The organism is uncultured Microbacterium sp. (assembly GCF_963528945.1).
Classification (GTDB): Bacteria; Actinomycetota; Actinomycetes; order Actinomycetales; family Microbacteriaceae; genus Microbacterium.
The window spans coordinates 965,167-1,080,509 of the sequence record NZ_CAURWX010000001.1 but is presented as its reverse complement, the minus strand read 5'-3'; the positions used below and the strand labels follow the sequence as shown (position 1 = coordinate 1,080,509).

The 115,343-nt window shown below is 70.2% G+C and carries 108 protein-coding genes, 2 tRNA genes and 1 pseudogene (2 of these 111 only partly in view); 76 read left to right on the top strand and 35 right to left on the bottom strand.

Annotated elements, in window-relative coordinates; genetic code table 11:
• From ruvC to RWS82_RS05030, 7 genes are all read left to right on the top strand, one after another.
• Positions 1-107: the end of a crossover junction endodeoxyribonuclease RuvC gene (gene ruvC / locus RWS82_RS05060; RefSeq protein WP_314647531.1), read on the top strand. Its footprint begins 478 nt before the window's first position; 107 of the gene's 585 nt are visible here — the last part of the coding sequence; its start codon lies beyond the left edge, outside the window; its stop codon occupies positions 105-107.
• Positions 108-116: 9 nt separating this feature from the next.
• Positions 117-719 (top strand): Holliday junction branch migration protein RuvA, encoded by a 603-nt coding sequence (gene ruvA, locus RWS82_RS05055; RefSeq protein ID WP_314647530.1) that lies wholly within the window; start codon positions 117-119, stop codon positions 717-719.
• Entirely contained in the window at positions 712-1,737 is a 1,026-nt protein-coding gene (gene ruvB, locus RWS82_RS05050; protein WP_314647529.1) for a Holliday junction branch migration DNA helicase RuvB, read from the top strand. The genes ruvA and ruvB overlap by 8 nt, the downstream gene beginning before the upstream one ends.
• Positions 1,738-1,809: 72 nt before the next feature.
• A complete protein-coding gene (gene yajC, locus RWS82_RS05045) occupies positions 1,810-2,220 on the top strand; it encodes a preprotein translocase subunit YajC (RefSeq protein ID WP_314647528.1) in 411 nt (136 codons plus the stop codon).
• Between the two features lie 54 nt (positions 2,221-2,274).
• Positions 2,275-4,005, top strand: a complete 1,731-nt coding sequence (gene secD, locus RWS82_RS05040) for a protein translocase subunit SecD (RefSeq protein ID WP_314647527.1) — start codon at positions 2,275-2,277, stop codon at positions 4,003-4,005.
• Complete coding sequence (gene secF / locus RWS82_RS05035) at positions 4,005-4,994, top strand: protein translocase subunit SecF (protein WP_314647526.1); 990 nt, start codon at positions 4,005-4,007, stop codon at positions 4,992-4,994. Before secD ends, secF begins: the two co-directional genes overlap by 1 nt.
• Positions 4,995-5,059: 65 nt before the next feature.
• A complete protein-coding gene (locus RWS82_RS05030; RefSeq protein WP_314647525.1) occupies positions 5,060-7,309 on the top strand; it encodes a bifunctional (p)ppGpp synthetase/guanosine-3',5'-bis(diphosphate) 3'-pyrophosphohydrolase in 2,250 nt (749 codons plus the stop codon).
• On the opposite strand, the gene RWS82_RS05025 is transcribed toward RWS82_RS05030, so the two are convergent.
• The 3 genes from RWS82_RS05025 to RWS82_RS05015 all read right to left on the bottom strand — a co-directional run bounded on the left by RWS82_RS05025 (position 7,296) and on the right by RWS82_RS05015 (position 9,783).
• On the bottom strand, positions 7,296-7,850 hold the full coding sequence (locus tag RWS82_RS05025) for a type IV toxin-antitoxin system AbiEi family antitoxin (RefSeq protein WP_314647523.1): 555 nt from the start codon (positions 7,848-7,850) through the stop codon (positions 7,296-7,298). The two genes, RWS82_RS05030 and RWS82_RS05025, sit on opposite strands and share 14 nt — an antisense overlap.
• Before the next feature lie 64 nt (positions 7,851-7,914).
• Positions 7,915-9,285, bottom strand: a complete 1,371-nt coding sequence (locus RWS82_RS05020; protein ID WP_314647521.1) for a DUF349 domain-containing protein — start codon at positions 9,283-9,285, stop codon at positions 7,915-7,917.
• 135 nt (positions 9,286-9,420) lie between these two features.
• Positions 9,421-9,783, bottom strand: a complete 363-nt coding sequence (locus tag RWS82_RS05015) for a hypothetical protein (protein ID WP_314647520.1) — start codon at positions 9,781-9,783, stop codon at positions 9,421-9,423.
• A gap of 86 nt (positions 9,784-9,869) precedes the next feature.
• Between RWS82_RS05015 and RWS82_RS05010 the strand changes: the two genes are divergently transcribed.
• The 46 genes from RWS82_RS05010 to RWS82_RS04785 all read left to right on the top strand — a co-directional run bounded on the left by RWS82_RS05010 (position 9,870) and on the right by RWS82_RS04785 (position 61,404).
• Entirely contained in the window at positions 9,870-11,318 is a 1,449-nt protein-coding gene (locus RWS82_RS05010) for a replication-associated recombination protein A (RefSeq protein ID WP_314647518.1), read from the top strand.
• 54 nt (positions 11,319-11,372) lie between these two features.
• Positions 11,373-12,680, top strand: coding sequence for an acyltransferase (locus RWS82_RS05005; RefSeq protein ID WP_314647517.1), 1,308 nt, complete (start codon positions 11,373-11,375; stop codon positions 12,678-12,680).
• A 149-nt stretch (positions 12,681-12,829) separates the two neighbouring features.
• The gene (rpsD, locus tag RWS82_RS05000) at positions 12,830-13,459 is read left to right on the top strand and encodes a 30S ribosomal protein S4 (RefSeq protein ID WP_314647515.1); all 630 of its coding nucleotides are present in this window, start codon (positions 12,830-12,832) and stop codon (positions 13,457-13,459) included.
• Between the two features lie 124 nt (positions 13,460-13,583).
• Complete coding sequence (locus tag RWS82_RS04995; protein WP_314647512.1) at positions 13,584-13,772, top strand: hypothetical protein; 189 nt, start codon at positions 13,584-13,586, stop codon at positions 13,770-13,772.
• A gap of 49 nt (positions 13,773-13,821) precedes the next feature.
• Positions 13,822-16,482, top strand: a complete 2,661-nt coding sequence (gene alaS, locus RWS82_RS04990) for an alanine--tRNA ligase (protein WP_314647508.1) — start codon at positions 13,822-13,824, stop codon at positions 16,480-16,482.
• Positions 16,479-16,952, top strand: coding sequence for a Holliday junction resolvase RuvX (ruvX, locus tag RWS82_RS04985; RefSeq protein WP_314647505.1), 474 nt, complete (start codon positions 16,479-16,481; stop codon positions 16,950-16,952). Before alaS ends, ruvX begins: the two co-directional genes overlap by 4 nt.
• Positions 16,953-16,954: 2 nt before the next feature.
• Positions 16,955-18,481 carry an endolytic transglycosylase MltG gene (gene mltG / locus RWS82_RS04980; RefSeq protein WP_314647502.1) on the top strand — a complete coding sequence of 509 codons (1,527 nt, stop codon included), beginning with the start codon at positions 16,955-16,957 and terminating at the stop codon, positions 18,479-18,481.
• 1 nt (position 18,482) lies between these two features.
• On the top strand, positions 18,483-19,304 hold the full coding sequence (locus tag RWS82_RS04975) for a shikimate dehydrogenase (protein ID WP_314647498.1): 822 nt from the start codon (positions 18,483-18,485) through the stop codon (positions 19,302-19,304).
• A 33-nt stretch (positions 19,305-19,337) separates the two neighbouring features.
• Entirely contained in the window at positions 19,338-20,567 is a 1,230-nt protein-coding gene (gene aroC, locus RWS82_RS04970) for a chorismate synthase (RefSeq protein WP_314647496.1), read from the top strand.
• Positions 20,551-21,069, top strand: coding sequence for a shikimate kinase (locus RWS82_RS04965; RefSeq protein WP_314647494.1), 519 nt, complete (start codon positions 20,551-20,553; stop codon positions 21,067-21,069). Before aroC ends, RWS82_RS04965 begins: the two co-directional genes overlap by 17 nt.
• On the top strand, positions 21,066-22,154 hold the full coding sequence (gene aroB, locus RWS82_RS04960) for a 3-dehydroquinate synthase (protein ID WP_314647491.1): 1,089 nt from the start codon (positions 21,066-21,068) through the stop codon (positions 22,152-22,154). Before RWS82_RS04965 ends, aroB begins: the two co-directional genes overlap by 4 nt.
• A complete protein-coding gene (locus tag RWS82_RS04955) occupies positions 22,151-22,588 on the top strand; it encodes a type II 3-dehydroquinate dehydratase (protein ID WP_314647488.1) in 438 nt (145 codons plus the stop codon). The genes aroB and RWS82_RS04955 overlap by 4 nt, the downstream gene beginning before the upstream one ends.
• A 73-nt stretch (positions 22,589-22,661) precedes the next feature.
• A complete protein-coding gene (efp, locus tag RWS82_RS04950) occupies positions 22,662-23,222 on the top strand; it encodes an elongation factor P (RefSeq protein ID WP_314647485.1) in 561 nt (186 codons plus the stop codon).
• A 3-nt stretch (positions 23,223-23,225) separates the two neighbouring features.
• On the top strand, positions 23,226-23,636 hold the full coding sequence (gene nusB, locus RWS82_RS04945) for a transcription antitermination factor NusB (protein WP_314647483.1): 411 nt from the start codon (positions 23,226-23,228) through the stop codon (positions 23,634-23,636).
• Between the two features lie 66 nt (positions 23,637-23,702).
• Positions 23,703-26,651: a DEAD/DEAH box helicase gene (locus tag RWS82_RS04940; protein ID WP_314647481.1), complete on the top strand. Its 2,949-nt coding sequence runs from the start codon at positions 23,703-23,705 to the stop codon at positions 26,649-26,651.
• A 175-nt stretch (positions 26,652-26,826) separates the two neighbouring features.
• Entirely contained in the window at positions 26,827-28,404 is a 1,578-nt protein-coding gene (locus tag RWS82_RS04935; protein WP_314647479.1) for a Rieske 2Fe-2S domain-containing protein, read from the top strand.
• Between the two features lie 67 nt (positions 28,405-28,471).
• Entirely contained in the window at positions 28,472-28,993 is a 522-nt protein-coding gene (locus RWS82_RS04930) for a hypothetical protein (RefSeq protein ID WP_314647476.1), read from the top strand.
• A gap of 67 nt (positions 28,994-29,060) precedes the next feature.
• The gene (gene pyrR, locus RWS82_RS04925; protein ID WP_314647474.1) at positions 29,061-29,591 is read left to right on the top strand and encodes a bifunctional pyr operon transcriptional regulator/uracil phosphoribosyltransferase PyrR; all 531 of its coding nucleotides are present in this window, start codon (positions 29,061-29,063) and stop codon (positions 29,589-29,591) included.
• A complete protein-coding gene (locus tag RWS82_RS04920) occupies positions 29,588-30,553 on the top strand; it encodes an aspartate carbamoyltransferase catalytic subunit (RefSeq protein ID WP_314647471.1) in 966 nt (321 codons plus the stop codon). The genes pyrR and RWS82_RS04920 overlap by 4 nt, the downstream gene beginning before the upstream one ends.
• Positions 30,550-31,854 carry a dihydroorotase gene (locus tag RWS82_RS04915; protein WP_314647468.1) on the top strand — a complete coding sequence of 435 codons (1,305 nt, stop codon included), beginning with the start codon at positions 30,550-30,552 and terminating at the stop codon, positions 31,852-31,854. The genes RWS82_RS04920 and RWS82_RS04915 overlap by 4 nt, the downstream gene beginning before the upstream one ends.
• Positions 31,851-32,363 carry a hypothetical protein gene (locus RWS82_RS04910; RefSeq protein WP_314647467.1) on the top strand — a complete coding sequence of 171 codons (513 nt, stop codon included), beginning with the start codon at positions 31,851-31,853 and terminating at the stop codon, positions 32,361-32,363. The genes RWS82_RS04915 and RWS82_RS04910 overlap by 4 nt, the downstream gene beginning before the upstream one ends.
• On the top strand, positions 32,360-33,505 hold the full coding sequence (gene carA, locus RWS82_RS04905) for a glutamine-hydrolyzing carbamoyl-phosphate synthase small subunit (RefSeq protein WP_314647465.1): 1,146 nt from the start codon (positions 32,360-32,362) through the stop codon (positions 33,503-33,505). The genes RWS82_RS04910 and carA overlap by 4 nt, the downstream gene beginning before the upstream one ends.
• Entirely contained in the window at positions 33,505-36,792 is a 3,288-nt protein-coding gene (carB, locus tag RWS82_RS04900) for a carbamoyl-phosphate synthase large subunit (RefSeq protein WP_314647463.1), read from the top strand. Before carA ends, carB begins: the two co-directional genes overlap by 1 nt.
• Entirely contained in the window at positions 36,789-37,634 is an 846-nt protein-coding gene (gene pyrF / locus RWS82_RS04895) for an orotidine-5'-phosphate decarboxylase (RefSeq protein ID WP_314647461.1), read from the top strand. The genes carB and pyrF overlap by 4 nt, the downstream gene beginning before the upstream one ends.
• Positions 37,627-38,535 (top strand): guanylate kinase, encoded by a 909-nt coding sequence (gene gmk / locus RWS82_RS04890; protein WP_314647460.1) that lies wholly within the window; start codon positions 37,627-37,629, stop codon positions 38,533-38,535. Before pyrF ends, gmk begins: the two co-directional genes overlap by 8 nt.
• 65 nt (positions 38,536-38,600) lie before the next feature.
• Positions 38,601-38,855 carry a DNA-directed RNA polymerase subunit omega gene (gene rpoZ / locus RWS82_RS04885; protein WP_314647457.1) on the top strand — a complete coding sequence of 85 codons (255 nt, stop codon included), beginning with the start codon at positions 38,601-38,603 and terminating at the stop codon, positions 38,853-38,855.
• A 90-nt stretch (positions 38,856-38,945) separates the two neighbouring features.
• Positions 38,946-40,139 (top strand): methionine adenosyltransferase, encoded by a 1,194-nt coding sequence (gene metK / locus RWS82_RS04880; RefSeq protein ID WP_314647454.1) that lies wholly within the window; start codon positions 38,946-38,948, stop codon positions 40,137-40,139.
• 13 nt (positions 40,140-40,152) lie between these two features.
• Positions 40,153-42,111, top strand: a complete 1,959-nt coding sequence (locus tag RWS82_RS04875) for a primosomal protein N' (protein WP_314647452.1) — start codon at positions 40,153-40,155, stop codon at positions 42,109-42,111.
• Between the two features lie 20 nt (positions 42,112-42,131).
• A complete protein-coding gene (fmt, locus tag RWS82_RS04870; protein WP_314647451.1) occupies positions 42,132-43,049 on the top strand; it encodes a methionyl-tRNA formyltransferase in 918 nt (305 codons plus the stop codon).
• A 110-nt stretch (positions 43,050-43,159) separates the two neighbouring features.
• On the top strand, positions 43,160-44,533 hold the full coding sequence (locus RWS82_RS04865; protein WP_314648195.1) for a transcription antitermination factor NusB: 1,374 nt from the start codon (positions 43,160-43,162) through the stop codon (positions 44,531-44,533).
• The gene (gene rpe, locus RWS82_RS04860) at positions 44,530-45,210 is read left to right on the top strand and encodes a ribulose-phosphate 3-epimerase (protein WP_314647449.1); all 681 of its coding nucleotides are present in this window, start codon (positions 44,530-44,532) and stop codon (positions 45,208-45,210) included. Before RWS82_RS04865 ends, rpe begins: the two co-directional genes overlap by 4 nt.
• Positions 45,207-45,470: a phosphoribosyl-ATP diphosphatase gene (locus RWS82_RS04855; protein WP_314647446.1), complete on the top strand. Its 264-nt coding sequence runs from the start codon at positions 45,207-45,209 to the stop codon at positions 45,468-45,470. Before rpe ends, RWS82_RS04855 begins: the two co-directional genes overlap by 4 nt.
• Before the next feature lie 37 nt (positions 45,471-45,507).
• Positions 45,508-46,347 carry an ATP phosphoribosyltransferase gene (hisG, locus tag RWS82_RS04850; protein ID WP_314647443.1) on the top strand — a complete coding sequence of 280 codons (840 nt, stop codon included), beginning with the start codon at positions 45,508-45,510 and terminating at the stop codon, positions 46,345-46,347.
• Positions 46,347-47,108, top strand: coding sequence for an imidazole glycerol phosphate synthase subunit HisF (gene hisF, locus RWS82_RS04845; protein ID WP_314647441.1), 762 nt, complete (start codon positions 46,347-46,349; stop codon positions 47,106-47,108). The genes hisG and hisF overlap by 1 nt, the downstream gene beginning before the upstream one ends.
• A complete protein-coding gene (gene hisI / locus RWS82_RS04840; RefSeq protein ID WP_314647437.1) occupies positions 47,105-47,476 on the top strand; it encodes a phosphoribosyl-AMP cyclohydrolase in 372 nt (123 codons plus the stop codon). The genes hisF and hisI overlap by 4 nt, the downstream gene beginning before the upstream one ends.
• Positions 47,473-48,063, top strand: coding sequence for a Trp biosynthesis-associated membrane protein (locus RWS82_RS04835; RefSeq protein ID WP_314647435.1), 591 nt, complete (start codon positions 47,473-47,475; stop codon positions 48,061-48,063). The genes hisI and RWS82_RS04835 overlap by 4 nt, the downstream gene beginning before the upstream one ends.
• Positions 48,064-48,110: 47 nt before the next feature.
• Positions 48,111-48,341, top strand: a complete 231-nt coding sequence (locus tag RWS82_RS04830) for a DUF6704 family protein (RefSeq protein ID WP_314647433.1) — start codon at positions 48,111-48,113, stop codon at positions 48,339-48,341.
• 2 nt (positions 48,342-48,343) lie between these two features.
• On the top strand, positions 48,344-49,120 hold the full coding sequence (gene trpC / locus RWS82_RS04825; protein WP_314648194.1) for an indole-3-glycerol phosphate synthase TrpC: 777 nt from the start codon (positions 48,344-48,346) through the stop codon (positions 49,118-49,120).
• Positions 49,117-50,337 (top strand): tryptophan synthase subunit beta, encoded by a 1,221-nt coding sequence (trpB, locus tag RWS82_RS04820; protein ID WP_314647431.1) that lies wholly within the window; start codon positions 49,117-49,119, stop codon positions 50,335-50,337. The genes trpC and trpB overlap by 4 nt, the downstream gene beginning before the upstream one ends.
• Positions 50,334-51,137: a tryptophan synthase subunit alpha gene (gene trpA, locus RWS82_RS04815; protein WP_314647428.1), complete on the top strand. Its 804-nt coding sequence runs from the start codon at positions 50,334-50,336 to the stop codon at positions 51,135-51,137. The genes trpB and trpA overlap by 4 nt, the downstream gene beginning before the upstream one ends.
• A 10-nt stretch (positions 51,138-51,147) precedes the next feature.
• Complete coding sequence (gene lgt / locus RWS82_RS04810; protein ID WP_314647425.1) at positions 51,148-52,176, top strand: prolipoprotein diacylglyceryl transferase; 1,029 nt, start codon at positions 51,148-51,150, stop codon at positions 52,174-52,176.
• Positions 52,177-52,322: 146 nt separating this feature from the next.
• Positions 52,323-56,846, top strand: coding sequence for a glutamate synthase large subunit (gene gltB / locus RWS82_RS04805; RefSeq protein ID WP_314648193.1), 4,524 nt, complete (start codon positions 52,323-52,325; stop codon positions 56,844-56,846).
• Positions 56,839-58,305 (top strand): glutamate synthase subunit beta, encoded by a 1,467-nt coding sequence (locus RWS82_RS04800; protein WP_314647423.1) that lies wholly within the window; start codon positions 56,839-56,841, stop codon positions 58,303-58,305. The genes gltB and RWS82_RS04800 overlap by 8 nt, the downstream gene beginning before the upstream one ends.
• Positions 58,306-58,360: 55 nt before the next feature.
• Positions 58,361-59,809, top strand: a complete 1,449-nt coding sequence (gene pyk / locus RWS82_RS04795) for a pyruvate kinase (RefSeq protein WP_314647420.1) — start codon at positions 58,361-58,363, stop codon at positions 59,807-59,809.
• A 126-nt stretch (positions 59,810-59,935) separates the two neighbouring features.
• Complete coding sequence (locus tag RWS82_RS04790; protein ID WP_314647417.1) at positions 59,936-60,739, top strand: alpha/beta hydrolase; 804 nt, start codon at positions 59,936-59,938, stop codon at positions 60,737-60,739.
• Positions 60,736-61,404 carry an alpha/beta hydrolase gene (locus tag RWS82_RS04785; RefSeq protein ID WP_314647415.1) on the top strand — a complete coding sequence of 223 codons (669 nt, stop codon included), beginning with the start codon at positions 60,736-60,738 and terminating at the stop codon, positions 61,402-61,404. The genes RWS82_RS04790 and RWS82_RS04785 overlap by 4 nt, the downstream gene beginning before the upstream one ends.
• Before the next feature lie 12 nt (positions 61,405-61,416).
• Here the strand turns inward: RWS82_RS04785 and RWS82_RS04780 are convergent.
• Positions 61,417-61,499 (bottom strand) — tRNA-Leu (locus RWS82_RS04780).
• Between the two features lie 101 nt (positions 61,500-61,600).
• On the opposite strand from RWS82_RS04780, the gene RWS82_RS04775 reads away from it, so the two are divergent.
• Together RWS82_RS04775 and RWS82_RS04770 are read left to right on the top strand one after the other, a co-directional pair.
• Positions 61,601-62,218, top strand: a complete 618-nt coding sequence (locus RWS82_RS04775) for a response regulator (RefSeq protein WP_314647414.1) — start codon at positions 61,601-61,603, stop codon at positions 62,216-62,218.
• 141 nt (positions 62,219-62,359) lie between these two features.
• Complete coding sequence (locus RWS82_RS04770; protein WP_314647412.1) at positions 62,360-62,794, top strand: GNAT family protein; 435 nt, start codon at positions 62,360-62,362, stop codon at positions 62,792-62,794.
• Here RWS82_RS04770 and RWS82_RS04765 read toward each other — a convergent pair.
• Complete coding sequence (locus RWS82_RS04765; protein ID WP_314647409.1) at positions 62,769-63,197, bottom strand: hotdog fold thioesterase; 429 nt, start codon at positions 63,195-63,197, stop codon at positions 62,769-62,771. The genes RWS82_RS04770 and RWS82_RS04765 overlap by 26 nt on opposite strands.
• Before the next feature lie 46 nt (positions 63,198-63,243).
• Here RWS82_RS04765 and polA point away from each other — a divergent pair, with 46 nt between their 5' ends.
• From polA to RWS82_RS04735, 6 genes and pseudogenes are all read left to right on the top strand, one after another.
• Positions 63,244-65,877 (top strand): DNA polymerase I, encoded by a 2,634-nt coding sequence (polA, locus tag RWS82_RS04760; RefSeq protein WP_314647407.1) that lies wholly within the window; start codon positions 63,244-63,246, stop codon positions 65,875-65,877.
• Between the two features lie 37 nt (positions 65,878-65,914).
• The gene (locus tag RWS82_RS04755; protein WP_314647406.1) at positions 65,915-67,591 is read left to right on the top strand and encodes a DUF885 domain-containing protein; all 1,677 of its coding nucleotides are present in this window, start codon (positions 65,915-65,917) and stop codon (positions 67,589-67,591) included.
• Between the two features lie 57 nt (positions 67,592-67,648).
• Positions 67,649-68,683 carry an LLM class flavin-dependent oxidoreductase gene (locus RWS82_RS04750; RefSeq protein WP_314647404.1) on the top strand — a complete coding sequence of 345 codons (1,035 nt, stop codon included), beginning with the start codon at positions 67,649-67,651 and terminating at the stop codon, positions 68,681-68,683.
• 49 nt (positions 68,684-68,732) lie between these two features.
• A complete protein-coding gene (locus RWS82_RS04745; protein WP_314647403.1) occupies positions 68,733-69,491 on the top strand; it encodes an SGNH/GDSL hydrolase family protein in 759 nt (252 codons plus the stop codon).
• Positions 69,488-70,233: pseudogene (locus RWS82_RS04740) on the top strand (formylglycine-generating enzyme family protein). The gene RWS82_RS04745 and the pseudogene RWS82_RS04740 overlap by 4 nt, the downstream one beginning before the upstream one ends.
• A 45-nt stretch (positions 70,234-70,278) precedes the next feature.
• Positions 70,279-71,091 (top strand): arginase family protein, encoded by an 813-nt coding sequence (locus tag RWS82_RS04735; RefSeq protein ID WP_314647402.1) that lies wholly within the window; start codon positions 70,279-70,281, stop codon positions 71,089-71,091.
• 31 nt (positions 71,092-71,122) lie between these two features.
• Here RWS82_RS04735 and RWS82_RS04730 read toward each other — a convergent pair whose 3' ends face one another.
• The 3 genes from RWS82_RS04730 to RWS82_RS04720 all read right to left on the bottom strand — a co-directional run bounded on the left by RWS82_RS04730 (position 71,123) and on the right by RWS82_RS04720 (position 75,644).
• Positions 71,123-72,454 carry an MFS transporter gene (locus RWS82_RS04730; protein ID WP_314647401.1) on the bottom strand — a complete coding sequence of 444 codons (1,332 nt, stop codon included), beginning with the start codon at positions 72,452-72,454 and terminating at the stop codon, positions 71,123-71,125.
• A gap of 84 nt (positions 72,455-72,538) precedes the next feature.
• Positions 72,539-73,030: a hypothetical protein gene (locus RWS82_RS04725; protein WP_314647400.1), complete on the bottom strand. Its 492-nt coding sequence runs from the start codon at positions 73,028-73,030 to the stop codon at positions 72,539-72,541.
• 256 nt (positions 73,031-73,286) lie between these two features.
• Positions 73,287-75,644 (bottom strand): excinuclease ABC subunit UvrA, encoded by a 2,358-nt coding sequence (locus tag RWS82_RS04720; protein ID WP_314647399.1) that lies wholly within the window; start codon positions 75,642-75,644, stop codon positions 73,287-73,289.
• Positions 75,645-75,789: 145 nt separating this feature from the next.
• On the opposite strand from RWS82_RS04720, the gene RWS82_RS04715 reads away from it, so the two are divergent.
• Complete coding sequence (locus RWS82_RS04715) at positions 75,790-76,377, top strand: DUF308 domain-containing protein (RefSeq protein ID WP_314647397.1); 588 nt, start codon at positions 75,790-75,792, stop codon at positions 76,375-76,377.
• Between the two features lie 60 nt (positions 76,378-76,437).
• On the opposite strand, the gene RWS82_RS04710 is transcribed toward RWS82_RS04715, so the two are convergent.
• A complete protein-coding gene (locus RWS82_RS04710; RefSeq protein WP_314647395.1) occupies positions 76,438-77,202 on the bottom strand; it encodes an SDR family oxidoreductase in 765 nt (254 codons plus the stop codon).
• Positions 77,203-77,320: 118 nt separating this feature from the next.
• Here RWS82_RS04710 and RWS82_RS04705 point away from each other — a divergent pair, with 118 nt between their 5' ends.
• The 4 genes from RWS82_RS04705 to RWS82_RS04690 all read left to right on the top strand — a co-directional run bounded on the left by RWS82_RS04705 (position 77,321) and on the right by RWS82_RS04690 (position 79,995).
• Positions 77,321-77,794, top strand: coding sequence for an NfeD family protein (locus tag RWS82_RS04705; RefSeq protein ID WP_314647393.1), 474 nt, complete (start codon positions 77,321-77,323; stop codon positions 77,792-77,794).
• 9 nt (positions 77,795-77,803) lie between these two features.
• Positions 77,804-78,733, top strand: coding sequence for an SPFH domain-containing protein (locus RWS82_RS04700; RefSeq protein WP_314647391.1), 930 nt, complete (start codon positions 77,804-77,806; stop codon positions 78,731-78,733).
• Positions 78,730-79,506: a glycerophosphodiester phosphodiesterase family protein gene (locus tag RWS82_RS04695; RefSeq protein ID WP_314647389.1), complete on the top strand. Its 777-nt coding sequence runs from the start codon at positions 78,730-78,732 to the stop codon at positions 79,504-79,506. The genes RWS82_RS04700 and RWS82_RS04695 overlap by 4 nt, the downstream gene beginning before the upstream one ends.
• 105 nt (positions 79,507-79,611) lie before the next feature.
• Positions 79,612-79,995, top strand: coding sequence for an RNA polymerase-binding protein RbpA (locus RWS82_RS04690; protein ID WP_017202099.1), 384 nt, complete (start codon positions 79,612-79,614; stop codon positions 79,993-79,995).
• On the opposite strand, the gene lnt is transcribed toward RWS82_RS04690, so the two are convergent.
• Genes lnt through RWS82_RS04645 form a run of 9 tightly spaced genes read right to left on the bottom strand, consistent with a single transcriptional unit; the run spans position 79,992 to position 89,731 of the window.
• On the bottom strand, positions 79,992-81,521 hold the full coding sequence (gene lnt, locus RWS82_RS04685) for an apolipoprotein N-acyltransferase (RefSeq protein WP_314647386.1): 1,530 nt from the start codon (positions 81,519-81,521) through the stop codon (positions 79,992-79,994). The two genes, RWS82_RS04690 and lnt, sit on opposite strands and share 4 nt — an antisense overlap.
• A gap of 2 nt (positions 81,522-81,523) precedes the next feature.
• Positions 81,524-83,998: a DEAD/DEAH box helicase gene (locus RWS82_RS04680; RefSeq protein ID WP_314647383.1), complete on the bottom strand. Its 2,475-nt coding sequence runs from the start codon at positions 83,996-83,998 to the stop codon at positions 81,524-81,526.
• Positions 83,995-84,759: a twin-arginine translocase subunit TatC gene (tatC, locus tag RWS82_RS04675; protein ID WP_314648192.1), complete on the bottom strand. Its 765-nt coding sequence runs from the start codon at positions 84,757-84,759 to the stop codon at positions 83,995-83,997. The genes RWS82_RS04680 and tatC overlap by 4 nt, the downstream gene beginning before the upstream one ends.
• 53 nt (positions 84,760-84,812) lie before the next feature.
• Positions 84,813-85,076 carry a twin-arginine translocase TatA/TatE family subunit gene (locus RWS82_RS04670; RefSeq protein WP_314647380.1) on the bottom strand — a complete coding sequence of 88 codons (264 nt, stop codon included), beginning with the start codon at positions 85,074-85,076 and terminating at the stop codon, positions 84,813-84,815.
• A gap of 28 nt (positions 85,077-85,104) precedes the next feature.
• Positions 85,105-86,097 (bottom strand): WYL domain-containing protein, encoded by a 993-nt coding sequence (locus RWS82_RS04665; protein ID WP_314647377.1) that lies wholly within the window; start codon positions 86,095-86,097, stop codon positions 85,105-85,107.
• Positions 86,094-87,089: a WYL domain-containing protein gene (locus RWS82_RS04660; protein WP_314647376.1), complete on the bottom strand. Its 996-nt coding sequence runs from the start codon at positions 87,087-87,089 to the stop codon at positions 86,094-86,096. Before RWS82_RS04660 ends, RWS82_RS04665 begins: the two co-directional genes overlap by 4 nt.
• Positions 87,089-88,021, bottom strand: a complete 933-nt coding sequence (locus tag RWS82_RS04655; protein ID WP_314647374.1) for a hypothetical protein — start codon at positions 88,019-88,021, stop codon at positions 87,089-87,091. Before RWS82_RS04655 ends, RWS82_RS04660 begins: the two co-directional genes overlap by 1 nt.
• A 10-nt stretch (positions 88,022-88,031) precedes the next feature.
• Positions 88,032-89,051 carry a tRNA (adenine-N1)-methyltransferase gene (locus RWS82_RS04650; RefSeq protein WP_314647372.1) on the bottom strand — a complete coding sequence of 340 codons (1,020 nt, stop codon included), beginning with the start codon at positions 89,049-89,051 and terminating at the stop codon, positions 88,032-88,034.
• A complete protein-coding gene (locus tag RWS82_RS04645) occupies positions 89,048-89,731 on the bottom strand; it encodes an HAD family phosphatase (RefSeq protein ID WP_314647371.1) in 684 nt (227 codons plus the stop codon). Before RWS82_RS04645 ends, RWS82_RS04650 begins: the two co-directional genes overlap by 4 nt.
• A gap of 92 nt (positions 89,732-89,823) precedes the next feature.
• On the opposite strand from RWS82_RS04645, the gene RWS82_RS04640 reads away from it, so the two are divergent.
• Complete coding sequence (locus tag RWS82_RS04640) at positions 89,824-90,672, top strand: PAC2 family protein (RefSeq protein ID WP_314647369.1); 849 nt, start codon at positions 89,824-89,826, stop codon at positions 90,670-90,672.
• A gap of 16 nt (positions 90,673-90,688) precedes the next feature.
• Here RWS82_RS04640 and RWS82_RS04635 read toward each other — a convergent pair whose 3' ends face one another.
• Both RWS82_RS04635 and RWS82_RS04630 read right to left on the bottom strand, forming a co-directional pair.
• Positions 90,689-91,513, bottom strand: a complete 825-nt coding sequence (locus RWS82_RS04635; protein ID WP_314647367.1) for an undecaprenyl-diphosphate phosphatase — start codon at positions 91,511-91,513, stop codon at positions 90,689-90,691.
• Positions 91,514-91,554: 41 nt separating this feature from the next.
• On the bottom strand, positions 91,555-92,850 hold the full coding sequence (locus RWS82_RS04630; RefSeq protein WP_314647365.1) for a M20/M25/M40 family metallo-hydrolase: 1,296 nt from the start codon (positions 92,848-92,850) through the stop codon (positions 91,555-91,557).
• Positions 92,851-92,962: 112 nt separating this feature from the next.
• Between RWS82_RS04630 and RWS82_RS04625 the strand changes: the two genes are divergently transcribed.
• A tRNA-Leu gene (locus RWS82_RS04625) sits at positions 92,963-93,045 on the top strand.
• A gap of 121 nt (positions 93,046-93,166) precedes the next feature.
• Here RWS82_RS04625 and RWS82_RS04620 read toward each other — a convergent pair.
• Positions 93,167-94,261 carry a VIT1/CCC1 family protein gene (locus tag RWS82_RS04620; protein ID WP_314647363.1) on the bottom strand — a complete coding sequence of 365 codons (1,095 nt, stop codon included), beginning with the start codon at positions 94,259-94,261 and terminating at the stop codon, positions 93,167-93,169.
• A 120-nt stretch (positions 94,262-94,381) separates the two neighbouring features.
• Entirely contained in the window at positions 94,382-96,124 is a 1,743-nt protein-coding gene (locus RWS82_RS04615; RefSeq protein ID WP_314647361.1) for a DEAD/DEAH box helicase, read from the bottom strand.
• A gap of 126 nt (positions 96,125-96,250) precedes the next feature.
• On the opposite strand from RWS82_RS04615, the gene RWS82_RS04610 reads away from it, so the two are divergent.
• Positions 96,251-97,078 carry an SGNH/GDSL hydrolase family protein gene (locus RWS82_RS04610; RefSeq protein ID WP_314647360.1) on the top strand — a complete coding sequence of 276 codons (828 nt, stop codon included), beginning with the start codon at positions 96,251-96,253 and terminating at the stop codon, positions 97,076-97,078.
• Between the two features lie 37 nt (positions 97,079-97,115).
• Here RWS82_RS04610 and RWS82_RS04605 read toward each other — a convergent pair whose 3' ends face one another.
• A complete protein-coding gene (locus tag RWS82_RS04605; RefSeq protein ID WP_314647358.1) occupies positions 97,116-97,916 on the bottom strand; it encodes an RNA methyltransferase in 801 nt (266 codons plus the stop codon).
• 80 nt (positions 97,917-97,996) lie between these two features.
• Here RWS82_RS04605 and RWS82_RS04600 point away from each other — a divergent pair, with 80 nt between their 5' ends.
• Both RWS82_RS04600 and RWS82_RS04595 read left to right on the top strand, forming a co-directional pair.
• A complete protein-coding gene (locus RWS82_RS04600; protein ID WP_314647357.1) occupies positions 97,997-98,836 on the top strand; it encodes a Sir2 family NAD-dependent protein deacetylase in 840 nt (279 codons plus the stop codon).
• Positions 98,833-99,420, top strand: coding sequence for a histidine phosphatase family protein (locus tag RWS82_RS04595; protein WP_314647355.1), 588 nt, complete (start codon positions 98,833-98,835; stop codon positions 99,418-99,420). Before RWS82_RS04600 ends, RWS82_RS04595 begins: the two co-directional genes overlap by 4 nt.
• A gap of 9 nt (positions 99,421-99,429) precedes the next feature.
• Here the strand turns inward: RWS82_RS04595 and RWS82_RS04590 are convergent, their stop codons facing one another.
• The 5 genes from RWS82_RS04590 to RWS82_RS04570 are packed head-to-tail and all read right to left on the bottom strand — an operon-like array spanning position 99,430 to position 105,353.
• Positions 99,430-100,236 carry a CoA ester lyase gene (locus RWS82_RS04590; RefSeq protein WP_314647354.1) on the bottom strand — a complete coding sequence of 269 codons (807 nt, stop codon included), beginning with the start codon at positions 100,234-100,236 and terminating at the stop codon, positions 99,430-99,432.
• Positions 100,233-100,721 carry a MaoC family dehydratase gene (locus RWS82_RS04585; RefSeq protein ID WP_314647352.1) on the bottom strand — a complete coding sequence of 163 codons (489 nt, stop codon included), beginning with the start codon at positions 100,719-100,721 and terminating at the stop codon, positions 100,233-100,235. Before RWS82_RS04585 ends, RWS82_RS04590 begins: the two co-directional genes overlap by 4 nt.
• 9 nt (positions 100,722-100,730) lie before the next feature.
• Complete coding sequence (locus tag RWS82_RS04580) at positions 100,731-101,879, bottom strand: acyl-CoA dehydrogenase family protein (protein ID WP_314648190.1); 1,149 nt, start codon at positions 101,877-101,879, stop codon at positions 100,731-100,733.
• The gene (locus RWS82_RS04575; RefSeq protein WP_314647350.1) at positions 101,879-103,795 is read right to left on the bottom strand and encodes a biotin carboxylase N-terminal domain-containing protein; all 1,917 of its coding nucleotides are present in this window, start codon (positions 103,793-103,795) and stop codon (positions 101,879-101,881) included. Before RWS82_RS04575 ends, RWS82_RS04580 begins: the two co-directional genes overlap by 1 nt.
• Before the next feature lie 4 nt (positions 103,796-103,799).
• Positions 103,800-105,353, bottom strand: coding sequence for a carboxyl transferase domain-containing protein (locus tag RWS82_RS04570; RefSeq protein WP_314647348.1), 1,554 nt, complete (start codon positions 105,351-105,353; stop codon positions 103,800-103,802).
• 112 nt (positions 105,354-105,465) lie between these two features.
• Between RWS82_RS04570 and RWS82_RS04565 the strand changes: the two genes are divergently transcribed.
• Positions 105,466-106,059 carry a TetR/AcrR family transcriptional regulator gene (locus tag RWS82_RS04565; protein ID WP_314647346.1) on the top strand — a complete coding sequence of 198 codons (594 nt, stop codon included), beginning with the start codon at positions 105,466-105,468 and terminating at the stop codon, positions 106,057-106,059.
• Here RWS82_RS04565 and RWS82_RS04560 read toward each other — a convergent pair.
• The 3 genes from RWS82_RS04560 to pdhA are packed head-to-tail and all read right to left on the bottom strand — an operon-like array spanning position 106,052 to position 109,544.
• Positions 106,052-107,422, bottom strand: coding sequence for a dihydrolipoamide acetyltransferase family protein (locus RWS82_RS04560; protein WP_314647344.1), 1,371 nt, complete (start codon positions 107,420-107,422; stop codon positions 106,052-106,054). The two genes, RWS82_RS04565 and RWS82_RS04560, sit on opposite strands and share 8 nt — an antisense overlap.
• Positions 107,419-108,426, bottom strand: a complete 1,008-nt coding sequence (locus RWS82_RS04555) for an alpha-ketoacid dehydrogenase subunit beta (protein ID WP_314647341.1) — start codon at positions 108,424-108,426, stop codon at positions 107,419-107,421. The genes RWS82_RS04560 and RWS82_RS04555 overlap by 4 nt, the downstream gene beginning before the upstream one ends.
• Entirely contained in the window at positions 108,423-109,544 is a 1,122-nt protein-coding gene (gene pdhA / locus RWS82_RS04550) for a pyruvate dehydrogenase (acetyl-transferring) E1 component subunit alpha (RefSeq protein ID WP_314648188.1), read from the bottom strand. Before pdhA ends, RWS82_RS04555 begins: the two co-directional genes overlap by 4 nt.
• Before the next feature lie 164 nt (positions 109,545-109,708).
• Between pdhA and RWS82_RS04545 the strand changes: the two genes are divergently transcribed.
• A complete protein-coding gene (locus tag RWS82_RS04545) occupies positions 109,709-110,194 on the top strand; it encodes an Lrp/AsnC family transcriptional regulator (protein ID WP_314647339.1) in 486 nt (161 codons plus the stop codon).
• On the opposite strand, the gene RWS82_RS04540 is transcribed toward RWS82_RS04545, so the two are convergent.
• Positions 110,154-111,053, bottom strand: coding sequence for an alpha/beta hydrolase (locus RWS82_RS04540; protein ID WP_314647337.1), 900 nt, complete (start codon positions 111,051-111,053; stop codon positions 110,154-110,156). The genes RWS82_RS04545 and RWS82_RS04540 overlap by 41 nt on opposite strands.
• Positions 111,054-111,119: 66 nt before the next feature.
• Between RWS82_RS04540 and RWS82_RS04535 the strand changes: the two genes are divergently transcribed.
• Positions 111,120-111,827 carry an exonuclease domain-containing protein gene (locus tag RWS82_RS04535; protein WP_314647335.1) on the top strand — a complete coding sequence of 236 codons (708 nt, stop codon included), beginning with the start codon at positions 111,120-111,122 and terminating at the stop codon, positions 111,825-111,827.
• Positions 111,828-111,836: 9 nt separating this feature from the next.
• Here RWS82_RS04535 and RWS82_RS04530 read toward each other — a convergent pair whose 3' ends face one another.
• The gene (locus tag RWS82_RS04530) at positions 111,837-112,859 is read right to left on the bottom strand and encodes a YihY/virulence factor BrkB family protein (RefSeq protein WP_314647332.1); all 1,023 of its coding nucleotides are present in this window, start codon (positions 112,857-112,859) and stop codon (positions 111,837-111,839) included.
• A 165-nt stretch (positions 112,860-113,024) separates the two neighbouring features.
• Here RWS82_RS04530 and RWS82_RS04525 point away from each other — a divergent pair, with 165 nt between their 5' ends.
• Together RWS82_RS04525 and RWS82_RS04520 are read left to right on the top strand one after the other, a co-directional pair.
• Complete coding sequence (locus RWS82_RS04525; protein WP_314647331.1) at positions 113,025-113,951, top strand: helix-turn-helix transcriptional regulator; 927 nt, start codon at positions 113,025-113,027, stop codon at positions 113,949-113,951.
• Positions 113,952-114,089: 138 nt separating this feature from the next.
• Complete coding sequence (locus RWS82_RS04520) at positions 114,090-114,416, top strand: hypothetical protein (protein WP_314647330.1); 327 nt, start codon at positions 114,090-114,092, stop codon at positions 114,414-114,416.
• Positions 114,417-114,470: 54 nt separating this feature from the next.
• On the opposite strand, the gene RWS82_RS04515 is transcribed toward RWS82_RS04520, so the two are convergent.
• On the bottom strand, positions 114,471-115,280 hold the full coding sequence (locus RWS82_RS04515; protein ID WP_314647328.1) for a L,D-transpeptidase: 810 nt from the start codon (positions 115,278-115,280) through the stop codon (positions 114,471-114,473).
• Between the two features lie 4 nt (positions 115,281-115,284).
• Positions 115,285-115,343, bottom strand: partial view of a hypothetical protein gene (locus RWS82_RS04510; protein ID WP_314647327.1) — the final stretch only. Its footprint extends 1,078 nt past the window's final position; only the last 59 of its 1,137 coding nucleotides appear in the window; the start codon falls outside the window, past its right edge; it ends in the stop codon at positions 115,285-115,287.

Genomic DNA, 115,343 nt, shown 5'->3' with positions numbered 1-115,343 from the left:
GCCGCGGGGGCGCCGGCGGCGCCGCCGCGACGGCGCAGACGCCGGCGCAGAAGGCGTGGGCCGACGCCGAGCGTGTCGCTCGAACATACGTACGACGCGGGGCCTAGGCTGAGGGGATGATCTCCTCGTTGCACGGTGTCGTTCTGCATGCGACCGCGGACCAGGTCGTCCTGGAGGTGGGCGGCGTCGGTTTCTCGGTCGCCGTTCCGTCGGACGTCGCGCACACCGCGACGATCGGCTCGCAGCTGCGGTTGCACACGAACCTCGTGGTCCGGGAGGACGCCCTCTCGCTGTACGGGTTCGCCGAACGCGACGAGCTGGAGATCTTCGGTCTCCTCATCAGCGTCACCGGTGTCGGCCCCAAATCCGCCCTCGGCGTGCTCTCGCACCTGACCGTCGACCAGATCGCCGAGGCCGTCACCGCCGAGGACGACGCCCCGTTCCGTCGTGTGTCGGGCATCGGACCCAAGACGGCCAAGCTCATCGTCGTGCAGCTCGCCGGCAAGGTGCACGCCACCGCTCCCGCCGCGACGACGCCCACCGCGGCGGCGACGGTCGTCGATCAGGTCGCCGCGGCGCTCGTCGGGCTGGGGTGGTCCGAGAAGGTCGCCGCCGAGGCGGCCGCGCAGACCGCCGCCGACGCGACCGATGCCGAGCGCGCCGCCGTCGCCCCGCTGCTGCGTCGCACGCTCGCGCTGCTGGGACCGGCGCGTGTCTGACGCCCTCGACGCCCGGGAGCCCGTCGACGAGGCCGAGCTCGCGATCGAGGGGGCGCTCCGGCCGACCAGCCTCGACGAGTTCGTCGGTCAGCAGAAGGTGCGCGGACAGCTCCAACTGCTGCTCGAAGCCGCGCGCATCCAGGGCCGAACGGCCGACCACATCCTGCTCGCCGGCCCGCCGGGACTCGGCAAGACCACGCTCGCGATGATCGTCGCGCATGAGAGCGAGCGGCCGCTGCGGTTGTCGAGCGGACCGGCGATCCAGCACGCCGGCGACCTCGCAGCGCTGCTGTCGAGCCTCGTCCCCGGCGAGGTGCTCTTCATCGACGAGATCCACCGCATGGCCCGCTCCGCCGAGGAGATGCTCTACCTCGCCATGGAGGACTTCCGCATCGACATCATGGTCGGCAAAGGCGCGGGCGCCACGAGCATCCCGCTCGATCTCGCGCCGTTCACCCTCGTGGGCGCGACGACGCGCTCCGGGCTGCTGCCGAACCCGTTGCGCGACCGCTTCGGCTTCACGGGCCACCTCGAGTTCTACGAAGAGGCCGAACTCGAACGGGTCATCGCGCGATCCGCCTCGGTGCTCGGCGTCGATCTGCCCTCCGACTCGCTCGCCGAGATCGCTCGGCGGTCCCGCGGGACGCCGCGTATCGCGAACCGGCTGCTGCGCCGGGTCCGCGATTACGCGCTCGTGCACGGCGGGGGAGAGGCGTCGCTCGACGGGGTCCGCGCCGCACTCGATCTCTACGACGTCGACCCGATCGGGCTCGACCGTCTCGACCGCGCGGTCCTCGAGGCCCTGGTCCGCCGGTTCCGCGGCGGCCCCGTCGGACTCAGCACGCTCGCGGTCGCGGTCGGCGAGGAGGCCGAGACGGTCGAGAGCGTCGTCGAGCCCTACCTCGTGCGCATCGGGTTCCTCGGCCGCACGCCGCGCGGCAGGGTCGCGATGCCCGAAGCATACGAGCATCTCGGGGTGCCGCACCCCGACGGGGCGCTGCGTCTGCATGACCTATAATCGCTGAAGACTTCCCCGAACTTCTGTGCGCCCAACGAATGGTGCGTGCACCTGAGAAAGGCGCTCCGCCCCATGGAACTCATCCTCTTCGGTCTTCTGGCCGTCCTGCTCGTCTTCATGATCATCAACACGCGCAAGCGTCAGAAGCAGATGAAGGCCGAGCAGGAGGAGAAGGCGACGAAGACCGTTCCCGGTGTGCGCGTGCTCCTGCAGGGCGGCATCTACGGCACCATCGTGTCGTACGACCCCGAAGACCTCGACCACCCGGCGTCGATCGAGGTGGCTCCCGGTGTGGTGCTCGAGGTGCACAGCCAGGCGATCCTGCGCATCGTCGAGCCGAAGGACATCGTCGTCGCCGACGAGCAGATCATCGGTGAGGAGCGCGTCCTCGACGACAGCGCTCCGGTCGTCGACGACGCCCCGGCGTTCGAGACCCCGGAAGAGACCCGCGCGCGTCTCGACCGCGACGCAGACGACAAGTAAGACCCGGCGCGCGAGCGCTTCCGGACGTCCGGCCTCTCAGAAAGCGGAACACCCGTGGCAACATCCTCTCCGGTCCGTCACGCGTGGCGGGTCCTCCTCGGCCTGCTCCTCGTGACCGGCGTCCTCTTCGGAATCAACGCCCTCGGCGTGCACGTCTTCCAGAAGAGCTCCTGGGCGCCCGAGCTCGCCCTCGATCTCCAGGGCGGCACGCAGATCGTGCTCAGCGCCGAGACTGACGACGGCGCCGCGCCCTCGGCGGAGCAGCTCGACCAGGCCGCATCGATCATCCGTCAGCGGGTCGACGCATCCGGCGTGGCGGAGGCCGACATCACCACGGAGGGCGGACAGAACATCGTCGTCCAGATCCCCGGTGAGGCCGACGCCCAGACGCGCGAGCGCATCACGAGCAGCGCGCAGCTGCAGTTCCGTGCGGTGCTGGCGACCAATGCCGCGTCGAACACGTTCGTCGGAGACGACGGCAACCAGACGCCGTACCCGTCGCCCGACCCCTCGTTGGAGTCGACTCCCACGGTCGCGCCGACCGACGGCAGCGACCTCAACTGGCTGACTCCGAAGCTGCAGGCCGAGTTCCTCGCCTACGACTGCGCGAACCCGGAGAACAACGCGGCGAACGCCGACGAGACGCAGCCCGTGGTCGCCTGCGACGAGCAGGGTACGGCGAAGTACCTCCTCGGCCCGGTCGAGCTCGACGGCACGGCCATCGACGACGCCGTGAGCGGCCGCGACCCGCGCAGCGGCGCGTGGCTCGTGCAGCTGACGATGAACGGCGACGGCGCAGACGCGTTCGGCAAGGTCAGCCAGCGACTGAACCAGAACCGCATCGACGGTCTGTCGCCGCGCGACCAGTTCGCCTTCGTCCTCGACGGTGTCGTCATCTCGGCACCGACCATGAACGGCCTGATCCTCGACGGCCGCCCGAGCATCTCCGGCAGCTTCACCCAGGAATCGGCGACCACCCTCGCCGATCAGCTGAAGTACGGTGCGCTCCCGCTCAGCTTCACGGTGCAGAGCTCCGACACCATCTCGGCCACCCTCGGCACGCAGCAGCTGCAGATCGGCCTCATCGCCGGTCTCATCGGGCTCATTCTCGTGGCGATCTACTCCCTCATCTCGTACCGCGCGCTCGGCTGGGTGATCATCGCCTCGATCGGCGTGATGGCGGTGCTCACCTACATCGTCATCTGCATCCTCGCGTGGCGTCTCGGCTTCCGCCTGTCGCTCGCCGGCGTCGCAGGTCTGATCGTGTCGATCGGGTTCACGGCCGACTCGTTCATCGTCTACTTCGAACGCATCCGCGACGAGCTGCGCGACGGCAAGTCGATCACCTCGGCCGTCGAGGACGGATGGGGTCGAGCCAAGCGCACGATCTACATCTCGAAGTCGATCAACATCCTCGCGGCGGTGGTGCTGTACATCCTCGCCGATGCGACCGTGAAGGGCTTCGCCTTCACCCTCGGCCTCACGACGATCATCGACGTTCTGATCTTCGTGATCTTCACGCACCCGGTGATGCAGCTGCTCGCTCGCACGAAGTTCTTCGGCGGGGGTCACAAGCTCTCCGGCCTCGACCCGGAGTCGCTCGGCGCGGTCTACCGCAGCCGGTCGCAGTTCCGCGAGGTCGCCAGCACCTCGACCGGACGCGGCGCGCGCAACGCCCGCGCCCGAGGAGAGGCCGAGCGCCGCCAGACCATCGCGGAGCGCAAGCGTGCGGAGGCGCTCGCAACCGACAGATCCCGCAGCACCGGAAGCGAGGGGGACGCCTGATGGCCTCCATGAACGAGTTCGGCAACAACCTCTACACCGGCAAGACGTCCTTCCCGTTCGTCGGGAAGCGCCGCCTGTGGTTCATCATCGCGATCGCGCTCGTGGTCGCCTCGGCGCTCGTCCCGCTGATCCGTCCCATCCAGTTCTCGATCGAGTTCACCGGCGGGTCGCAGTTCACGGTGCAGGCGCCGGACAGCCGTGACCAGGCGAAGGCCACCGACGCCGTGCGCACGGTCGTCCCCGAGGCCGCCGCCAAGGTGGTCATCGTGAACAACCAGGACGTGCGCGTCCAGACCGACCAGATGAGCGCCGACGAGACGCAGCAGGTCGCGAACGCCCTGGCCGAGGCCTACGACGTGGAGCCCGCCGAGGTGACCTCGTCGTTCATCGGCCCGGCCTGGGGCGAGAACGTCACACGGCAGTCCCTGTGGGGACTCGCGATATTCCTCGCGCTGACCTTCCTCATCCTCGCGATCTACTTCCGCACCTGGAAGATGTCGGCCGCGGCCATCATCGGACTCCTCGACGTGCTCGTCATCACAGTCGGTGTGTACGGCTTGGCCGGCTTCGAGATCTCCCCGGCGGCCGTCATCGGCTTCCTCACGATCCTCGCCTACTCGCTGTACGACACCACCGTCGTCTTCGACAAGATCCGCGAGAACACGACGGAAGACGGCGAGCAATCGGCCCGCACGTTCGGCGGGTCGGTCAACCTCGCCGTCAACCAGACGCTGGTGCGATCGATCAACACGTCGGTCGTCGCGGCGCTGCCCGTCGGCGCGATCCTCTTCATCGGCGCCTTCTGGCTCGGTGCGGAGACGCTGACCGACATCTCACTGTCGATCTTCGTCGGCATCCTCGTGGCGACGTACTCGACGCTGTTCGTCGCTGCGCCGCTCTACTCGCTGTTCCGCGAGAACGAGCCGAAGATCCGCGAGCGCGACGCCCGCATCCGCGAGGCGCGGGAGCGCGCGGCCGTCCAGGCCTGACACCCCGCCCGGTGGGCCCCGCCCCCCGGGCGACGCGTAGAATGTATTGATTCAGGAGGTCATGGATGGCGGAGGCGCAGTCGCAAACGCAGGGATCGAGCCTGCGGCGTCTGGTTCCCCGCATCTTCTCGCGCGCCTCCAGGGTCAACGACCTCGACAGTCTCATCCGCACGGTCCGCGCCAATCACCCGCGCGGTGACATCTCCGTCATCGAACGCGCGTACGCGGTCGCCAAGGAGAAGCACACCGGGCAACTGCGACAGAGCGGCGAGCCGTACATCACGCACCCGTTGGCCGTCGCTCAGATCCTCGCGGAGCTCGGGCTGGGTCCGCGCGCCATCGCCGCCGCTCTTCTCCACGACACCGTCGAAGACACCGGCTATGCGCTGACCGACCTCACCGCCGAGTTCGGCGACGAGGTGGCGATGCTCGTCGACGGCGTCACCAAGCTCGACAAGGTCAAGTACGGCGAGAGCGCCCAGGCCGAGACGGTGCGCAAGATGATCGTCGCGATGTCGAAGGACATCCGCGTCCTGCTCATCAAGCTCGCCGACCGTCTGCACAACGCCCGCACGTGGGGATTCGTCCCGCCGGAGAAGGCGTCGAAGAAGGCCAAGGAGACGCTCGAGATCTACGCGCCCCTGGCGAACCGACTCGGTATCCAGGCGATCAAGTCGGAACTCGAGGACCTCTCCTTCGCCGTTCTGCACCCCAAGATCTACAACGAGATCCACAGCCTCATCGCGCAGCGCACTCCGCAGCGCGAGAAGTACCTGGGCCAGGTGGTGCGCGAGATCGACGAGGACCTGCGCGATCTCCGCATCCGCGGCAAGGTGGTCGGGCGCCCGAAGCAGCTGTACTCCGTGTACCAGAAGATGGTTGTCCGCGGACGCGAGTTCGACGACATCTACGACCTCATCGGCATCCGCGTGCTCGTCTCCTCCGTGCGCGACTGCTACGCCGTGCTCGGCGCGATCCACGCACGATGGACGCCGCTTCCCGGTCGTTTCAAGGACTACATCGCCACCCCGAAGTTCAACCTGTACCAGTCGCTGCACACGACGGTCATCGGCCCGGCGGGCCGCACGGTCGAGATCCAGATCCGCACGCACGAGATGCACCAGCAGGCCGAGTACGGCGTGGCGGCGCACTGGATGTACAAGGAGCGGATGAACGGCGGCAAGGTCGAGGTCCGGGCATCCGACACCGACATGGCGTGGCTCGCGCACATCTCGGATTGGCAGGCCGAGACCGCCGACCCCGGCGAGTTCCTCGACTCGCTGCGGTTCGAGATCGGCGCCAAGGAGGTCTACGTCTTCACGCCCAAGGGGCGCGTCATCGGCCTCCCGTCGGGTGCGACGCCCGTCGACTTCGCCTACGCCGTGCACACCGAGATCGGGCACCGCACGATGGGAGCGAAGGTCAACGGCCGACTCGTCCCCCTCGAGTCCGAGCTGAAGAGCGGCGACGTCGTCGAGGTGTTCACGTCGAAGAACCCGGACGCGGGACCGAGCCAGGACTGGCTGGGCTTCGTCAAGAGCACCCGCGCGCGGAACAAGATCCGTGGCTGGTTCACGAAGGAGCGCCGCGAAGAGGCGATCGAACAGGGCAAGGAGGCGATCGCCCGCGCGATGCGCCGGCAGAACCTGCCGCTGCAGCGTCTGATGAGTCAGGACTCGTTCGCCGAGGTCGCGCAGCAGCTCCGCTACGAAGACGTCTCCGCCCTGTACGCCGCCGTCGGCGAGGGGCACGTCTCGACCCAGTCGGTGCTCGAGAAGGTGACGGCGCTCGTCGCGGCCAACGACACGACGACCGGGCCCATCGATCTCGCGGGCACCGTGCAGACTCGTGAGCCGCGTGGCGGCGACTCCGGCGTGCTCGTGCGCGGCGCGGCCGACATCCTCGTGAAGCTCGCCAAGTGCTGCACTCCGGTGCCGGGGGACCCGATCGTCGGTTTCGTGACGCGGGGGAGCGGCGTGTCCGTGCACCGCACCGACTGCGTCAACGTCAAGGCGCTGAGCGGCGAACAGGACCGGTTCGTCGAGGTGTCGTGGGCGCCCACGACGAAGAGTGTCTTCCGCGTGCAGATCCAGGTCGAGGCGCTGGATCGCGCCGGCCTGCTCTCGGACGTGACGCGCGTGCTGAGCGAGCATCACGTCAACATCCTCTCCGCCACCGTGTCGACCACCGACGAGCGTCTCGCGCTGAGCAGGTTCGTGTTCGAGATGGGCGACGCGGTGCACCTGGACCGGGTGCTCAACGCGGTGCGTCGCATCGAGGCCGTCTACGACGTCTACCGCGTCACGTCGTCCTGAGGTCGCGCCGCGCGTCGCGCGCCGCCGCCGCGCTGCGCGAGCCCGGAAGCCGGTTGCGTGATGCGATGTACGCGGATGCGCGACCGATGCCGTCGGGAACGAGGTGCGCGAGTGCCTCGAGCCAGCGCGCGAGGAGCGGATCGCGCTGCAATCCGAGCGCGAGGTCGATGAGCGTGCGTTCGACGGTCGTGACCTCGATCGTGTCGATCGGCTGCACGTCGGTGCGGGCCACGGGGGAGTCGTGGAACACGACGCGCGGATGCTGGACGGGACGGATGCGCCGGGCCACTGCTCGGCTGACGTGATGACGGGTCGGCGGCACGTCGCCCGCCCCGTGGATCCATGCGGCGCTCGGACCGGACGCTGCGGCGCCGGGCTGCACGAGGTGCGCGATGCTCGCGGCACGAGTGTGCGCGCCCTCCACCAGGTCGGCGGGGATGTACGCGTCACCCAACTCGACCAGATGCCCGTCGATGCGTGCCGCCGCGAGTTCGGCGATGCTCAGGCGGGTGCCGGGGAGGTACAGGAACGCGGGATGCACCCCGCCAGTGTGGCGCAGTGCATCCCGCGTTCGTTACCGATGAGCGGATGCTGTGGAGAAGCCGTCAGCCGCCGAGGGCGTTGAGCCAGGCGCGACGGGCCTCGAGGGCCTCCGCCGCCTCCTTCGCCGCCTTCGCGTTCCCGGCCCTCTCGGCCGCGGCGAGTTCGGCTTCGAGCTTCTCGATCGCCTCGAGCAGCTGCGAGCTCATGTCGTTCGCGCGCGCCTTGGTCTCGGGGTTGTTGCGCTTCCAGTCGACCTCTTCGCGGGCCTTGAGGGCCTGCTCGATGGTGCGCAGCTTGTCGTCGAGCGCGCGCTCCTTCTCGCGGGGGAAGATGCGGCCGATCTCGTCCCACTGACGCTGGATCCGCGTGAGGAGCGCGCGAGCCTGCTTGATGTCGGACTCGTCGGCGACGGCCTTCGCCTCTTCGAGGAGCGCCTGGCGGGCCTCGATCTTCGGGGCGGAGTCGGCCTCCTCGGCGGCGGACTGCTCGGCGCGGGCGGAGTACAGCGTGTCGCCGGCGGCCTTGAACCGCGCCCAGAGCGCATCGTCGGCCTTGCGGCCCGCGCGGCCTGCGGCCTTCCACTCGTCGAGCAGGGCACGGTAGGCGGGAATGCCGTCGGTACCCCGCGATGCGAGCGCCTCGGCCCGTTCGATCAGTCGCTGCTTCGCGTCGCGCGCCGACTTGTGGGCGTCATCGAGCTCGGAGTAGAAGGCGCGGCGCTGCTTGTCGACGGTCGATCGCGCGTCGCGGAATCGCTTCCACAGCTGCTGCGACACGCCCTTCGACAAGCGGGGGCCGTTCTGCTGCTGCGCCTGCCAGGCGTCGAACAGCTCGCCGAGCTCGGCGGTGACCTGCTTCCACTGCACGTTCGAGAGGTCGCGCGCGGCGATCGCCTCGGCGCGCTCGACGAGCGCCGTGCGGTCGGCGATGGCCTGGTCGAGCTGCTCCTTGGCCTTCTTCGCCTCTTCGGCGGTGGCGGCGGACAGCTCGGTGGTGAGCACCGTCAGACGCTCCTGCAGTCCCACGAGGTCGCCGACCGCGGCCGCATCCGTGGCCTCGTCGACCAGGTGCGCGGCCTGCTTGGCGAGGTCGCTCGCCGACGCTCCACCGGCCTGGTGGCGCTGCTCGAGCGTCTGCACCTTGAACGCCAGGTCTTCGTACTTGCGCACGAAATAGGCCAGCGCCTCGTCCGGGGTGCCGTCGGGGTACTGCCCGACGACGCGCCACGTCTCGCCCTCGCGCACCTCGACGGTGCCGTCGTCGGCGACGCGGCCGAAGTCGGCGGCGCCCTCGATGGTCGGTGCCGCCGACACCGGCGCGCTGGGGGCGCTCGGCGCAGCGGAGCGCGGCGGGGTGGGCACCCGAGGCGGCGTCGGAACGCGCGGGGGAGCGGGGACGGGGGGAGTCGGCTTCGAGGGCTCGGTGGCAGACACGGTGTTCTCCTTGCGCGGTCGACCGCGGGAGGCGGAAAGGACGGGTCTCAGCCTAGTACGAGGTGGCGCTCGGCTGCGGGGCCGTCGTCGCCGACCACGGCGTCATACGGAAGGGTGCGTCCGTCGAGAGTGGGGTCACTCCGACGGCGCGGGGCTCTGTTCGAGCTCCGACCCGTCGTCGGTGACGGTGCCGCGGTCGGGCGAGGTGCCGTCGTCGGGGGTCGGGGTCTCGTCGGGCAGGAGGCCATCGGCCGGAGTCTCGAGGGGCGCGGGTTCGACGGTCGGGGTGGGCGTCGGCTCGGGAGCGGTGACCTGGGCATGGGCCACCTGGCTCGCGATGGCAGCAGCGACCACGACGATCCCGCCCAGGGTGGCGATCACGTTGTCGCGTCGCCGGCGGCGGATCTTCGTCGCGTGCCATTCGCTGCGTGCCGCGTGCACCCGCGCGCGTTCCGCCTCGGTGCGCGCCTGCGCGTTCTTCGAACCGCGTACCGCCATGCCGACCCCTCCGTCTCCGACGCCTGCGCGACGTCGCCAGAGAGCCTACCGGCGCGGACGTCCGAGGTGCGCATTAGCCTGGAAGGATGACCTCCGCCTCCGCGCTGCTCTCCGGGCAGACCCCGCTCGCCGTGCGGATGCGCCCGGTGTCGCTCGACGAGGTCGCCGGACAGCGGCATCTGCTGCGCGCGGGTTCGCCGATCGTCGCCCTCGCCGATCCGGACGCGGCCGCCCCCGGGGCGGTCTCGATCATCCTCTGGGGTCCCCCCGGGACCGGGAAGACGACGCTCGCCCAGGCGATCGCCCGCTCGTCGGGTCGTCGGTTCGTCGAGTTGTCGGCGATCACCGCCGGGGTCAAGGACGTGCGGGAGGTGATGCAGGAGGCGATCACGCAGCGCGACCTGTACGGCCAGACCACGATCCTCTTCCTCGACGAGATCCACCGGTTCACGAAAGCCCAGCAGGATGCGCTGCTGCTCGGGGTCGAGAACGGGTGGGTCATCCTGATCGCGGCGACGACGGAGAACCCTTCGTTCTCGGTGATCTCACCTCTGCTCTCCCGGTCACTGCTGCTGACGCTGCAGCCTCTGACCGACGACGACATCGGGCTGCTCGTCGACCGCGCGGTCGACGACCCCCGCGGGCTGCATGGGGCGGTCGCGCTCGGCGACGACGCCCGGGCCGCTCTCGTCCGCCTCGCCTCCGGTGATGCTCGACGCGCACTGACCGGCCTCGAGGCGGGCGCGGCTGTCGCGCTGTCGCACGTCGCGGCCGACGGATCCCGCTCCGACGAGGCGGACGACGCCGATGAGCGCGCGGCCGAGAAGAGCGGAGACGACGACGTCGCAGGTGACACCGCCGACACCGACACCGACACCGACACGGCCGACACCGCCGTCCCGGTGGTCACGGCGGACGACATCGCGCAGGCCGTCGACCGGGCGCTGCTGCGATACGACCGGCAGGGCGACGAGCACTACGACGTCATCAGCGCGTTCATCAAGTCGATCCGCGGTTCGGATCCCGATGCGGCGCTGCACTACCTGGCGCGGATGATCGAGGCCGGCGAGGACCCCCGCTTCATCGCCCGTCGGCTCGTGATCTCGGCGTCGGAAGACGTCGGCCTCGCCGACCCCCAGGCGCTCGTGATCGCCGTCGCCGCCGCCGACGCCGTCGCCTTCATCGGCATGCCGGAGGGACGAATCCCGCTCGCCGAGGCGACGGTGTACCTCGCGACCACGGCCAAGTCCAACGCGGCCTACGCCGGGATCGACGCCGCGATCGCCGACATCCGCAAGGGCGGGTTCGGTCGCGTGCCCCTCCACCTGCGCGATGCGCACTACCCGGGAGCGAAGCGACTGGGTCATGGCCGCGGCTATCGCTACCCGCACGACAACGACGCCGGCATCGTCCCTCAGCAGTACCTCCCGGACGAACTGCAGGGGCGCCGCTACTACGCACCCAAGCCCCTCGGTGCGGAGCGCGACGTCTCGGCTCGTCTCGAGCGCATCCGCCGCATCCTTGACGGCCGCTGAACCGACCGCCCTGGGCGGGGTGCGAACGCCGGGGCGACCCCTTACAGTGGCGGGGTGACGCGCTCCCCGCTCCGCATCCCGCCGGATCGAGACCTCTCCATCGACTTCGTGCGGGCGATCTGCCTGCCGGTCGTCGTCGTGCTCCACACGCTGCAGATGGGGATCGACGGAGACCCGCCACTCGCCTTCAACGCCCTCGCCGAATGGCGCCCACTGGCGGCGATCACGTGGATCGGCATGATCATGCCGACGTTCTTCATCGCGGGAGGGTTCGCGGGCATCACCACCTGGCGACGGCTGCAGCAACGCGGCGAATCGGCGGGGGAGTACATCCGGGTGCGAGCGCTGCGACTCGCGCGTCCGGTGCTGCTGGCCATGGTGGGGGTGCTGCTGGTGCTGGGGGTCATGGCCCTCTGCGGTGCCGACGGCGAGTTCCTGCGCTCATTCGCGTTCCGGCTGGCCGAGCCGCTGTGGTTCATCGCGGTCTACGCGATCTGCACCTCGTTCGTCCCGCTCATGGCCTGGCTGCATCGCCGGGCGGCCTGGCCGACGTACGGGGGGCTGGCCGCGCTCGTGGTCGTCGTCGACCTCGCGGTGCGGTTCGCGGATGCGCCTCTCGGCGCGCTCAATTGGCTGTTCGTCTGGCTGTTCGTGCAACAGCTCGGTTTCGGCGTGCGCGACCAGTGGTACTCCCGCCGACCGAGATGGCTGCTCGCCCTGCTCGCCGCTGTCGCCTACGGGCTGATGGCCATCGCCGTGCTGGCGTTGGGCTACGACCCCGACATGATCGCGAATCTCAATCCGCCGACGGTCGTGCTGCTCCTGCTCGGACTCGCGCAGGTGTACCTCTTCACGCTGCTGCAGCCGGCCATCCGCGCACTCATGCGACGGCGCGCGGCACTGGCGGTGGTCGGCACCCTCGGTGTTTTCGGCATGACGATCTACCTGTGGCACACGGTGGCGATGGCCGTGGTCGTCGGGGTGCAACTGGCGCTCGGGATGCCGTTCCCTCCCGCGCTGACCCCGACGTGGTGGGCGACGCGCGTGCCGTGGCTGATCGCGATCGTGCTGGTGATCGCGGTGCTGTGCGCGCTGGTGCCGCGCATCGAGCGTCGCCTGCCGCGGGAACGCGAGCGGCCCATGCCGCTCTGGGCGTCGGCGACGGCGACCCTCGCGATCGTCGGATCGGTGGGCTGGGTGCTCGCGCGCGGCTATCTGGATACCGGCACCGCGGGAGCGGTCGGCGTCCTCGTGCTCGCCATCGTCTGGCTCACGAACGGCGGCCCTGGTGAATCGGCCGCGCCGCCGGTGGTCGATGATTCGGCGCGACCAGGAGCCCTCCGCGACGGATCGCGTCTCTGATAGACTTGAGCGGCTCGAAACCGAGTTTTCGGGCATCACCTCGTTCACACCCCACCTCGACGGCACCCCGGCGTGCGCCCCGAGGCAGAGCGAGGAGATACGTCCGTGAGTCGCGAGAGACGCGACCACGTCATCGGAAGGACAGCTTCGTGACCACGAAGTCCCAGGACCGCCGCAAGGTCCGCCTCAGCCGTGCCCTCGGCATCCCGCTCACCCCGAAGGCCGCCCGCTACCTCGAGAAGCGTCCCTACGCTCCGGGCGAGCACGGCCGCACCAAGCGCAAGGCCGACAGCGACTACGCCGTCCGTCTGCGTGAGAAGCAGCGTCTGCGCGAGCAGTACGGCATCCGCGAGAAGCAGATGCGCAACACGTTCAACGAGGCTCGTCGTCAGGACGGCCTGACCGGTGAGAACCTCGTCGAGCTGCTCGAGATGCGTCTCGACGCGCTCGTGCTGCGCGCCGGCTTCGCCCGCACCACGGCGCAGGCGCGCCAGCTGGTCGTGCACCGTCACATCCTCGTCGACGGCCAGCTCGTCGACCGCCCGTCGTTCCGCGTGAAGCCGGGCCAGCTCATCCACGTCAAGGCCAAGAGCGAGGGCACCGAGCCCTTCCAGGTGGCAGCCGCCGGCGGTCACGCCGAGGTCCTGCCCCCCGTTCCGGGCTACCTCGAGGTCGAGCTCGACAAGCTCCAGGCCCGTCTGGTCCGTCGTCCGAAGCGCGCCGAGGTCCCCGTGACCTGCGAAGTGCAGCTCGTCGTCGAGTACTACGCGGCTCGCTGAGCCCCTGGGCGCCGCTGGTCGGCGTCCGCAACGAGAGGCGTCGGGGTCACCCCGACGCCTCTCGTCGTTTCCGCATACGATGGAGACGCCGCGCCCTCGCGGCCCCCAGGCAAGGATGACGTTGATGAAGAGCATGCTGTGGTTCCTGATCGGTGTGATCGGCGGCTTCGTGGCCGCGCACTTCATGAACAAGGACCCGCGCGGGCACGACATGCTCGCCGAGGTCGACGCGCGGATCAACGGGTTCACCGCTCTCATCGGTGACGCGTACCGCGCCCAGGAGGCGCGGCTCACCGACCCCGCCGACAGCTGACCCCGCGCATCCGCACCCCCACCCCTCCGACCAAGGACACCCGGCACACATGAAATCCGCGGACATCGCGCAGCGCTACCTCGACTTCTTCGAGAAGAACGACCACGTCATCGTCCCCTCGGCCTCGCTGGTCAGCGAGGACCCGTCGCTGCTCTTCACCGTGGCCGGCATGGTGCCGTTCATCCCGTACCTGACCGGTGTCGTGCCGTCGCCGCACCCGCGCATCGCCGACGTGCAGAAGTGCATCCGCACCAACGACATCGAGGAGGTCGGCCGGACCGCGCGCCACGGGACCTTCTTCCAGATGCTCGGCAACTGGTCGTTCGGCGACTACTTCAAGGAGGGGGCGATCCGCTACGCGTGGGAGCTCCTCACCAGCTCCGAGGCCGACGGCGGTTTCGCCTTCGACGAGAAGGACCTCTGGGTCACCGTCTACGAGACCGACGACGAGGCCGAGTCGATCTGGCGCGACGTGATCGGTCTGAAGCCGGAACGCATCCAGCGCCTGGGCCGTGCCGACAACTACTGGAACACCGGACAGCCCGGTCCCGGCGGTCCCGACTCGGAAATCTTCTTCGACCGGGGGCCGGCCTACGGCAAGGACGGCGGTCCCGCCGCCGACGACTCGCGGTTCCTGGAGATCTGGAACCTCGTGTTCATGCAGGACTTCATCGAGAACGTGCGCGGCAAGACCGAGTTCGACATCGTCGGCGAGCTGCCGCAGAAGAACATCGACACCGGCATGGGCCTGGAGCGCGTCGCCTTCCTCAAGCAGGGCGTCGAGAACATGTACGAGATCGACCAGGTGCGGCCGGTGCTCGACCGCGCGGTCGAACTGTCCGGCCGTCCGTACGGCAAGGCGCACGACGACGACGTCCGCTTCCGCGTGATCGCCGACCACGTGCGCTCGTCGCTCATGCTGCTCTCCGACGGCGTCCGCCCGTCCAACGAGGGTCGCGGATACATCCTGCGCCGCCTCATGCGCCGTACCGTGCGCGCGATGCGCCTCCTCGGCGTCGACGAGCCGGTGTTCCCCGAGCTCTTCTCGACGTCGCGCGACGCCATGAAGCAGTCCTACCCCGAGCTCGAACGCGACTGGTCGACCCTCTCGTCGGCGGCGTTCGCCGAGGAGGAGACCTTCCGCCGCACGCTCGCCCAGGGGTCGACGATCCTCGACCTCGCGCTCGACGAGACGAAGAAGGAGGGCAAGGCGGCGCTCAGCGGCTCCGAGGCCTTCCTGCTGCACGACACCTACGGCTTCCCGATCGATCTCACCCTCGAGGTGGCAGAGGAGGCCGGCCTGCAGGTCGACCGTGCCGCGTTCGACACCCTCATGCGCGAGCAGCGTGATCGCGCCAAGGCGGATGCGCGCAACCGCAAGCGCCAGCTCGCCGACGTCTCGGTCTACCGTGACCTCCGCGCGCTCGGCGAGACCCGGTTCGACGGCTACACCGAGCTCGAGGTCGAGTCGCGCGTGCTCGGCCTGCTGGTCGACGGCCAGGCTGTGCTGAGTGCTGCGGAAGGTCAGATCGCCGAGATCGTGCTCTCCGAGACCACGCTCTACGCCGAGTCGGGCGGTCAGGTGGCCGACAAGGGCACGATCGTGGGCCCGGGCTACGAGCTCGAGGTCATCGACGTGCAGCGTCCGGTGCCCGGACTGATCAGCCACACCGTCGAGGTCGTGCGCGGCACGGTCGCCGTCGACGATGCGGCGACGACGGTCGTCGACGCGAAGAACCGTCGCGCGGCACGGCAGGCGCACTCCGCCACGCACCTGGTGCACGCCGCGCTCCGCGACACGCTCGGCCCGACGGCCACCCAGGCGGGCTCGCTGAACCGCGCCGGCTACATGCGCTTCGACTTCTCGTGGTCGCAGGCACTGTCGACCGACACCCGTTCGGAGATCGAGGAGATCGCCAACCGCGCGGTGCAGGACGCCCTCGAGGTGACCACCCGCATCGTCTCGCTCGACGAAGCGAAGGAAGCCGGCGCCATGGCCCTCTTCGGCGAGAAGTACGGCGACGTCGTGCGCATGGTCGACATCGGAGGCCCCTGGTCACGCGAGCTCTGCGCGGGAACGCACGTGGGGTCGAGCGCCGAGATCGGTCTCGTCAGCGTCGTCGGCGAGTCGTCGGTCGGATCGTCGAACCGCCGCATCGAGGCTCTCGTCGGCGCCGACGCGTTCCGTGAGCTGGCCGCCGAGCGCGCGATCGTCTCGCAGCTGACCTCGTCGCTGAAGACTCCGCGCGAGCAGCTTCCCGAGCGCATCGCCGACCTCGCTGCGAGCCTCAAGGCCGCGGAGAAGCGGATCGCGCAGTTCGAGGCGAAGGAGCGAGCCGGTCAGGTGCCGGCCATCGCCGACGCCGCGCAGCGCATCGGCTCCTACCGTGTCGCCACCCAGTCGCTCGGGGCTCTCGCCTCCGCCGATGATCTGCGCGACCTGGTGCTCGGCGTTCGCGATCGCCTCGGCTCGGAGGCGGCGGTCGTCGCGCTCGGTGCCGAGATCGGCGGCCGACCGGTCGTCGTCGTGGCGACCAACGACGCCGCACGCGGCGCCGGAGCGAAGGCCGGACCGCTGGCCAAGCGCGCCGCCGGCATCCTCGGCGGAGGCGGCGGCGGTCGTGACGACGTCGCACAGGGCGGCGGTGCGGATGCTGCTGCGCTGCCCGCGGCGCTCGACGCCATCGTCCAGGAGCTGCGCGGCGCGTGAGCGGTTTCCGCCGCGGGGTGCGTCTCGGCATCGACGTCGGGCGCGCCCGCGTGGGCGTCGCCCGGTGTGATCCGGACGGCATGCTGGCCGTACCGGTCGAGACGGTGCCGAGGAACGACGACTCGATCGAGCGCATCGCGCAGCTCGTCGCGGAGTACGAACCGATCGAGATCGCGGTGGGCCTGCCCGTGAACATGCAAGGCACCGACACCCCGTCGACGCAGGACGCTCGCGACTTCGCGGCCGCCGTGAGCACCCGGACGGCGGTGCCGGTACGCCTGGTCGACGAGCGGCTGAGCACGGTCTCCGCGCATGCCGCTCTGCGATCTTCGGGCAGAAACCAGAAGAATTCTCGTAGCATTGTGGATCAGGTCGCCGCCGTGGTGCTGCTGCAGCAGGCGATCGACGTGGAGAAGAGCACCGGAAACCCGGCCGGTGCCGCTGTCCCGCCGAACGAGGAGTCTTCCTGAGCATGTCCGAACGCGATGGCGCATCCCCGGCCCAGGGCCCCGACGAGCGCCTCGGCGATCTCTTCGCCAACCTGCCGGACCCCACCCCGCAGCACCCGACCGTCGACGACGACACCCCCGCGCCCGGCTCGCGCCGCGCGGCGCGTGAGGCGGCGGCCCGGCGTGCGACTCGGGGGAGCGACGACGCCGATCCGCGACCCGCGGCACCCGATTCCCCCACTCCTGCCGCGGGCGAGAGGCTCCCGACGTCGGATGCGGCGCCGATCGCGGCGGCTGCTCCCGTCGCCGCGGCACGGCGGCCCGATCCGTCGCTCGTCGAGGCGCCGCCCGCGGAGGTGCGCTCGTCATCGGAGAAGACCTCGACAGCGGTGGAGGACGCGCCTCACCCCGCCGAACCGCGCGACGGGGGACTCGACGATCTCTTCGCCTCCGCCGACGACCACCGCACGAACCGAACGCGCCCGAAGCGGCGGCGCGGCTGCCTCGTCGCGCTCATCGTCGTGCTCGCCATCCTCGGCGGCATCGCCGCCGCCGGCGTGTGGGCCATGAACACATACGGCGACCGCATCTCGGAGCTGCTCGGAACGGGGGAGCCCGCGGACTGGGAGCCCGGGCTCGCCACCGGCGAGGTCACGGTGACGATCGCCGACGGAGACACCGGCCGGCCCGTGTCGACCGCGCTGTACGAGGCGGGCGTCACGCGCACCGAGGACGTGTTCTACGACTACCTCATCGACGAAGGACTGAACCCGATCTTCTATCCGGGCGTGTACAAGCTCCAGAAGAAGATGACGGCGGAAGCCGCGCTGGAGGCGCTCTCCGACGAGGCGAACCGCATGGAGAACACCGTCTCGATGGGGGAGGGCGCGACGATCGCGTCGTCGCTCCCGGCGATGGCCGAGACGCTCGGCCTTCCGCTCGCCGACTTCGAGGCCGCGGTGGCGGATCCCGCGGCGTACGGGGTCTCGGCGCAGAGCCTCGAGGGTTGGCTGTTCCCCGCGGTGTACACGTTCGACCCGGAGGTGACCGCCGCGCAGGTGATCCAGCGCATGGTCGACCGCACGCGCGAATCCCTGACCGCGGCCGGCGTGCCGGACGATCAGGCGGAACGAGTGCTCACGGTCGCGTCGATCGTGCAGCGCGAAGGCCGCACATCCGACTTCGACAAGGTCGCGCGGGTGATCGAGAACCGTTTGGCGATCGACATGAAGCTGCAGATGGACTCGACGGCGCAGTACGGGTACGGCTCGCTGCACGAGGGCGTCGTCTCGAGCTCGGCCGAGGCGCTGGCCGACGACAACCCCTGGAACACGTACGTGCACACCGGGCTGCCGGCCACGCCGATCGCAAGCCCGAGTGAAGCCGCGATCACGGCCGCCATGAACCCCGCGGACGGCCCGTGGCTGTACTTCGTCACGATCGACCTCTCGACGGGCGAGACCCAGTTCTCCGAGACCTACGAGGAGCACCAGGTCGGCATCGAGAAGTGGCGCGAGTGGTGCCGCGCCAACCCGGATGCCGGCTGCTGAGGTGGCGCGCACCCGCCTCGCGGTATGGGGCGATCCGATCGGGCACTCGAAGTCGCCCGTGCTGCATGCGGCCGCCTACGACGTGCTCGGACTCGATTGGCGCTACGAGCGCCGACGCGTCGACGCTGCGCTGTTCGATGAAGCCCTCTCGGCCCTCGACGCGGAGTGGCGGGGACTCTCGCTGACGATGCCGCTCAAGGAGGTGGCCTTCCGTGCGGCCGCGTCGCACGACGCGCACGCCGAACTCACGGGCGCCGTGAACACGGTGCTGCTCGGCGAGAGCATCCGCGGGTTCAACACCGACGTGGGCGGCATCGTGGACGCCCTCGCCGAACACGGCCTCGCGGGCGCGTCGCGGGTGCGCATCCTCGGCGCGGGCGCGACCGCGGCCTCCGCCCTGGTCGCGACCGCCGAGTCCGGAGCGCACGACGTCGAGGTGCGCGCCCGGCGCCCCGAACGCGGTGCGCCGTTGACCGCCCTCGGCGAGCGGCTGGGCATCCGGGTGTCGATCGCGGCGTTCGACGACGCGGCTACCGACGTCGACCTCACCGTCGCGACCCTCCCGAGCGGAACGGCGCTGCCGGAGGACTCGGTCGACCGCCTGAGCGCGGCGGGTGGGGCGCTCTTCGACGCGGCCTACGCGCCGTGGCCCTCGGCGCTGGCCGGCGCATGGCAGGGCACCGCCGTCTCCGGACTCGGGATGCTGCTGCACCAGGCGGTCCGCCAGATCCGGATCTTCCTCCACGGCACCCCGACGGATGCTCTGCCCAACGAGCCCGCCGTGGTCGATGCGATGCGCGCGGCCCTCGCCGACGCGTCGTGAAACCTACCCGTCGGCGCATGGGAGACTAGAGCAATGCTCCGCGTGCTCACCGCCGGCGAATCGCACGGCCCCGAACTCATCGCCATCATCGAGGGCCTGCCGTCGGGTGTGCCCGTCGCCGCCGAGGCGATCCAGGCCGACCTGCAGCGCCGCAAGCTCGGGTACGGCCGCGGCTCGCGCATGAAGTTCGAGCAGGACGAGCTGTCGATCTCCGGCGGCGTCCGCCACGGCCTGACCCTGGGCAGCCCGGTTGCCCTGCGCATCGGCAACACGGAGTGGCCGAAGTGGACCGAGGTCATGAGCCCGGAGCCGATCGAACTCACCGAGAAGTCGCGCGGACGCGGTGCGCCCCTCACCCGGCCGCGCCCCGGCCACGCCGATCTCGTCGGCATGCAGAAGTACGACTTCGACGAGGCGCGACCGATCCTCGAACGCGCGAGTGCACGAGAGACCGCGGCACGCGTCGCCCTGGGCGCGGTGGCGCGTTCGTTCCTCGGCGAGCTCGGCATCCGACTCGTCAGCCACACCCTCTCGATCGGCCCCGTGCAGGTGCCCGCCGACTCGGCGCTCCCGACGCCCGACGACGTCGACGCCCTCGACGCCGATCCGCTCCGCTGCTTCGACGCCGCGACCTCCGCTCTGATGATCGCCGAGGTCGACGACGCGAAGAAGGACGGCGACACGCTCGGTGGCATCGTCGAGGTGCTCGCGTACGGCCTGCCCCCGGGGCTCGGCTCGCACGTGCACTACGACCGCCGCCTCGACGCGCGCCTCGCGCAGGCGCTCATGAGCATCCAGGCGATCAAGGGCGTCGAGGTCGGCGACGGCTTCGAGACCACGCGCCGCCGCGGCTCCGCCGCGCACGACGAGCTGTTCGTGGCGGCCGACGGCATCACCCGCGGCTCCGACCGTGCCGGCGGTCTCGAAGGGGGCATGTCGACCGGCACCGTGCTGCGGGTGCGGGCCGGCATGAAGCCGATCGCCACCGTCCCGCACGCCCTCCGCACGATCGACGTCGCCACGGGCGACACCGCCACCGCGCATCACCAGCGGTCCGACGTCTGCGCGGTCCCGGCCGCGGGTGTCGTCGCCGAGGCCATGGTCGCGATCGAGCTCGCCCGCGCGGTGCTCGAGAAGTTCGGCGGCGACAGCATCCGCGAGACCCGCCGCAACCTCGAGGGCTACCTGCAGGGCATCCCCGACGAGCTGCGCACCGCTCCCGCGTCGGAGGCGGCGCTCCTCGCCCATGACGACCGAGGCTGAGCCGCTCGACATCGTGCTCGTCGGCCCGATGGGCGCGGGCAAGACCAGCGTCGGCCGACGCGTGGCCCGTCGACTCGGCGTGCCGTTCATCGACACGGACAAGAGGATCGTGGCCGCGCACGGCCCGATCCCGGCGATCTTCGCCGAGCACGGCGAGGAGCGCTTCCGGGAGTGGGAGCGCGGTGTCGTCGCCGAGGCTCTCGCCGAGGGCGGCGTGGTGTCGCTCGGCGGGGGAGCGGTGACCGATGCCGGCACGCGCGACCTGCTGCGCGACCACCCGGTGGTCTTCCTCACGGTGAGCGCGGATGCCGTCGCCGACCGGATCCGCGGCACGAACCGCCCCCTCCTGGCCGACGACGACCCCGTGGCGCGCTGGACGAGCATCTTCGAGGCGCGCCGCCCCTGGTACGAAGAGGTCGCCACGGCGACGTTCGACACCTCACGACGACCGATGCAGAGGATCGCGGACGAGATCGCGACCTGGAGGAGGACACTGGCATGAGCACGACGACCATTCCCGTCACGGGAGCACAGGCCTACGAGGTCACCATCGGGCGCGGCATCCTCGACCGGGTGTCCGCCGCCCTCGAACCCGGTGTGCGGAAGATCCTCGTGGTCCACCCGCCCACGCTCGCGGCGCGTGCGGCCGAGCTGCGAGACCGGCTGCTGGCCGACGCGGCAAACGGACCGCGCGAGGTACTCCTCGCCGAGATCCCCGATGCCGAGCAGGGCAAGCGCATCGAGGTGGCCGCCTTCTGCTGGCAGGTCATGGGACAGGCGGACTTCACCCGCACCGACGCGGTCGTGGGCTACGGCGGCGGTGCGGTGACCGATGTCGCGGGCTTCGTCGCCGCGACCTGGCTGCGCGGCATCCAAGTCGTGCAGGTTCCGACGACCGTGCTCGGACTCGTCGACGCGTCCATCGGCGGCAAGACCGGCGTCAACACGGCCGAGGGCAAGAACCTCGTCGGCGCCTTCTGGGCACCGCGGGCGGTCGTGGGAGACCTCGACGAGCTCGCCAGCCTCAGTCCGAACGAGGCGACCGCGGGATTCGCCGAGGTCGTCAAGGCCGGCTTCATCTGGGCGCCGGAGATCCTCGACATCGTCGAAGCCGACCCGGCCCGCGCCGTCGACCCGACCACCGACGAATTCCGACGCGCCGTCGAGCTCGCCGTCGAGATGAAGGCGGCGGTGGTGTCGGAGGACTTCCGCGAGGCGGGGCAGCGCGAGATCCTGAACTACGGCCACACCCTCGGGCACGCGATCGAGCACGCCGAGCGCTACCGCTGGCGGCACGGGGCGGCCATCTCGGTCGGCATGCTGTTCGCCGCCGAGCTGTCGCGTCTCGCCGGTCGTCTGCCGGACGAGGCCGCGGTGCGCCACCGCAGCGTGCTCGAGTCGCTCGGACTGCCGACCTCGTACCGCGCCGGTGCATGGCCGCAGCTGCTCGCGACCATGCAGCGCGACAAGAAGGCGCGCGGCGGGATGCTGCGCTTCATCCTGCTCGACGACATCGCGAAGCCGACCGTGCTGCAGGCACCGGACGAGTCACTGCTCTTCGCGGCGTACCAGGAGGTCGGGGAGTGAGCGCGCGTCTTCTGCTCGTGAACGGACCGAACCTCAACCTCCTCGGCACGCGGGAGCCCGAGGTCTACGGCACGGCGACCCTGGCGGATGTGGAACGCCTCGCCGCCGCCGCCGCGCTCGATGCGGGCTACGGGCTGCGTGCGATCCAGAGCAACCACGAGGGCGTGCTCATCGACGCGATCCACGAAGCGCGCGGCGACTGCGTCGGCATCGTGATCAACCCGGGCGGCCTCACTCACACGTCCGTCTCGCTGCGCGATGCGCTGACCGGCGTCGGCCTGCCCTTCGCCGAAGTGCACATCTCGGACGTGCATGCGCGCGAGGAGTTCCGCCACCACTCCTACCTTGACGACGTGGCCGCCGTCCGCGTGATCGGGCAGGGCATCGACGGCTACGCCGAGGCCGTGCGGCGCCTCACGGCGCTCATCCCTTAGAATCGACTGTCGGCTCCGCCCCCGCAGGGCGACGACGGCCGCGAAACCCCACAGGAACGGAAACCTCCCGCGCATGGCATCTACCGCAGACATCAAGAACGGCGTCGTCCTCAGCATCGACGGACAGCTCTGGAGCGTCATCGAGTTCCAGCACGTCAAGCCGGGCAAGGGCGGGGCGTTCGTGCGCACCAAGCTGAAGAACGTCGTGTCGGGCAAGGTCGTCGACCGCACCTACAACGCGGGCGCGAAGATCGAGATCGAGAACGTCGACCGCCGCGACTTCACCTACCTCTACACCGACGGTGACGGGTTCGTGTTCATGGACGCCGCAGACTACGACCAGATCACGGTCGGCGCGGCCACCGTCGGCGACGCGAAGAACTTCCTGCTGGAGAACCAGCAGGTCACGATCGCACTCAACAACGGCAACCCCCTCTACATCGACCTGCCGGCGTCCGTCATCCTCGAGGTGACCTACACCGAGCCCGGTCTGCAGGGCGACCGCTCGTCGGCCGGCACCAAGCCCGCCACGCTCGAGACCGGCTACGAGATCCAGGTTCCGCTGTTCCTCGAGACCGGCACCAAGGTCAAGGTCGACACCCGCACGGGTGAGTACCTCGGTCGCGAGAAGTAAGGCGTGAGCGCCCGGACGAAGGCGCGCAAGCGCGCACTCGACATCCTGTTCTCCGCCGACGTACGCGGCGACGAGGTGCAGGTCGCCCTCGCCGCCGAGGCGAAGCGCGCGGCCAGCGAGCCCGCCCGCGAGGCGTCATGGCTATACGCGCGGGAGATCGTCGATGGCATCATCGATCACCGCGACGAGATCGACGAGCACATCACGACGCACAGCCGCGATTGGAAGCTCGACCGCATGCCGGCGGTGGATCGTGCGCTGCTGCGCATCGGCGCGTGGGAGATCGTCTACAACGACGAGGTCCCGACCGCGGTCGCGATCGACGAGGCCGTGGAACTCGCCAAGGAGTTCTCGACCGACGACTCCGGCGCCTTCGTGCACGGCGTGCTCGCCCGGGTGGCGCGCGCGGTCTGACCGGTTGCGGGCGTCGGGGGCCCGATGCCGATGCCGGTGTCGGTGGCACCGGAGAGGATGACGGGCATGGCCTCCCCTGACGACCCCCGTCGCCCGATGACGGATTGGCGCGCGCTGGTCGGCTCCGACGACGAGGGCGAGGCGATGCCGCTCGCCCTCGGCGTCGAGGTGCGCTATCGCGATGCCCGTCACGCGAACCCCTGGGGGTCGCGCCCCGCGCGGTCGGCGACGCCGCGAGACGTCGCCCGCGGCGGTGGCGAGGTGCTGCTGGGCATCCGCCCGCTCGAACGCAGCCCCGCGTCCGGCGACTGGGTGCAGGGAGCGGCCACCTGGGATGCGGTACGGCGCTCTCCGGCGCGCTACGGGCGACGCCGAACCCGGTGGTTCGCGGATCTGCTCAGCATTGCGCGCGACTCGCTGCTGTCCGGCACTGCGGGCGACTGGCTCCTGCTCGATCATCTGGAGTCGCCGCTGCTCTGGACGCACCTGCACGCCGCGGCTGCTCTCGGCATCCCGCTGGTGCCGACGCAGAAGAAGGTCACCGTCGAACTGCGCGACCGGATCGCGGTGGGCGCGGTCATCCGTCGCACCGACGCCGGTGACCTGACGGTCGAACCCGAGATCGGTGCGGCCGGCGACGACCCGACGTTCACCGGAGCGCTGCTGCGGCCGATCGGACGGAACGGGCTCTACGCGGCCGCGCAGACCGGAGATCGACTGCACGTCGTGCTGGCCGAGACCGCGGCGGGCGAGGCTGGGCAGTCACTCCTGGCGCTCGGTGCCGCAGTGCACATCCCTCGACACGACGAGGAGGACTTCCTCCGCGAGGCGTATCCACGGCTGGCGCGCGGTGTCGCCGTGCGCACGCAGGGGGCCGTCTCCCTCCCGCCGCTGCCGCGTCCGCGTGCCGTGCTCTCCCTCTCGTTCCGCCGCGGCGACACCATCGAGTACGCGTTCGGGTGGGACTACGCGGGTTTCGGTCGGGCATCCTTCGAACCCGACGGCTCGGGCTTCCGCGACCCTGAGGCGGAGAGCGAGGTGCACGCGCACGTCGCCTCCCTCTGGCAGCAGATGGTGGGGAGCGCCTTCACCGCGCGGGGTGCCTTCCACGAGATCGAGGCCGCGGAGTTCGCGACCCGACTCGTGCCTCGGCTGGAGGCGGAGGGAGTGCGGGTCGAGACGACCGGGCGGCGTAAGACGTACACCGAGCTCACCGGTGAACCCGAGCTGACCGTGTCGACGATGGAGACCCCCGACTCCGACTGGTTCGACCTCGGGGTGCTGGTCCGCATCGATGGCCGCGTGATCCCGTTCGAGCCGCTGTTCACGGCTCTCGTCACCGGACGCAAGAAGCTCCTGCTCGTCGACGGCACCCACTTCTCGCTGCAGCATCCCGCCCTCGACCGCCTGCGCGAACTGCTCGACGAGGCCGCGCAGCTCGACGAGTGGGAGACCGGGCCCCGTCTGCACCGTTCGCAGGTCGCGCTGTGGGAGGAGTTCGAGGACCTGGCCGACGAGGCGCTGCCCGCGCGCGCATGGCGGGAACTCGCCGAGGGACTCCGCGACGTCGCCGCGGTCCCTCCCGTCCCTCCGCCCATGGGGTTGCGCGCCGACCTGCGCCCGTACCAGCAGCAGGGCCTCGACTGGCTGGCGTTGCTCTGGGCGCACGGCCTCGGCGGGATCCTCGCCGACGACATGGGACTGGGCAAGACCCTGCAGATCCTCGCGCTGATCCTGCACGCACGGGAGGCGGGGGAGCACCGCCCGTTCCTCGTGATCGCGCCCACCTCGGTGGTCGGTGGCTGGCGGGCGGAAGCCGCGCGCTTCGCGCCAGGGCTGCGCGTGCAACTGAGAGACGCGACCCGGGCATCCGGGCTGGCCGAGCCTCTCGATGCCGACGTCGTCGTCACCACCTACGCCATCGCCCGGCTCGACGAACCGGTGTTCACCGCGGTCGACTGGGCCGCGCTCGTGCTCGACGAGGCGCAGTTCGTCAAGAATCCGGCGACCAAGCTGCATCAGGCGATCGCCGCGATCCCCGCCCGTGCGGTGTATGCGGTCACCGGCACCCCGCTGGAGAACGGGCTGTCGGAGCTGTGGGCGCTGCTCTCGCTCACGGCCCCCGGGCTCTTCCCCTCGGCCCGGGCCTTCCGGGAGCGCTACATCCAACCGATCGAACAAGGCAAAGTGCCCGAGAACGCGGAGGGCGGCGAGTATCGGGAGCGACGCCTCGCGCAGTTGCGCCGGCGCATGCGTCCGCTGCTCCTGCGGCGCACGAAGGACCTCGTCGCCGATGAGCTCCCGGCGCGGCAGGAGCAGATCCTCGACGTCGAACTGGGCTCGGCGCATCGCGAACTCTACGAGACGGTGCTGCAGCGCGAACGGCAGAAGATCCTCGGCCTGCTCCCCGAACTCGATCGGCACCGATTCATCGTCTTCCGTTCTCTGACGCTCCTGCGCATGCTCGCGCTGTCGCCCGCGCTGATCGACCCTGCGCACGCGCGCATCGGTTCGCGGAAACTCGATGTGCTGCTCGAGCGGGTCATCGAGCTGCAACAGGAAGGACATCGGGCGCTGGTGTTCAGCCAGTTCACGTCTTTCCTCGATCTGGCGGCGGAGCGCCTGACCGCCGCGGGCATCCCCTACTCCCATCTCGACGGGTCGACCTCGGGTCGTCAGGCCGTGATCGACGGGTTCCGCGAGGGAGACCAGCCGGTCTTCCTGATCAGCCTCAAGGCCGGCGGATTCGGTCTCACGCTCACCGAGGCCGACTACGTGTTTCTGCTCGATCCGTGGTGGAATCCGGCCGCGGAGGCGCAGGCCGTCGACCGCGCGCACCGCATCGGGCAGACCGCGCAGGTGTTCGTCTACCGGATGGTCGCCACCGGAACCATCGAGGAGAAGGTCGTCGAGCTGCAACGCCGCAAAGCGCGGCTGTTCGCGGCGGTGATGGACGACGAAGCGCTGTTCGCGCAATCGCTCACCGCCGACGACATCCAGGGGCTGCTCGGCTGACCCGCTGACCGATCGGGCGGCCCGGCCAGCCGGCCGCGTGCCGCTGCCGCGGCGGGGACGCGCGGATATGCACGGCCGGTCTCCGCCGACGGTCAGCGTGCCCCGGGTAGAATCGGTGCGGTCCAGACGGGCGTCCGCGAACGGTCGCCGGGACGATGCACCAGGAGGAGACGGAATGCGGATCACGGGACTCGGCCACGCCGGGATGTTCATCGAGACGCTCGGCGGGAACATCATCTGCGACCCCGTCCTCGGGCCGTCGTTCTTCGGCTCGTGGTTCCCGTTCCCCGACAACCGCGCGCTCGACTGGGAGCGCTTCGGGCGCGAGGCCGACTTCCTCTACATCTCGCACCGTCACCGCGACCACTTCGATCCCGCGCTGCTCGAGCGGTACATCCGCAAGGACATCGAGGTGCTCCTTCCCGAGTATCCGATCGACGACCTCGAACAAGACATCCGCGCCCTCGGCTACACGAACATCACGTACGCGCCGGCGGGGGAGGTCATCGAACGCGGCGACCTGAAGATCATGATCACGCCGCTGCGCGCCCCCAGCGATGGTCCGATCGGCGACTCCTCCCTCAGCGTCGACGACGGCACGGGCTCGGTGCTGAACCAGAACGACTCGCACCCGCTCGACCTCGAGAAGCTCCTGCACTTCGGCAAGCCCGACGCCTACTTCACCCAGGTGTCCGGCGCGATCTGGTGGCCGATGGTCTACGACCTCCCGATGGACGCCAAGCAGAACTTCGCCCAGCTGAAGCGCGAAGCGCAGAACAAGCGCGCGATGTACTACATCGAGAAGGTCGATGCCCCGCACGTCTTCCCGATGGCCGGACCGCCGATGTTCCTGCGCGACGACCTGTTCGACTTCAACGGCACCGGGCGCAACGGCGAGTCGATCTTCACCGACCAGAAGCAGTTCCTCGCCCACATGAAGGAGCTCGCGCCGCAGTACGACGGGCAGCTCTTCATTCCGGGCACCGTGGTCACGGTCGAGGGCGGCGAGGTCACCACCGCGCAGACCCTCTACTCGGACGCCGAGATCTCCCACATCTTCGACGAGAAGTGGGACTACCTCGAGGAGCAGCGGGCCAGCCGTCAGCAGGAGATCCGCGACGAGGAGGCCTCGCGCGCGGAGGTGCTGCCCGCCGACCAGATCCTCGCCGCCCTCAAGGAGTGGTGGGAGCCGCTGCTGAAGAAGTCGCGGACGATCCGGCTCGGCGTGGGCGGCAACGTGCGCTTCCGCATCGGCGACCTCGACATGGTCGTCGACTTCCCCCGGGCGAAGGTGCGCGAGTACGCCGGCGAGGAGTGCGTCTACTGGTACACGATCCCGGCCGACCTCGTGTCGACGAACATCCGCGACCACGAGATCGACTGGTCGAACTCGATCTTCCTGTCGATGCAGTTCCAGGTCGGCCGCAGCGGCAAGTTCAACGAGTTCCTCACGACCTTCCTCAAGTGCCTGTCGGTCGACCGCATCGAGTACGTCGAGAACTGGTACCAGGAGCAGACCGACCAGACCGAGGACGCGGAGATCGGGGGCTGGACGGTGCAGCGCCGATGCCCGCACCTGCGCGCCGACCTCACACGCACCGGTTCGGTCGATGGCGACGGCATCCTCACGTGCAGCATGCACGACTGGAAGTGGGACCTGAAGACCGGCCGCTGCCTGTCGACCAGCGGGCATCCGATCCGATCGTCGAAGATCGACGACGTCACCGACGACGTGTTCGCCGAGGCGAGCTGACCGGGTGACGGTTCCGGAGCATCCGCAGGGGAGGGGCCGGGATGCCCGCACCTCCCGCCTGCGGGGAGTGACCTTCCTGCGCGGCGCCCGCTGGGTGGTGGCGTCGACCCCCGATCGGCTCGTGCGCATCGCGACGGATTTCCTCGTCGCGGAGGGTTTCGACGTGGGCCACGACGATTACGCCGCGAGGCTCGTCGAGCGCCGCTCGGAGTGGACGGCGGTGGCCCTGGAGATCGGCAACGAGGAGCGCTCCCGCCGCGGCTGGTGGCAGGGTCTGGTGACCGACGATCTGCCGTTCCCGCTGCCGCGCTTCCTTCAGCCGAGCATCCCGCCAACTCTCGTCGTCGTCTCGGCGCGCACCGTGTCGCGCGGCGTCGCCGAACTCGTGGTGTTCCCGCACTCGTCGCGACGTGGCGACCCGACGTACGCGTCGGCCGCCGGCCCTCGGGTCTCCGCCGCGATCGAGCGCATCACGGCCGCCGCCGGAGCGGAGGCGGCGATGCTGTCGCACGAGACCATACGCGGCATCCCCGACGACGGCGCCCCGGCCTCGCAGCAGATGGTGCGGGAGGTCCTCGGGTGGCGGTGATCCCGGGTTAGACTGAACTGCAAGCAACCTTTAACACCGTCCTGTGAGGCGGAGAAGGGAGCGGCTGATGAGTGCACGCACCATCCTGCACGAAGCCGACATCTCGCGGGCACTGACCCGTATCGCCCATGAGATCCTCGAGTCCAATCGCGGCGCCGACGATCTCGTCCTCCTCGGCATCCCGACCCGGGGCGTGGCGCTCGCCCGTCGCCTCGGCGCACTGATCGGCGAGATCTCCGGGCATCCGGTGCCCGTCGGATCGCTCGACGTCACGCTGTTCCGCGACGACCTGGCTCAGCAGCCCACGCGATCGCCCCGACCGACCGAAATCCCCGCCGGAGGAATCGACGGTCGAACGGTCGTGCTCGTCGACGACGTGCTGTTCTCCGGACGCAGCATCCGTGCCGCGCTCGACGCGCTCCAGTCGATCGGACGCCCCGCCGTCGTGCGCCTCGCCATCCTGGTCGACCGCGGCCACCGCGAGCTGCCGATCCGTCCCGACTTCGTCGGCAAGAACATCCCCTCGGCTCGTTCCGAGCGCGTCAACGTGCGCCTCGTCGAGCACGATGGCGTCGAGGAGGTGACGATCGGCGCATGAGGCACCTCCTCGACACCCGCACCCTCGATCGCGCCACGGCGCTGCGCATCCTCGACGTCGCCGAGGACATGTCCGACACGCAGTCCCGCGAGGTCAAGAAGCTGCCGACGCTGCGCGGCAAGACCGTCGTCAATCTGTTCTTCGAGGACTCCACCCGCACGCGCATCTCGTTCGAGGCTGCGGCGAAGCGCCTCTCCGCCGATGTCATCAACTTCGCCGCGAAGGGATCGAGCGTGTCGAAGGGCGAGAGCCTGAAGGACACCGCGCAGACCCTCGAGGCGATCGGGGCGGATGCCGTGGTCATCCGCCACCCCGGCTCCGGCGCGCCGCAGACCCTCGCGACGAGCGGGTGGATCTCGGCCGGCGTCGTGAACGCCGGCGACGGCACGCACGAGCATCCGACCCAGGCCCTCCTCGACGCCTTCACGATCCGCAAGCGCCTGCGGGGTGCCGAGAGTCGGGGCAGCGATCTCGCCGGCTTCCACGTCGTCATCGTCGGCGACGTGCTGCACTCGCGCGTGGCGCGCTCGAACGTCTGGCTGCTGACCCTGCTCGGCGCCGAGGTCACGCTGGTCGCCCCGCCGACCCTCGTGCCGCAGAACGTCTCGCAGTGGCCCGTGCGGGTCGTGTACGACCTCGACGAGGCGCTGGCATCGGGGCCGGACGCGGTGATGATGCTCCGGATCCAGCTCGAACGCATGAACGCGGCGTATTTCCCCACCGAACGGGAGTATTCCCGGCGGTGGGGGCTCGACGCACGGCGCACGGCCACGCTGCCGACCGGTAGCATTGTGTTGCACCCCGGGCCCATGAACCGCGGACTGGAGATCTCCTCCGAAGCGGCGGACTCGCCCCGCTCCACGGTGCTGGAGCAGGTGGCGAACGGGGTGTCCGTGCGCATGGCTGTGCTGTACCTGCTGCTGGCAGGAGAACGAGACGACGAACGAGGGGGAGACCTGTGAGCGAGACCCTCGTCATCACCGGCGCCGCGCTGCTCGGAGCCGAGAGCGCCGACATCATCATCGAGGACGGCCGGATCGCCGAGATCGGCCCGAACCTGAGCCGGGCGGGCGCACGCGTGGTGGACGCCGACGGACTCGTCGCGCTGCCCGGACTCGTCGACCTGCACACCCACCTGCGCGAGCCGGGGTACGAGGCATCCGAGACGATCCTCTCCGGAACGCGGGCCGCCGCGACCGGCGGCTTCACGGCCGTATTCGCCATGCCGAACACTTCGCCGGTCGCCGACACGGCAGGCGTCGTCGAGCAGGAACTCGCGCTCGGCGAGGCCGCGGGCTACGCCACGGTCCAGCCGATCGGCGCCGTGACCGTCGGGCAGAAGGGCGATCGACTCGCCGAGCTCGGAGCGATGGCGACATCGCGCGCCCAGGTGCGAGTGTTCAGCGACGACGGCTTCTGCGTGTTCGATCCGCTGATCATGCGTCGGGCCCTGGAGTACGTGAAGTCGTTCGACGGCGTGATCGCGCAGCACGCCCAGGACCCCCGCCTCACCGAGGGCGCGCAGATGAACGAGGGCGCCGTGTCGGCGGAGCTCGGTCTGACCGGATGGCCCGCCGTGGCCGAGGAATCGATCATCGCCCGCGATGTGCTGCTCGCCGAGCACGTCGGGTCGCGCCTGCACGTGTGCCACCTGTCGACCGCCGGCTCGGTCGACATCATCCGTTGGGCCAAGAAGCGCGGCATCAACGTGACCGCCGAGGTCACTCCGCACCACCTGCTCCTCACCGACGAGCTCGTGCGCGGGTACGACGCGCGCTTCAAGGTCAACCCGCCCCTGCGCCGCGAAGAGGACGTGCGTGCGGTGCGCGAGGGTCTCGCGGACGGCACGATCGACATCGTCGCGACCGATCACGCGCCGCACCCGGCCGAGGCGAAGGCCTGCGAGTGGCAGGCGGCCGCCAACGGGATGGTCGGCCTCGAGAGCGCCCTCCGCGTCGTGCACCAGTCGATGGTCGAGACGGGGATGCTCGACTGGGCCGGTGTCGCGCGCGTGATGAGCGCGGCGCCCGCCCGCATCGGTCGACTGTCGGGTCACGGCACGCCGCTCGAGGTCGGGCGGCCGGCTCACCTCGCCCTGTACGACGCCTCGGTCGAGGGCGTGTTCACGGCCGACGACCTGCGCGGCCGCAGCACGAACTCGCCGTACCTCGGCCGCGCCCTCCCCGGGCGTGTGGAGTACACGGTCTACGGCGGCCGTCTCACGGTCGACGGCGGCAGCCTGGTCGAGGGGATCGGCGCATGAGCGCACGCGACATCGCGATCGCCATCACCATCGGCGTCGCGCTGCTCATCCTGCTCGCGATGCTGCGCGCCTGGCGACGACGTCAGCGACGCGACTCCGGTCTCTCGGCCCCGCTCGGGGTGCCGGAGCACGCCGAGGTCGTGTCGCGCCACGAAGTGCTGTACGTCTCGACGACACGGCACGACCAGCCGCTCGAGCGCCTCGCGATCTCGCCGCTGGCCTACCGCGCACGCGGTGAGCTGGCGATCACGGACCGCGGCCTGGCCCTCTGCCTCGACGGGACGCCGACGGTGTTCCTCGCCTCCTCCCGCCTCGTCGCGATCGACCGCGCGACCGTCACGATCGACCGCGTGGTCGAGCCGGGCGGCCTCGTGCGCATCGTCTGGCGGGCCGACGACACCACCGTCGTCGACTCGTACCTGCGGTCCTCCGCAGGCGACCCCCACGAACTCATCTCCCACCTGCGGCAGCTCGTCCCCGCCGCCCCCGACACAGGAGCAACACGATGACCGCTCTTCCCGAACCCGCCGTGCTTGTCCTCGAAGACGGCACACGACACACCGGCCGCGCGTACGGCGCGCGCGGCACGACCCTCGGCGAAGTCGTCTTCTCGACCGGCATGTCCGGCTACCAGGAGACGATCACCGACCCGTCGTACGCCGGACAGATCGTCCTGCAGACCGCGCCGCACATCGGTAACACCGGGATGAACGACGAGGACCCCGAGTCCCGACGCATCTGGGTGGCGGGCTACATCGTGCGCGACCCCTCGCGCGTCGTCTCCAACTGGCGCGCGAACACGTCGCTCGACGACGCTCTCGTCGAAGACGGCATCGTCGGCATCAGCGGCATCGACACCCGCGCCGTCACCCGTCACATCCGCTCGGCCGGATCGATGCGCGGGGGGATCTTCTCGGGCGAGGCCGCCGGCCTCGACGAAGACGAGCAGCTGCGCATCGTGCGCCAGGCGCCGGAGATGACCGGTCAGAACCTCTCGGCCGAGGTCTCGGTCGACGCGGTCACCATCACGACGGCGATGGGCGAGCGCGTCGGCAACCTCGCCGTGCTCGACCTGGGCGTCAAGCAGGCCACCATCGACAACCTCGCCTCGCGCGGTTTCGACGTGCACGTCATGCCGCAGTCGTCGACGATCGATGACATCCGGGCCATCGACCCGGTGGCGGTCTTCTACTCCAACGGCCCCGGCGACCCCGCCGCCTCCGGCGACCACGTCGAGCTGCTGCGCGCGGTGCTCGACGACGGGCTGCCGTTCTTCGGCATCTGCTTCGGCAACCAGCTGCTCGGGCGCGCGCTCGGGCTCGGCACCTACAAGCTGCCGTTCGGGCACCGCGGCATCAACCAGCCCGTGCTCGACAAGTCGACCGGGAAGGTCGAGATCACCGCGCACAACCACGGGTTCGCGGTCGACGCTCCGCTCGAGGGCGCGTTCGACAGCCCGCACGGCTACGGCAAGGTCGAGGTCAGCCACGTCGGACTGAACGACAACGTCGTCGAAGGCCTCCGCGCCCTCGACATCCCGGCCTTCTCGGTGCAGTACCACCCCGAGGCGGCCGCCGGCCCGCACGACGCCAACTACCTCTTCGACCGGTTCCGCGACCTGGTCATCGCGAGCAAGAAGGACGCACAGTAATGCCCAAGCGCGACGACATCACCTCCGTCCTCGTCATCGGCTCCGGCCCGATCGTCATCGGCCAGGCCTGCGAATTCGACTACTCCGGCACCCAGGCGTGCCGCGTGCTCCGCGAGGAGGGCGTGCGCGTCATCCTCGTGAACTCGAACCCCGCGACGATCATGACCGACCCGGACTTCGCCGACGCGACCTACGTCGAGCCGATCACCCCCGAGGTGATCGAGACGATCATCGCCAAGGAGAAGCCCGACGCCATCCTGCCGACCCTCGGCGGCCAGACGGCGCTCAACGCCGCCATGGCCCTCGACGAGCGCGGCATCCTCGCGAAGTACGGCGTCGAGCTCATCGGCGCCAAGGTCGACGCCATCAAGAAGGGCGAGGACCGTCAGGTCTTCAAGGAGCTCGTCATCGAGTCGGGCGCCGACGTCGCCGACTCCGTGATCTGCCACTCCATGGATGAACTGCTCGCCGGCGCCGAGAAGCTCGGCTACCCGCTCGTCGTTCGTCCCAGCTTCACCATGGGCGGCCTCGGCTCGGGCTTCGCCTACGACGAGGCGGACCTGCGCCGCATCGGCGGTGCCGGTCTGCACGACTCGCCCACCAACGAGGTGCTGCTCGAGGAGTCGATCCTCGGGTGGAAGGAGTACGAGCTGGAGCTCATGCGCGACACCGCCGACAACACGGTCGTCGTCTGCTCGATCGAGAACGTCGACCCGGTCGGCGTGCACACGGGCGACTCGATCACCGTGGCGCCCGCGCTGACCCTCACCGACCGCGAATACCAGCGCATGCGCGACATCGGCATCGACATCATCCGTGCCGTGGGCGTCGACACGGGCGGCTGCAACATCCAGTTCGCGGTGAACCCCGAGAACGGGCGGATCATCGTCATCGAGATGAACCCGCGCGTGTCGCGGTCGAGCGCCCTCGCGTCGAAGGCCACCGGCTTCCCGATCGCCAAGCTCGCCGCCAAGCTCGCGCTCGGGTACCGTCTCGACGAGATCCCCAACGACATCACCGGTGTCACGCCGGCGAGCTTCGAGCCCACGCTCGACTACGTCGTCGTCAAGGTGCCCCGTTTCGCGTTCGAGAAGTTCCCGGCCGCCGACGTGACCCTCACCACGACCATGAAGTCGGTGGGCGAGGCCATGGCGATCGGCCGCAACTACGCGACCGCCCTCCAGAAGGCGCTCCGTTCGCTCGAGAAGCGCGGCTCCAGCTTCCACTGGGGCCCCGAGGACCGCTCGGTCGACGAGCTGCTCGAGGTCGCGAAGACCCCGACCGACGGCCGCATCGTCGTGCTGCAGCAGGCGCTGCGCAAGGGCGCGACCATCGAGCAGGCGTTCGAGGCGACCGCGATGGACCCCTGGTTCCTCGACCAGATCGTGCTCATCAACGAGGTGGCCGAGATCGTGCGCACGGCGCCCGAGCTCGATGCCGCCACCCTGCGTTACGCCAAGGAGCACGGGTTCTCCGACGCGCAGCTCGCGCAGATCCGCGGTGAGTCCGAGGCCGAGATCCGCGGTGTGCGCCACGGCCTCGGCATCCGCCCGGTCTACAAGACGGTCGACACCTGCGCCGGCGAGTTCCCTGCCCTCACCCCGTACCACTACTCGAGCTACGACTCCGAGACCGAGGTCCAGCCCTCCGATCGCACGAAGGTCGTCATCATCGGCTCGGGCCCGAACCGCATCGGCCAGGGTGTCGAGTTCGACTACTCGTGCGTGCATGCGTCGTTCGCGCTGTCGGATGCCGGGTACGAGACAATCATGGTCAACTGCAACCCCGAGACCGTGTCGACCGACTACGACACGTCCGACCGGCTGTACTTCGAGCCGTTGACGCTCGAAGACGTGCTCGAGGTGCTCGACGCCGAGGCCGCGAGCGGCACCATCCTCGGCGTCGTCTGCCAGCTGGGCGGACAGACGCCGCTCGGTCTCGCGAAGGGCATCGAAGCCGCCGGCTACACCGTGCTCGGCACCAGCCCCGACGCGATCGACCTCGCCGAGGAGCGCGCACTGTTCAGCGGCATCCTCGACGCCGCCGGCCTCGTCGCTCCCCGCCACGGCACGGCGGTGGACGTCGACGGCGCCGTCGCTGTCGCCGAGGACATCGGCTACCCGGTGCTCGTACGCCCGAGCTTCGTGCTCGGCGGCCGCGGCATGGAGATCGTCTACGACACGCCGAGCCTGCGCGACTACTTCGTGCGCACGGCCGACGAGGTGATCATCGAGGAGGGCAAGCCGCTGCTCGTCGACCGCTTCCTCGACGACGCCATCGAGCTCGACGTGGACGCGCTGTTCGACGGCGAGGAGCTGTACGTCGGCGGCGTCATGGAGCACCTCGAGGAGGCGGGCATCCACTCGGGCGACTCGAGCTGCACCCTGCCCCCGATCTCGCTCGGTCGCAGCGATGTCGACCGCGTGCGCGAGGCGACCCTCGCGATCGCCCAGGGCGTGGGCGTGCGCGGGCTGCTGAACGTGCAGTTCGCGATCAGCGCGGGCGTGCTCTACGTCATCGAGGCGAACCCGCGTGCGAGCCGCACCGTGCCCTTCGTGTCGAAGGCGCTCGGCATCCCGCTGGCCAAGGCGGCGAGCCGCATCATGGCGGGCACCACGATCGCCGAGCTGAAGGAAGAGGGCATGCTGCCCGCCGCCGACGGGTCGCGCGTACCGCTCGACGCCCCGGTCGCGGTGAAGGAGGCCGTGCTGCCCTTCAAGCGCTTCCGCACCCGCGAGGGCAAGATCGTCGACTCGGTCCTCGGACCGGAGATGCGCTCGACCGGTGAGGTCATGGGCTTCGACAAGGACTTCCCGACCGCGTTCGCGAAGAGCCAGGCAGCCGCGTACGGCGGCATGCCGACGTCGGGCACCGTGTTCATCTCGGTCGCCGACTCCGACAAGCGTGCGGTGATCCTGCCCGCGCACCGTCTGCAGCAGCTCGGCTTCACGATCGTCGCGACCGAGGGCACAGCCGAGATCCTCTCGCGCAACGGCATCGCGGTGACCGTGGTCGAGAAGTACAGCGAGACGCAGGAGTCGGGCGCCGAGAACATCGTCGACCTGATCAACGAAGGCGCGATCGACATCGTCGTGAACACGCCGTCCGGGGGAGCGGCGCGCGCCGACGGCTACGAGATCCGCGCGGCGGCCGTCGCCGCCGACAAGGCGCTCTTCACCACCATCGCCGTGCTCGGCGCCGCGGTGTCCGGCATGGATGCCGCCGACGAGGGCTTCGACGTGAAGAGCCTGCAGGAGTACGCGCTCGACCGTAAGGCGGCCGTGTGAGCGCAGGCTTCGGTGAGCGGGTCCGCGCGGGCATCGACGCGCGCGGACCGCTCTGCGTCGGGATCGATCCCCATGGGTCGTTGCTCGCCTCGTGGGGGCTGTCGGACGACGCCGCCGGAGTGCGGGAGTTCGGGCTGAGGACGGTGGCTGCCGTCGCTCCGCACGTGGCGATCGTGAAGCCGCAGGTGTCGTTCTTCGAGCGCTTCGGCGCCGCAGGCTTCGCCGCACTGGAGGATGTGCTGTCGGCGGCGCGGGACGCCGGCCTGCTGGTGATCGCCGACGCCAAGCGCGGCGACATCGGCAGCACGATGGATGCGTACGCCGCCGCCTGGCTCTCGCCGGGATCGACGTTGGAGGCGGATGCCCTGACGGTCAACCCCTACCTCGGCGTCGGAGCACTCGACGGTGCGCTCGACCTGGCCCGGGCGCACGGCAAGGGCCTGTTCGTGCTCGCCGCGACGAGCAACCCCGAGGGGCGCGCGCTGCAGGGAGCCGTCGGATCGACGGGTGGCTCGGTGTCCGCGCAGGTCGTCGCCGAGGTCTCGTCGCGCAATGCGGCCGAGGTGCAGGGCGACGCGTGGGGGAGCGCAGGCTTCGTCATCGGTGCGACCGTGGACTGGACGGATGCCGGTCTCGCGGCGTTCGCGCCGTCGGCGCCGATCCTCGCCCCCGGCTACGGCGCGCAGGGGGCCGAGCCGCGCGACCTCGTCGCACGCTTCGGAACGATGGCGCCGTGCGTGATCGCCAGCGAGAGTCGGAGCATCCTCTCCGCCGGCCCGGACGGGCTCGCAGACGCCACCGCCGCTCGCGCGGCAGAGTACCGGGAGGCACTCCATGACTGACGCCCGCGTCGTCCCCGAGGTCGACCGCGCCGCCGCCGCCCGACGCGCCGTCGAGAGACGACGGGCGCGGGCCGCCCTGAAGCGCGACCTCACCACCCGGGTGATCGCGCCGCAGACGGTGCTCGCCCGCGCCACGGACGACCCCGACTCGGTCGCGGGTTCGATGCGCGTCACCGACTTCCTCCTCGCGCTCCCGGCCATCGGCGCCGGCAAACGCGACCGCGTGCTCGACGACCTGCGCATCTCGCCGGTGAAGCGGCTCGGCGGGCTGGGTGTGCGGCAGCGCGCCGCACTGCGCGAATGGCTCGACGGGCGCTTCCCGCAGGCGGAGCCGCGCGGCGCCCGCAGCCGCCTGCTCGTGCTCGCCGGGCCGACGGCGGTGGGCAAGGGCACCGTCGCGGCGCACATCCGCGAGAACCACCCCGAGATCCACCTCTCGGTCTCGGCCACCACCCGGGCGCCGCGCCCGGGCGAGGTCGACGGCGTGCACTACTACTTCGTCGACGACGCCGAGTTCGACCGCCTGATCGACGAGGGCGAACTGCTCGAATACGCGGTGGTGCACAACCGCTCCCGATACGGCACGCCGCGGGCCCCCATCGACGCCGCGCTGGCGGAGGGGAAGACCGTGCTGCTCGAGATCGATCTGCAGGGCGCGCGCCAGGTCAGGGAGGCCGAACCCTCGGCGACGCTCATCTTCCTGCTGCCCCCGAGCTGGGACGAACTCGTGCACCGGCTGATCGGCCGCGGCACGGAGGACGCCGAAGAGCGGGCCCGTCGACTGCGCACCGCGAAGGTCGAACTGGCGGCCCAGAACGAGTTCGATCACCTCATCGTGAACGAGGACGTCGCCGCCGCGGCCGATGAGGTCGTAGAATTGTCTTCGAGCTCCGCGCGCTGAGTCCTCTTCGCGCGCCTACGCACCGACTTCGCGACGATCCCGTCGCCTGACCAGGAGGTCTCATCATGGCCGGACACAACAACGGAATCATCGATCCCCCCATCGACAACCTGCTCGACCGCGTCGAGTCGAAGTACGAGCTCGTCATCTACGCGTCGAAGCGCGCGCGTCAGATCAACGACTACTACTCCGACCTGCACGAGGGCAACCTCTTCGACAACGTGGGCCCGCTCGTCGACTCGACCGTCGAGGACAAGCCGCTCACCATCGCCCTGCACGAGATCAACGAGGACAAGCTCCGCCTGCGTCACGCGGAGTGATGATCACGGCCCGCGCACCGGCGATGTCGGTGGCGCGGGCCACACTGGGTTCCTCGACCCTTTCCCGTCCGATCCCGTTCTGGAGCCCCGATGAGCGCGCTGCGTCTGTTCACGTCCGAGTCCGTCACCGAAGGGCATCCGGACAAGATCTGCGACCAGATCTCGGACAGCATCCTCGACGGGCTGCTCGCGAAGGACACGGGTTCCCGTGTCGCCGTCGAGACCCTCGTGACCACCGGCCTCGTGCACGTCGCCGGTGAGATCCGCACCGATGCGTACGTCGACATCCCCACGATCGTCCGTCAGGTGGTCAACGGCATCGGATACACCTCGAGCGACACCGGCTTCGACGGCGACTCGTGCGGCGTGAGCGTCTCGGTCGGGGAGCAGTCCGGCGACATCGCGCACGGCGTCGACAACGCGCAGGAGCACCGCGACGGCTCCTCGGTCGACCCGCTCGACGCGCTCGGCGCGGGCGACCAGGGCATCATGTTCGGCTTCGCGACGAACGAGACCCCGCAGCTCATGCCGATGGCCGCGTGGACCGCGCACCGCATCGCCGAGCGCCTGACCGAGGTGCGCCGCAGCGGCGAGCTGCCGTTCCTCCGCCCCGACGGCAAGACCCAGGTGACGCTCGGCTACGAGGGCTTCACCCCCCGGACGGTCGACGCCGTCGTGGTGTCGACGCAGCATCACCCCGACATCTCGCAGGAGGAGCTGACCGCGCTGGTCCGCGAGCGCGTGATCGCACCGGTCCTCGAGAACACCGGCCTCGACGTCGACGACGTGACGTACTACATCAACCCCGCCGGCCCGTTCGTGACGGGCGGGCCGAAGGGCGACGCCGGACTCACCGGCCGCAAGATCATCATCGACACCTACGGCGGCGCGGCGCGACACGGCGGCGGCGCGTTCAGCGGCAAGGACCCGTCGAAGGTCGACCGTTCGGGGGCGTACGCAACGCGCTGGGTCGCGAAGAACGCCGTGGCCGCGGGTCTCGCCGACCGCCTCGAGGTGCAGGTCGCGTACGCGATCGGCGTCGCGCGACCCGTCGGGCTCTACGTCGAGACCTTCGGCACGGGCAAGGTGTCGGACGAGGCGATCACGCGGGCGATCACCGAGGTGTTCGACCTCCGCCCGCAGGCGATCATCGAGCAGCTCGACCTGCTGCGTCCCATCTACGCGCAGACTGCCGCGTACGGGCACTTCGGCCGCGAGCTCCCCGACTTCACGTGGGAACGCACCGACCGCGTCGAGGAACTGCGACGCGCCGCCGGCCTGTGACGGCCCGGCCCCGATGACGACCGAGAGCCGGCGCATCGCGCGCGTGCTCCTCGACTCCCCGCTTCCGCAGCTCGACCGCCTCTTCGACTACGCGCTGCCCGAGGAGCTGGGCGAGGTGCCCCCGGGAGCCCGGGTGCGCGTGCCCCTGCGCACCGCGGGTCGTGTGGTCGACGGGTACGCCGTGGAGATCGCCGAGGAGCACGACGGCGAGCGACCCCTGTCGGAGGTCGAGGCGGTCGTGTCGACCGTTCCGGTCCTGCCCGAGCGCCTCCACCGTCTCGCGCGCGCCGTCGCCGATCGCGCGGCCGGCTCCGCGTCCGACATCCTGCGCCTCGTCATCCCCAAGCGGCAGGTGCGGGTCGAGAAGGCCTGGACGGCCGATGCCCCGCCCCCCGAACCGAACGACGAGCAGAGAGCGGAGGCCGCAGACACCGTCGCGCTCTATGCGGGTCTCGACGATGTGCTCGACGACGCCGGACGGGCGGCCGTCGAGGCGATCCCCGGCTTCGACGCCCACGGGCCCGCCTGGGCCTCGCTGCTCGCGGCGGCGGCAGTGCGGACGCTCGCAGCGGGCCGCTCGTCGATCCTGGTGGTGCCAGACCACCGCGACCTCGACCGCGTCCTCACCGCGCTCGCCTCCCTCGCACCGGCCGAGGCGGTGGTGCGTCACGACGCACGCCAGAGCAACCCCGATCGCTACCGCGCCTTCCTGCGCACCCTCGAGGATGCCCCGTGCATCGTGGTGGGCAACCGCTCCGCCGTCTACGCCCCGGTGCGGGCCGGTCTCGTCGCGATCTGGGACGACGGCGATCCGCTGCTGGGCGAGCCGTTGGCGCCCTACGTGCACGCCAGGGACGCCGCCCTCGTGCGGCAGGGCGAAGAGGAGTGCGCCCTGCTGCTGGTCGGCCACACCCGGACCACCGACGTCGAGCGCCTCGTCACGGTCGGCTGGCTGCGCGACGTGCGCGCCGCCCGACGCGTGCTTCCGCGAGTGGTGCTGAGCACTCCGCAGGAGATGGAGCAACCCACGGCTCAGCGCATGCCGTCATCGGCATTCCTCGCCGCCCGCTCCGCCGCCGCAGACGGCCCGGTGCTGGTGCAGGTGTCACGTCCCGGTTTCGCCCCGTCGCTGGTGTGCGCAGAGTGCCGTGCGCCGGCGCGGTGTGCGCACTGCGGCGGTCCGCTCGGTGCTCGCCATCGCGGAGCGGTACCGGTGTGCGGGTGGTGCGGTCGCGCCGCGCGCGCCTGGTCGTGCCCGGCCTGCACCTCGACGCAGCTCCGCCTCGCCTCCTCGGGGAGCGAGCGCACGGCCGACGAGCTGGGCCGCGCCTTCCCCGGAGTGCGCGTCATCGTCGCCGACGGCGGGCACCCGGTCGAGAAGGTCGATTCCCGCCCCGCGCTCGTCGTCGCGACACGCGGAGCCGAGCCGCTGGCGGACGGCGGCTACCGTGCCGTGGTGCTGCTCGACGGCCCGCGGATGCTGCAATCGCCCGATCTGCGGATCGGGGAGGCGTGCCTGCGTTGGTGGTCGAACGCCGCGGCTCTCGCCGCGCCGGGGGCACCCGTGCATCTGGTAGGTGTTGACGGCGCCGTCGCGCGCGCCCTCGCCACCTGGAACCACAGCGCCTATGCGCGGGCGGAGCTCGACAGCAGGGCACCGTTGCACATGCCGCCGGCCGCGCGCGTGGCCGTCGTGGAGGGCACGGTCCCCGCTGTGTCGACCGCGCTCGCGTCTCTCACCGACCTCCGGCTGCCCCCCGATGCGGTGCTCGGCCCGGTTCCCGTCGAGACCGACGACGGTTCGACCCGGGTGCGCGCTCTCGTGCGCTTCGACTACGGCGCCGGCGCGCGCGTGGCCGGCGCCCTGCGCGCCGCTGTGGTGGCCGCGGCCGTCGCGGGACGACGGGGGCGCGGCAAGAACCCCCGCAGCACCCTCTCGGTCCGGCTCGATATCCTCGACCCAGAACTCTGACCCCCTCCGGAGAACATTCCATGCGCCTCGTCTTCGCCGGCACCCCCGCCGCCGCCGTCCCCACCCTCCGCCGCCTCGCGGCCGAGCACGACATCGTCGCCGTCGTCACGCGGCCGGATGCACCGCTCGGGCGCAAGCGCGTGCTGACCCCCTCGCCGGTGGCCACCGCCGCCGAGGAGCTCGGTCTCGAGATCATCAAGGCGAGCCGCCTCGACGCCGACGCCACGGAGCGGATCCTCGCCCTCGCCCCCGAACTCGGGGTGATCGTCGCCTACGGCGGTCTCGTGCGCGAACCCCTGCTGTCGGGTCCCGACGGCGGGTGGATCAACCTGCACTTCTCGATGCTGCCGGCGTGGCGGGGCGCGGCCCCCGTGCAGCGCGCTCTCATCGCCGGAGACCGCGAGCTGGGCGCGAGCGTGTTCCAGCTCGTGCCGGAACTCGACGCGGGCGACGTGTACGCCGCTCGCACGTTCGACGTGCCGGACGACGCCACGGCCGACGTCGCGCTCGACATCCTCGCGAACGAGGGAGCGACGCTCACCGCCGAGGTCGTCGCCGCTCTCGCCGCCGGCACGGCGCGCGCCGTTCCCCAGGCGGGCGAACCGACGCTCGCCCCGAAACTGACCCTCGACGACGGGGCGCTCGACTGGGCCGAACCCGTGGAGCGCGTCTTCGCCCGGTTCCGGGGCGTCACGCCCGAGCCCGGCGCGTTCACCACTCTCGACGGCGCGCGGTGGAAGATCCTCGAGGCGGCGCCCGCTCTCGACTCCGAGTCGCTCCCGCCGGGCGACATGCGCGGCACGAAGTCCGGCATCCTCATCGGCACCGCATCGGCCCCGCTGGAGGTCCGGCGCGTGCAGCCCGCCGGAAAGGGCGCGATGGGCGCCGCGGACTGGTGGCGCGGGCAGCGCATCGAGGGTCTGCGAGCGGGCTCGTGAGCGACCGGCATCCCTCGCGGCGTCCTGCCCGGCCGGCATCGTCCCGCGGCCGTGCCGACACCGCGGCGCGCGCCTCGCGCGGGAGTGATCAGCGCGGCCCCGCGCGCACCGTGCAGCCGGCACGCCGCGTGGCGTATCGGGTGCTCCGCGCGGTCTCCGAGTCCGACGCCTACGCGAACCTGGCTCTGCCGCCGGCCATCAATGAAGCAGGACTCACGCCTCAGGACGCGGCGCTGGCCACCGAGCTCACCTACGGCACCCTCCGTCGACGCGGCACCTACGACGCGATCATCGCCGCGGCGGCCGATCGCACGGTCGACCGCATCGATCCCGCGGTGCTCGACGCGCTCCGCCTCGCGGTGCACCAGCTGCTCGCCACACGCGTCGCCCCGCACGCGGCCGTCAACGAGTCGGTCAACCTGGTCGCGACCGAGGTCAGTCGTGGGGCGTCGAGCTTCGCCAACGCCGTGCTGCGCCGCGTCGCCCGCGACGATGCCGAGAAGTGGCAGGAGCGCATCGAGGCCGATGCGCGCTCCGACGATGAACGGCTCGCTCTCCGCACGGCGCATCCGGTCTGGGTCATCCGCGCGCTGCGGCGCGCACTCGACGCGGAGGGGCGGGTCGACGAGCTCGTCGACCTCCTCGACGCCGACAACGCCTCGCCCGAGGTGACGTTGGTCGCGTTGCCCGGCCTCGCCGATCCCGACGAGCCGCGACGCCCGTACGCCCCGACGGCGTTCGGCTCACCCGGTGGGGCGCCGGAGCGGGTGCTCGCCGGCTCCGCCGGCACCGTGCGCGTGCAGGACGAGGGCTCTCAGCTCGTGGCTCTCGCCCTCGCGGCCGCCCGGCCGATCGAGGCGGGGGAGCGGTGGCTCGACCTCTGCGCGGGCCCCGGGGGCAAGACGGCGCTGCTGGCCGCGATCGCGGCCGAGTCGCAGGTCGCCCTGGAGGCGAACGAGGTGGTGCCCGCACGCGCGGGTCTGGTCCGTAACGCCCTCCGTCCCGTTCCCGGCGACGTGCCCGTGCACGCGGAGGACGGCCGGACGCTCGCCGCCTCGCACCCCGGATCGTTCGACCGCGTCCTGGTCGATGCGCCCTGCACGGGTCTGGGCGCCCTGCGTCGACGCCCCGAGGCGCGCTGGCGCAAGTCTCCGGCCGACGTCGCAGAGCTCGTGCCGCTGCAGGAGCAGCTGCTCGCAGCGGCGATCGATGCGCTCGCTCCCGGCGGGATCGTCGCCTACGTGACCTGCTCACCGCACCTCGCCGAGACGACGGGCGTCGTGCGTGAGGTGCTGCGGGGCCGTGACGACATCGTCGAGCTGGATGCGCGCGCCGTCGTCGCCGGTATCAGCCGATCGCCGATCGACCTCGCCGCCGACGGCCGCGCCGAGAGCGGATCGGTGCAGCTGTGGCCGCATCGCCACGGCACCGACGCCATGTTCCTCGCGCTCCTCCAGCGCGCCCCGAAGGGAGACCGATCGTGACCCTGCCTCGCGCCCCGCGCATCAACCCCAGCATCCTCGCCGCCGATTTCGTAAACATGCAGCGCGACCTGGCCCGGATCGCCTCGGCCGACTTCGCGCACGTCGATGTCATGGACAACCACTTCGTGCCGAACCTGACCTTCGGCCCGCAGATGGTCGAGCGCATCCAGGCGACGAGCCCGATCCCGCTCGACGTGCACCTGATGATCACCGACCCCGACCGCTGGGCGCCGGGGTACGCCGAGCTCGGTGCGGCGAGCGTCACCTTCCACCTCGAGGCGGCGTCCGATCCGGTGGCGCTCGCGCGACGGTTGCGCGGGATCGGCGCGCGGGCCGGCGTCGCCATCAAGCCGGGCACCGCGGGCGACAGCCTGTACGAGATCCTCGACGAGTTCGATCAGGTCCTCGTCATGACGGTCGAGCCGGGGTTCGGCGGTCAGGGGTTCATGCCCGAGACGATGCCGAAGCTGCGCGCGCTGGCCGACGAGGCCCGACGTCGGGGGTCCGACGTGTGGCTGCAGGTCGACGGCGGCATCTCCGACCGCACGATCGGCATGGCGGCCGAGGCGGGGGCCGACACCTTCGTCGCGGGGTCGGCCGTGTACGGCCACGACGACGTCGAGGCGGCTGTCGCACGGCTCAGGGGCCTCGCCGGAGCCGGTAACCTGGAGACGTGAAGACTTTCGACGAGCTGTTCGCCGAGCTCAGCGTCAAGGCCGAGACCCGCCCCGAGGGTTCGGGCACCGTGGCGGAGCTCGACGGCGGCGTGCACGCCATCGGCAAGAAGATCGTCGAGGAGGCTGCCGAGGTCTGGATGGCCTCCGAGTACGAATCCGACGACGCGGCGGCCGAGGAGATCTCCCAGCTGCTCTACCACGTGCAGGTGATGATGCTGGCCAAGGGCCTGTCCCTGCAGGACGTCTATCGACATCTGTGATGCGCTCCGCCCATCCCGATTCGATCTGAAAGCCGACATGCTCCGCATCGCCGTTCCCAACAAGGGCTCGCTGTCCGAGACCGCCGCCGACATGCTCGCGGAGGCCGGTTACGCCGGCCGCCGCGACCCCAAGACCCTGCACGTGATCGACGCCGAGAACGACGTCGAGTTCTTCTTCCTCCGCCCGCGTGACATCGCCACGTACGTCGCCTCCGGGGCGCTCGACGTGGGCATCACCGGTCGCGACCTCCTCCTCGACGTCCAGCAGCCCGCTCGCGAGATCGAGCAGCTCGGCTTCGGTGGTTCGACCTTCCGCTTCGCGGGCCCTCCCGGCCGGTTCTCGGGCATCGAGGACCTCGACGGCGTGCGCGTCGCGTCGGCCTATCCCGGGCTGGTGGGCGCATTCCTGCGCGAGCACGGCGTCAGTGCCGAACTCGTGCAGCTCGACGGGGCGGTGGAGTCGGCGGTCCGCCTCGGCGTGGCCGACGCCGTCGCCGACGTCGTCTCGACGGGGACCACCCTCCGCCAGGCCGGTCTGGAGATCTTCGGACCGGTGATCCTCGAGTCGGAGGCCGTGCTGATCAGCCGCCCGGGCGACGCGGAGGGCACGGACACGCTGTTGCGTCGACTGCGCGGCGTCATGGTCGCCCGCCGCTACGTCCTGCTCGACTACGACCTCCCGACCGAGCTCGTCGATCAGGCCGTCGCGGTCGCGCCCGGCCGTGAGTCTCCGACCATCTCTCCGCTGCGCGACCCCGCATGGGTCGCCGTGCGGGTCATGATCCCGCGCAAACGCGTGAACCAGATCATGGACGAGCTGTACGCGCTCGGCGCTCGCGCGATCCTCGTGACCGCGATCCACGCCGCGAGGCTCTGATGACGCTCGCTCGACGCGTCATCCCGTGCCTCGACGTGGCCGCAGGGCGCGTCGTCAAGGGCGTCAACTTCGAGAACCTGCGCGACATGGGCGATCCCGTCGAGCTGGCGCGCCACTACGCCGCGCAGGGCGCTGACGAGATCACCTTCCTCGACGTGACCGCGACGGTCGACGCCCGCGCCACCACCTACGACGTCGTCCAGCGCACCGCGGAGCAGGTGTTCGTGCCGCTCACCGTCGGGGGAGGGGTGCGCAGCGTCGATGACGTCGCGCGCCTGCTCGCCGTCGGTGCCGACAAGGTCGGCGTGAACTCGGCGGCCATCGCGCGTCCCGACCTCATCGGCGAGATCGCCGACCGGTTCGGCGCGCAGGTGCTGGTGCTCTCGCTCGATGTCAAGCGCGCGCCGGGCACCCGTTCGGGCTTCGTCGTGACGACGCACGGCGGGCGCACGCAGACGACGCTCGACGCTCTCGACTGGGCGCGCGAGTCGGCGGAACGCGGGGCGGGAGAGCTGCTCGTCAACTCGATCGACGCCGACGGCACCCGTGACGGCTTCGACCTCGAGCTCGTACGCCTGATGCGGGAGGTCGCTTCGGTGCCGGTGATCGCCTCCGGCGGAGCAGGCGCCGTGGAGCACTTCGCGCCGGCGATCCAGGCGGGTGCCGACGCCGTGCTCGCCGCCAGTGTCTTCCACACCGGCGCTATGACCGTCGGCGACGTGAAAGACGCGCTGCGCGCAGAGGGAGTACTGGTCCGATGACCGATCTGGAAGCGCGTATCGCGCAGGTCACGTGGAACGACGACGGGCTCGCCCCGGTGATCGTGCAGCAGTGGGACTCGGGCGAGGTGCTCATGCTGGCTTGGGTGGATGCCGAGGCGCTGCGTCGAACGCTCACCTCGGGCCGAGCGACCTACTGGTCGCGGTCCCGGGGCGAGTACTGGCGCAAGGGCGACACGTCCGGCCACATCCAGGTCGTGCACGAGGCGAGGCTCGACTGCGACGGCGATGCCATCCTGCTGCGGGTCGATCAGACCGGCCCCGCCTGCCACACCGGCACGCGCACCTGCTTCGACACGACCGACCTCGAGGCCACCACCGGAAGCACCGCCGGGAGCGTCGCCGAATGACGCTGGCGCGGCGCGGTCGTTCGATCACCCTCCTCGGCTTCCTCCTCGCGGGAGCGGTCGGCATCATCTCGTCGACCCAGACGTGGCTGACCGTGCAGCGCGCAGACGCGGCATCCGACATCCTCGTGCCGGGCGCGTCGGCGTCTGTACTGCTCGCCCCGCTGAGCCTGGCGGTGCTCGCCCTCGCGGCCGCGATGTCGATCGCCGGGCGCGTGCTGCGCATCGTCTTCGCGGTGCTCGGAGCCGTCGCCGCCCTGTTCCTCGGCTGGACGACGCTGCAGCTGCTGCTCGGCGATACGCTCGCGGCCGTCGGCCCGACCGTCACCGAGGCGACCGGCCTCGCCGGCACGGATGCGGTGGCCGCGGTGGTCGCGAGCGTCGTGCCGTCGGTCTGGCCGGTGCTCGCCCTCATCGGTTGGGTGGTCCTGCTGCTCGCATCGGTGTTCGCGCTGATCACCGCGCGAGGCTGGAAGGCGGGCGGCCGCCGGTACCGCACCGCGGAGGATGCCGCCGGTCACGCCGACGGCCCGGTGGACGCGATCGATTCCTGGGACGACCTGTCCCGCGGAACCGACCCCACCCGATGACCCCGATAGACTGAACCAGATCCCGCTGACGTTCCCCGGAGGAGACCATGACCAACCCGATCGCCGACCCCGGACACGGACACTCGCCTGCGGCCTGGACCGCCGTTGTGATCATGCTCTTCGGCTTCGCCGCAGGCACCGTCGCCTTCTGCTTCGAGCAGCCGACCCTCGTGTGGATCTCCGCCGCGATCATCCCGATCGGCGCCCTCGTGGGGTGGATCCTCGCGAAGGCCGGATACGGCGTGAAGGGCCCCAAGTACTCGCCGAAGGCGCACTAATGGTGCTCGCCGACCTCACGGCCGGCGCTGTCGCCGACGCAGAGCGTCGCGCCATGACCCGGCCCATCGCCGAGGTCGAGGCGGCGGCGCTCGCCCGCCCCGCCGCGAAGGACGCGCTGTCCTTCCTCGCCCCGTCCGAGCGGGTGAAGATCATCGCCGAGGTCAAGCGCGCGAGCCCCTCGCGCGGTGCCCTGGCGGAGATCCCCGACCCCGCGCATCAGGCCGCACTGTACGAGGCCGGAGGGGCGTCGGCGATCAGCGTGCTGACCGAGGAGCGCCGCTTCGGCGGGAACCTGGCAGACCTCGAAGCCGTCACGGCCCGCGTGTCGCTGCCCGTGCTCCGCAAGGACTTCATCGCGACGCGCTACCAGGTGCTCGAGGCCCGGGCGGCGGGTGCCGACCTGGTGCTCCTGATCGTCGCAGGACTCGACGCGCCGGTGCTGCGCGATCTCTACGCGTTCGTCGGCGAGCTCGGCATGACGCCGCTGGTCGAGACGCACTCGGCCGACGAGCTCGAGGCGGCGATCGACCTCGGCGCGCCGCTGATCGGGGTCAACGCCCGCGACCTCACTACGCTCCAGCTCGACCGCGACCTCTTCGGACGCCTGGTCGACCGCATTCCTGCCGGCACCGTCCGCATCGCGGAATCGGCGGTCCTGACGCCGGCCGACGTCGCGCACTACCGCAGAGCGGGCGCCGACGTCGTCCTCATCGGCGAGGCCCTGGTCACCGGCGACCCCGTGGCGACCCTCGCGAGCTTCCTGGAGGTGGGCGCATGAGCCTGCGCGACCAGCACGGACCCTATTTCGGCTCCTACGGCGGGCGGTACATGCCCGAGTCGCTGATCGCGGCGATCGACGAGCTGACCGAGGCGTACGAGGCGGCGATCGTCGACCCGGAGTTCCGCGCCGAGCTCGCGTCGCTGCTCTCGTCGTACGCCGGCCGCCCGTCGCCGCTGACCGAGGTGGAGCGCTTCGCCGCCCACGCGGGCGGTGCCCGGGTGTTCCTCAAGCGGGAGGATCTCAACCACACCGGCTCGCACAAGATCAACAACGTCCTGGGCCAGGCCCTGCTCACGAAGCGTCTGGGCAAGACGCGCGTGATCGCCGAGACCGGCGCGGGGCAGCACGGCGTCGCGACCGCGACGGCGGCCGCTCTGTTCGGTCTCGACTGCACCATCTACATGGGCGAGGTCGACACCGAGCGCCAGGCCCTCAACGTCGCGCGTATGCGCCTGCTGGGGGCCGAGGTCGTGGCCGTGACCTCGGGCTCGCGCACACTGAAAGACGCGATCAACGACGCGTACCGTGACTGGGTGGCGTCGGTCGAGACGACCAACTACATCTTCGGCACGGCGGCCGGACCGCACCCGTTCCCCGCGATGGTGCGCGACTTCCAGAAAATCATCGGCGAGGAGGCGCGCGAGCAGCTGCTCGTGGAGGCCGGTCGTCTGCCCGACGCGGTCGTCGCCTGCGTGGGCGGCGGATCGAACGCGATCGGCATGTTCGATGCGTTCCTCGACGATGCGTCGGTGCGCCTCTACGGCGTCGAGGCCGCGGGCGACGGGGTCGACACCCCGAAGCACGCGGCGTCGATCGAGCGCGGTCGCCCCGGCGTGCTGCACGGCTCGCGCACCTACGTGCTGCAGGACGACGACGGGCAGACCGTCGAATCGCACTCGATCTCCGCCGGCCTCGACTACCCGGGCGTGGGCCCGGCGCACTCCTGGCTCGCCGACCTCGGACGAGCCGAGTACATTCCGGCGACCGACGACGAGGCGATGCAGGCGCTGCGCCTGCTCAGCCGCACCGAGGGCATCATCCCGGCGATCGAGTCGGCGCACGCCCTCGCCGGCGCGCTGCGGCTCGGTCGCGAGATGGGACCGGATGCCGTCATCGCAGTGTGCCTGTCGGGACGCGGCGACAAGGACATGGACACCGCGGCGCGGTACTTCGATCTGTACGACGCGTCCACCACCGACGGCGGCGACGCGTGAGCCGCGTCGAGCGAGCGTTCGAGAAGGCCGAGGCCGAGGGGCGCACGGTGTTCGTCGGCTACCTGCCCGTCGGGTACCCCGACCTCGAGACGAGCATCCAGGCCGCTCTGACCCTGGCCCGCAACGGCGCCGACATCATCGAGCTGGGACCGCCCTACAGCGACCCGGTCATGGACGGGGCGATCATCCAGGAGGCGACGACCGCCGCCCTCGCGGCGGGCTTCCGCATGGCCGACCTCTTCACGGCCATCCGGCGCATCACCGCCGAGACCGACGTGCCGGTGCTCGTGATGACGTACTGGAACCCCGTGGTGCAGTACGGCGTCGACCGCTATGCCGACGACCTCCTCGCTGCGGGCGGGGCCGGGCTGATCACGCCCGACATCACGCCGGACGTCGCCGACGAATGGATCGCCGCGAGCGAGCGCACCGGACTCGACCGCGTCTTCCTCGCCGCTCCGACCTCGTCGGACGAGCGCCTCGGGCTCGTCGTCTCCTCGTCGACGGGCTTCATCTACACGGTCTCGACGATGGGCATCACGGGGGAGAGGGCAGAACTCGACCGTGCCGCCCGCACCCTCGTCGGTCGTCTCCGCGCCCAGGGGGCCGAGCGCGCCTGCGTCGGCATCGGCATCTCGACGGCCGAGCAGATCGCGGCCGTGTCGGAGTACGCCGACGGCGCGATCGTCGGCACCGCTCTCGTGCGCGCCCTCCGCGACGGCGGACTGAATGCCCTCGCCGAGGTCACCCGAACCCTGGCTGACGGCACCGCGTCGTCGAGCCCCGTCTCCGAGAACTAGGATCGCAATCATGTCCCTCGCGCTCCACAGCACCGTCACCGGCGTGCTCACCAGCATCCCGAGCCCTCCGACCTCGTCGTTCCAGATCGGCCCGCTCACGATCCACTACTACGCGTTGTGCATCATCGCCGGAATCATCGTCGCCGTGCTGCTCACGAACCACCGCCTCACGAAGCGCGGGGGCGAGCCGTGGGTCGTCATCGACATCTCGATCCTGGCGGTTCCGCTGGCGATCATCGGCGCGCGCATCTTCCACGTGGCGACCCACCCGAACGACTACTTCGGACCGGACAAGAACACCTGGAACCCCTTCATGCCCGGTTCCGTCTGGGCGATCTGGGAGGGCGGCATCGCGATCTTCGGCGCGCTCATCGGTGGCGCGATCGGCGCCTACCTGGGTTGCAAGTGGACCGGCATCCGATTCTGGTCGTTCGCCGACGCTCTCGCGCCCGGCCTGCTGCTCGCGCAGGCGATGGGCCGCTTCGGCAACTGGTTCAACCACGAGCTCTACGGGCTCCCCACCGACCTTCCATGGGGGCTCGAGATCGAGTCGACCAACAGCGCCTTCCCCCCGGGTCTCCCCGAGGGCACGCTCTTCCATCCCACCTTCCTCTACGAGGTCATCTGGAACGGCCTCGGCGTGCTCGTGCTGCTGTGGCTGAGCCGGAAGCTCTTCTTCCAGTGGGGTCGCCTGTTCGCGATCTACCTGATCTGGTACTCCGCCGGCCGCGTGGTGTGGGAGTCGATCCGCATCGATCCGAGCGAGATCATCCTCGGCCTGCGCAGCAACGTGCTCGCCGCGATCATCGGCATCCTCGTCGGACTCGCCATCCTCGTCGTCCAGACCCGTCGGCACCCCGGCCTGGAGCCGTCGCCGTACGCCCCTGGCCGGTCGCGGAAGGACCTCGACGGCGCTGATGTACAATCGCAGAACAATCCCTCTGACTTCGTCGACGTGAGCGAGCCTCCGGCAGACGAGGTCACCGCAGGAGCCACTGCCACAAGCGCCGCTCCCACGAGCGAGGACGGCTCTCGATAACGCCGCCACCTCGTGGCGCGAGACCATCTGCACTGAACGAGCGGGCCGACGTCGTCCCCGGTTCCCTTTCGAGACTCTGAGGACGGTTACTGGTGTACTTCCAGCCCCCTTACGGCGCCTCCGGCGCTTACCCCCCGAAGCAGGGCATGTACAACCCGGCGTTCGAGAAGGACGCCTGCGGCCTCGCCATGGTCGCGACGCTCCGCGGCGAGGCGGGGCACGACATCATCGCGCTCGCCCTCGAGGCGCTGCGCAACCTCGAGCATCGCGGTGCGATCGGCTCCGACGCCGGCACCGGTGACGGAGCGGGCATCCTGACGCAGATGCCGGATGCGTTCCTCCGCGCGGTCACCGAGTTCGAGCTGCCGCCGGTGGGGGAGTACGCCGCCGGTCTCGCCTTCCTGCCGCGCGACTCGAGCGATCGTCGCCAGCAGAAGGCCGGCATCGAGCGCATCGCCCGCGACGAGGGCCTCCGGGTGCTCGGATGGCGCGACGTGCCGACCGCGAACGAGAACCTGGGCAAGCTCGCCGACGAGGCCCGGCCCGCCTTCGAGCAGCTCTTCGTGAGCGCCGGCGGCACCACCCACGCCCACGCCCCGCTCACGGGTATCGCGCTCGACCGCGTCGCCTACCGCCTGCGCAAGCGCGCCGGTCACGAACTCGGCGCCTACTTCGTCACGCTCTCCAGCCGCACGCTCGGGTACAAGGGCATGGTCACCACGCTCCAGCTCGAGCCGTTCTACCCCGATCTGCAGGACGAGCGGTTCGCCTCGGAGCTCGCCGTCGTGCACTCGCGCTACTCGACCAACACGTTCCCGTCGTGGCCGCTCGCGCAGCCGCTGCGGATGCTCGCGCACAACGGCGAGATCAACACCGTCGGCGGCAACCGCAACTGGATGCGCGCCCGCCAGTCCCAGCTCGAATCCGAGCTGCTGGGCGACATGAAGCCGCTGCTGCCCATCTGCACCGACGGCGCGAGCGACTCCGCCTCGTTCGACGAGGTGCTCGAGCTGCTCACCCTGACGGGGCGCAGCCTGCCGCACGCCATCATGATGATGGTGCCGGAGGCGTACGAGAAGCAGGCCGACATCTCGCCGGAGCTGCGCGCCTTCTACGAGTACCACTCGAACCAGATGGAACCCTGGGACGGCCCCGCCGCCCTCATCTTCACCGACGGCACCCAGGTGGGCGCCACGCTCGACCGCAACGGGCTCCGCCCCGGGCGATGGACCGAGACCACCGACGGACTCATCGTCATCGGTTCGGAGACCGGCGTGCTCACGTTCGAGCCCGAGCGCATCAAGCGCCGCGGCCGCCTGCGCCCCGGCAAGATGTTCCTCGTCGACACGGCCCAGGGTCGCATCGTCGAGGACGAGGAGATCAAGCACGACCTCGCCACGCTCGAGCCGTGGCAGGAGTGGCTCGATGCGGGCAACGTGCGTCTCGCGGAACTCCCCGAGCGGGAGCACATCGTGCACCCGCCGGCATCCATCACCCGCCGCCAGCGCACCTTCGGCTACACCGAGGAAGAGGTTCGCATCCTCCTGACCCCGATGGGGCAGAACGGTGCGGAGCCGCTCGGCGCGATGGGCTCCGACACTCCCATCGCCGTGCTGAGCAAGCGGCCGCGCCTGCTCTTCGACTACTTCACCCAGCAGTTCGCGCAGGTCACCAACCCGCCGCTGGACTCCATCCGCGAAGAGGTCGTCACCAGCCTCAAGCTCGGTCTGGGGCCGGAGAGCAACCTGCTCACCTGGGGCCCGGAGCACACCCGAACGGTGTCGCTCGACTTCCCCGTCATCGACAACGACGAGCTGGCGAAGATCCGCCACATCGACAAGGCGCTGCCCGACCGCTCCAGCGTGACGATTCGCGGCCTGTACCACTTCGATGCGGGCCCCCACAGCCTGGCCGCCCGTCTCGACGAGATGTGCGGCGAGGTCGACGAGGCGATCGCAGCCGGCGCGGAGTTCATCATCCTGTCGGACCGCGACTCGAACAAGGACCTCGTCCCGATCCCATCGCTGCTGATGGTCGCGGCCGTGCACCACCATCTCATCCGCCGCGAGAACCGCATGAAGGTCGGTCTGATCGTCGAAGCCGGCGACGTGCGCGAGGTCCATCACGTGGCCACGCTCATCGGCTACGGCGCATCCGCGATCAACCCCTACCTCGCGATGGAGACGGTCGAGCACCTCGCTCGCACCGGTTACATCACCGGCATCACGCCCGAGAAGGCGGTGCGCAACCTCATCTACGCGCTCGGCAAGGGCGTGCTGAAGATCATGTCGAAGATGGGCATCTCCACGGTGTCGTCCTACGCGGGTGCGCAGGTGTTCGAGGCCGTGGGTCTCAGCCAGGAGTTCATCGACGCGTACTTCACCCGCACCGAGTCGAAGCTCGGCGGAATCGGGATCGAAGAGGTCTACGCCGAGAACCAGGCGCGCCACGACTACGCCTACCCGGAAGACGCGGCGGCCCGAGCGCACGAGCGGTTGTGGACGGGCGGCGAGTACCAGTGGCGCCGCGACGGGTCGCCCCACCTGTTCAGCCCCGAGACGGTGTTCAAGCTGCAGCACGCGACGCGCACCCGCCGCTACGACATCTTCCGCGAGTACACCAAGCTCGTCGACGATCAGGCGGCCGAACTGAAGACCCTGCGCGGGCTCTTCGCGCTGCGCACGGGCACCCGCAAGCCCGTGCCGATCGACGAAGTGGAGCCCGTCTCGTCGATCGTGAAGCGCTTCTCCACCGGTGCGATGAGCTACGGCTCCATCTCGCAGGAGGCGCACGAGACCCTGGCGATCGCGATGAACCGCATCGGCGCGAAGTCCAACACCGGCGAGGGCGGCGAGGACGCCGATCGTCTGATGGACCCCGAGCGTCGCAGCGCGATCAAGCAGGTCGCCTCCGGTCGGTTCGGTGTCACCAGTCAGTACCTCACCGAGGCCGACGACATCCAGATCAAGCTCGCGCAGGGTGCGAAGCCCGGCGAGGGCGGTCAGCTGCCGCCGCAGAAGGTGTACCCGTGGGTCGCCCGCACGCGTGGCGGTACGCCCGGGGTGGGCCTCATCTCGCCGCCCCCGCATCACGACATCTACTCGATCGAAGACCTCAAGCAGCTCATCTTCGACCTGAAGCGGGCGAATCCCGAGGCGCGCATCCACACCAAGCTCGTGAGCCAGTCGGGCATCGGCGCGGTGTCGGCGGGTGTGGCGAAGGCGCTGAGCGACGTCATCCTCGTGTCCGGCCACGACGGCGGCACCGGGGCCAGCCCGCTCAACTCGTTGAAGCACGCGGGAACGCCGTGGGAGCTCGGTCTGGCCGAGACGCAGCAGACGCTCATGCTCAACGGCATGCGCGACCGTGTCGTCGTGCAGGTCGACGGACAGCTGAAGACGGGCCGCGACGTCGTGATCGGAGCCCTCCTGGGCGCCGAGGAGTTCGGCTTCGCGACCGCCCCGCTCGTGGTGAGCGGATGCATCATGATGCGCGTCTGCCACCTCGACACCTGCCCGGTCGGCGTTGCGACGCAGAACCCGGCGCTGCGCGAGCGGTTCACCGGCAAGCCGGAGTTCGTCGTCAACTTCATGGAGTTCATCGCCGAGGAGGTCCGGGAGCTGCTCGCGGAGCTCGGGTTCCGCTCGCTCGACGAGATCGTCGGCCGTACGGAGCTGCTCGAGACGAACGCAGCGGTCGAGCATTGGAAGGCCGAGGGGCTCGATCTCGGTCCGGTGCTCGACGGCCCGGCATTCCCCGCCGGCGAGGCACGTCGCAGCCGCCGGACGCAGGATCACGAGCTCGACAAGCACTTCGACGTGCAGCTCATCGACATCGCCAAGAACGCTCTGCTGAACGCCGAGCCCGTCGTCGTGGAGCTTCCGATCGCGAACACCGAGCGGGCGGTCGGCACCATGCTCGGGCACCAGGTGACGGCGCGCCACGGCGCGGCCGGTCTGCCGCGCGAGACCATCGACGTGACCCTTCGGGGCACGGCGGGTCAGTCGCTCGGCGCCTTCCTGCCGCCCGGCATCGTGCTGCGCCTGGAGGGCGACGCGAACGACTACGTCGGCAAGGGCCTGTCGGGCGGCGACATCACGATCCGTCCGCCGCGCGGCTCGGCGATCGCTCCGCACGAGAACGTCATCGCGGGCAACGTGATCGGCTACGGCGCCACCGCGGGGACCATGTTCCTCTCCGGCGTCGTGGGCGAGCGCTTCCTCGTGCGCAACTCCGGCGCGACGGCGGTCGTGGAGGGCGTGGGCGACCACGCGCTCGAATACATGACCGGGGGCCTGGCCGTCATCCTCGGGCCGACGGGACGCAACCTGGGCGCCGGGATGTCGGGGGGAGTGGCCTACGTCCACGCCCTCGAGACCGCGAAGATCAACGCCCAGTCGCTCAGCAGCGGCGAGCTGATCCTCGACGCGCTCGACCGTGCCGATCTCGAGGTGCTGCGCGGGCTGCTCGTCGAGCACGCCGAACGCACGTCGTCCCCTCTGGCGACCGCGATGCTGGAGCGCTTCGAGGAGGTCTCCGCCGAGTTCGTGAAGGTGCTTCCGCGCGACTACGCCGCGGTGCGCACCATGCGCGAAGAGGCTCTGGCCGAGGGGATCGACCCCGACGGCGACATCGTCTGGAACCGCATCCTGGAGGTGACCGGTGGCTGACCCCAAAGGCTTTCTGAAGGTGACCGAGCGCGAGCTGCCGCCGCGCCGACCGGTCCCCGTGCGCATCATGGACTGGAAAGAGGTCTACGAGCGCGGAGACAGCGCTGTGATCAAGCGGCAGGCCGGCCGCTGCATGGACTGCGGTGTGCCGTTCTGCCACTCCGGGTGCCCCCTCGGCAACCTCATCCCGGAGTGGAACGACCTCACCTGGCGCGGCGAAGGTCGCGCCGCGATCGAGCGCCTGCACGCCACCAACAACTTCCCGGAGTTCACCGGCCGGTTGTGCCCGGCGCCGTGCGAGAGCTCGTGCGTGCTGGGGATCAACCAGCCGGCGGTGACGATCAAGCAGATCGAGGTCTCGATCATCGACGAGGCGTTCGCGAAGGGCTGGGTCGAGCCCGAGCCCCCCGAGCGTCTGACGGGCAAGACGGTCGCGGTCGTCGGCTCCGGCCCCGCCGGTCTCGCCGCGGCTCAGCAGCTGACCCGTGCGGGCCACACGGTCGCCGTGTTCGAGCGCGACGATCGCATCGGCGGCCTGCTGCGCTACGGCATCCCCGACTTCAAGATGGAGAAGACGCAGCTCGAGTCGCGCCTCCGCCAGATGCAGGAGGAGGGCACCCGCTTCCGGGCCGGAGTCGAGATCGGCAAGGACATCTCGTGGGCCGATCTGCGCGCGCGCTACGACGCCGTGGTCATCGCGACCGGCTCGACCGTACCGCGCGATCTCGCGATCCCCGGGCGCGACCTGCACGGGGTCCACTTCGCCATGGAATACCTGGTCGAGTCGAACCACGCCGTGGCCGGCGACGCCGTGCCCGACCAGATCACGGCCGAGGGCAAGCACGTCGTCGTCATCGGCGGCGGCGACACCGGCGCCGACTGCATCGGTACCGCCCACCGTCAGGGCGCCCTCAGCGTGACCAACCTCGCGATCGGCAAGCAGCCGGGGGAGTCGCGGCCCGACCACCAGCCGTGGCCGATGATGCCGACCGTCTTCGAGGTGCAGTCCGCGCACGAGGAGGGGGGCGAGCGGGTCTTCCTCGCGTCGACCGTCGAGTTCCTCGCGAACGAGGTCGGCGAGGTCCGTGCGATCCGTGTCGCCGAGACCGAGTTCGTCGACGGCCGCCGTGTTCCCAAGAGCGGGACCGAGCGGGAGATCCCTGCCGACCTAGTGCTCATCGCGATGGGCTTCACGGGGCCGGAGGCCGACGGCTTCACCGACGACCTGCGTCCGCAGACGACCGACCGCGGTGCCTTCCAGCGCGATGACTCCTACGAGTCGTCGGTCTCCGGTGTGTTCGTGGCCGGCGATGCCGGGCGCGGCCAGTCGCTCATCGTCTGGGCGATCGCCGAAGGCCGCGCCGCCGCCGCGAGCGTCGACGCCTACCTCATGGGCGAGACCGTGCTCCCGTCGCCGGTGCGTCCGCGCGATGTCGCGATCGGTCTGCAGCCCGCGTAGGCTGAGGCCGGCACCGTCGCCCGATTTACATCCCCCTATCACCCTGGAGAATCCGTTGAGACGCGCGAAAATCGTCGCCACCCTGGGCCCTGCCACTTCCACCTATGAGACCGTGCGCGCACTGATCGACGCCGGCGTGGACGTGGCCCGCCTGAACCTCAGCCACGGCGACTACTCCGTGCACGACAACAACTACGCCAACGTGCGCCGCGCGGCCGAGGACTCCGGTCGCGCCGTGGCCGTGCTCGTCGACCTGCAGGGCCCGAAGATCCGCCTCGGCCGCTTCGAGGACGGACCCTACGAGCTCGCCAAGGGCGACATCTTCAAGATCACCACCGAAGACATCATCGGCAACAAGGAGATCTGCGGCACGACGTTCAAGGGGCTGCCCCAGGACGTCAAGCCCGGCGACTTCCTCCTCATCGACGACGGGAAGGTGCGCGTCGAGGTCGTCGAGACCGATGGCGTCACCGTGACCACCCGCGTCGTGGTCGCCGGCGCGGTCTCCAACAACAAGGGCATCAACCTGCCCGGCGTCGCCGTCAACGTCCCCGCGCTCAGCGAGAAGGACGAGGATGACCTGCGGTGGGGCCTGCGCACCGGCGCCGACCTCATCGCCCTGTCGTTCGTCCGGAACGCGTCCGACGTCACCCGCGTGCACGAGATCATGGCGGAGGAGGGCGTGCGCGTTCCCGTGATCGCCAAGGTCGAGAAGCCGCAGGCGGTCGACGCGCTCGAAGAGATCGTCGACGCCTTCGACGGGATCATGGTCGCTCGTGGCGACCTCGGCGTCGAGCTGCCGCTCGAGGCGGTGCCGATCGTGCAGAAGCGCGCCGTCGAGCTCGCGCGCCGCAACGCCAAGCCCGTCATCGTCGCGACCCAGATGCTCGAGTCGATGATCAACAGCCCGGTGCCCACCCGCGCCGAGACCTCCGACGTCGCCAACGCCGTGCTCGACGGCGCCGACGCCGTGATGCTGTCGGGCGAGACGAGCGTCGGCGACTACCCGGTCGTCGTCGTCGAGACGATGGCCCGCATCATCGAGTCCACCGAGGAGCACGGCCTCGAGCGCATCGCGCCGCTCACCACGAAGCCGCGCACCCAGGGTGGGGCGATCACGCTCGCCGCACTCGAGGTCGCCGAGTTCGTCGAGGCCAAGTTCCTCTGCGTGTTCACCCAGTCGGGTGACAGCGCCCGCCGTCTCTCGCGCCTGCGCTCGCGCATCCCCATGCTCGCGTTCACGCCGGAGCCCGGCATCCGCCGTCGGATGGCTCTGACGTGGGGCATCCGCTCGACGCTGGTCGAGATGGTGCAGCACACCGACCTCATGTACCTCCAGGTCGACGACTACCTGCTCTCCAACGGTCTGGCGGCCGAGGGCGACAAGGTCGTCGTGATCTCGGGTTCCCCTCCCGGAATCGTCGGCTCGACCAACGACATCCGCGTCCACAAGGTCGGGGATGCGGTCGGCGGTGCGGCTCCGATCTACAAGGAGAACGCCTGACCCACGGGTCGCGGAGGGGACGGGGCTTCGGCCTCGTCCCCTCCGGCGTTCCCGTCCGGTTGGCAGCCGTGCGTGGCCGCGTCAAGCCTGTTCCCGCCGCGACAGGATGCTCGATACGGTTCGGTCATGCCTGATCTGCGCCGCCTCGTGTCCGTCGACGGATGCGTGTTCCGCATCACGAGTCGTCTGCATGCCGAACCCGATGCCCCGTTCTTCGTGCTGATCCACGGCATCGGCATGTCGCATCGCTACCTCACCCGTCTGCACCGCACACTCGCCCTGCGCGGCAGCGTCGCCTCGATCGACCTCCCCGGGTTCGGGGGACTGCCCAAGCCGGGGGAGGATCTCGACATCGCCCGCATGGCCGACCTCCTCGCCGCCGTGCTGCCCGCGGTGACCGAGGGACCGGTCGTCGTCGTGGGACACTCGATGGGTGCGCAGTGGGCGGTCGAGCTGGCGGTCCGTCATCCCGACCGGGTGCAGGGCGTCGTCGCGATGGGACCGGTCGCCGACGATGCGCACCGCTCCCTCCCGGCCCAGGCCGGCGCCCTCGCCGTGGACACGTTCGGAGAGTCGCCCCTCATCAACCTGGTGGTCTTCACGGACTACCTGCGGTGCGGCATCCGCTGGTACCTCACGCAGGCGCGTCACATGCTCACCCACCCCCTCGAGGACCGCGTCGCCGAGCTGACCGTTCCCCTCCTGGTGATCCGGGGGGAGAACGATCCCATCGCGGGCAGGGACTGGACGCGCCGCCTGCGGGATCTCGCGCCCGTGTCCCGGAGCGTGGAAGTTCCGGGGGCGCACCATGTCGTGCAGCAGTCCGCACCGCGCGCCGTGGCGTCGGCGATCCTCTCGCACGTCGCGGGGGCGTGGCCGCGTTCGCTGCCCGTCGAGGCCGCGGACGCGCCCCGTGGTGACGCCGCATGAGGGGTCTCGCCCGCCGCGCGGCCTGGTGGGCCGCCGACTACGTCTACGCCGGCTACTGGCAGGTGCGCGCGTTCACCAGCAGGACATCCGCCGACGCGTTCGCCGACGGTTCCCGGACGACGATCGTCGTGCTCCCCGGGGTGTACGAGACCTGGCGGTTCCTGCAACCGCTCATCGCCCATCTGCACGGGCAGGGGCATCCGATCCATGTGCTCGACGCCCTCGAGCGCAGCCAGCGCCCCGTGGCCGAGATGACGGCGATCGTCGAACACCATCTCCGCGAGCGGGATCTGCACGACGTCGTCATCGTCGCGCACAGCAAGGGCGGCCTGGCGGGCAAGCTCGCGATGGTGGGGGAGGAGGGTGCTCGGGTGCGCGGGATGGTCGCCGTGGCGACGCCGTTCGGCGGCTCGCGGTACGCCCGGCACCTGCCCTCCCGCACGCTGCGCGCGTTCTCGCCCGACGACCCCGGGATCGTCTCGCTCGGGCGGCACCACGAGGTGAACGCCCGCATCGTGTCGGTCTACGGCTCGTTCGATCCGCACATCCCCGAGGGGAGCGAACTCCCCGGGGCGAAGAACGTGCGGCTCGACACGGGCGGCCACTTCCGGGTGCTGGCCGACCCGCGGGTCATCGCCGAGGTCGCCGCTCTCGCGGGGGACTGATCGCCCGATCGGTGCCGGCGGTGGGACTCGAACCCACACGCCCGTGAGGACAAAGCATTTTGAGTGCTCCGCGTCTGCCATTCCGCCACGCCGGCTCGTGTGTCGCGTCTACGACTGTAGCGCAGCGATCGCCGCTTCCCGTGACCGCGCCGCGGCGCACCGCCGTCGGCACAGGCGACTCCGGTAGCATGGTCGTGTGACCGAGCAAGAACAGGCCGAGCAGCCCACGTCCTCCGCACCCCGACGCGTCGTCGTCGCCGAAGACGAATCGCTGATCCGTCTCGACATCGTCGAGATCCTCCGCGACAACGGCTTCGACGTGGTGGGCGAGGCCGGCGACGGCGAGACCGCCGTCGCTCTGGCCACCGAGCTGCGCCCCGACCTGGTCATCATGGACGTGAAGATGCCCCAGCTCGACGGCATCAGCGCCGCCGAGAAGCTGCACAAGGGCAATATCGCGCCCGTCGTGCTGCTGACCGCGTTCAGCCAGAAGGAGCTCGTCGAGCGGGCCAGCGAGGCCGGCGCACTGGCGTACGTCGTCAAGCCGTTCACCCCGAACGACCTGCTGCCGGCGATCGAGATCGCCCTCGCCCGTCACGAGCAGATCATCACGCTCGAGGCCGAGGTCGCCGACATGGTCGAGCGCTTCGAGACCCGCAAGCTCGTCGACCGCGCGAAGGGGCTGCTGAACGAGAAGATGGGGCTGAGCGAGCCCGAGGCGTTCCGTTGGATCCAGAAGGCCTCCATGGACCGTCGCCTCACGATGCAGGACGTCGCGAAGGCGATCATCGAGCAGCTCGCTCCGAAGAAGTAGTGTTCGCGCTCGACGCCGAGCACTCCCTCCGCCTGCTGCGCGCCGACGACGGTGCGGCGCTCGCCCGGGCGTACTCCGCGAACCGGGCGCATCTGGAGCCGTGGGAGCCGTTGCGCCCCCCCCTCGTTCTTCACCACGGCCGTGCAGGACGCCGACGTGCGTCGGTCGCTGGCCGAGACGTCGTCCGGTCGGGCCGCGCGGTTCGTCATCGAAGGGCCGGAGGGCGAGATCCGTGGCCGGTTCAACCTCAACGGCATCGTGCGCGGGGCATTCGACAACGCCGACCTCGGCTACTGGGTGGATGCCCGTCTGCAGGGGCGCGGGTTCGCCTCGGCGGCCGTCGCGCACGTGCTGGGATATGCGCGCCACGAACTCGGCCTGCATCGCGTTCAAGCCGGGACCCTTCCGCACAACCTCGCGTCCCAGCGGGTGCTCGCGGCGAACGGCTTCACGCGCATCGGCCTGGCGCCGCGCTACCTGAAGATCGCGGGGGAGTGGCAGGACCACATCCTCTTCCAGCGTCTGCTGGAAGAGGGGATCAGCGAGGGGATCAGCGCTCCGTCGGGGCGTCCTTGATCAGATTCGTGATGCGGATCGTCGAGCACCGTCGGCCCTGATCATCCGTCACGACGATCTCGTGCACGGTCATGCTGCGCCCCAGGTGGATCGGCGTGCAGACCCCTGTCACCATGCCTGAGGTCGCCGAGCGCGTGTGGGTGGCGTTGATGTCGACTCCGACGGCGAGACGCCCCGGCCCCGCGTGCAGGTTCGCGGCCATCGAACCGAGCGACTCTCCCAGCACGACGTAGGCGCCGCCGTGCAGCAGGCCGACCGGCTGTGTGTTGCCTTCCACCGGCATCGTCGCGACGGATCGTTCGACCGTGAACTCGGTGAACTCCAGGCCCATCTTCTCGGCCAGCGCCCCCATCCCGCGAGCGGCCGCCCAATCGAGTCCTTCGCTGGTCGCGACCTCGCTCATGCATCCTCCTCCGACGCGTGTCCGTGGTCCTCGTTAGGCTGGCAGAGTGACGGACTCCGCAAAGCCTACCCTCATGGTCGTCGACGGCCATTCGCTCGCCTACCGTGCCTTCTTCGCGCTGCCGGTCGAGAACTTCACCACGAAAGACAACCAGCACACGAACGCCATCTACGGCTTCCTGTCGATGCTGGTGAACCTCATCAAGGCCGAGCAGCCCACGCACATGGCGATCGCGTTCGACACGTCCCGTCATTCCTTCCGCACCGACGAGTACCCCGAGTACAAGGCGACCCGTTCCGAGACGCCGCAGGAGTTCCGCGGGCAGATCCCGCTGCTGCAGGACTGCCTCGCGGCCATGTCCATCCCGGTGCTGACGAAAGACGGCTTCGAGGCGGACGACATCCTCGCGACCCTCTCGACGCAGGGCGCCGAGCAGGGCTTCGACGTGCTCGTCGTCTCGGGCGACCGCGACACGATCCAGCTGGTCACCGACGACGTCACCCTGCTCTATCCGTCGGTGCAGGGCGTCTCGCAGCTCAAGCGCTACGACCCCACCACGGTGCACGAGCGGTACGGCGTGCGGCCGGAGCAGTACCCCGATATCGCTGCGCTGGTCGGCGAGACGAGCGACAATCTCCCCGGCGTGCCGAAGGTCGGCGAGAAGACGGCGGTCAAGTGGCTGACGCAGTTCGGCTCGCTCGATGAGCTGCTCGACCGCGCCGGCGAGATCAAGGGCGTGGTCGGTGGCAACCTCCGCGATCACATCGACGACGTGCGTCGCAACCGCAAGCTCAACCGGCTCCTGCGCGACGTCGAACTGCCGGTGTCCCCGGGTGATCTCGCCGTCACGCCGATCGACGCCCAGGCGGTGCGCGACATCTTCGCCCGTCTCGAGTTCCGCACGCTGCTACCGCGCGTCTTCGAGGCCGTCGGAGCGGGGGAGGTCGCCGACGACCCGGCGTCCGTCGTCGAACTTCCCACGCCCGTCGAAGCGGCTCCGCACGACCTCGCTGCCTGGACGGAATCGGTCGACGGAGAGATCGCCGTCCGCATCATGACGCAGGGCGGGCTCCCGACGCGTATCGGCCTGGCCACCGAGACCGAGCTCCGCGAGGCGGACTGGTCGGATGCCCTCGCCGAGACGATCCGTCCCTGGTTCGAGTCGCAGAGCCCCAAGGTGCTGCACGACGCGAAGGTGCAGATCAAGGCGCTCGGCCGAGCGGGCGTGCGTCTGGGCGGACTCGCGTACGACACGAGCCTGGCCGGCTGGCTCCTGCGACCGAGCTTCCCCGACAAGACCCTCGGCGACCTCGCAGAGCGGTACCTCGGCGAGAAGCTGCCCGAAGCCGATCCCTCGCAGCTGGTGCCCGAGACGGAGGGCGCAACCCCGTCGCAGGAGGCGTGGTTCGCCCTGCGTGTCGCGACCGCTCTGCGCGACGACCTCCCGGAATCGGTCGCGACCGTGCTCGCCGACATCGAGCTGCCGACGCTGCTGACGCTGGCCGACATGGAGCTCGCGGGAGTGGCGGTGTCGCACGACGTGCTCTCGACGTTCTCGGGCGAGCTGTCGGCGCGCGCCGACGTGCTCGCACAGGAGGCGTTCGGCATCGTGGGTCGCGAGTTCAATCTCGGGTCCCCGAAGCAGCTGCAGGAGGTGCTGTTCGAAGACCTGCAGCTGCCCAAGACCCGCAAGACCAAGACCGGCTACTCGACCGACGCGGCCGTGCTCGCCGACCTGCAGGAGTCGCACCCGCACCCGTTCCTGAACCTGCTGCTGCAGCACCGTGAGGCGACGAAGCTCCGCCAGATCATCGAGTCGCTCGACACCGCCATCGGCGCCGACGGCCGCATCCACACCACCTATGTGCAGACCGGCAGCCAGACCGGTCGACTGTCGAGCACCGACCCGAACCTGCAGAACATCCCGGTGCGCACCGAGGAGTCCCGCCGCATCCGAAGCGCGTTCCAGGTGGGTGAGGGCTACGAGGCTCTTCTGACCGCCGACTACTCGCAGATCGAGATGCGCATCATGGCGCACCTGTCCGGCGACGAGGGTCTCATCGAGGCCTTCAACAGCGGCGAGGACCTGCACCGGTTCGTCGGGGCCCGGGTCTTCGGCGTCGACCCGGCCGATGTCACGAACGCCATGCGCACGAAGGTCAAGGCGATGTCGTACGGCCTCGTGTACGGGCTGTCGGCGTTCGGCCTCTCGAAGCAGTTGCGGATCGAGCAGTCCGAGGCCAAGCAGCTCATGGTCGAGTACTTCGCCCGGTTCGGAGCGGTGCGCGACTACCTGCGGGCCTCGGTGCTCGCGGCGAAGGAGGTCGGCTACACCGAGACGATCTTCGGCCGACGACGCCCGTTCCCCGATCTGTCGAGCCCCAACCGGGTTCTGCGGGAGAACGCCGAGCGCGCAGCGCTCAACGCCCCGATCCAGGGCAGCGCGGCCGACATCATGAAGATCGCGCTGTTCCACATCCACGACGACATCCGTCGAGAGGGTCTCGCCTCCCGCGTGCTGCTGCAGATCCACGATGAACTCGTCGTCGAGGTGGCGCCGGGGGAGTGGGACGCGGCCGAACGGATCGTCCGCACCCGTATGGGCGACGCCGCCGACCTGCGCGTGCCGCTCGACGTGCAGGTCGGACGCGGCGACGACTGGAACCAGGCGGCCCACTGACCGGACGGGGCGACGGGTCGCCAGTAGGCTGGTGCGCATGAATTCCACCCCTCGGAACCCCACCGCCATCGACCAGGTCGCCGAGCGCTGGGTCGACACCCTGGTCGACCTGGCGCCCACGCTCGGCACCTACATCGGGCGCGACGAGGTCAACGGTCGCTTCGGCGATCTGAGTCCCGAGGGTCACGCCGAGGTCGCCGCCGCGACGCGACGGACGCTCGACGAGCTGTCCGCCCTCGAGCCGGTCGACGCGATCGACGAGGTGACGAAGACCGATCTCGGTGCCGAGCTGCGCCTCGACCTCGAACTGCACGAGGCGAAGTGGCACCTGCGCGACCTCAACGTCATCGCCTCGGCGGCGCAGGATGTGCGGTCTGCATTCGACCTCATGCCCACCGGCAGTGCCGACGACTGGTCGGTCATCGCGCAGCGCCTCGCGGCGGTGCCCGATGCATTGCGCGGATACACCGCCACCCTGCGCGAGGGCATCGCCCAGGGTGTGACGCCCGCACGCCGACAGGTCGTCGAGGTCGCCACCCAGATCGACCGATACACCGCCGACGACGGGTTCTTCGCGTCGTTCGTCGCCGACGCCGCGCCCGACGAGGGACAGCTCCCTGCTTCGCTCGCCCGGACGCTCGCCGACAACTCCGCGGCCGCGCGCGTCGCATACGACGAGCTGCGACGCTTCCTCGCGGAGGAGCTCGTGCCCGCGGCATCCGACATCGACGCCGTGGGTCGAGACCTGTACGCCCTCAACTCGCGACGCTTCCTCGGAGCGACGATCGATCTCGACGAGACCTACGAGTGGGGGCGCGAGGAACTCGCGCGCATGGTCGCCGAGCAGACCGCGATCGCGAACGAGATCGTCCCCGGGGCGTCGGTCGAGGAGGCTGTCGCGCACCTCGAGGCGGATCCGGCGCGCAAACTCGTGGGCACTGATGCACTTCAGCGCTGGATGCAGGAGACGAGCGACCGGGCCGTCGCCGAGCTCGCCGCGTCGCACTTCGACATCCCGGAGGCGATCCGCACGATCGAATGCATGATCGCCCCGACCCAGGAGGGCGGGATCTACTACACCGGGCCGACCGACGACTTCTCCCGGCCGGGCCGCATGTGGTGGTCGGTGCCGGAGGGCGTCACCGAGTTCGACACCTGGCGCGAGCTCACCACGGTCTACCACGAGGGCGTCCCCGGCCATCACCTGCAGATCGCTCAGGCGGTGTACAACCGTGCCGAACTCAACTCCTGGCGACGTCTGCTCGCCGGCACCTCGGGGCACGCCGAGGGCTGGGCGCTCTACGCCGAGCGGCTGATGGAGCAGCTGGGGTACCTCGACGACCCGGCCGACCGCCTCGGCATGCTCGACGGCCAGCGCATGCGGGCGGCGCGCGTCGTGCTCGACATCGGTGTGCACCTGGGCAAGCCCCGCCTGGAGGGCGACGGCATCTGGGATGCTGCCTACGCCCTCGACTTCATGCGCGGCAACGTGAACATGTCGGACCAGTTCGTGCAGTTCGAGGTCAACCGATACCTCGGGTGGCCGGGACAGGCGCCCTCGTACAAGGTCGGTCAGCGCATCTGGGAGCAGGTGCGCGAGACCGTGCAGCAGCGCGAGGGAGAGCGGTTCTCGTTCAAGGACTTCCACAAACGCGCCCTCGACATCGGTGGCGTCGGCCTCGACACCCTGCGGTCGGTGCTGCTGCCGCGCTGAGCCGGGAATGCCGCGGCTCCGACCGATGTTCATTCACCTGAATAGGAAGGGCTGATCATGGACATCGAATTCGGGCTCGACACCTTCGGCGACATCACCCGGGGGAGCGACGGCGAACTGCTCAGCGGCGCGCAGACCATCCGCAACGTCATCGCACAGGCGGAGATGGCGGATGCCGTGGGCGTGGACTTCTTCAGAGTGGGGGAGCACCACCGTCGCGAGTTCGCGGTGTCCGCACCCGAGATGGTGCTGTCGGCCATCGCCGCGCGCACCGAGCGCCTGCGACTCGGCACCGCCGTCACCGTGCTCTCCTCGGACGATCCAGTGCGGGTGTACGAGCGGTTCGCCACGCTCGACGCCGTGTCGAACGGCCGCGCGGAGGTCGTGCTCGGCCGCGGTTCGTTCATCGAGTCCTTCCCGCTGTTCGGCTACGACCTGCGCGATTACGATGCGCTGTTCGAGGAGAAGCTCGATCTGTTCACGCAGCTCCTCGCCGAGAAGCCGGTGACCTGGTCGGGAACCATGCGGGCGCCGCTCGACGACGCCGACGTCTTCCCCAAGACCGAGAAGGGGCTGCGCACCTGGGTCGGCGTGGGCGGCAGCCCGGAGTCCGTCGTGCGCGTCGCCCGGCACGGCCTCGGGCTCATGCTCGCGATCATCGGTGGGCCCGCCGCACGGTTCCGTCCCTTCGTCGATCTGTACCACCGGTCGGTGGCGTCGTTCGGCTCGACCGAGCATCCGATCGCGGTGCACTCACCGGGCCACATCGCCGTCACCGACGCCGAGGCGTGGGATGCGGCCTACTCCGGGTTCGAGGCCATGAACAACACCATCGGCCGCGAACGGGGCTGGCCCGCGTACAGCCGCGCTCGGTTCCAGAACGACATCGGCCCGGAGGGTGCGATCTACTCGGGGTCGCCCGAGCGTGTGGCCGCCAAGATCGCGCAGACCATCACCACGCTCGGCCTGGGGCGGTTCGACCTCAAGTACGCGACGGGCACGCTCTCGCACGAGGCGATGATGCGCAGCATCGAGCTCTACGGCACCGAGGTGATTCCGCGCGTCCGCGCGCTGCTCGCGAAGCAGGACTGACCGGCATCCCGGGGAGCCCGCCCATGCTCCCCGGGAATAGGCTGGTCCGATGGCAGATGTGCGTTTCGTGGCGATCGGCGACTCCTTCAGCGAAGGCGTCGGCGACGTCCTCCCCGATGGGCGGGAGCGCGGGTGGGCGGACATCGCCGCGCAGGGATGGGCGGATGCCCTGGGGCAGCCGATCGACTACGCGAACCTGGCGATCCGCGGCAAGCTCGCGTGGCCGATCGTCGAGCAGCAGCTCGAGCCGGCGCTCGCGCTCCGGCCCACGCACCTCTCGTTCAACGGCGGCGGCAATGACATGCTGCGTCCCCGCGCCGACATGGAGCGCATCGCCGACGCCTTCTCGCACGTGCTGCGGAGATGCGACGAGGAGGGCGTCACGATGATCCTGCTGTCGGGCGCGAACCCAAGCGGTCAGCTGCCGATGGGGCCGCTCGTGCACCGCCGAGGCGACCAGCTGTCCGAGGCGGTCCTCCGGCGCGTCGCAGACCGAGACGATGTCGTGCAGGCCCTCAACTGGCCGGACCGCGAACTCGCGCAGCCCGCGTACTGGTCGGAGGACCGGCTGCACATGAACGCGTTCGGTCATCATCGCGTCGCGGCGCGAGTGCTCGACGCGCTGGGGCTCGAACCGCCGAAGGAATGGTGGGCGCCGCGCGAGCGCGGGGGAGCGGGCCCCTCGGGCCTGGCCTACTACCGCGAGTTCGTCGGCCCGTGGGTGCGGCGTCGTGTCACGCGCACCTCGTCGGGCGATGGTCGAACCGCGAAGTACCCGGAATGGGTGCAGCAGGTCCCCGGCGCATGAGCGATGTCGAGATGCGCCGTCTCTCCGGGGGCCGCGTCACTCTGCACGACGCCCGCTCACGTTCGCATCGCACGGTCGACCTGGAGCCGTTCGAGATCGGCGTGTACGCGGTGACCCAGGAGCAGCTGTCCGAGGTCCTCGGCATCTCCGCACCGAATCCGGAGCGCCCCGCCACCGACGTCAGCTGGCTGCGTGCGGTGCACTTCTGCAATGCGCTGTCGGAGTGGGAGGGCATCGAGCAGGCGTACTTCTTCGACGGGGAGGACGTGACGTGGGATGTCTCGTCCGACGGGTTCCGCCTGCCGACAGAGGCCGAGTGGGAGTTCGCGTGCCGCGCGGGCTCGACCGGCCCGCACTACGCCCCGCTCGCCGACGCCGCCTGGACGGCCGCCGACGGCGTGACGTCTCCGCAGCCGGTCGGGGGCAAGATCCCGAACCTGAACGGACTCTTCGACACCCTCGGCAACGTCTGGGAGTGGTGCTGGGACCTCCTCGATCCCGCGCGCTACGACGACTACCGCACGTTCCGCGGGGGCGGGTTCGCCGACGACGCCTGGAGCGTGCGCGCATCGGTGCGTCGCGGCGGCGCCCCGCGGATGCATCACGACGATCTCGGCTTCCGCGTCGCCCGCGGCGGCTTCGACGGGTCGGGGGCCGCACAGGGGTGGTCGGCCGTCGCCGATGTCGAGCGGGGGAGCGCGTCGGCCCCCTGCCGTCCGGGTGGACGCCGCGCGGTCGCTGAGCCACGGTTTTGGAGCGCCCGCGCCTCGCGTGGAAGAGTGGGGAGATGTCGTCGCCGTTCTCGCTCATCATCTCCCAGGGCCGCGTGGCCGACCGCACGAACGGCGCGCTCGTCGGCGCACGGCGCGTCGGCGCAGAACTCTCGACACTGCTCGGCATCGATGCCGCGGTGGTGGGCACCCCGTCACCGGCTCGCGACGATGACTGGTCGGCGGCGCTCCCGCAGGCGCAGGAGACGCTCGACGGCCTGCGCCGTGCGGTCAGCAGCGCATTCGACGCCGGGCGCACACCGCTCCTGGCCACCAACACCTGCGCGGCGAGCCTCGGTACTCTGCCCACGGTCGCCGAACGGCACCCCGATGCCGTGGTGCTGTGGATCGACGCGCACGGCGACTTCAACACGCCTGCCACGACCGAGTCCGGCTATCTCGGAGGGATGATCCTCGCGGCAGCCTGCGGTCTCTGGGACAGCGGGCACGGTGCGGGTCTCGACCCTCGTCAGGTGATCGTCGTCGGTGGGCGCGACATCGACGCGGCCGAAGGCGACCTGTTGGCGGACGCCGGGGTGACGGTGCTCACCCCGGCCGAGAGCACCCCGGAGCGTGTGACCGAACTCGTCGACGGCCGGCCGGTGTGGATCCACGTCGATTGGGACGTGCTCGAGCCCGGATACATCCCCGCCGCCTACCGGGTGGGTGAGGGTTTGCTGCCTCGCGACGTCGCCGCGATCTTCGCCGCCCTCCCGCTGGCCTCGGTGCGCGGCGTGGAGCTCGCCGAGTTCGAGGCGGACGATGCCGACGTGCCGGAGCACCTGAGCGTCGAGCTCATCATCGAGACTTTCCAGCACCTGCTGCACTGACTCGATCTGCCGGGGGAGCGGCGTCGAATGCTCAGCGGTGCCGCGGCCGCTCGGGATCGAGCCCCATACGGATGCGCGTGCGCTTGCGCTCCACGATGATGAACACCGTACCGAGCAGCCAGAGCGGGATCGGCGCGAGGAAGGCGATGCGGAACGCGTCGAGCGAATAGGTCTCGGGCGTTCCGGCGCCCTGCAGATCGAGCGCCAGGCCGATGAGGAAGATCGCGATCAGGGCCGCGATGAATCCGCCCGCGTTGGTCACCCCGGTCGCGGTGCTGAGCCGGTGCGAGGGGTTGTGGGTGCGGGCGTGGTCGAAGGCGATCATCGACGCCGGTCCGCCCGTCGCGAGGGCGACGGCGAGCACCACGAGCAGCCATGCCGGCGCCGGACCGGGAAGCGCGATCACGACGCACCACGCTACGAGCTGCACCCCGACCGCGGGGAGCACGAGCGCGAGCGAGCGGTGGTTCGGGAGACGCCGCGACAGATCGCCGATGAGGGGACCGAGAATCATGCCCGCCACGACGTACACCGAGATGAGGCCCGCCGCATGGGCGGGGGTAAGCCCCTGGGCCGCGGTGAGGAACGGCATGCCCCACAGCAGCACGAACGCCGTGCCCGCGAAGGGCGTCGTGAAGTGCGACCAGAACGCCAGCCGTGTTCCGGGATGCGCCCAGGCAGCACGGATGCCGACGCCGGTGTCGATCGCCGACGTGACCACACGTACGACACCCGTGTCGGTGTTCACCGAGACGTCGGCGTCGCGATCGGGCGGACGGTTGCGGATGACGACCGCGACGAGCACCGTGAAGAGCGCGCCGAGACCGGCGATGCTGCCGAACGTAATCGTCCACGAGGTCGCGTGCAGCAGCGCCGCGACCGGCACCAGGGCCACCAGCTGACCCGCCTGGCCGATGATGCCGGTGAACTGGACCATCAGCGGTCCCCGTTGAGCCGGGAACCAGAGGGCCACGAGGCGCAGCACGGCGGGGAAGACAGCGGCATCGCCGGCGCCGAGCAGGATGCGGGCGATGATCGCGATGCCGATGCTGGGGGAGAATGCCATGGTGAGCTGCCCCGCCGCCATCAGGAACATGCCGATGGTGATGATCGGGCGCGACCCGTACCGGTCGAGCAGCAGACCGATCGGGATCTGCATGCCGCCGTACACGGCGAGCTGCACGACCGCGAAGAGTGCGAGGGTCGAGGCATCCGCCTGGAATCGCTCGGCCGCATCGACACCGACTGCGCCGAGCGAGGTGCGGTTGGTGATCGCCAGCACGTAGGCCGCGACGCCCACCGACCAGATCGTCCATGCCCGCCACCCCGGTCCGGATTGGGGAGAGGAGGAGAGGGCGCGCACCTCTCCACGCTACTCGCGTCTCGACACACTGCGGGCCCCGCCGTGCGAAGACGACGGGGCCCGCGAGGCCTTCGTAACCGAGTGTCAGCCGGCGGCGCAGAGCTGCGACATCGCCTGCGTCGACTCCTGGATGTCGGTGCCGAGCGTACCCACCTCGGACGCGGCGGAGGTGTCCTGGTCGATCAGGACGCGCTGGAGGAGGTCGCGGAGCTTGACGAAGTCCTCGTGCACGGCCGTCACGCCGTCCTTGACCTCCTGGTTGGTGACCGACTCGGCCGCTGCGCCGATGGCGTCCGCGGTCTCGGTCAGCTTGGCGACGGTGCCCTGCGGGTCCGCCGTGGCCGCGTTCACGTCGAGCGAGGAGAGCTCGGTCGCGACGCCTACGATCTGCGAGTTGACCTCGGCGCACGCGTCGGCGACCGACTGGCCGGAGCTGCTCTCCGTCTTCTCCGGGGCGGAGGAGGCCGCCGACGACGAGGACGTCTCCTTCGGCTCGGCGTCGCTCGATCCGGAGCAGCCCGCAAGACCGAGCACGGCGACGGCGGCGATGGCGAAGGCGGCGATCTGTCGTTTCATTCTTCCCCCAAAGGTGAGCCGGTGATCCGGCATGAGTGGTGAACCGCGTGCCAGTCAATCACATGCGGCAACCAGGAGTGAGGGGAACAGTACCGCCGGGCCAGGGTTGACCGGCAAACGGCTTGTTCCGCTCCGCGCTCTGAGCGAGAAGGCGGGAGGTGCGGGGAGGACTATGAGCCGGGTCTTCGATTTAAACTGACATAATGTGCATTATCGGTGATTATCCGATGATGCGAACTGAAGGTCGCGGCAGCGCTCACGCGCCGACGTAAGCGGCGAGATGCTCAGCCGTGAGCGTCCCGCCGTCGGCGACGAGTGCTCCGGGCGTTCCCTCGAACACGACGCGTCCGCCGTCGTGCCCGGCGCCCGGTCCGACATCGATGATCCAGTCGGCGTGCGCCATGACCGCTTGATGATGCTCGATCACGATGACCGTCTTGCCGGCGTCGACGAGCCGGTCGAGAAGTCTGAGGATCTTATCGACGTCTGCCAGGTGCAGGCCGGTGGTCGGCTCGTCGAGCACGTAGACGTCTCCCTGCCCGCCCATCTGGATCGCGAGTTTGATGCGCTGCCGCTCGCCACCCGAGAGCGTCGACAACGGCTGCCCGAGCGACAGGTAGCCCAGCCCCACGTCGTCGAGCCGCTGGAGGATGGCGGCCGCAGCGGGCAGAGCGGCTTCGCCCTCGGCGAAGAACGCGCGCGCTTCCGCGACCGGCAGATCGAGGACCTCGGTGATGTCCTTCCCGCCGAGCTTGTACTCGAGCACCGCTGCCTGGAACCGTTTGCCGCCGCAGTCTTCGCAGGGCGTCTCGATCGTGTCCATGAAACCGAGTTCGGTGATGGTGACGCCCGCGCCCTTGCAGGTCGGGCACGCCCCTTCGGAGTTCGCGCTGAACAACGCCGGCTTGACGCCGTTCGCCTTCGCGAAGGCCTTGCGGATCGGTTCGAGCAGGCCGGTGTAGGTGGCCGGATTGCTACGGCGCGACCCCTTGATCGCCCCCTGGTCGATGGCCACGACACCGTCGCGCTTCGACACGGAGCCGTGGATCAACGAGCTCTTGCCCGACCCCGCGACGCCGGTCACGACGGTGAGCACGCCGGTGGGGATGTCGACGTCGACGTCCTTCAGGTTGTGCGTGGACGCGCCGCGCACCTCGATCGCTCCGGTGGCCGAGCGCACATCCTCTTTCAACTGCGCTCGGTCGTCGAGATGCCGTCCGGTCAGCGTGCCGCTGTCGCGCAGCCCCTCGACGGTGCCCTCGAAGCAGATCTCTCCCCCGCCGCTTCCCGCACCCGGCCCCAGATCGACCACATGATCGGCGATGGCGATGGTCTCCGGCTTGTGCTCCACCACCAGCACCGTGTTGCCCTTGTCCCGGAGCTTGCGCAGCAGCCCGTTCATCCGCTCGATGTCGTGCGGATGCAGGCCGATCGTCGGCTCGTCGAACACGTAGGTCACGTCGGTCAACGACGATCCGAGGTGGCGGAGCATCTTGATGCGTTGCGCCTCTCCCCCGGACAACGTGCCCGACGGTCGGTCGAGGCTCAGATACCCGAGGCCCAGCGTCACGAACGCGTCGAGATTCGCGGAGAGGGCCTCGAGCAACGGAGTCGCGCCCGGGAGCCGCAGTCCACGCACCCACTCTGCGAGATCGGTCACCTGCATGCGACACGCGTCGGCGATGCTGACGCCGTCGATCTTCGACGATCGCGCTCCCTCGGTGAGTCGGGTTCCGTCGCACTCGGGGCATACCGCGAACGTCGCGGCGCGTTCGACGAAGGCCCGAACGTGCGGCTGCAGCGCATCGAGGTCTTTCGAGAGCATCGACTTCGTGATCTTCGGGATGAGCCCCTCGTAGGTCATGTTGATGCCCGCGATCTTCACCTTGGTGACCTCGCCGTAGAGGAAGAGGTGTCGCTGCTTCTCGGAGAACTCGGCGATCGGCTTGTCACTCGGATAGAACCCCGACTGCGAGAAGCCCTTCACCATCCATCCGTCGGCCGTGTACCCGGGAACCATGATCGCGCCCTCGTCGAGCGACTTCGACTCGTCGACCACCTGGGTGAGGTCGATGTCGGACACCGCTCCCCTGCCCTCGCACCGCGGGCACATGCCGCCGAGGTAGATGGCATCCTTCACGATCTTCTTCTCGCCGCCGGGCCCGGTCATCACGCCGCTGGCGCGCTGCGTGGGGATGTTGAACGAGAAGGCGGTCGGGCCGCCGATGTACGGGGTACCCAGCTTGCTGAAGAGGATGCGCAGCATGGCGTTCGCATCGGTCACGGTGCCGACCGTCGATCGGGGGTTCGCGCCGAGCCGCTCCTGGTCGACGATGATCGCGGTGGTCAGCCCCTCGAGAACGTCGACGTCTGGTCGCGGCACCGACGGCATGAACCCCTGCACGAAGGCGCTGTAGGTCTCGTCGATCATGCGTCGGGACTCCGCGGCGATGGTGTCGAACACGAGAGAACTCTTGCCCGAGCCCGAAACCCCGGTGAAGACGGTGAGGCGGCGTTTCGGGATGTCGACGCTCACCTCGCGGAGGTTGTTCTCGCGCGCACCCTGCACGCGGATGATGTCGTGGGCGTCGGCGGGGTGGGCTGCGGCGGTCATCGGCATCCTTCGGGACGGGTCGGCAGCGGGATGCCGACGGTCGAGAGCAGTCGCGGGGAGCGGCGGCTTCACGGTACACGGTGCATCCGACACTCACCAGCGCTACCCTGTCACCACCACAGGGTTCTCCCAGAAAGGATCCCTCATGTCCGAATCCCCCACCGGCAGCGGCTCGCTGCTCAAGTCCATACGCATCACTCTCGCGGTGTCCGGGGCGCTCGCGCTCATCGCCGGGATCGTGCTGCTGATCTGGCCGATCAAGACCGCCGAGATCATCACGGCGATCTTCGCCTTCTACCTCGTCGTCGCCGGCCTGGTGTACATCGGGCTCGGTATCTTCACGGGCGGCAGGGGCGGCTGGTCGCGCGTCGGCCATATCGCGCTGGGCTTGCTCTACGTCGTGGCGGGCGTCATCGCCTTCGTCAATCTCCAGGCCGCCGCGGCGACCCTCGCGCTGGTGGTCGTGATCTTCATCGGCATCAGCTGGATCGTCGACGGCGTCGTGTCGTTGAGTCTGCTCGGGCACGACGGGTCGAAGGTGTGGACGCTGCTGTACGCGGTGCTCAGCATCGTCGCCGGCGTGTTCGTGCTGTTCTCGCCGCTGGTCGCCGGACTCGCGTTCTGGCTGCTGCTGGGCATCTCCCTGGTGGCGCTCGGCATCGTGCAACTCGTGCGAGCGATCACTCTCGGCAAGGAAGCCCGAACGATCCGTTCCACGGCGCCGCTGCGCTGACCGCCCCGCGAAGCGCGACGGCCCCGCTCTCCCGGAGGAGGCGGGGCCGTCGTCTCGAGATCACTCGGCGGCGAAAGCGCTGACGTCACCCACCAGACGGGTGTTGTCGGCCGGCACCGGGTCGACCGCGGCGCGGGCGACCTCGGCCGCGAACTCCGACACGTTGTAGAGCTTGCCCGCGGACTCGCGTCGCTCTGCGATCGCGCCGGGGTTGGCACGCTCCAGCAGCGTCGCGGTGATGGTGCCCTCGATCATGTCGCCCGAGACCACCGTGAAGCCCACGCCCTGCTCGGCGAGACCGGGGATCAGCTCGCGCAGGGCGTCTTCGCCCGCGCGCTTCGAGAGGGCGACGGGCTCGTACTCGGGCATCGTCGGCGTCGTGCGGATGAAGTGGGCCTGGTGGCTCGTGACGAAGACCACCCGAGCTCCGTCGGAGAGCAGCGGACGCGCGGCCTCCAGCACCGAAAGCTGTGCGTCGCGGTTGAGCGTGAGGGCGTAGTCCTCGGCCATCCCCGACTCCATGCCGCCGGACGCGTTCAGCACGAGCACGTCGAGCCGGCCGTATTCGGCGCGGACGGCCTCGAACATCTCGGCAACGGATGCCGGATCGGTCAGGTCCGCTCCCACGACGAGCGCACGGCGTCCGAGCTCGCGCAGCTCGGAGGCGAGCTTCTCGGCACGCGGCGCCTTGTTGCGGAAGTTGATGACGACGTCGGCACCGGCCTGCGCGAGATACCGGACGGTGTCGGCTCCGATCCCCCGCGACGAACCGGTGACAAGGGCGACCTTGCCGTCGAGGGAACCTGCGGGAAGAACGTCGGACACGGTGACTCCTCAAGATGCGTGGCGCGCCGCGATGGCGCGGTGTTCCAGCCTAGCAAGGGCGCCACGGCAGCCCTCGGGCCGCAGCACCCGCGTGATAGGTTGACCGAAAGGAGGCCGCATGGACACCATGTCGACATTCGCGCAGTTCATCGACCAGTGGGCCTGGATCGGATGGCTGGTCCTGATCGCCCTCTTCCTGGTGATCGAGATGCTGACGCTCGACTTCACCTTCCTGATGCTCAGCTTCGGAAGCGCGGTCGGACTCCTCACAGACCTCGCCGGAATCCCCTTCTGGGCGCAGGTGATCGTCGCCGCAGCCGCCGCGGCGCTCTTCATCCTCTTCCTCCGCCCGCCCCTCCTCCGACGGCTGCGCCGCGGGGAGGATCCGACGAAATCGAACGTCGACGCGCTCCTCGACCTGAGGGGGATCGCCCTGCACGACATCACGCAGATCTCCGGGCAGGTGAAGCTGAGCAACGGCGACACCTGGACCGCGCGCACCTCCACGCCCGTCGCCATCCCGCAGGGGGCGCCCGTCGCCGTCAGTGCGATCAACGGAGCCACCGCCATCGTCCGTCCCGTCAACGACTAGGAGACATCTGTGAACGACTCCTCGTTCATCCCGACCGCGATCCTCTGGATCCTCGCGATCGCGGTCATCATCTTCGTGGTGGTGACCGTCGCCCGCGCGATCCGGATCATTCCTCAGGCCACGGCCGGAGTGGTAGAGCGCCTCGGCCGCTACCACAAGACCCTCACGCCGGGTCTGAACATCCTCGTGCCGTTCATCGACCGCCTGCGGCCGCTGATCGACATGCGCGAGCAGGTGGTCTCGTTCCCGCCGCAGCCGGTCATCACCGAGGACAACCTCGTCGTCTCCATCGACACGGTGGTCTACTTCCAGGTCACGGATGCACGAGCGGCGACCTACGAGATCGCCAACTACCTGGGTGCCGTCGAGCAGCTCACGACCACGACGCTCCGTAACGTCGTCGGTGGACTCAACCTCGAAGAGGCACTCACGAGCCGCGACAACATCAACGGTCAGCTGCGCGTCGTGCTCGACGAGGCGACCGGCAAGTGGGGCATCCGCGTCGGACGCGTCGAGCTCAAGGCGATCGACCCGCCCGTCTCGATCCAGGACTCGATGGAGAAGCAGATGCGCGCCGAGCGTGATCGTCGCGCCGCGATCCTCACCGCCGAGGGCACCAAGCAGTCCGCCATCCTCGAAGCCGAAGGTATGCGGCAGGCCGAGATCCTCCGCGCCGAGGGTGACAAGCAGGCCGCCGTGCTCCGGGCGCAGGGTGAGGCCGAGGCCATCCAGAACGTCTTCAGCGCCATCCACCAGGGCGCACCCGACGAGAAGCTCCTCGCCTACCAGTACCTGCAGATGCTCCCCAAGATCAGCGAGGGGCAGTCCAACAAGCTGTGGATCATCCCGAGCGAGCTCACCGAGGCGCTCAAGGGCATCGGCAGCGCCTTCACGCCGAAGCCCGGTCAGCCCGGGGCGACTCCTCCCCCCGGCGTGTGACCCACCCGTACTTCGAGAAGACGCGGCACCCCCGAGTCCTCGCTCATCGCGGTCTCATCACTGCGGCGGGTGAGGCCTCCGGCGTCTGGGAGAACACGGCGGCGGCGTTCGCCGCGGCGCAGGCGGCGGGTGTCGAGTTCATCGAGACCGACTGCCGGGTCACCGCCGACGGCGACGTCGTGCTCTTCCACGACGAGACGCTGCAGCGCCTGACCGGCGACCCGCGCCCGATCCACACCATCCGCACCCGAGAGCTGAGCCGCGTCTTCGAGGCGCACGGCGGCATCCTCACGGTCGCGGAGGCTCTCGACCTGTTCCCGTCGACGCGGTTCAACATCGACGTCAAGACACTCGCCGCGGCCGCTCCCCTGGGCCCCGTGCTGGCCGAGCACACGCACCGCACGCTGGTGACGAGCTTCGCGGACCGCAATCGACGCGCGACGGTCGCCGCCGTGCTGCGAGCCGGCGCGGGGATGCGACCCGCCACCTCCGCCGGTCTCCGGACCATCGCCGCGGTGCGGGCGGCGAGCACCGTGCGCCTCTCCCCCGCACGCATCCTCCGGGGGATCGACGCCCTGCAGATCCCGGAACGTCGCGGCCCCCTCACCGTCCTCACACCCGCGCTGCTGCGTGCCGCCCGCTCCCGCGGGGTCGAGGTGCACGTCTGGACGGTGAACGATCCGTCGGAGATGCGACGCCTCGTCGCTGTCGGCGTCGACGGCGTCGTCACCGACCGCGCGGACGAGGCTCTCTCCGTACTCGCGCGCGAATAGTCGCCGGCGCTGAGATTCCGCTGTGAATCGCGTCAGGACACCGGTTGCGTGGATGAAGCGCACAGGCTGGAGCGTTATACCTGACAGCGACGAGAGGACCACACAATGGCAGATCGCAGCCTGCGCGGCATCCGACTCGGCGCCCAGAGCCTACAGAGCGAAGAGGGCGTCGTTTTCATGGAGCGCCGTGAGACCACCTACACCTGTGACACCTGCGGCCACGTCACGAACCTGATGTTCGCGGCAGACGCCGAGCCGCCGCAGACCTGGGAATGCCGCTCCTGCGGCGCCGAGGCACGACTCAACGTCGACGGCCAGGCCGTCACGCTCGAGGCGACCGATGAGAAGGCAGCCCGCACGCACTGGGACATGCTGATGGAGCGCCGTACGCGCGCCGAACTCGAGGAGCTGCTCGAGGAGCGCCTCGCCTTCATCCGCGCCCGCCGTGGCGCGGGAGAAGACCCGACGCGGGAGAAGATCGGCGCCTAACGGCGCCGGGCGCGCCACCACCCGACGACCAGCGCGCCCAGTCCGCCCCAGAGCAGCACCTGCTGCACCCAGGGGCCCAGCAGCACACCCGCCGTGAGGCCGGAGCGGAGCTCGACATCCTCGAGCATCGCCCCGGCCTCATCTGCGTCCAGGCTCGTCACGGTCGTGCCGTCGGGGCGGATGATCTGGCTCGTCCCCACCGTCGAGACGTTCACGACGCTGCGGCCCGTCTCGATCGCGCGCATGCGGGCGAAAGCGAGCTGCTGCAGATTCTCGTCCGTGCCCCGGAAGTCGGCGTTGTTCGTCTGGAAGACGAGCACTTGCGCCCCGTCGCCCACGCCCTCGTGGATCACGTCGTCGTAGATCACGTCGAAGCAGATCGCGAGCCCCACCGGCACCCCATCGACGTTCACGACCGGTGCGTTCGTGCCGGGGGTGTACTCCCGGCCGATCAGGCCGATGAGATCGGGGGCCAGCGCGTAGAAGAAGTCGCGATCGGGTACGTACTCGCCGAAGGGCACCGGGTGCCGCTTGTCGTGCGTCTGCTCCGCTCCCCCGTCCTGCGTCCACAGCATCGACGTGTTCCAGTACCGCTCGTCGCGCGCTGTCGCCGCATTGGCGAGCAACGGCGCGCCGATCCGCGTGGTGACCAGCGTCATCTGCCGCGCGAGCGTCTCATTCTGGAACGGGTCGGTGTCGAGTCCGCCCTCCGGCCAGACGAGCAGATCGATGTCCTCTCCGTAGAGCGGCTGCGTGGCCTCGGTCTGCGCGCGCACGACTGCGAACGGGGACCGCTCGTCGAAGTATCCGGTCGGACCGTTGCCCTGCACGGCTGCGATCCGCATCGATCCCGCTGCCGCGGTCGGGAAGATCGGCGTCGCGACGAGCAGCACCGTGATCGCCGCCGGGACGAGGAGCGGGGCGGGGCGGCGCCACAGACGCAACCGCGTCGCTTCGATCAGCATGGCGACGACGAGCACCATCAAGAACCCGAGTCCTCCGACCCCGACCCACGACGTCACCGGGGCGAGCGGGCTCATCGCCTGCGTCATGCCGATGCGCGCCCACGGGAAGCCACCGTACGGCCAGGATCCGACGAACATCTCGCGGCCGATCCAGAGCGCCGCGACGACGGCCGGCAGCACGAGCATCCGTCCCCAGACTCGGGGTAGCGCGCGCGGAATCCAGCGGTAGGCCAGGGTCAACGGAACGAGACCGAGCGCCGTCAGTCCCCCTTCGACGACGCTGAGAGCGGCCCAGGGCACGGGCCCGAGGTAGCGCGACGTCCACGACACCAGGAGCGCGTAGAACACGAGGCCGTACACGAGCCCGACGAGGAGCGCTCCGCCCGCCCGTCGCCCGATGAGCGACAGCAGGAGCAGGGCGACGGCCGGGAACGCGAGGATCCAGACGCCCGCCTCCGGATAGGAGAGGTCCATGAGCAATGCCGAGGCCGCCGCCGCCGGGAGAGCCAGCGAGAGCGGGAGCAGCGCACGGCGACGCGCGCCGCCTTCGTTCGATGCCATCGTCACATCGAGGAGTACGCGACGATGCCGCGGCGCACTCCGTCGAGGGCCACGCGCGCCGTGCGGGCGAGCGCTCCGTCCTCGGCGACGATCGACAACTGATCGAGCAGGTCGATGGTCTGCTTCGCCCATCGCACGAAGTCACCGGCCGCCATGTCGGCCTCGACGAGCACACGGTCGAGCATGCCGCCGCGCGCCCACGAATACATGGCACCGGCGAGCCCCGCGGCCAGCGGCTCGCTTCCCGGCAGATGGTGGTCCTGTTCGAGGTCATCGAGCTCGGCCCAGAGCGTCGACGTCTTCTCGTATGCCGAGCGGAACGCGCCGCGCGGCAGACCCCGCTCCCCCGCGTTCGCTTCGTCGCGCCGCGGTTCGTACACGAGGCAGCACGCCATCGCGGCCAGCGACGGCGCATCGAGACCCGACCAGAGCCCCTGCCGCAGGGATTCGGCGACGAGAAGATCTCGTTCACCGTAGATGCGACGCATCGTCCGACCCGACTCCGTGAGCGTCATGTCGTCGCCCTCGCGGCGCAGGTAGTCGAGCGTTTCGAGCACCTCCACCACGCGGTCGAAGACGCGCGCCACGGTTCCCGTGCGCGTCTCGATCTGGCGGCGGATGCGGTCGGTCTGACGCTTGAGCTTCCAGTAACGCTCCGCCCACCGCGCATGGGCCTCGCGATCCGGGCAACGGTGGCAGGGATGGCGCTGCATCGACGTGCGGAGCTGCTGGATGCGCTTCATCCGCTTGTCGCGCGCGCTGCGCGGCGCCTGCGCATCCTGACGGTTCTTCTTCTCGAGGTCGCTCAGCTCTCGACGGATCGTCGAGTACTCGACGAAGTCGCCGTGCTCGCAGGTCATCGACGCGCGATAACCGTCGAGGGACGCCTCGGCCTCGCGCACCTGGCGCGCGAGACCCACCACCGCACGGTCGGCTTGGAACTGCGCGAAGGACGACTCCAGCACCTCGCGCGCTCGCGCCTTGCCGAAGAGGTCGATCAGGTTGACCGCCATGTTGTACGTGGGGCGGAAGCTGGAGTTCAGCGGATACGTGCGCCGCGAGGCGAGAGCAGCGACGGCCTGCGGGTCCATGCCCTCGGTCCACTGCACGACCGCATGCCCCTCGACGTCGATGCCCCGGCGCCCCGCACGGCCGGTGAGCTGCGTGTACTCGCCCGACGTGATCGCGACCCTGGCCTCGCCGTTGAACTTCTCCATCTTCTCGAGCACCACTGTGCGGGCCGGCATGTTGATGCCGAGCGCGAGGGTCTCCGTCGCGAAGACGACCTTGACGAGCTTGCGCTGGAAGAGTTCCTCGACGACCTCCTTGAACGCCGGGAGCAGTCCGGCGTGGTGCGAGGCGACCCCGCGTTCGAGGTTGTCCAGCCACTCCCAGTACCCGAGCACCCCGAGATCCTCCTCCTGGAGAGTGCGGGTGCGCTCCTCGACGATCGAGCGGATCTCGTTGCGTTCGTCGACCGTGGTGAGCCGCACGCCCGAGCGCCGAACCTGCTGCACGGCGGCGTCGCAGCCCACGCGGCTGAAGATGAAGAAGATCGCCGGGAGCAGGTTCGAACGCTCCAGCAGCGCCACGACGTCCGGACGGTCCATCCGCTCGATGCGGCGGGTGTTCGCAGGCCGCACCGGTCGCTGCCCGCCGCGCGGTGGCCGTTTCGCCTGACGTCCGGCGTGCCGGTTGCTCGCGTACGACTGCGCGCGGCGGTTGTTCTCGTAGTGCGATCCCGTGAACGAACGGATGCGCATGAGCTCCTGGTTGACCTGAGCGGTCGCCACCCCGGCACGATCGTCGAAGAGCGGGAGGAGGTCGTCGCGGACGAGCACGTGCTGCTCGAGCGGCACGGGACGGATCTCGGAGACGATGACCTCGGTGTCGCCGCGCACGGTGTCGAGCCAGTCGCCGAACTCCTCGGCGTTCGACACGGTCGCGCTCAGCGACACGAGCCGCACCGGGGCCGGGAGGTGGATGATCACCTCTTCCCAAACGGCACCGCGGAATCGATCGGCGAGGTAGTGCACCTCGTCCATGACCACGTAGCGCAGATCGCGCAGCGCCGCCGAGTCGGCGTAGATCATGTTGCGCAGCACCTCGGTGGTCATCACGACGATGCGCGCGTTGCCGTTGATGTTGGTGTCGCCGGTGAGCAGACCGACCTCGTCGGCACCGTACACGTCGACCAGCTCGCGGAACTTCTGGTTCGACAGCGCCTTCATGGGCGTGGTGTAGAACGCCTTGTCGCGCGGCGTCTGCATCGCAAGGTGGACCGCGAACTCGCCGACGATGGTCTTCCCGGCGCCGGTGGGCGCGGCCACGAGCACGCTGTGCCCGTTCTCGAGCGCATGGCAGCCCGCGACCTGGAAGGGATCGAGGTCGAAGCGCTGACGTGCGGCGAACGCCGCCGTCTCGGGATGCTCGGAGGCGCGGCGCGCGGCGGCGTAGCGCTCGGACGGTGAACTCATACGGCTCCCGGAAGCAGCCCCTCGGCGGCCTCTCTCTTGTGTCGGCGACGGTCGAAGAGGATCGACAGCCCCGCGGCGGCGAAGTACAGCACGACCAGGATGCCCGCGAGCAGCAGCATCGAGAAGATGTCGGCGGCCGGCGTGGTGATCGCCGCGAACAGGCAGGCGATGAGGATGGCGACGCGCCACCCCCGGAGGATCGCACGGCCGGTCATGACACCGGCGACGTTCAGCGCGACGAGGAACACGGGCAGCACGAACGAGATGCCGACGACGAGCACGAACTTGAAGATGAAGTCGTAGTACTGCTTCGCATCGAAGTAGTTGACCCCGCCCTCGGGCACGAATGTCGACATGATCTCGATCACGTGCGGGGCGACGAGCACGGCGACGTAGCACCCCGCGAAGAAGAGCGGGATCGCGGCGCCGACGAAGCTGAGCGTGTACCGGATCTCTTTCCGGGTGAGACCCGGCATGATGAACGCCCATACCTGCCACAGCCAGATCGGCGCGGACAGCAGGAAACCGATGGCCAGGGCGATGCGCATCCGCAGGTCGAAACCGGACGACACCGCGGAGAAGACGAGCTGGGCGAACGGCGTCTCGGTGGCACGCTGCTCATCGAGGATCCGGATGGGTTCGGTGATGAACCAGATGATGGGGTCGGTGACGAGGAAGGCCACCACCATGCCGACCGCGAGGCCGGCCACGGCGATGATGAGGCGTTTGCGCAGCTCGACGAGGTGCGCCGCCAGCGTCATCCGACGCTCGCGGGGCGGCTTCTCGGGCGACGCGAGGGGGATCTCGGTCACGCCTACGACGTCTGCGGTGGCGTTTCCGGCTTGGCGGCGTCGTTCGTTGCCGCCTGGTTCTTCACCGTGCCGTCGGCCGGAGCCGGGGTGGTGCCATCGGTGTTCTCGGCCGCGTCTTCGGCCTTCATCGCCTTCATCTCACCGCGGAACACACGTGCAGACTGTCCCATGCTCTTCGCCAGTGCCGGCAGTTTCGCCGCACCGAAGAGGAGCAGGATGATGATGAGGATGATCCACAGGTGCGGACCCGCGAATAGATTGCCCATGAGAGTCTCCTCGTAGTTTGGTGCCAGTCTACCCGGCGTCGGTGGACGTGGGCTGATGGTAGAGGGCGAGTCCTGCGGCCGCCCATTCCCGCGTCGCCGTGCGTGCGATGCCGGGTTCGAGCACCTCGAGCGCTCCCCCGAAGCGGGCGGCGATGCGCTTGATACCCCGAGGATCGGCGAGATGCAGGTGCGCGGTGACCACGGCGTCGTGCGATTCGACGTCATCGGCCGACAGGAGCCCGCCGAGGAGCGGCGCCAGCCGATCCGGGAGCCGGACAGCGACCTGGCGATCCTCGACGCCCTCCGAGAAGGCCTCGGGCACCTGGTCGCCGCCGTGGGTGATGGGGATGTCGGTCAGCGTCGGAGCGCTCACGCGATCGAGGTGGAAGGTGCGCATGGCCTGTCGCATATGGCACCACCCCTGCAGGTACCACTGGCCGTTGGTGATCAGGATCTGCACCGGATCGACGGTGCGCGTGGTGATCGGAGCATCCGGGGCCTGATAGCGGAACGAGAGCGCCCGCCCCTCGTGCAGACCGCGAGCGACCGCCTCGCGCACCTCGTCGACGGCGCTCGGCGCGACGACGACCTCGGCGGGGGCGTCGGCGGCACCGCGCGACAGCTTCGAGATGAGGCCGGCGACCAGACCCGAGTCCGAGACCGCCGGCACCGCGGCGACCATCTGCAGACCGGCGAGGAGCGCCGCGGCCTCGCGGGCGGTGAAGCGCGGGACGCGCCGGAGGGCGACGTCGTTCGTGATCTCGATCACGTCTTCCTGCTCGAGCAGATCCCAGTTGATGTCGAACATCTCCTGGGGCTGCTGCCAGAAGCCGGACTCGCCGGGAAGACCGATCACCGTGAGCTTCTCGATCATCGCGCGCATCTCGCGCGGTGACACCCCGAACTCCTCGGCGGCCTCGGCGACGGAGACCTGGCCGTGTTCGAGCACGTACGGAACGAGGGTCAGGTACAGCCGCACCCGCTCCGAAGCGAGCAGGGGACGCGACGGTGCAGCGCTCATCGTCGTTCCTCCTCTCGATCGACGTGGGTGCTCGCAACCGCGGTCAGCCGCAGGATCACCGCATCGCGCAGCGAATCCGGCTCCACCACCCTGACCTCCGGTCCGTAGGACGCGAGCTCGTCGGCGAAGATGTGCAGATCGACGAAGGGCACGCGGATGCCCTGGACGGCCGGGGTGGCGCGGCGGCCCAGGCGCAACGCAGCCTCCGTGCCGGGCGTGACCTCGAGCAGGGCCGAATGCGCCGCGGCGACCGCCTCCAGACCGGACAGCGCCCGCTCCCCCGCTCCCTCGCGCAGCGCCGCGTCGAACGGTTCCGCGGTGACCGAGACGGCGCCGACGATGCGGCTCAACAGGAAGGTGCGCTCTTCGTCGAGGTCGACGTCGACGCCGAACACGTGCCAGCGCGCTTCGTAGTCGACCAGGGCGAGCGGGCGCACGCGACGTCGTCGCGCCGCATCCTCCCCGGGCTTCAGGTAGTCGAACACCACCACGCGCGTCTTCTCGATCGCCTCCTGCAGCGGCGCGAACGCGGCGTCGCGCGCCGTGATCCGCGGCGCGAAACCGATGATCGGCTCGTCGCCGTCGATGCCGAGCGCGCGGATCTTCCGCACCCCGGACTGCGCGTCGCCCGAGACCGACTCCGCGCTCCAGACGCTCCCCGCGAGCTGCAGCACGGCGAGTTCCGCCGGGGTGAACTCGATGTCCTCCGGCAGGTCGTACTCCGCCTGCGGGATCCGGTAGCGGGCCTCGCGGAGGTCGTTCGGGTCGGCCGCATCGCCGATCGTCTCGACGGGGATGCCGAGCGCACGGAGCTCGTCCTTGTCGCGCTCGAACATCTTCTCGAGCGCGTCGGTTCGCGTACCGGCCCCGGCGCGCTGCCGGTAGCCGGAGACGTTCTCGAGGATCTGCTGCTTCGTGAGCCCGATCTCCGTGGCCATCAGCGCCACCACGAGGTTCGTGAGGCGCTCCTCCGCGGGAATCCGGGCGGCCATCACGGCGAGGGGACGGGGACGGCGCCCAGGATGTCGACGACGAAGGCCATGGCGGCGGACCCGTCGGTCTTCGGCGCCACGATGAGCACCTGCGACCCCACCGTGTGGCCGACGAGGGCCTCGGCGATCGGCGGCGCGAGCTGCGCGAAGTCGATGATGGGCGCGTCGCCCCATGTGGTGCGCAGCACCTGCTTGTCGTCCCAGCCCACGGCGGTGAAGTGGACGAGGGGCAGCTGGTCGGCGGTCAGCTTCTCGCCGTCGCCCTCGATCAGCGTCTGCACGGTCTGCTCGTCGGGCGCGTCGACGTCGGGGATGATCACCCCGGGTGTGCCGTCGGGGGCCCGCACGACGGTCGGCATGTTGCGGGCGTCGTTGAAGCGCAGCGCGCCCTCGGCCTTCGGAAGGTACACGTCGACGACGTCGAGCACGAAGACGGCGGCGCCGTCGTCGTCGATGCCGAAGTTCGTGGCGTTTTGCGGGCCGAAGTCCTCGGGAGTGAGAGCTGCGACGACCCGCGAGCCGGCCGTCGCGCATTCGAGCGCCGGCGCGAGGCCGGGCACGCGCTCCGCCCACTGGTCGATGGTGATCGGTGCGCTGGTCGCCTCATCGAAGGGCTCGTCGTAGATTTTCTCGCCGGTACTGCCGTCGTAGATCGACAGCTGCAGCAGCATCGCCTGACCGTCGTCGGCCAGCGCGCGACCGTCACCGACGACGAGGTCGGCGAACGAACTCTTCGGCGTCGACAGCGGCGTGAACAGGTCGACATCGGTGCGACCGCCGATGTCGCCCTCGACCGAGACGGCGTCCCGCAGATCGGTGTTACCGCCCGCCCGCTCGCACGCGGCGTCGCCGGAGGTCGGCGCGGCCGTGCACCCGGTCAGAGCGAGGACGGCGAGGCTGAGGGTGGCCAGAGCGGCGGACGTTTTACGCACGCCCTCCAGTCTATTCGGTGTCCTGCTCCGATTCGCGCGCGGTGGCCGCGATGCGCGCGCCCTCGGCCGCCCTGGCGGCCTCACGGGCGCGCTTGCGCAGATTCTTGTCGCTGATCTCGCGGTCGCCCACCGCGCCGGGGGTCCACATCTCGACGTCTTCGTCGCCGTAGCTTGACTTCGACGCCCGGCGCTTGACCGACGGTGCCACAGCGCCCGGAGCGAGGCGGCGGGCCGTCAACAGGAAGCCCGTGTGGGCGACCATGCGGTGGTCCGGGCGAACCGCGAGCCCCTCGACGTGCCAGCCGCGAACCATGGTCTCGGACGCGTCGGGGTCGGTGAACAGGCCGGTGCTGCGGATGTACTCGGCCACCCGGGAGAGCTGGGTCGCCGTGGCGATGTAGCAGAGCACGACGCCGCCGGGCGTCAGCGCGTCGGCGACGACGTCGATGCACTCCCACGGCGCGAGCATGTCGAGGACCACACGGTCGACGGTGCCCGCCGGGAGCGTGGACGGCAGCGCCTCGACGAGATCGCCCACGACGACCTCCCACGTCGACGGCGTCTCGCCGAAGAACGTCTCGACGTTGCCGCGAGCCACCTCGGCGAAGTCGTCGCGGCGCTCGAACGAGACCAGCCGGCCCGCCGGACCGACCGCGCGCAGGAGCGAGAGCGAGAGCGCGCCGGAGCCGACGCCCGCTTCGACGACCGTCGCGCCCGGGAAGACATCCGCCTGCATGACGATCTGCGCCGCGTCCTTGGGGTAGACGATGGCCGCGCCGCGCGGCATCGACATCGCGAAGTCCCGCAGAAGGGGCCGCAGCGCCAGGTAGTCGTGTCCGGAGCTGTTGGCGACCACCGAGCCGTCGGGGAGGCCGATGAGGTCGCGGTGGCGGAGCACGCCGTGGTGGGTGTGCAGCTCGCCGTCCTCGCGCAGGGTCACCGTGTGCAGCCGGCCCTTCGGCCCGGTGAGCTGCACGCGGTCGCCTTCACGGAAGGCGCCGCTGGGCCGGTGGCTGTGGTTCTCGGTCATCGTGCGGCTCCTGCCGTGGTCGTGCGGCGGTCGTGCAGGTCGAGGAGGTCGGCTGCGCGCCGTCCCTCGAGCGTCGGCCAGAGTTCATGCGCACCTGCGTCGTCGAGCGGCACGATGTGCGGCACACCGAGGGTCACGGCGCCCGAGGCGACGCCGGCGCGCACACCCGTCGGAGAATCCTCGATGACGACCGCGTCGGCGATGTCGACGCCGAGCAGCGCCGCGGCCTGCAGGTACGGCTCGGGGTGGGGCTTGGGGTTCTCGACGTCGTCTCCGGCGACGACGAGTCGGAACGCGGGGAACTCGATCAGCTCGACCACGCTGAGCGCCATGCGGCGCAGCGACATCGTCACGAGCGCGGTGGGGACGCCCGCGTCATGGAGGTCGAGCAGGAGCTCGCGTGCACCCGGACGGAAGGGCACGCCGTCGTTGCGGAGCATCCGCTGCACCTCGTCGGTCAGATGGTCGACGATCGCCTGCGGCTCCAGCCGGACACCCGCGTTCTGGAGGATGATCGCGCTGTCGATGAGCCCGCTCCCGACGAGCTGCAGGCCGTCCTCATGGGTCCAGGAACCGCCGAAGGATTCGACCAGGCGGGTCTCCGCCGCCATCCAGTACGGCTCGGTGTCGACGACGGTTCCATCCATGTCCCAGAGGACGGCGCGGGGCTGAATACTCACCGAGCCATGTTATCCGCCTGTCGCGCCCGACCTCCGCCGCGCGCGACTAGCCTGGGGTGATCGCATCGGCACGGGAACGGAAGGGGATCACGATGGATGTTCTCGGTTCGCGCATCGTGATCGTGGCCTTCGACGGCTGGAACGACGCGGGCGAGGCCGCGAGCAGCGCGGTCACCGCGATGCGCGGGGACACCGCCTACGACCTCGTGCACTCCGTCGACCCCGAGCTCTACTTCGACTACCAGTACACCCGCCCGTCGTCTCGCCTCGACTCCGACGGACGTCGCCGCCTCACGTGGCCGGAGGCGACGCTCTGGCGCCCTCGCGACCCCGCCCCCGGCACCGAGTTCTGGCTCCTCACCGGCGTCGAACCCGCGCGCACGTGGCAGGCCTTCGCATCGGAGTTCATCGACGTCGCCCTGCGCGACGACGTGACCGGATTCGTCTTCCTCGGCGCCATGCTCGCCGACGTGCCGCACTCCCGCCCCATCTCGATCTTCGCGGCGAGCCAGAACGACCAGGTGCGCGAGCAGCTCGGTCTCGAGAAGTCGCTGTACGAGGGGCCCGTGGGCATCCTGAGCGTGCTCGAGCACTTCGCCGAGTCCGCCGGCATCCCGACGGCGACCCTCTGGGCCAGCGTGCCGCACTACGTCGCCAACTCCACCCCCTCACCCAAGGTGACCCTCGCGCTGCTCGATCGCCTCGACGAGCTGACCGGCGTCGACGTGCCGCGCACCTCCCTCCGTACCGAGGCGGCCGCCTGGGAGGCGTCGATCGACGCCGCGGCGGCCGACGACGAGGAGATGAGCGAGTACATCCGCCAGCTCGAGAAGACCCGCGACACGTGGGACTCGCCGGAGGCCTCCGGCGACGCCATCGCGCAGGAGTTCGAGCGGTATCTGCGTCGCCGCGGCGACGGACCCGGCGACCACAAGCGCTGAGGCGCCGGCGTCGGTATCAGGCGGCGATGACGCCCGTGCCGAGCAGGATCAGGATGACCGCACCCAGCACGATGCGGTAGATCACGAACGGCAGGAAGCTGCGCTTCGAGATCCAGCTCATGAAGAACGCGATCACGCCGAGGGCGACGACGAACGCGATACCGGTGGCCGCGAGGGTGTCGCCGAGCGAGAAGAACGACGGCTCTCCCCAGCTCTTGGCGAGCTGGTAGAACCCGCTGCCGAACACCGCCGGGATCGCGAGCAGGAACGCGTAGCGGGCAGCCGCGGCTCGCTCGTACCCGAGGAACAGGCCCATCGTGATGGTGCCGCCGGAGCGCGAGACGCCCGGCACGAGCGACAGGGCCTGCGCCATACCGAAGGCGACACCGTGCGGGTAGGTCAGCTGATTCAGGGCACGCTTCTTCGCGCCGACGTGGTCGGCGATGCCGAGGAGCACGCCGAACACGATGAGCATGATCGCGACGATCCAGAGCGAGCGGAACACCGTTTCGATCTGGTCCTGGAACAGCAGACCGAGCACGACGATCGGAATGCTGCCGAGGATGATGAGCCACCCCATGCGCGCATCGGGGTCGTTGCGCGGCGCCTTGCCCACCAGCGACCGGAACCACTGCGTGATGATGCGCACGATGTCGCGCCAGAAGAAGACGACCACCGCGGCCTCGGTGCCGATCTGGGTGATCGCGGTGAACGCTGCTCCCGGGTCCTCTCCGGAGGGCAGGAAAGTGCCGAGGATGCGCAGATGGGCGCTGGACGAGATCGGGAGGAACTCGGTCAGTCCCTGGACGATGCCGAGGATGAGCGCTTCGAGGAGATGCATGAGGCCTTCTGAGGAGTCGACGGGCGCGGGTGCGCGGGCGCTCAGTACGAGCGCAGCAGATCGGCCAGCACCCGCTGGCCGAAGACAAGCGAGTCTACGGGTACTCGCTCGTCGACCCCGTGGAACATCCCGGTGAAGTCGAGGTCGGCGGGAAGACGCAACGGTGCGAAGCCGTACCCGGTGATACCGAGCGTCGACAGCGCCTTGTTGTCGGTGCCGGCACCGAGGAGGTAGGGGATCACCGGGACGCCCGGGTCGTGCCGGCCGAGGCTCGCCACCATCGCCTCGACGAGCTCTCCCTCGAACGGGGTCTCCATGCCGATGTCGCGCACGACCGTCTCGATCTCGATTTCGTCACCGACGATCTGCTGCAGCTCGGCGAGTACCGCATCCTCGGTGCCGGGGAGCACCCGCACGTCGATGAGCGCCTCGGCGCGCTCGGGGATCACATTGTGCTTGTACCCGGCGCTGAGCGCGGTGGGGTTGGTCGTGGTGCGGAACGTGGAGCGCAGGAACGCCTCGGCTGGCCCGGCGGCGGCCGCGAGGGCGTCGGGGTCGTCGGTCCCCCGTCCGGTGAGCTCGCCGAGGCCGGCGATGAGCGCGGAAGTGGTGGGAGTGAGCCGCAGCGGCCAGCGCGTTCGGCCGATCTTCGCCACGGCCTCGGCGAGGGCGGTCACGGCGTTGTCGTCGTGCAGACGGCTGCCGTGGCCGGCGCGCCCGCGCGCCACCAGGCGGATCCAGATCAGCGCCTTCTCCCCCACCTGCAGCAGGTAGGCGCGTCGGTCGTCGACGGTGATCGAGTACCCACCGACCTCGCTGATCGCGGTCTCCGCTCCCGCGAACCATTCCGGGCGATCGCGCACCACGAGCGCCGATCCCTCCACACCGCCGTTCTCCTCGTCGGCGAAGAACGCCAGAACGAGATCGCGCGCGGGGCGCTCCCCCGCGCGCAGGATGTCGGCGACGGCGGTGAGGATCATCGCGTTCATGTTCTTCATGTCGACGGCCCCTCGACCCCACAGCATCCCGTCCTGCACGATGCCGGCGAAGGGGTCGACCGTCCAGTCCTCGGCGACGGCGGGGACGACGTCGAGGTGACCGTGCACGACGAGTGCGGGCAAGGACCGATCACGACCCGCGACCCGCGCCATGACGTTGGTCCGACGCGGGATCGGCTCGTAGGACTCGACCTCGAGGCCGAGCTCCTGCAGATAGGCGGTGACGTACTCGGCGGCTTCGCGCTCGCCCTCCGCCCGGCCGCCGCCGTAGTTCGAGGTGTCGAAGCGGATCAGGTCGGCCGCGACGCGCACGACCTCGGGGAGCGACGAGGGGGTCATGGCCCCAGGCTATCGAAGAGGCGTGCCACGCCCGGGCGTCGCGCTCGGTTCGAGCGGGGGTCGCGAACGTGGTAATGTCATTTCTCGGCCGGGAACGGCTGATCCAACACCTGCGCGGGTGGCGGAATGGTAGACGCGCTAGCTTGAGGTGCTAGTGCCCGATAGGGCGTGGGGGTTCAAGTCCCCCTCCGCGCACGGACAAGAGGCCGGGAGTCATCGACTCCCGGCCTCTTCTGCGTCCACGGCTTCCGGCTTCGGCGGCCGATCGGTGCGCGAACACTCCGCGACGAGCACCCGCGCACCGACAGGGGCGGGCTCAGACCGCCCCGACGCCGAACAGCAGCCCCAACAGGTAAGTGATCGCGGCAGCGCCGAAACCGATCGCCAGCTGCCGCAGCGCGCGGCGCAGGGGCGGACCGCCCGACAGGATGCCGACCATAGCACCGGTGCTCAGCAGAGCGATTCCCACGAGCACGAGTGCCAGCACCACCGCCGCCGTGCCCGTGAGACCGAAGATCCAGGGCAGCACCGGGATAATCGCCCCCGATGCGAAAAGCAGGAAGCTCGTGAGAGCGGCCATCCAGTCGCTCCCGACGATCTCGTGCTCGTCGGCAGCGTGCGTACCGATCGGCCCCGTCGCCGTTCGGCGCACACCTTCCTGCGCCGCGGCGACGATACGACGCGCCTTCGCCAAAGCCTCGTCTGGAGCGACGCCGCGCGCCCGGTAGACGAGGGCGAGCTCGTTCTCGTCGATGTCGAGGTCGTGCGCCGATGCCGCGGCGTCTTCGTTGGCCTCGGTCGCCGCGAGCAACTCGCGCTGGGACCGCACCGAGACGAACTCGCCCGCGCCCATCGACAGGGCGCCCGCGAGCAGCCCCGCGACGCCGCTGAAGAGCACGAACGACGAGCTGACCCCGGTGGCACCGATGCCGAGTACGAGCGCGAGATTGCTGACGAGACCGTCGTTCGCCCCGAAGACCGCCGCGCGGAACGAACCGGACAGCCGCCGGCGACCTCGAGCCGCCAGCCCCCGGACGACCTCGTAGTGCACCTTCTCGTCGGCGCGCATGGCGGGCGTCGCGTACTGCTCGGCGTCGTACGGCGATCGCGCCTCCGCCACCTGCGCGAGCGCCAGCACGAAGATCGAACCGAAGCGGCCGGCCATCCAGCCGAGCAGCCGGGAGCGGATGCCGGCGCGCGGCAGTCGCTCGGGTGTACCGCCGAGGAGGTCGATCCAGTGCTGCTCGTGTCGACGTTCGGCGTCGGCGAGACGGAGCAGGATGTCGCGCTCCTCCCCCGTCCTGCTCTCGGCGAGCCGCTGGTAGACCCGGCCCTCGGCGCGCTCCTCGACGAGGTAGCGCGCCCAGCGTCGACGGTCTGCGGCGGTGGGCTCGGCGAGCGGGGTGGTCATGCATCCTCCTGGGCGATCGGGCAACCGTTCCACGCTAGCCGGGCGCCCCGCTGCGACCGGCGCGGAGCCGCCGATTGACAGCATTTCGGGCTTCCGAAGCCCGCCCCGTCCGAGGTGCCGTCAGGAGCGGACGCGTTTGCGTAGCACGTCGATCCGGGCCTGCAGCTGCGTCACCGTGGCCTGGGCGACGGCCGGCCCGCCGCAGATGCGACGCAGCTCGGCGTGCACCGCGCCATGCGGCTCGCCCTTCTGCCGCGCGTAGAGCCCCACGAGGCTGTTCAGCAGCTGACGCTGCTCCTTCAGCGTGCGGTGCAGCGGGGCGGGGAGCGTCGTCGTCTGCTCGGGCCCCGCACTCGCCTCTCGCGCCTCCCGCAGCCGCGACTGACGCGCCTGACGCTGCATGAGCAGGTCATGCACGTGCTCGGGCTCGAGCAGCCCAGGGAACCCGATGAACTCCTCCTCCTCGGGCGTGCCGGGCTCGGCGAGCTGACCGAACTCCTGGCCCTCGAACACCACCCGATCGAAGTGAGCGACCGACGAGAGCGCCTGATAGCTGAACTCCTGGGTCAGCGCATCCGACGTCTCCTCCTCGCGGTTGGCGCTCTCGAGCAACGAGTCGTCGAGGCCGTCGTCGTCTTTCGACTGCCGGTCCAGCGCGTGGTCGCGCTGCTTGTCCATCTCGTTCGCCAGCCCCATGAGGACCGGGACCTGCGGCAGGAAGACGCTGGCCGCCTCGCCGCGCCGACGTGCACGCACGAAACGGCCGATGGCCTGGGCGAAGAACAGGGGCGTCGACGACGAGGTCGCGTACACGCCCACCGCCAGACGGGGGACGTCGACGCCCTCCGACACCATGCGCACCGCGACCATCCAGCGGTCGTCGCTCGCACTGAACTTCTCGATGCGCTCCGAGGCGGTCGTGTCGTCGGAGAGCACGATCGTCGGCTGCTGCCGCGTGATGCTGTGCAGGATCTTGGCGTAGGCGCGGGCCACGGTCTGGTCGGTCGCGAGCACGAGCCCGCCGGCATCCGGCACATGATGGCGGATCTCGGTGAGGCGTCGGTCGGCCGCCGAGAGCACGGCGGGCATCCACTCGCCCTCGGGGTCGAGCGCGGTGCGCCAGGCCTGCGAGGTCACGTCCTTGGTGTTGTCCTGCCCGAGATGGGTCTCGAGCTCGTCGCCCGAGGTCGTGCGCCACCGCATCTTGCCCGCGTACATGTGGAAGAGCACGGGGCGCACGACGCCGTCGGCGAGGGCCCGCCCGTACCCGTAGTTGTAATCGGTGCGCGAGATGCGGGCGCCGGACTCGTCAGGGTGGTACTCGACGAACGGGATGGGCGCGGTATCGCTGCGGAACGGCGTCCCCGAGAGCAGCAGTCGTCGTGTGGCCGGTCCGTAGGCGTCGCGGATCGCGTCGCCCCAGCTGAGCGCGTCGCCGCCGTGGTGCACCTCGTCGAGGATGACGAGGGTCTTCGCGTCTTCGGTGAGATGGCGGTGCACCGACGACTTCGCCGCGACCTGGGCATAGGTCACCACGGCACCGTGATAGTGCCGCGCGGGCGCCCAGTGGCTGTTCTTGAACGCGGGGTCGAGACGGATGTGCACGCGGGCTGCCGCATCGGCCCACTGCGTCTTGAGGTGCTCGGTGGGGGCCACCACGATGATGCGGTTGATCTCGCCCGAGCGCATCAGCTCGACGGCGAGCGTGAGGGCGAACGTCGTCTTGCCGGCGCCCGGCGTGGCGGCGACCAGGAAGTCGCGCTGGTCGGCGGCGAAGTACTGATCCAGGGCCTCTTGCTGCCAGGCGCGCAGCTTGTTGGCGGTTCCCCACGGAGCTCGCTGAGGGAAGGACGGAGAGAGCATCGGATCAACGATAATCGGTCGCCTCCGACATCGGCGCGCGCCCGGCATCGAACAGGTCGTCGGAGTAGGCTCGGGCGTGCGCCGCGACCTCCGTCGCTTCGGCGCGCGTTCGCGAAGGAGAGCGGGATGACAGACCAGGATTCGCCCCGGACCCCCTACGTCCCCAATGACGCTCCGCACCCCTGGCGTCGATTCGTGGCCATCGGCGACTCGTTCACCGAAGGCATCGGCGATCCGGATCCCGCGGTCCCCGGAGGTCACCGCGGCTGGGCGGACCGGGTCGCCGAGGTGCTGGCCCAGCAGGTCGACGACTTCGCGTACGCCAATCTCGCGGTGCGCGGAAAGCTGGTCGCGCAGATCGTCCGCGACCAGATCGAACCGGCCGTGGCCCTCCACCCCGACCTCGTCTCGATCTCCGCAGGCGGCAACGATGTCATCCGGCCCGGTACCGACCCCGACGCGATCGCCGCGCAGCTGGAGGACGCGGTCTCGCGCCTCGCCTCCACCGGGGCCGCCGTGCTGCTGTTCACCGGCATCGACACGGCATTCACGCCGGTGTTCCGGCCGTTCCGCGGCAAGGTCGCCATCTACAACGAGAACATCCGGGCGATCGCCGAGCGCCACGACTGCATCGTCGCCGACCAGTGGGCGCTGAAGGTGGTGCAGGACCCGCGGTTCTTCGACGACGACCGCCTGCACTACAACACGCTGGGGCACCACGAGATCGCCCGCATGGTGCTGCGCGCCCTCAACGTGCCCAACGACCTGGAGGCGATGCAGCCCGAGCCCCTGCCGGTGCGCACGTGGCGCGAGGCCCGCGCAGGGGACTTCGGCTGGGCACGCGAGCACCTCGTGCCCTGGGTGCTCCGCCGCCTCCGCCACCAGTCGTCGGGAGACCACGTCGCCGCCAAGCGTCCGGAGCCGTCGCCGATCGTCTTCCCCGAGAGCCACTGAGCACGCCGCCCTCGCGGGCGGGGAAGCCGCGATCGCCTCAGCGGGAGAGCGCCCAGAGGGCGACCGCCGCCGCGGACGCGACGTTCAGTGAGTCCACTCCTCCGGACATCGGGATCATGACCGTGTGGTCCGCGCTCGCGAGCGCCCCCGCCGAGAGCCCCTCGCCCTCGGAGCCCAGCATCAGAGCCACCCGGGCCGGGCGCTTCGCGACGTAGGCGTCGAGAGTGACGGCGCGCTCGTCGAGGGCGAGTGCTGCGAGGGAGAACCCCTCGGCGCGCAGGTCCGCCATCGCGACATGCCAGTCGTCGATCCGCGTCCAGGGAACCTGGAACACGGTCCCCATGCTCACCCGCACGCTGCGGCGGTACAGCGGATCGGCGCAGCGCGGCGCGACCAGCACCGCGTCGGCGCCCAGCGCCGCGGCGGCCCGGAAGGCGGCGCCGATGTTCGCATGGTCGCCGATGCCCTCGAGGATGACGACGAGACGCCCTCCGGCGACGGTCTCCCGGACGCCGGGGAGAATGGGGCGATGCATCGCGGCGAGGGCGCCCCGATGAACGTCGTACCCGGTCACGGCCTCGGCGACGGCATCCGGCACCACGTACACCGGGACGTCGACGGTCTCGAGCATCGCGGCGACCGCCTTCAGCCGACGCTGCTGCACTATGACGGAGCGCGGCCGATGGCCCGCGGCGATGGCCCGCTCGATGACGGTCGCCGATTCGGCGATGTACAGCCCGCCCGCGGGCTCCATGCGCAGGCGCAGGGCGGTGTCGGTGAGCGAGCGGTAGTCGTCGAGACGCGCGTCGTCCGCGGCGCCGAGGTGCACGATCTCCATAGACCTCCACTGTCGCACGTCGCGCCGGGCCTCCGACGCCACCCGTCGGACCCGGCCCGTAGAATCGCAGAGGAGGCTCCGTGACCACGATCGCAGACGAGGAGATCCGGCGTCGTATCGAACAGGCGGCCGGTCTGCTCCGCGGAACCCGGATCGCGCTCCTCACCGGCGCGGGCGTCTCGACCGACTCGGGCATCCCCGCGTATCGCGGCGAGGGCGCTCCCCCGCGCAGCAACCCCATGACTATCCAGACGTACCTCGGCGACGAGGCCGCCCGCCGACGCTACTGGGTGGGCGGGCATCTCGGATGGCGGGCCTTCGCCCGTGCGGCGCCGAACCGCGGTCACACCGCGCTCGCCGAGATGGAGGCCTCCGGGGCCGTCAGCGGGGTGATCACTCAGAACGTCGACGGATTGCACCTGCGCGCCGGCAGCTCGCACGTGATCGAGGTGCACGGCACGATGCGCCGGGTTCTCTGCCTGCACTGCGGACAGGTCTTCGATCGACGCGACGTCGCCGTGCAGATCGAAGAGCTCAACCCGTGGATCACCGTGCCGGAGAACGTCAAACTCAACCCCGACGGCGATGTCCTCCCCGAGACGGTCGACGGCTTCGTGATCCCCCGGTGCACGGTGTGCGACGGGATGCTCAAGCCCGACGTGGTGTTCTTCGGAGAGTACGTGCCGCTCGACCGCTTCCGCGCCGCCGAGTCGCTGCTGCGCTCCAGCACCGCTCTGATCGTCGCCGGCTCCTCGCTCGTCGTGAATTCGGGAGTGCGACTCGTCGAGCGCGCCCGTCGTCGCGGCATCCCCCTGATCATCGTCAACCACGAGCCCACGCGCGCCGATGTCTGGGCCCATGTCACCATCGCGGCCGGCACGAGCGACGTGCTCCCGGCCCTGCAGGAGCTTCTCACGTGACCCTTCTCACCCTCGTCCGCCATGGACAGACGGACTGGAACCTCGCCCGCCGCATCCAGGGGTCGACCGACATCCCCCTGAACGACACGGGTCGCGCCGACGCCCGGTGGGCGGCCGGTCAGCTCGACGGCTCGACGCACCATGCCATCTACGCCAGCCCTCTCGCGCGTGCACGGGAGACTGCGGAGATCATCGCGGAGGCCATCGGTCTCGACGGGCCGGTGCTCGTGCCCGACCTGCGCGAGCGCGAGTTCGGCGACGGCGAAGGGATGCTCGTCGAGGACTACCTGCGCACCTACGGCGACTGGGACGCCGCGGTGCCCGGCGCCGAGACGCTGGGCGAGGTGGCCGAACGTGCTCTGCGGGCGCTCGACGTCATCGCCCGCGACGCCCGACGGCGCTCGGCGCCGATGGCCGAGTCCGTCATCGTCGTCGCGCACGGCGGCGTGATCCGCGCCCTCGTCGATCACGTGTCCGGCGGCACGCTGCCACGTGTCGGCGACGTCATCCGCAACGGCTCGGCGACGCGCTTCGAGGCATCGCCGGGTTCCCTGCGTCTGCTGGAGCAGAACGTCCTGCTCTGAGTCGCCCGGTCACCCTGCCCGGTCGACCACCGATCGGGCATGGCGCAGCACGGGTTCGTCGACCATCCGTCCCTCGTACCGGAAGACACCGCGCTCCCCCTCCGCGGCCGCGAGCACCCCGCGCGCCCACGCGACGAGTGCCGCATCCGGCCGGTAGGCGGCGCGGATGGCGTCGACCTGACCCGGATGAATGCACGCGGTCGCCCGGAACCCGGAGGCGGCGGCATCGGCGGCCTCCTCCTCCAAGCCGGCGAGATCGTCGATGTCGAGATGCACCGCGTCGATCGCCGCCCGACCGCGCGCACCGGCCGCCACGAGAACACGCGATCGCGCGTATCGGGCGACGTCTCGGTACGCGCCGTCCGGGCGTCGGCTCGATGTTCCGCCCAAGGACGCCACGAGGTCTTCCGCACCCCACATGAGCGCCGTGACCCGCGGGTGGGCGGCAAGGGCATCGGCGGCCTGCACGCCACGGGCGGTCTCGCACAGGCCGACCACCGCATAGTCCGCGTCGAACACATCGAGCGCCGCCGGATCTTCCGCCTTCGCCACCATCACGGTGCGGAACGGCGAGGCGGCGACCGCTTCCAGGTCGGCCGCGAACTCCGCGCTGTCCGGCGCGTTCACCCGCACGATGACGCGCGCGGGGTCGAGGTCCGCGTCGACCACGTTCGCGCGGGCGACGGCTTTCGCCTCGGGTCGCACCGCGTCTTCGAGGTCGAGGATCACCGCGTCGGCGCGCGACGCCGCCTTCGCGAAGCGCTCGGGGCGGTCGGCGGGGCAGAACAGCAGAGCAGGGCCCAGGGTGAAGGTCACGACGCGCTCTCCTCGGGGTGTCGGTGAACGAGCACGGAGCGCGACGCGGTCGCCACCACCACCCCGTCCTGATTGCGGCCGGTGTGGGCGATCTCCACGATCCCCTGCGCGGGGCGGGAACCGGAGGGGCGCTTCGCCGTCACGACGCTCTCGGTGTACAGCGTGTCGCCGGCGAACAGCGGCTTCGGGAACGCGATGTCTCCCAGACCGAGCTGCGCGACGAGCGTGCCCTGCGTGAGCTGGGCGACGGATGCTCCGACCATGGTCGACAGCGTCCACATCGAGTTCATGAGCCGTGCGTGGAAGGGCTCCTGCGTCGCCGCGAATGCCGCATCGAGGTGCAGGGCCTGCATGTTCATCGTCAGCGTCGTGAACAGCACGTTATCCGCCTCGGTGGCCGTGCGCCCGGGGCGGTGCAGATACCGGGCCCCGACCTCGAACTCCTCGTAGTACAGCCCGCGCTGCACGATCTCCCGCTCGGTCATGCCCTCACGCTACCCGGCCAGGCCCAGCGACCGCGCGATCACCAGCAGCTGCACCTCGGTCGTGCCCTCGCCGATCTCGAGGATTTTCGAGTCGCGGTAATGGCGTGCGACGGGGAACTCGTTCATGAAGCCGTTCCCGCCGAAGATCTGCGTCGCGTCGCGGGCGTTGTCCATCGCGGCCTCGCCCGAGACCAGCTTGGCGATCGCCGCCTGCTCGGCGAACGGGCGGCCGGCGTCTCGCAGCCGCGCGGCGTGGTGCCAGGCGAGCCGCGCCGTGTGCACCCGGGCTCGCATGCGGGCGAGGGTGAACTGCGCGTTCTGACGGGTGGCGAGGGCGCTGCCGAACACCGTGCGGCTCTTCGCGTACTCGACGGCCGCTTCGAGGCATCCCTCCGCCGCCCCGGTCGCGAGAGCCGCGATGGCGATGCGGCCCTCGTCGAGGATGCTGAGGAACCCGCGGAATCCCGCACCGCGTGCACCCAGCAGGTTCCCGGCCGGCACACGCGCGCCGGTGAAGGTCAGCGGGTGGGTGTCTGAGGCGTTCCAGCCCACCTTGTCGTACGGGGCCTCGACCGTGAACCCGGGGGTGCCGTTCGGCACGATGATGGTCGAGATCTCCTTGCGACCGTTCTCGGTGCCGGTGACCGCCGTGACCGTGACGAACCGCGTGATCGGGGTGCCCGAGTTCGTGATGAACTGCTTCGCCCCATCGATGACCCATTCGTCGCCGTCGAGCCGGGCGGTGGTGCGGGTGGCCCCGGCGTCGCTGCCGGCCTCCGGCTCGGTCAAGCCGAATCCGGCGAGAGCACGTCCCGCGAGGAGGTCGGGAAGCAGCTCCTCCTTCTGACGGTCGTCACCGAACCGGAAGACCGGCATCGCGCCCAGGCTGACTCCGGCCTCGAGGGTGATGGCGATCGACTGGTCGACGCGGGCGAGCGCCTCGATCGCGAGGCCCAGGGCGAAGTAGTCCCCGCCCTGGCCGCCGTACTGCTCGGGGAACGGCAGGCCGAACAGCCCCAACTCCCCCATCGCCGACACGACATCCATCGGCAGGGTGTGGGTGCGGTCCGCCTCGTACGACCGCGGTGCCACCACCGTGTCGGCGAACTCCCGCACCATCCCCGCCAGTTCGCGTTCCTCGTCGCTCATCCCGTGCATCATCGCTCCTCCTGCATGGTCACGCGTACGACGGGCTGTCCCCGCCGCACCTGGTCTCCGAGCGCCACCAGCACATGCACGACCCCATCGGTCGGTGCACTCACCGGGTGCTCCATCTTCATCGCCTCGATCGACACGAGCGGGTCGCCCGCCGCCACTCGGCTGCCGTCTTCGACGTGGATCGCCACGACGGTGCCGGGCATCGGGGCGCGACCCTCCGGCTCTGCGGCCGCCGACTCGGCGCCGCGCGCGGCGAGCCGCCGCACCGCGCGGTCCCGGCGGTCGAGCGCGCGCAGACGCACGGATCGCCCGTCCTCGCCGACCCAGATCGCACCGTCCGCGTCGCGGCGAGCCGTGGCCCGGGCCGCGCGGGGTGACCTCATCGGGGCTGTCAGTTCATCGTCGTCGTCCGTCAGGAACGTGACGGCGTCGCGCTCCGCCGGTGTGGGTCGACCGAGCCTCCATCCGTCCGCCCGGTCCCACGGCGCGCCGGCGCGCACGTCGCGCGGCAGCAGGGCGGCGCTCGCCGCGGCGAGCATCGCGTCACTGGGCGGTGCGGCGGGGAACGGGAGCAGCGTCTCGATGAGCCCGGTGTCGAGGTCGCCCGCGCGCACGCGGGCGTCGCGGCACAGCAGACGGAGGAAGGCGATGTTGGTCTCGACTCCCAGCACGACGGTGCGCGAGAGGGCGTCGTCCAGACGGGCCAGCGCGGTGCGGCGGTCATCGGCGACCGCGACGATCTTCGCGATCAGGGGGTCGTAGTGACCGGTGATCTCACTCCCCGTCTCCACGGCCGCGTCCACGCGCCCGCCGACGGGCGGCTCGAAGAGCAGCACTCTTCCCGTCGAGGGCAGGAATCCGCGCTCCGGGGACTCGGCGTACACGCGGGCCTCGACCGCGTGCCCGTGCAGGCGCGGGGCCGTGTCGAGGGGTTCTCCGGCTGCGACGCGCACCTGGAGGGCCACGAGGTCGAGGCCGGTGACCTCCTCGGTGACCGGATGCTCGACCTGCAGACGCGTGTTCATCTCGATGAAGAAGACCTCGTCCGGGGAATCGGCGTCGATGAGGAACTCGACCGTGCCCGCGCCGACGTACGAGACGCTCTCGGCGGCCCGCACCGCGGCGTCGAGAAGTCGCCGACGTGTGTCATCGGGGATCCCCGCGGACGGGGCCTCTTCGATCACCTTCTGGTGACGACGTTGGAGGGTGCACTCGCGTTCGCCGAGTTCGATGACCCGTCCGTGGGTGTCGCCGAAGACCTGCACCTCGATGTGTCGCGGACGCGAGATGAGGCGCTCGATCACGAGCGCATCGTCCGAGAACGCGGCGATCGCGATGCGACGCGCCGACGACAGGGCGCGCGGGAGGTCCGCCGGATCGGTCACGACCTCCATGCCCTTGCCGCCGCCGCCCGCGCTGGGCTTGACCAGCACGGGGAAGCCGATGCGCGCCGCCTCGGTCGCGATCTCCTCGTCGGTGAGCCCGGCGGCATCGAAGCCGGGCACCACGGGCACGCCGTGCGCCGCGACGTGCTCCCTGGCCCGCGCCTTGTCGCCCATGATCTCGAGTGCGGCAGTGTCGGGTCCGATGAAGGTGATCCCGGCGTCCGCGCAGGCGGCGGCGAGATCGACGCTCTCCGAGAGGAAGCCGTAGCCGGGATGGATCGCCTGCGCCCCGGTCTGCTGTGCCGCCTCGATCACGGCATCCACCCGAAGGTATGACTCGGCGGCGGGCGCGGGTCCGATGCGCACCGCCGCATCCGCCTCCCTCACGTGCGGGGCGTCGGCATCGGCATCGCTGTAGACGGCGACGCTGCGAATGCCGAGCGCCCGGAGTGTGCGGATGATGCGGCGGGCGATCTCGCCACGGTTGGTGACGAGCACGGTGTCGAACAGAGGCTGGTGGTCGTGGTTCATGAGATCACATCCGGAAGACGCCGAAGCGCGGTTCGGGCAGCGGGACGCGCGAGACGACATCGAGGGCCAGGCCCAGCACGTCGCGCGTCTGCTGCGGGTCGATGATGCCGTCGTCCCAGAGACGCGCGGTGGCGTAGTACGGCTCGCCCTGCTCCTCGTACTGGGCGCGGATCGGCTCTTCGAACGACGCACGCTCCTCCGCCGACCACGACTCGCCGCGCCCCGACAGCTGATCCTCCTTCACGGTCGCCAGAACGGCGGCGGCCTGATTCCCGCCCATGACGGAGATACGGCTGGCCGGCCAGGTCCAGAGGAAGCGGGGCGAATAGGCCCGCCCGCACATGGAGTAGTTGCCCGCACCGAAGGATCCCCCGATGATCACGGTCAGCTTCGGAACACGGGTGCTCGCGACGGCCGTGACCATCTTCGCGCCGTCCTTGGCGATGCCGCCCGCCTCGGCATCCGAGCCGACCATGAAGCCGGTGATGTTCTGCAGGAACAGGAGGGGGATGCCGCGCTGATCGCACAGTTCGATGAAGTGGGCACCCTTCGAGGCCGACTCGCTGAACAGCACGCCGTTGTTCGCCACGATCCCGATCGGATGCCCGTGCAGCCGAGCGAAGGCCGTGACGAGAGTCGTGCCGTACTCGGCCTTGAACTCGCGCACACTGTCGGCATCGACGAGACGGTGGATGACCTCGCGCACGTCGTATGCCGCATTCACGTCGACCGGGACGACGTCGTACAGAGACCCGGTCTCGGCCGGCTCTCGCGAAGGCGCGACGGGCCAGGCCGGCTCCGCGGGCGCGGGGAGCGTGCGCACGATGTCGCGGAGGATCTCGAGTGCGTGCTCGTCGTCCTCGGCGAGGTGATCGACCACGCCGCTGCGTCGAGCGTGCAGCTCGCCGCCGCCGAGTTCCTCGGCCGTCACCACCTCGCCGATCGCGGCCTTCACCAAGGGCGGGCCGCCGAGGAAGATGGTGCCCTGGTTGCGCACGATGACGGTCTCGTCGCTCATCGCCGGCACGTACGCGCCTCCGGCGGTGCACGAGCCGAGCACCGCAGCGAGCTGAGGGATACCCTGGGCCGACAGCCGCGCCTGGTTGTAGAAGATGCGGCCGAAGTGCTCGCGATCGGGGAAGACCTCGTCCTGCTTGGGCAGGAACGCTCCTCCCGAGTCGACGAGGTAGAGGCAGGGCAGACGATTCTCGAGCGCGATCTCCTGAGCGCGGAGGTGCTTCTTGACGGTCATCGGGAGGTAGGTGCCGCCCTTGACCGTGGCGTCGTTGCACACGACCATCACCTGGCGGCCGTGCACCAGCCCGATCCCCGCGATGACCCCGGCGCCCGGAGCCTCACCGTCGTACAGCCCGTGTGCGGCGAGCGGGGCGACCTCGAGGAAGGGACTCCCCTCGTCGAGCAGCCGGTCGACGCGGTCGCGCGGCAGCAGTTTGCCGCGCGCGATGTGCCGCTGGCGGGAGCTCTCGGGTCCGCCCAGAGCGGCCGTCTCGAGGCGCTCGTGCAGTTGCTGCGCGAGCGATTCCTGCGTGGTGGGCATCGTGGTGTCCTCCTCGACATCGCGACGGTGGAGCTCGCGCGGTGGCGGCGCTCACGCTTTTTCGGTTAGTGTGCACTAACCCATTCCTGCAGGTTAGCGAGGATTAACTGAGATGACAACCCCCGTCACCGCTCGCGATCGCGCGAAGTTGGAGCGTACGGATGCGATCCTCCATCACGCGGCCCTCCTCTTCGCCGACCGCGGGTACACCGGCGTCAGCCTGGAAGACATCGGAGCCGCCGTGGGGGTGTCCGGGCCCGCCGTCTACCGCCACTTCGCCGGCAAGCAGGCCCTGCTCGGCGCGATCCTCGTGCAGGTCAGCCGCGATCTGCTGTCCGGCGGTCGCGCCGTGGCCGACTCCGACCATGACGACGACGCCCGCATGGACGCGCTCGTGCGCTTCCACGTCGGCTTCGCCCTCGCGAATGCGCCGGTCATCCAGGTGCAGGACCGCGACGTCGCACACCTGAGCGACAGCGACCGCGCGCAGGTGCGGCGGCTGCAGCGCAGCTACGTGGACCTCTGGATCGAATGCCTCGCGCCGCTCCGCTCCGCCGACACCGACGAGTTGCGACTGCGAGTGCAGGCCTGCTTCGGACTCATCAACTCCACCCCGCACAGCACGCGATCCGCCGCGCGAGGGCACGCGTCGACGGCCGAGGTGCTCGCCGCAATGGCCTCGGCCGCCCTGCGCGCGGCTAGCTGAGCAGCAACGCCCGCCCCGGCTCCTCCAGAACGTCGGCGACATCCTTGAGGAACCTCGCGCCCTCTGCACCATCGACGAGCCGATGATCGAACGACAGACTCAGCGTCATCACCTGACGCAGGGCGATCTCGCCGCGGTACTCCCACGGCTGACGCCGCACCGCGCCGACGGCGAGGATGCCCGATTGACCGGGCGGCAGGATCGGCGTGCCCGCATCGACGCCGAAGACCCCGATGTTCGAGATCGAGAACGTCCCGCCGAGCAACTCCGACGGCGAGGTCTTCCCCGCGCGCGCTGTCTCGGCAAGCTCCCGGATAGCGTCGCTCATCGCCGCCAGGCCGAGATCGCCGGCATCGCGGATGTTCGGCACGATCAGACCGCGATCGGTCGCCGCCGCGATGCCGAGGTCGACGTAGGAGTACTGCACGATCTCGCCCGCCTCCTCGTCCCATCGGGCGTTCAACCCGGGCGTGCGCGGCAGAGCGCGGCACACGACCGTGGCGATCACGGCCAACGGTCCGATGCGATGCGAGGCCAGCGCCCTGTCGTCCTTGAGCGACGCGATCAGCTCCATGGTGGCCGTGACGTCGACGGTGTGGAAGACCGTCACGTGCGGTGCTGTGAAGGCGCTCTGCACCATGGCGGCCGCGGTGTGCTTCCGCACGCCGCGGATGGGGATGCGCACCTCGCGCGGAGCCGTATCGCGAGGAACCGCCGGAGCAGGGCGCGATGCGCTCGGGGCGGGTGCGTCGATGGCGACGCCGCCTGCACCACCGTTCAGGAAGGCGTCCACGTCGTCGCGACGGATGACCCGGTCACCGACCACTGCCGCGAGCATCTCGAGATCGACCCCGAGCCGCTTCGCGTACGCCCGTACCGGCGGAGTCGAGCGCGGGCGTTCGGTGGGCAGGGGCGTCGGCGGTTCGACCGACGGCGACGCGTCGTGCGGTGCCGCCTCGAGCACGGCCGTATCGCCCGCGAGCGTGGGGGCCGTGCGCCGGAGACGCCGGGCGGGTCGCCCCGCCGCCGCGGGGGCGGCACCGTAACCGACGAGGTTCGGCTGAGCGCCGTCCGGCGCCGTGGCGCTCGACGCGTCCGGCGCCTCGGTCGAGGCGGCGTCGTCACCCGCCACATCGAACGCGATGAGCGGGGCGCCGACCGCGACCGTCTCCCCCGCGTCGGCATGCAGCACCGTCACCGTCCCCTCGTACGGCGAGGGCAGTTCGACGACGGCCTTGGCCGTCTCGACCTCCGCGAGCGTCTGATTGAGAGCGACGGGGTCGCCCGGCGAGACGAGCCACTGCACGACCTCCGCCTCGGTGAGTCCCTCGCCGAGGTCGGGCAGGCGGAACTCCGCGTTCATACCTCTGCTCCCGTCAGGTTGCGGCGGTCGAGCACACGGTCGACCGCGTCGAGGATCCGATCGAGATCCGGCAGATGGTGTTTCTCGAGCTTCGCCGGCGGGTACGGGATGTCGTGCCCGGTGACCCGCAGCGGCGCAGCCTCGAGGTATTCGAAGCAGAGCTCGGTGATGCTCGCGATCACCTCGGCGGCGACGCCCGCCTCGCGCGAGGCCTCGTGAGCGACGACGACCCGACCTGTTCGGCGCACGGATGCCGCGATGGTGTCGTAGTCGACGGGTGACAGCGAGCGCAGATCGATCACCTCGAGCGACACACCCTCGTCGGCTGCCGCGTCCGCCGCCTGGAGCGCGGTCGAGATCATCGCCCCGTAGCTGATGACGGTGGCATCCGACCCCTCGCGCACCACGTGCGCAAGGCCCATCGGTGGAGCATCCGCCAGCGGGGCTTCGAGGTCGACCTCGCCCTTGTGGTGATACAGCCGCTTCGGCTCGAAGAACACCACCGGGTCATCCGAGGCGATCGCCTGACGCAGCGCGCGGTACGCGTCCGCCGGATTCGACACGGCGACGACCCGGAGCCCCGCGGTGTGGACGAAGTAGGCCTCGGGCGACTCGGAGTGGTGCTCGGCGGCGCCGATCCCGCCCGCCCACGGGATGCGGATCGTGATCGGCATACGCACCCGACCCTGGGTGCGGTAATGCAGTTTCGCGACCTGAGCGACGATCTGATCGAACGCGGGGTAGACGAAACCGTCGAACTGGATCTCGACGACGGGGCGGTAACCGCGGAACGCGAGGCCGACCGCGGTGCCGACGATGCCGGACTCCGCGAGCGGCGTGTCGATCACGCGGGTCGGACCGAATTCGTCGAGGAGGCCGTCGGTGATGCGGAACACCCCGCCGAGACGCCCGATGTCCTCGCCGAGCAGCACCACGCGGTCGTCGTCCCGCATCGCACGGCGGAGTCCGGCGCCGAGCGCCTTGCCGAGAGTGAGTTCGGTCATGCCACGACCTCCTCGTCGAAGCCGGCGAGGTACGCCGTGTAGTCGGCGCGCTGGCGCTCGAGTCCGGTGTGGGGCTCGGCGTAGACCGCGTCGAACACCGCGAGCGGCGGCCGCGTGACCATGCCGAGGCACTCGGCGCGCATCTCGCGTGCGACCCGATCCGCCTCGGTCTGCGTCTCGGCGGCATGCTCCGCCGAGAGCTCGCCGAGCTCCTCGAGATGCTTCTCGAGCCGCGCGATGGGGTCGCGCTGCCGCCATGCTTCGAGCTCGCCCTCGGGGCGGTAACGGGTGGGGTCGTCGGCGGTGGTGTGCGGTCCCATGCGGTACGTCACGGCCTCGATGAAGGCGGGCCCCTTGCCTGCCCTGGCGTGGGCGAGCGCCCAGCGCATAGCCGCGAGGCAGGCGAGCACGTCGTTGCCGTCGACCCGCATACTCGGGATACCGAACCCCGGGGCGCGCCCCGCGATCGGGAACTGCGATTGCACGGCGACGGGTTCGGAGATCGCCCAGTGGTTGTTCTGGCAGACGAACACGACCGGGGCGTTGTACGACGCGGCGAACACCATCGCCTCGTTCACATCGCCCTGGCTCGTCGCCCCGTCGCCGAAGTAGGTGACGGCGACCTCGTCCGCGCCGTCGTGGCGGATGCCCATGGCGTAGCCCACCGCGTGCAGCGTCTGTGCGCCGATGATGATCTGCAGCGGGGCGACGCCCAGCGCCGCCGGGTCGTGTCCGGCCCCCTCCTCGCCGCGCCACATCCGCACGAAGTCGCCCGGACGGGCGCCCCGGGCGTAGATCACGCCGGTCTCGCGGTAGCTGGGGAACACGAAGTCGCGCTGCTCCAAGGCGCGGGCGGTGCCGATCTGCGTCGCCTCCTGCCCCTGGCACGGAGCCCACAGTCCGAGCTGGCCCTGGCGCTGCAACGCCACGCCCTCCGCGTCGATCCGGCGCAGCACGACCATGTCGCGGAGCAGCGCACGCAAGGCGGGAGCGTCGATGTCCTGCACGAACGGGTCGAGCCGCGGATTCGCGATGCGCCGCCCCTCCGGGGTCAGCAGCCGCTCGACGAGCGACAGGTCCTGCTCGGTGTCGGCGATGGGAGTGATCTGCGGTGACATCATCGTCCTCCTCGGTCTGCGCGGCACTCGTGGCACCGCGGTTGTCGGCGACGATGCCGACATGCCCGAGCGTACGTCTGCTGCACACCTCGCTCAAGCATTCGCCGCGCTGCTGAGCATGTTGCTCAATTTCTGCCGAACTGGTGCTGCTAGGGTTTGGCAGTATGCCCGGACTCGACCGCACCGATCTCGAAATCCTCGCCGCGCTCTCCGACGATCCGCGCACGACGATCGTCTCGCTCGCGGAGAGCCTCGGCCTCTCCCGCAACACCATTCAGGCCCGCATGGCCCGGTTGGAGCAGACGGGCATCTTCCTCCCCTACGAGAGGTCCTTCTCGCCCGACGTTCTCGGGTTCCCGCTGCATGCGTTCGTCAGCATCGGAGTGCGTCAGACGGAATTGCCGCGCATCATCGGCGAACTGTCGCGCATCCCCGAGATCGTGCAGGCGCACGGGCTGAGCGGGTCGATCGACGTGCTCGCTCGCGTCGCATGCCGCGACGCCCGTCACCTGTTCGATACCGACGCCCGCATCCTGTCGATCGAGGGAGTCGAACGCACCGAGACCGCGCTCGCGATGGGCGAGGTCATCCCGTTCCGGGTGGCCGGGCTCATCGGCCTCGCGAGACGGGAATCCGGAGGAAACGCCTGATCGCACCCGCGGCCTCGGCGGGGGTCTCGTAATGGATGAGGTGTCCGACATCCGCGATCTCGACCAGGGTCGCATCGGCGAACAGCGTCGCGAGTCGGCGTTCGGCCTCGATCGGGGTGATGTCGTCGCGCTGCGCAGCGATCAGCAGAGTGGGGACGTCGATGTTCGGCGCGAACTCGCGCACGTCGTGCGAGACGCTCGTGACGAAAGCGTCGCGGAGCACGTCGCGGTCGGCGAAGCGGGAGAAGTAGCGGTCGTGCTGATCGTGGATGAACCGCCGGAGCCCGCGGTCGCGGGTCTTGGCCATCGCGATGCTCATGACGCGCACGATGAGCGGGTGCCGGAGCAGGCCCGTCCCCAGCCGCTCGGGGAGACGAGCACCCAACGCGTAGTACAGGATGGCGAGCTTCGTGAGCACCGCCTTCGGCCCTTCCAGCGCCGGCGCTCCGATCGGATTGACCAGCACGACCCGCGGCGTGGGAAGTCCGCCGGCCACCGCCGCGGAGACCACGATCGAACCGAAGGAGTGGCCGAGGATGACGGCGCCGGGAGCCGTCGCGGCGACGAACGCGGTCAGCCACGCCCGGTAGGCGGCGAGATCGTGCGCACGGCCGGGGAGGGGCGCGGTCTCCCCGAACCCCGGGAGGTCGGGGGCGATGACGCGCGCCTCGGGCAGGAAGGCGAGCACCGGTTCGAGGCCGTGATGGTCGCCCCGGAACCCGTGCACGGCGACGATCGTCGTCTGCGCGTCATCGGGTCCGTACACCCAGTACGCGGTCGTTCCCCCCAGGACCGTTGCCTCATGCCGCGCGACGGGCAGGCGCTCGAGACGTTCGGCATACGGCGAGGGGACGGTCATGGTCCGAGTCTACGGACCCGGGAGCGCCTCCCCCGGGATGTCGGCGGCCGAACGTATCGTGACGGCATGTCGTCCGATCGCCCGCTCCCACCCTGGACGCATCGCGTCGGAGTCTTCGATCTCGAGACGACCGGGGTCGACGTCGGCACGGATCGCATCGTCACCGCGCACGTCGGCGTTCTGGACGCCACGGGGCGCCAGCTCGTCGCGCGGTCGTGGCTGGCCGACCCCGGCATGGACATTCCAGCCGGCGCGACGGCGGTGCACGGAATCACCACTGCGCGCGCCCGTGCAGAAGGCCGCCCGGCTCGGGAGGTGGTGTCCCAGGTGCTCGGCGCGCTCGGATCGCTCCTCGCGCAGGGCGTGCCGATCGTGGCGTACAACGCCGCCTACGACTTCTCGCTGCTCGCCCACGAGGCGCGTCGGCACGGGCTCGATCCTCTGGCCTCTCCGGCTCCGATCATCGACCCGTTCGTCATCGACCGGCACCTCGATCGTTACCGGCCGGGCAAACGCACGCTCGCGGTCGTGGCCGCGCACTACGCCGTGGCTCTCGACGAGGCGCACGAAGCGGCGGCTGACGCGATCGCCGCCGGGCGCGTGGCCCAGGCGCTCGCCCGACGCTTCGCGCTGCCAACGGAGGTCCACGAGTTGCACACGCACCAGATCGGTTGGGCGCGATCGCAGGCCGAGAGTCTGACCGCGTACTTCGTGCGCATCGGACGAATCGACGCGCACGAGGTGCTCGACGGCACCTGGCCGGTGCGCGACTGAGCCGAGCGGTCAGCGACCGCGCAGCCGCCGGGCCTCGATGATCTCGGCGGTGCGTCGCGCCTGCTTGCGCGCGATGCGCGAGCGATCACGGGGCGGCAGACGCGGACTCTTGTCGGCGGGCAGGCCTGCACGCAACTCGCGAGCGCGTTCGAGAGCCGCGTCGAACTCGACGCCGAGGACGAGCGCCAGGTTGGCGATCCACAGCCACAGCAGCGAGATGATCACACCGGCGAAGATGCCGTAGACCCGCTCGTAGTCGACGATGGTCGTCGCGTAGAGCCCGTACAGCGCGGATGCCACGACCAGCACGACGACGGTCAGGGTGGCTCCCCAACTCAGCCACCGGAATCGCGGATGCCGCACATTGGGCGCTCTGTCGTAGAGGAACGCGATGGTGGCGATCACGATCGCGAGAAGAACGGGCCAACGCAGGATGCGCCAGATGACGACCCCCGTCTCGCCCAGCCCGAGCACTTCACCGGCAGCCTTCGCCACCGACCCGCTCGCCGCGAGGACGAGGATGGCCGCCGCCGTCGCGACGATGACCACCACTGCAGCGAGCAACTGGGCGATCTTGATGCTCCACGGCGCCCGGCCCTCCTCCACCTCGTAGGCGCGATTCATGCCGCGCCCGAGCACCGCGATGTACCGCGCGATGGCCCAGACGGTCAGCCCGAGACCGAGGAGCAGCGGAAGCCCGCCGATGGCCGACTCCGTGAGGTCGTCGACGATCTCGCCGAGCCGCTCGGCCGCGTCCTCCGGCGCAACGGCGCGCACCACCTCCAGCACGAACGACACGGGCGTCGACTCCCGCCCCAGCAACGCGATGATCGACACCGCGACCAGCATCGAGGGGATCAGCGCGAGGACCGCATGGAAGGTGAGCGCGGCCGCGATGTCACCGGCGCCGTCGTCGGCGAACTTGCGCATCGTGCTGCGCGCGACGAAGCGCCATGAGCGCGCATCGAGGTCGGTCGGTCCGACGTGGCGGCGGTTCGGCCGGGCGCCGTCGGAGTCGTCGGTGTCGGGCATTCTTCCAGTGTCGCGGACGCCGCGCGCGGCACCCAGACCCTTGACGGCGCGCGCGGCTCCCGGCTAGCGAACGCGCCATCGAACCGATTCGGTCCGACTGTCGGCACCGTCGGGTACGATCCCTGAAGCGACGGTATCCGGACCCGTCGGATTCGGGAGAAAACCGTGCAGTTCACATCACACGACGTCGAGCGCGTCGAAGAGACCTGGAAGCAGTTCGTGCCTTCCGCGTCGCTTCAGCGCGTCGACCCGAAGCGCTTCCGCTTCGAGTGGTCGTCGGCCGACGCCGGCAGCGTCACCCTGGTGCGCTACACGCTCGCGGCGGAAGTGCAGTCGATCGCGCAGCCCGACAATCAGCTGCTGGTGTGCCGCGTCGACTCCGCCGATGTCGAACTCGGCAGCGGGCGCGAACCGCTCGACCCCTCGCAGCCCTGGCTGACCGACGGCGCACGCGTGCAGGCCCGGTGGCGCGAGCAGGCCGAGGTGCGCGCGTTCGTGATCGACCGCGCGGCGGCGCAGGCGCGCGTCCGACAGATCACCGGCGACGACCGTCTGACCCTGCGCGCGAACGGCCTGTCCCCGCACTCCCCCGCCGCCGCGCGGCGCTGGGAGAACACGTTCCGCTACCTCGAGGCGAGCCTGCTCGATGCCGACGATGAAGAGGTGCTCGTCGCCGAGCTCGAGAGGCACGCGCTCGCGGTGACGCTCGCCGTCTTCCCGTCGACGATCGAAGACTCCCTGTCGCGCCCGACGCAGCGCGGTGCGGCACCGTCGTCGGTGCGCCGAGCGCTGGCCTTCATCGACGAGAACGCCCATCGACCGATCACGGTCGACGACGTGGCGGCGGCGGCCTACATCTCCACTCGTGGCCTCCAGTACGCGTTCCGCCGCGCGCTCGACTCCACTCCGGCCGAGCACCTCCGCCGGGCGCGCCTCGCCGGCGCGCACCGCGACCTGCGACGGAGCGACGGCTCCTCCGTGGCCGCGATCGCACGTCGCTGGGGATTCAGCCACCCCTCGCGCTTCGCCGCGGCCTATCGCGCGGAGTACGGCGTCAACCCGTCGGCCACGGCCAACCGGTCGATGCGATGACACCGCGCGTTCCGATGACAGTGCGCGTTTCGACGACACCGCTCGTTTCGATGACACCGGGCGCACGCACTGTTCGCCTGAGCGGCGCGTCGAGAGTGTCGGTCGGGCGCTTCCCCATTCCCCGAATAGAGTCCGAGTGTGGGCAGTCTCTTCTACGGCGATAACGCGGAACCGATCCAGATCGAGGACCGCGCACTCGCGCATCTCAAGATCGTCATCGCCACCAAGCTGCGGCGCAACGAGAGCTTCACGCTGTCGTGGCGGCACCCCGACGGGGAGCCGACCGGGCGCTCGACCATCTGGCTGCATCCGTCGATCCCCCTGCGATTCGTCTTCGCGTCGCCGGAGACGCCGCAGCTGAGCCGCGAGTGGATCGAGAGTCTGGCGCACTCCGCGAACTCGAGCGGGGGCATCACCCTCGTCGACGAGAACCTCGCCCTGCCCGAGAGCGCGATCAGCGAGTGACGCACGGGCTGCGATGACCGCGGCCCGACGTCGACGCACCCGCCTCCGCGGGTCTCAGCGCACCTGGATCGGCGTACCCAGCGGCAGGATGCCCGCGAGCTCGACGATGTCGTCGTTGCGCATGCGGATGCACCCGTGGGAGGCGTCCGATCCGATACTGCCCTCGTCATCGGTGCCGTGCAGGCCGATCTGGCCGGGCCCTCCTCCGAACGAGGTGAGCGCCTCGGAGAACGCGCTCACACCGTAGGCGAAGGGACCGTAGCCGCTGTTGGTCGGCGCGAGCAGCTCGGTCAAGGCGAAGCGTCCCGTCGGCGTCGGGGTCCCACCGGTGCCCGTGGCCACCGGGAAGCTCTGCGTCTTCACCCCGCCCTCGTACAGGTCGAGCGTGTTCGTGCTCGTCGTGACGACCAGAGCGTAGGGCGTGGTCGAGAGGCGCACGGCTGCGGCGGGGATCCAGCCCGTGCTGCCGTTGGGCCGTTGCGTGAGCAGCACGCGCAGCCATTCCCCCTCGACCTCCTCGACGCGGAACACGAGGGGCGCGCCCGACGGCTGCGGGTTGGTCAGGGTCTGCGTCGCCGCTCCACCCGGACGTTCGCTGACGGTGACGGTGTCGCCGATCACTGCGGCGACCGTCGATTCCGCGGGGGCGAAGACCTCGGCCGGGGCTTCAGTCGCCGGAGCCGGGGTCTCCGCCGTGTCGTCGGCGGGAGTGGGTGAGCCGGTCGCGGTCGCGACCGGCTCACCCGCGTCGGGGGTCTCTGCGGGGCGAAGCAGGAGCAGCGCCGCCGCGATGAGGGCGCAGACCGCCACGGCGACGACGATCAGGACGGTCGATCGCCGCCGATCCGTGGGGAGGCCCGGCACGACCTCAACCGGCGAAGGTCGCCGGCGCCGGCACGGGCACCGCAACCGGGGCCGCACCGGAGA

Coding starts and splice junctions, on each gene's coding strand:
- ruvA (WP_314647530.1), top strand. CDS start 117: ATGATCTCCTCGTTGCACGGTGTCGTTCTGCATGCGACCGCGGACCAG.
- yajC (WP_314647528.1), top strand. CDS start 1,810: ATGGAACTCATCCTCTTCGGTCTTCTGGCCGTCCTGCTCGTCTTCATG.
- secF (WP_314647526.1), top strand. CDS start 4,005: ATGGCCTCCATGAACGAGTTCGGCAACAACCTCTACACCGGCAAGACG.
- RWS82_RS05030 (WP_314647525.1), top strand. CDS start 5,060: ATGGCGGAGGCGCAGTCGCAAACGCAGGGATCGAGCCTGCGGCGTCTG.
- RWS82_RS05015 (WP_314647520.1), bottom strand. CDS start 9,783: ATGGCGGTACGCGGTTCGAAGAACGCGCAGGCGCGCACCGAGGCGGAA.
- RWS82_RS05010 (WP_314647518.1), top strand. CDS start 9,870: ATGACCTCCGCCTCCGCGCTGCTCTCCGGGCAGACCCCGCTCGCCGTG.
- RWS82_RS04995 (WP_314647512.1), top strand. CDS start 13,584: ATGAAGAGCATGCTGTGGTTCCTGATCGGTGTGATCGGCGGCTTCGTG.
- alaS (WP_314647508.1), top strand. CDS start 13,822: ATGAAATCCGCGGACATCGCGCAGCGCTACCTCGACTTCTTCGAGAAG.
- mltG (WP_314647502.1), top strand. CDS start 16,955: ATGTCCGAACGCGATGGCGCATCCCCGGCCCAGGGCCCCGACGAGCGC.
- aroC (WP_314647496.1), top strand. CDS start 19,338: ATGCTCCGCGTGCTCACCGCCGGCGAATCGCACGGCCCCGAACTCATC.
- RWS82_RS04965 (WP_314647494.1), top strand. CDS start 20,551: ATGACGACCGAGGCTGAGCCGCTCGACATCGTGCTCGTCGGCCCGATG.
- aroB (WP_314647491.1), top strand. CDS start 21,066: ATGAGCACGACGACCATTCCCGTCACGGGAGCACAGGCCTACGAGGTC.
- efp (WP_314647485.1), top strand. CDS start 22,662: ATGGCATCTACCGCAGACATCAAGAACGGCGTCGTCCTCAGCATCGAC.
- RWS82_RS04940 (WP_314647481.1), top strand. CDS start 23,703: ATGGCCTCCCCTGACGACCCCCGTCGCCCGATGACGGATTGGCGCGCG.
- RWS82_RS04935 (WP_314647479.1), top strand. CDS start 26,827: ATGCGGATCACGGGACTCGGCCACGCCGGGATGTTCATCGAGACGCTC.
- pyrR (WP_314647474.1), top strand. CDS start 29,061: ATGAGTGCACGCACCATCCTGCACGAAGCCGACATCTCGCGGGCACTG.
- RWS82_RS04920 (WP_314647471.1), top strand. CDS start 29,588: ATGAGGCACCTCCTCGACACCCGCACCCTCGATCGCGCCACGGCGCTG.
- RWS82_RS04910 (WP_314647467.1), top strand. CDS start 31,851: ATGAGCGCACGCGACATCGCGATCGCCATCACCATCGGCGTCGCGCTG.
- carA (WP_314647465.1), top strand. CDS start 32,360: ATGACCGCTCTTCCCGAACCCGCCGTGCTTGTCCTCGAAGACGGCACA.
- carB (WP_314647463.1), top strand. CDS start 33,505: ATGCCCAAGCGCGACGACATCACCTCCGTCCTCGTCATCGGCTCCGGC.
- gmk (WP_314647460.1), top strand. CDS start 37,627: ATGACTGACGCCCGCGTCGTCCCCGAGGTCGACCGCGCCGCCGCCGCC.
- rpoZ (WP_314647457.1), top strand. CDS start 38,601: ATGGCCGGACACAACAACGGAATCATCGATCCCCCCATCGACAACCTG.
- metK (WP_314647454.1), top strand. CDS start 38,946: ATGAGCGCGCTGCGTCTGTTCACGTCCGAGTCCGTCACCGAAGGGCAT.
- RWS82_RS04875 (WP_314647452.1), top strand. CDS start 40,153: ATGACGACCGAGAGCCGGCGCATCGCGCGCGTGCTCCTCGACTCCCCG.
- fmt (WP_314647451.1), top strand. CDS start 42,132: ATGCGCCTCGTCTTCGCCGGCACCCCCGCCGCCGCCGTCCCCACCCTC.
- hisG (WP_314647443.1), top strand. CDS start 45,508: ATGCTCCGCATCGCCGTTCCCAACAAGGGCTCGCTGTCCGAGACCGCC.
- hisF (WP_314647441.1), top strand. CDS start 46,347: ATGACGCTCGCTCGACGCGTCATCCCGTGCCTCGACGTGGCCGCAGGG.
- hisI (WP_314647437.1), top strand. CDS start 47,105: ATGACCGATCTGGAAGCGCGTATCGCGCAGGTCACGTGGAACGACGAC.
- RWS82_RS04835 (WP_314647435.1), top strand. CDS start 47,473: ATGACGCTGGCGCGGCGCGGTCGTTCGATCACCCTCCTCGGCTTCCTC.
- RWS82_RS04830 (WP_314647433.1), top strand. CDS start 48,111: ATGACCAACCCGATCGCCGACCCCGGACACGGACACTCGCCTGCGGCC.
- trpB (WP_314647431.1), top strand. CDS start 49,117: ATGAGCCTGCGCGACCAGCACGGACCCTATTTCGGCTCCTACGGCGGG.
- lgt (WP_314647425.1), top strand. CDS start 51,148: ATGTCCCTCGCGCTCCACAGCACCGTCACCGGCGTGCTCACCAGCATC.
- gltB (WP_314648193.1), top strand. CDS start 52,323: ATGTACAACCCGGCGTTCGAGAAGGACGCCTGCGGCCTCGCCATGGTC.
- RWS82_RS04790 (WP_314647417.1), top strand. CDS start 59,936: ATGCCTGATCTGCGCCGCCTCGTGTCCGTCGACGGATGCGTGTTCCGC.
- RWS82_RS04785 (WP_314647415.1), top strand. CDS start 60,736: ATGAGGGGTCTCGCCCGCCGCGCGGCCTGGTGGGCCGCCGACTACGTC.
- RWS82_RS04765 (WP_314647409.1), bottom strand. CDS start 63,197: ATGAGCGAGGTCGCGACCAGCGAAGGACTCGATTGGGCGGCCGCTCGC.
- RWS82_RS04755 (WP_314647406.1), top strand. CDS start 65,915: ATGAATTCCACCCCTCGGAACCCCACCGCCATCGACCAGGTCGCCGAG.
- RWS82_RS04750 (WP_314647404.1), top strand. CDS start 67,649: ATGGACATCGAATTCGGGCTCGACACCTTCGGCGACATCACCCGGGGG.
- RWS82_RS04745 (WP_314647403.1), top strand. CDS start 68,733: ATGGCAGATGTGCGTTTCGTGGCGATCGGCGACTCCTTCAGCGAAGGC.
- RWS82_RS04735 (WP_314647402.1), top strand. CDS start 70,279: ATGTCGTCGCCGTTCTCGCTCATCATCTCCCAGGGCCGCGTGGCCGAC.
- RWS82_RS04725 (WP_314647400.1), bottom strand. CDS start 73,030: ATGAAACGACAGATCGCCGCCTTCGCCATCGCCGCCGTCGCCGTGCTC.
- RWS82_RS04720 (WP_314647399.1), bottom strand. CDS start 75,644: ATGACCGCCGCAGCCCACCCCGCCGACGCCCACGACATCATCCGCGTG.
- RWS82_RS04715 (WP_314647397.1), top strand. CDS start 75,790: ATGTCCGAATCCCCCACCGGCAGCGGCTCGCTGCTCAAGTCCATACGC.
- RWS82_RS04705 (WP_314647393.1), top strand. CDS start 77,321: ATGGACACCATGTCGACATTCGCGCAGTTCATCGACCAGTGGGCCTGG.
- RWS82_RS04690 (WP_017202099.1), top strand. CDS start 79,612: ATGGCAGATCGCAGCCTGCGCGGCATCCGACTCGGCGCCCAGAGCCTA.
- lnt (WP_314647386.1), bottom strand. CDS start 81,521: ATGGCATCGAACGAAGGCGGCGCGCGTCGCCGTGCGCTGCTCCCGCTC.
- RWS82_RS04680 (WP_314647383.1), bottom strand. CDS start 83,998: ATGAGTTCACCGTCCGAGCGCTACGCCGCCGCGCGCCGCGCCTCCGAG.
- tatC (WP_314648192.1), bottom strand. CDS start 84,759: ATGACGCTGGCGGCGCACCTCGTCGAGCTGCGCAAACGCCTCATCATC.
- RWS82_RS04670 (WP_314647380.1), bottom strand. CDS start 85,076: ATGGGCAATCTATTCGCGGGTCCGCACCTGTGGATCATCCTCATCATC.
- RWS82_RS04665 (WP_314647377.1), bottom strand. CDS start 86,097: ATGAGCGCTGCACCGTCGCGTCCCCTGCTCGCTTCGGAGCGGGTGCGG.
- RWS82_RS04660 (WP_314647376.1), bottom strand. CDS start 87,089: ATGGCCGCCCGGATTCCCGCGGAGGAGCGCCTCACGAACCTCGTGGTG.
- RWS82_RS04650 (WP_314647372.1), bottom strand. CDS start 89,051: ATGACCGAGAACCACAGCCACCGGCCCAGCGGCGCCTTCCGTGAAGGC.
- RWS82_RS04640 (WP_314647369.1), top strand. CDS start 89,824: ATGGATGTTCTCGGTTCGCGCATCGTGATCGTGGCCTTCGACGGCTGG.
- RWS82_RS04635 (WP_314647367.1), bottom strand. CDS start 91,513: ATGCATCTCCTCGAAGCGCTCATCCTCGGCATCGTCCAGGGACTGACC.
- RWS82_RS04630 (WP_314647365.1), bottom strand. CDS start 92,850: ATGACCCCCTCGTCGCTCCCCGAGGTCGTGCGCGTCGCGGCCGACCTG.
- RWS82_RS04620 (WP_314647363.1), bottom strand. CDS start 94,261: ATGACCACCCCGCTCGCCGAGCCCACCGCCGCAGACCGTCGACGCTGG.
- RWS82_RS04615 (WP_314647361.1), bottom strand. CDS start 96,124: ATGCTCTCTCCGTCCTTCCCTCAGCGAGCTCCGTGGGGAACCGCCAAC.
- RWS82_RS04610 (WP_314647360.1), top strand. CDS start 96,251: ATGACAGACCAGGATTCGCCCCGGACCCCCTACGTCCCCAATGACGCT.
- RWS82_RS04605 (WP_314647358.1), bottom strand. CDS start 97,916: ATGGAGATCGTGCACCTCGGCGCCGCGGACGACGCGCGTCTCGACGAC.
- RWS82_RS04585 (WP_314647352.1), bottom strand. CDS start 100,721: ATGACCGAGCGGGAGATCGTGCAGCGCGGGCTGTACTACGAGGAGTTC.
- RWS82_RS04580 (WP_314648190.1), bottom strand. CDS start 101,879: ATGCACGGGATGAGCGACGAGGAACGCGAACTGGCGGGGATGGTGCGG.
- RWS82_RS04575 (WP_314647350.1), bottom strand. CDS start 103,795: ATGAACCACGACCACCAGCCTCTGTTCGACACCGTGCTCGTCACCAAC.
- RWS82_RS04570 (WP_314647348.1), bottom strand. CDS start 105,353: ATGCCCACCACGCAGGAATCGCTCGCGCAGCAACTGCACGAGCGCCTC.
- RWS82_RS04565 (WP_314647346.1), top strand. CDS start 105,466: ATGACAACCCCCGTCACCGCTCGCGATCGCGCGAAGTTGGAGCGTACG.
- RWS82_RS04560 (WP_314647344.1), bottom strand. CDS start 107,422: ATGAACGCGGAGTTCCGCCTGCCCGACCTCGGCGAGGGACTCACCGAG.
- RWS82_RS04555 (WP_314647341.1), bottom strand. CDS start 108,426: ATGACCGAACTCACTCTCGGCAAGGCGCTCGGCGCCGGACTCCGCCGT.
- pdhA (WP_314648188.1), bottom strand. CDS start 109,544: ATGTCACCGCAGATCACTCCCATCGCCGACACCGAGCAGGACCTGTCG.
- RWS82_RS04545 (WP_314647339.1), top strand. CDS start 109,709: ATGCCCGGACTCGACCGCACCGATCTCGAAATCCTCGCCGCGCTCTCC.
- RWS82_RS04540 (WP_314647337.1), bottom strand. CDS start 111,053: ATGACCGTCCCCTCGCCGTATGCCGAACGTCTCGAGCGCCTGCCCGTC.
- RWS82_RS04535 (WP_314647335.1), top strand. CDS start 111,120: ATGTCGTCCGATCGCCCGCTCCCACCCTGGACGCATCGCGTCGGAGTC.
- RWS82_RS04530 (WP_314647332.1), bottom strand. CDS start 112,859: ATGCCCGACACCGACGACTCCGACGGCGCCCGGCCGAACCGCCGCCAC.